This is a genomic window from Lichenibacterium minor (genome assembly GCF_004137685.1).
Classification (GTDB): Bacteria; Pseudomonadota; Alphaproteobacteria; order Rhizobiales; family Beijerinckiaceae; genus Lichenihabitans; species Lichenihabitans minor.
On sequence record NZ_QYBB01000002.1, the window covers coordinates 166,926 to 278,695 of the forward strand.

Sequence of the window (111,770 nt, forward strand, 5' to 3'; positions counted from 1 at the left end):
GCTCGAGCAGCAGATCGGCCTCGTCCATTGCACCGCACGGCGCGCCAAGGGCCGGTCGCGCGCCAGCTTCACCCTGCCCCGCCTGCCGGACGGCTGCGGCGTCCCCCCGTCCGACGCGGCGCTGGCCGCGGCGCTCGGCCTCGACGCGGCCGAGATCGGCTTCGATCGGCACCGCCCCGCCGGCTTCTCGGCCGGCGTGCCCTTCACCCTCGTGCCGCTCCGCTCCCCCGCCGCCGTCGACCGGATCGCGCCCGATGCCGCGCGCTGGCCGCACGACCTCAGGGTCTACGCCTATGCCCGCGACGGGGCCGGATTCCACGCCCGCATGTTCACGGCCCGCTCGGGCATCGTCGAGGACCCCGCGACCGGCTCCGCCGCCGCCGCCTTCGCGGGCGCGCTGATGCGCTTCGACGCGCCGCCGGACGGCGACCACGCCGTGGAGATCCGCCAGGGCGTCGCGATGGGCCGGCCGAGCCTGATCGGGCTTGGGCTCGAGGTCGAGGGCGGCGCGCTGGTGTCCGCCTCGATCGGCGGCGGCGCCGTGATCCTGTGCGACGGGACGATCGACCTGTGACCGTGGGGGCGCCCGCCGGGCCGCAGGAGATCGTGGAGGTCCACGCCGTCGATTGCCTGTTCGAGCCTCGCCCCTGGCCCTTCGCCGAGGAGCGCGCCGGCGACATCGCCGCCCATTGGGCGGACGCGCTGCGCCGCAAGCCGAAGATGTTCGACGGCCGCGTGCTGCTGATGCACCGCGGCGCGGTCGAGACGAGTCCCGACGGGCGGCGGGTGTTCCGGGGCGCCTACCTCGAGACGAGCTTCAGCGCCTTCCTGTTCTGGCGCGACATCGGCCTGCCGCCGGCCGGGGTGCGCAACGGGTTCGGCATGGCCTGCCTGTCCTCGTCGGACGGCGCCTTCGTCCTCGGCGAGATGGGGCAGCACACCGCCAACGCCGGCGCGGTCTACTTCGCGTCCGGCACCCCCGACCCCGGTGACGTGCGGGACGGGTGCGTCGACATCGAGGGCAGCATCGGGCGCGAACTGCGCGAGGAGACCGGGCTCGAAGCCTCGGCCGTCGCCTTCGACCCCGGCATGACGCTGGTGATGGACGCGTGCCGCGTCGGTTTCATGAAGCGCGTGCGCTCGCGCGAAACCGCCGACGCGCTGGTGGCGCGCATCCACGCCTTCCTGGCGCGGGACCCCGAACCGGAGCTGGCGCGGATGCACGCGATCCGGTCGCTCGGGGAGATCGGGCCGGCCGTGCAGGTGACGGCCGCGGCCTATCTCAGGGCGGTGCTGGGGGGCTGAGCCGCCGACGTCGCGGCGGTCGGAGGCCTGGACCGCTGGCGAACGCGCGACGGAGGTGCATCGGCATGCCCCGTCGCCCGGCGTCAGTAGCCGTGGCGCCGCATCGATTGCGCCACGAGCTTGCGGGCCTGCGCGTCCTGCCCGGCCTCGCACAGGTGGGACGCGCGGTCGATCTCGTTCTGGATCTGGTCGTAGACCGCTTGGTCCATGTGGCCGCCGGTGTTTTCCCGTCCCGCCATGCCCTGCCAGCGGGCGATGGTGCCCGCGCAGCCGTTGCCGTCCGGCACGGTCGCGGGCGCCTCGCCGTCCGGCGGTTCCGCGTCCTGGGCCGGGGCCGGCGACACGGCGGCGAGGGTCAGGCCGAGCCCGAGGGTCGTCCGGAGCGCGAAGGTACGGAAGATCGCCATGGTCGAAGGTCCATTCCGGTCGTTCGCCTTTCCATACCGCCTGGACCGTCCGGCCGGAAGCCCGGCTTCCGCTCCGGCATTAGTTGACAAAATCCATAGACGATAAGATGTTCGCTTCACGAAAGGCGAGCCTCATGTCCCTCCCCCAGATCGTCGGCCTGTCCGGCAGCACGTCCCGGCCTTCGCGCACCACGGCCTTGGTCGAAGCCGTCATCGAACACCTGTCCGACCTCGGGCCCTGCCGGCTGATCGAGCTCGCCGACGAGGCACCCCACCTCGCCGCCGCGCTGTCGCCCGCTGCCCTGTCGGGCCGCGTCGCCGCCACGGTGGCGGCTGTCGAGGCGGCCGACCTCCTCGTGGTCGGCACCCCCGTCTATCGGGGATCCTATCCGGGCCTGTTCAAGCACCTGTTCGACCTCGTCGACCACCGCGCGCTGGTGGGCAAGCCCGTGGTGTTGGCCGCGACGGGCGGCTCCGCCCTCCACGCCCTGATGATCGAGCACCAGCTCCGGCCGCTGTTCGGCTTCTTCAACGCGCTCGCGCTGCCGACGGGCATCTACGCCACCGAAGCCGATTTCGACGGCTACGCCCTGACGGGCGAGCGGGTGCGCGAGCGCGCCGCCCGCGCCGCCGCGGAAGCGCGCGCCCAGCTCGGCCTCCGCTTCCCCGTCCGAATCCCTGCCATCGCCTGAGGAGAAGAGCCATGACGGCGCAGACCCCTTCCACCGGCGGCGCTGCCGTGCGGTTCGCCTATTGGGTGCCCAACGTGTCGGGCGGCCTCGTGATCAGCCGCATCGAGCAGCGCACCGGCTGGGACGTCGCCTACAACCAGGAGCTCGCCCGCATCGCCGAGCGGAGCGGCTTCGACTATGCGCTGAGCCAGATCCGCTTCACCGCCGGCTACGGCGCCGACAACCAGCACGAGCCGATGGCCTTCAGCCAGGCGCTGCTCGCCGCCACCAGCCGGCTGAAGGTCATCGCGGCGCTGCTGCCGGGGCCGTGGAACCCCGCCGTGGCGGCGAAGCAGGTCGCCACGATCAGCCACATCGCGGGAGGGCGCATCGCCGTCAACGTGGTCAGCGGCTGGTTCCGCGGCGAGTTCGCCGCCATCGGCGAGCACTGGCTCGACCACGACGAGCGCTACCGCCGCTCGGAGGAGTTCATCCGCGCCTTGCGCGGCATCTGGTCGGAGGACAGCTTCTCCTTCCGGGGCGATTTCTACCGCTTCGCCGACTACACGATGCGGCCGAAGCCGCTGGGCCCCGCGCCCGAGATCTTCCAGGGCGGCTCGTCGCGCGCCGCCCGCGACATGGCGGCCCGCGTGTCCGACTGGTATTTCACCAACGGCAACACGCCGGAAGGCCTCGCCGCGCAGGCCGACGACCTCCGCGCCCGGGCGGCGGAGCAGGGCCGGAGCGTCCGGGTCGGCATCAACGCCTTCGCGGTGGTGCGCGACACCGAGGCCGAGGCCCGCGCCGTCGTGGACGACATCGTGGCCCAGGCCGACGGCGACGCCGTGCGGGCCTTCGGCCACGAGGCGAAGAACGCCGGCCACGCTTCTCCCGAGGGGAAGGGCAACTGGGCGGACTCCACCTTCGCCGACCTCGTGCAATACAACGACGGCTTCCGCTCGAACCTCATCGGCACGCCGCGGCAGGTGGCCGAACGCATCGTCGCCCTGAAGCGCGCCGGTGCAGACCTGATCCTGCTCGGTTTCCTCCACTTTCAGGAGGAGGTGGAGTATTTCGGTCGGCACGTCATCCCGCTGGTGCGGGAGCTCGAAGCCGCGGCGCCGCTCGCCGTGGCGGCGGAGTAGCCCGGGAGGTCCTGCCATGCCCCACGACGCCGCGCCGCGCCTGGCCGTGCTGGGCGGCGGCCTGACCGGCGCCGCCCTGGCGATCCATGCGCTGCGGGCCGCATCCGGGCCGCTCGCGGTCGAGATCGTCGAGCCGGCGGAGGCCCTGGGCCGCGGCGTCGCCTACGGCACGTCGGACCCGGCCCACCGCATCAACGTGCCCAGCCACCGCATGAGCCTGTTCCCGGACGACCCCGGGCACTTCACGCGCTGGCTGTTCGACCGCGCCGTGCTCCCGGACCCCGCCAGCACCGTGGCGGAGGGCGACCATTACGTGCCGCGCGCGGCGTTCGGCGCCTACGCGGCCGACGCGCTGGCCCGGGCCGTGGCCGAGGCCGCCCCGCGCGCGACGCTGCACCACCACCGCGCCCGCGCGTCCGCGGTGACGCCCTGCGGGCCGGGCTGGCGCGTGGCGTTCGAGGGCGGCGGCGGGTTCGAGGCCGACGCCGTGGCGCTGTGCACCGGCCACCCCGCGCCGGTGACCCCCTGCCCCGTGTCCGAGGCCGCGCTGGCCCATCCCGGCCTCGTCGCCGACCCGTGGCGCGCCGAGGCCTTCGCGCGCGTGGCGCCGGACGCCGCCGTGCTGGTCGTCGGCACCGGCCTGACCATGCTCGACGCCATGGCGACGCTCGACCGGCGGGGGCACCGCGGCCCCGTGCTGGCCGTGTCGCGTCGCGGCCTCCTGCCCCGCCCGCAGGGCGGGTTCCGCGACGGTTTCGATCCCTTCGCTGCCGCCCCCCTGCCCCGCACCGCCGTGGAGCTGCTGCGGATCCTGCGCGACGGCCTCGACCGTCCCGCGCCCGAGCCGGATTCGCGGGGGGTGGGCTGGCAGGAGGTGGCGGACGCGTTCCGATCCCGCCTGGCGCCGCTGTGGTCCGCCCTGCCCCCCTCCGAGCAGCGCCGCGTCGCGCGGCGGCTCCTGCCCTTCTGGGAGGTCCACCGCTTCCGTGCCGCGCCGCAGCCTTTCGCCCTCGTCGAGCGGTGGCGGGCGGAGGGACGGCTCGGCATCGAGCGCGCGGCCCTGGCCGGGCTCGATGTCCGGGACGGGCGCCTCGTCGCCGCCCTGCGCGGGCCCGGGCGCGTCCCGGAAGGCCGGGCCTTCGACGCCGCGGTGATCTGCACCGGGCCGGGCAGCGCGCTGGACGCCGACCCGCTGGTGCGCGACCTCGTCGCGCGCGGCCTCGCCCGGCCGGACGGGATCGCGGTCGGGGTCGCGGTCGACCGCGACAGCCGCATGGTCGACCGCGCCGGCACGGTGCGGGACGGATTGCACGCCTTCGGGCCGCTCACGCGCGGCAGCTTCGGCGAGATGACGGGCGAGCCCGACATCGTCCGCCACATCGCCCGGACCGTGCCGGGGCTGCTCGCCACGCTGGAGCGCGCCCGCGTCGCCGCCTAGGCGGACGACCGTGGGCGGGTCCGCTTCTCCTCGGACGAGCCGCGGCCTGGCGGCGTCTGCCTTCCCCCCACCCTGAGCCTGTCGAGGGACGACATGGGTCTCGATAAACCTGCTCAGGATGAGCAAGGGTGAGAACAGGGTGCCGTCGGCCGGCCAGGGAAGACCAAGCGGATGGCCTGGGCCAGTTCGTGCGATCCTGCCCAGGCGCAGCGGTCGGTCGCCCTCGACCTCTTCACCCCGTCCGGGCGGCCCGCCGTCCGTCGATGCTGGCCCGGTTCAGCGCCGCCAGCGCGTCCGGCTCGGCCGCCAGCCTTTCCGCCACCGCCACCGCGGCGGCGAGTTGGGCGTCGCTCATATGCCGCACCGCCGGCGCCCGCACCGTCGCGGTCCAGGGCGCCCCGAGGGCCGCGTCGAGGCAGACGCGCATGAAGCAGTGGTCGAGACGGATGGGCCAGCCCCGCGCCGCCGCCAGGCCGGGCAGCACGGTCCGGGTCAGCTCCAGCCAGCGCGACACGAGTGCGGCGCGGCCGTCCCCCTCCTCCGGGAAGAGGCCGCCCCGTTTCACGTGACACATCCCGTCTCGCTCCGTGGCCGGGCCCGACGCCGAGCACCGGCGCGCTGTGGGTCGACCATCCCGCCGGGAGCGGGTCGACGCGCCCGGCCGCCCTCGATGGCACGGCGGCGCGGCGCCCGGGCCGTGACGGCCATCGGCACTGCGACCAGCTCCGCCCCCGATCTCGCCCCGCCCACCCGCGTCTCCCCGCCCTCGGATGGAGCCGGCATAGCACGGGGTGCGGATTGGAGCTCTGGCCTCGCGGGCCATGAGGGAGGACGCGTCGCCCTCGGCCGCATCCACGACGGCGAACGGCGTCCAAACGTGGTCCGAAGCCTTGTTTAAGCTCGCCTACATAAGGAGCCCGCTTATTAAAGAGGATAGCCTTTCGCTTTAATAAGGGGGCTTATGGGTTGCCACGGCGGATTTTGGAGCCTCCGACATGACCAGAACGGGCCGATTTGTCACCACGGCCGTCGCTGGCGAGATCGCACGCGCCTTCATTCCCCCTTCTCTCCCCCCGACGCCGTCCATCGACGTGATCGGGTTGCTCACGCGTCTGAGCGTGGCCGAACGCGCATTGGGACGGCTCGACGGAATCACGGTGCTGCTGCCCAGCCAGGAACTGTTTCTCTACATGTACGTCCGCAAGGAGGCCGTGCTGTCCTCCCAGATCGAGGGCACGCAGTCCACGCTGTCCGACCTGTTGCGCTACGAGACAGAGGCGCAGGTGGGACAGCCGATCGACGACATCCGCGAGGTTTCCAATTACGTCGATGCAATGATGTTCGGCCTCGAAAGGCTTCGAGGCGACCCGGCTTTCCCCCTGTCCCTGCGGCTGATCCGGGACATGCACGCGCACCTCCTGGAAAGCGGCAGGGGGGAAAGCAAGGCCCCTGGAGAGTTCCGGCGTGTGCAGAACTGGATCGGCGGGACCCGGCCCGGGAACGCCCTCTTCGTTCCGCCGCCGGTGCCCGCCATGATGGAGTGCCTGAACGATCTCGAACTCTTCCTGCACGAGGAAAGCTCCGGGCTGCCGCCGCTCATCAAGGCGGGGCTCATCCACGTCCAGTTCGAGACGATCCATCCCTTCCTCGACGGCAATGGGCGTATCGGTCGTTTGCTGGTCACCCTGTATCTTTGCGACAAGGATGTCATCCGGAAGCCGCTGCTTTATCTCAGCCTTTTTTTGAAGGCGCGTCGATCGGAGTATTATCGCTTGCTGCAGGAGGTGCGGGAACGGGGAGCTTGGGAAGCCTGGCTGGAATTCTTCCTCGACGGCGTCGCCGAGACGGCCAACCAAGCATTCGATGCAGCGGGTCGCATGGTTGCGCTGTTCCGGCACGACCGCGAGACGATCAGCGAAGACAGCGATCGCGCCGGCTCGGCCTTGCGCGTCCATGACTTGCTTCAACAAAACCCTTTCGCGACGGCGGCTTCGCTGGTGAAGCAGACCGGGCTCACGACGCCCACCGTCAACGCGGCCCTGTCCGAGCTGGAACGCCTCGGCATCGTCGAGGAGGTCACGGGTCGGCGGCGCGGCAGGGTCTTCGCCTACCGTAGATATCTGGCGATCCTGAACGAGGGGACGGACCCGATCGCGGCGGACTGAACGCGCTCCGGTCCGTCCCCTCCCCCAGGCGTCAGCCCTGCGGGAAGCCTTCCAGCACCAGCTTGCCCTTGGCGCGGCCGCCCTCGATCAGGGCATGGGCGCGCTTCAGCGTGGCGGCGTCGATCGGGCCCAGCGTGTCGGACAGGGTGCTCCGGATCTCGCCGGCGTCGACGAGCCGCGACACCTCGTCGAGCAGCGCGCCCTGCTGCCCGAGGTCGGCCGTGCCGAACAGCGAGCGCGTGAACATCAACTCCCAGTGGAGCGACAGGCTCTTGAGCTTGAGCGGCATCACGTCGAGCGTGTCGGGGTCGTCGATCACGGCGATGCGGCCCTGGGGGGCGATCAGCGCCACGACCTCCGACAGGTGGTCGGCCGTGTTGGTGGTGACGAAGACGAAGCCCGGGGCGCCGATGCCCAGCGCCTCGACCTCAGCGGCCAGCGGCTTCGCGTGGTCGACCACGTGGTGGGCGCCGAGGTCGCGCGCCCAGGCCTGCGTTTCGGGGCGCGACGCCGTGGCGATCACGGTGAGGTCCGTGAGACGGCGCACGAGCTGGATCGCGATGGACCCCACGCCCCCGGCCCCGCCCACGATCAGGACCGCGGGGGCGGCGCCGGGCACGGGCCGGCGCAGGTCGAGGCGGTCGAACAGCGTTTCCCAGGCCGTGATGGCCGTGAGCGGCAGGGCCGCCGCGGCGGCGAAGCCGAGCGAGGCCGGCTTGCGGCCGACGATGCGCTCGTCGACGAGGTGAAACTCGGCGTTGGTGCCGGGTCGCATGAGGTCGCCGGCGTAATAGACCGCGTCCCCGACCGCGAAGCGGGACGCGGCCGGGCCGGTCTCCACCACGGTGCCGGCCGCGTCCCAGCCGAGCACGCGCTCGCCCTCGATCGGCGCCAGCCCGCGCCGCACCTTCGTGTCGACCGGGTTCACCGACACGGCTTCGACCTTCACCAGGATGTCGTGGCCGGTCGGCACCGGCCGCGGCAGGTCGAGGTCGACCAGGGCCTCGGGATCGGTGATGGGCAGGAACCTGCGAAGGCCGACGGCGCGCATGGGGGACTCCAACGATGGGATGGCTTGTCCCGGCCTAGACTGGTCGCCATGATCCCGGCGCGCAAGAACGCACATTCCCGGCACATACTGCTGAAAAGGATACCATGGCCCGCATCAGGCACCCCCGCCCCGACGGTTCGCCGGGCTGCGCCGTGGAAGCGACGCTCGGCCTCACCGACGGCAAGTGGAAGGGGGTGGTGCTGTTCCACCTGCTGGGCGGCACGCTGCGCTTCAACGAGATCCGCCGCCGGGTGCCCAGCGTCACGCCGCGCATGCTGACGAACCAGCTCCGCGAGATGGAGGCGGACGGGCTCATCGGCCGCCGGGTCTACGCCGAGGTGCCCCCGAAGGTCGAATACAGCCTCACGGATCGGGGCCGCAGCCTCGCCCCGGTGCTGTCCGCCCTCAAGGCCTGGGCCGACGCCAACGTGGCGGGTTTCGGCGGAAGCTCCGCCGCGGCGTGAGCGGCGGCATGCCGCCCGGGCGGCGCCGTTAACCACGACGCGACGATCGTGTTTCACGAAGCGTTAACCCATGCGCAGCTCCGGACCTCATCCCGCTGCCCGGCCCCGCGACGTTTCGGGGCGCGGGCGCCCAGCGAGCGCACGACAGCCTTGGCCCTTCCCGACCCGACCGACGCGGTCGTTTCCATCTCCTGGCAGGAGGTGTCCGGCGGCACGATCACCACCGAGCAGGGCTCGGGCGTGCTGATCGCGCCCGACGAGGTGTTGACCGCCGCCCACCTGGTCTACGACGCCGCCGGCCGCGCCGTGGCGGACGCGGTGGCGACGTCGGACGCCGGGGGACGGCCGCTCCGCGCCGCCGAAGCCTCCGTCCATGCCATGCCGCTCGCGGATTGGACGCGGGTGGCGAGCGCAGCCGGGGATTTCGCGGTGATCCACCTCGCCACCCCCCTCGCCGGCCTGCCCACCATGGCGCTGGGCTCCGGCTTCGCCGGCGGCGCCGTGACGGTGACGGGCTATCCGGCCGCGACCGGGGGCGCGCGGGACAGCCTCGCCGAGGTCCTGGCCCCCGTCGCGGGGTCCTCCGGCATCCTGCAGGGCACGCCGCTGGGCGCGCCGGGCGACCCGCGCGGCGCCAGCGGCGGCCCGGCCTGGCAGGCGGTGGACGGCGTCGCGACCGTCGTGGGCCTGACCTCCTCGGCCAACGGGTCGATGGGCTTCTTCGTCGGCCTCACGGCGGCCGACGTGGCCGAGATCGACGCCTGGACGGCGGCCGACCACGCCGCCGCGGCACCGGTCGTCGTCGTGCCCGCGGCGGCGCCGGTGGCGGCCGAGCCCCAGCCTGCAGGGGCGTCGCCGGCCATCGCCGCCCTGGCGGCGGCGGCGGCCGGCCTCCCCGCCGTCACGTCGCGCCCCGCGCTCGACGCCGCGATGTCGCGCGTCGTGTCGCTGCTCGCCCGCGACGCCGCCGCGCTCGGCGCCGGGGCGGGTTTCGACGACGTGGCCGCCGACGCCCTGTCGGTGCTCGGCGACAACGGCCGCCACCGCAACCTCGCGGCCGCGCTTCTGGAAGGGGTGATGTGGGGCCATGCCGGCGGCGACGTCGCGGGTTCGGTCGGCGCCGTCGCGGCGGTGGATTCCGGCGTGCTGTCCTACGCGGCTTCCGAGCGCGGCGTCCACGCCGGGGCCCGCGCCGGGGCGCTGCTGCTCGCATCCGGTTTCTGAGGCGCACCCTCCACCCCCGACCGCATGCCGCGGCCCGCGCCTTTGCGGTCCGCCTCCCGAGCCGCTATCTCCGACGGTGAAGCCGCGCCGGGCGCGACGCCCCGCCATCCCGTTCGGAGCCCAGAGTGGACGCGCACGTCACCACGCTCGATCGCCCGTCCCACCCCGGCCGGGCCGACCAGGCCGCGGCCCTGCGCGCCGCGCTGCGCCACGAAGGGTTCTCGGGCGACGTCGAGGACGGGATCGGGCCGCGGCTCGTGGCCGCCACCGACAACAGCATCTACCAGGTCATGCCCGTGGCGGTGCTCCACCCCCGCGAGGGCGCCGACGTCGCTGCCGCGGTGCGGGCCGCCCGCGCCGTGCCCGACCTCGCGCTGTCGCCGCGCGGCGGCGGCACTGGCACCAACGGCCAATCGCTGACCCGGGGCGCGATCCTCGACCTGTCGCGCCACATGAACCGCATCCTCGCGCTCGACCTCGACGCCCGCACCGTCACGGTCGAGCCTGGGGTGGTGCTGGACCAGCTCAACGCGGTCCTGCGCCCGCACGGCTTCTTCTTCCCGCCCGCCGTGTCGACCGCGACGCGCGCCACGATCGGCGGCATGATCGCCACCGATGCGTCGGGGAAGGGCTCGCGCCGCTACGGCCGCACCTCGGACCACGTCCTGTCGCTCGACGTCGTCCTGTCGGACGGCTCCGACTTCACGGTCCGCCCGCTGACCCGGCCCGAGCTCGACGCCGCCGTCGCTCGCGGCGGCATCGCCGGCGACGTCCACGCCGAGGTGCTGCGGATCGTCACCGAACATGCCGACCTGATCGCCGACACCTTTCCGGCGATGAACCGGGGCCTGACCGGCTACAACCTCCAGGGCGTGACGCGGCCGGACGGCACCTACGACCTCGTGCGTCTGCTCGCGGGGTCTGAGGGCACGCTGGCCTTCACCCGCGCGGCGACGCTGCGCCTGACGCCGCTGCCGAAGCATCGCATCCTGATGGTGGCGCGCTACGCGTCCTTCGACGCCGCCCTGCGGGACGTGCGGCACCTGCTCGCCGCCGACCCGTTGGCGATCGAGATCCTCGACGACAAGACGCTGGAGCTGGCGAGCCGCGACGTCATCTGGTCCGGCCTCGAATCCGTGCTGGGCGGGCCCGCCGCGGCGGCGGTGCGCGGCCTCAACGTGATCGAATTCGCCGGCGACGACCGCGACGCGCTCGGCCGGGACGCGGAGCGCTGCGCCGACCTGCTCGGCCGTTCCCCCCACCCCGCCATGGACTGGGTGCGGGTCGACGACCCGGCGGCGATCGCGCAGGTGTGGACCCTGCGCGAGAAGGCCGTGGGGCTGATGGGGCGGCTCGGCGAGATGGAGGGCTCGCGCCGCCAGGGCACCGCCTTCGTCGAGGACACGGCCGTGCCGCCCGAGCGGCTCGCCGACTACGTGGCCGAGTTCCGCGCCCTGCTCGACCGCCACGGCCTCGCCTACGGCATGTACGGCCACGCCGACGTCGGCTGCCTCCACGTCCGCCCCTCGCTCGACCTGGCGGACCCGGCCGAGGAAGCGATGATCCGCGCCGTGTCCGACGAGGTCGCCGCGCTGGTGAAGCGCCACGGCGGGCTGATCTGGGGGGAACACGGGCGCGGCTACCGGGGCGAGTTCTCGCCGCTCTTCTTCGGCCCCGTGCTCTACGGCGAGCTGTGCCGCATCAAGCGCGCCTTCGATCCCGAGAACCTGTTCAACCCCGGCAAGCTGGCCTCGCCCGACCTCGGCGGCGCCATCGACCGCATCGACGCCGTGCCGGTGCGCGGCAGCTTCGACCGGCTGATCGACAAGGGCGAGCGCCGCGGGATGGGGCGCGCCGTGAGCTGCAACGGCAACGCCGCGTGCCATTCCTGGGACGACTTCGACGCCATGTGCCCGTCCTACCACGCGACGCGCGACCGCGTGCAGTCGCCGAAGGGCCGGGCCACGCTGCTGCGCGCCTGGATGCGCCTGCGCTCGGAGCAGGCGCGGGGTCTGCCCGTCGCGGCCGAGCTCGCCGCCGTGGAATCCGCCACCAAGGCGTCGATGGACACCTGCCTGTCGTGCAAGAGCTGCGCGAGCCTGTGCCCCGTCAAGGTCGACATCCCGTCGATGCGGGCGCGCTTCCTCGCCACCTACCACACGGCGCACCCGCGCCCGCTCCGCGATCGCCTGCTGCGCCGCCTCGAGGCCGGACTGGCCCTGGTGCGCCGCGCCCCCAGCCTCGCCGGCGCCGTGATGGGCTCGGCGCCGGCCGCGTGGCTGCTGCGGAACCGCTTCGGCCTCGTCGACCTGCCGCATCCTGCCCCGACGCGCTGGAAGCCGCGCGTCGGCGGCGGTGGCCCGCACGTCGTGCTGCTGCGCGACAGTTTCCTGTCCACCTTCGACGGCGCCGTGATCGACGCGGCGGGGCGGCTGCTGGAAAGGCTCGGCTACCGCGTGACGCTGTCCGCCATCCGCCCCAACGGCAAAGCGCTGCAGGTGCTGGGGCTGGAGACGGCTTTTGGGAAGGTGGCGCGCCGCGCCGTCGCCGAGCGGGCGAAGCTCGCCGCGGCCGGCGTACCGCTCGTCAGCCTCGACGCCGCGACCGGTCTGCTGCACGACAACGAATATAAGGAATATGCGGAATATTCCGCGAATCCACCCCTCGCTCCGGTGGTGTCGATCGAGCGTTTCCTCGCCGACGAGGTGGCGGCCGGCCGCATCGCGCCGCGTGGAAGCGGGGCTGGACCGACGCTCGACATCCTGCTCCACTGCACCGAGAAGACCGCGCAGCCCGAAACGGCGGCGCGCTGGGGGCGGGTGATGGCGCATCTCGGGCTCGACGTGCGGTTTCCGAAGGTCGGCTGCTGCGGCATGGCCGGGCTCTTCGGCCATCAAGCCGAGCAGGCGGAGCTGTCCCGCCGGATCTTCGACATCGGCTGGCGGCCGCGCCTGGGCGACGACCCGTCCCGCACGCTCGCGACGGGCTTTTCCTGCCGCTGCCAAACGGAGCGCTTCGCAGGGCACAGGCCGCGCCACCCCGTCGAGGCCGTCCTGGCCCATCTCGAAGCCGCCGGATGAAGGGCGACCCCCGCAGCCACGGGCTGTGGGAACGCTCGGCACCCGCGGGGCCGGCGACGGTGCCGCTCGCCGGCGACGTCGAGGCGGACGTGGCGATCGTGGGCGGGGGCTATACGGGGCTGTCGGCCGCCCTGCATCTGGCGGAAGGCGGCGCCTCGGTGGCGCTGCTCGAAGGCGACGAGATCGGCTTCGGCGGCTCGGGGCGCAACGTCGGCCTCGTCAATGCCGGGCTGTGGATCATGCCCGAGGCGGTGCCGGGCCTGCTGGGCGCACCCCATGGCGAGCGGCTGCTGGCCGAACTCGGCGACGCGCCGGGGCTCGTCTTCGACATCGTCGCGCGCCACGCCATCGCCTGCGAGGCGACCCGCGCCGGCACGCTCCACTGCGCCGTGGGCCCGCGCGGCCTCGGCGAGGTGAGCGAGCGGGCGCGGCAGTGGCGGGCGCGGGGGGCGCCGGTCGAGCTGCTCGACGCTCGCGGGACGGCGAGCGCCGTCGGCACGGCGGCCTATGCGGGCGCGCTGCTCGACCGGCGCGCCGGCACGGTCCAGCCGCTCGCCTACGCGCGCGGCCTGGCCGGCGCGGCCCTGCGGGCGGGGGCCCGCATCTTCACGGGGAGCCCCGTCGGGACGGCCGAGGACGAGGGGGCGGGCTGGCGGCTGCACACGGCCGGCGGCAGCGTGCGGGCACCGAAGGTCATCGTCGCCACCAACGCCTACACGGGCGGGCCGGGCTCGGCCGCGAGCCCCTGGCCCGCCGTGCGGGCCGAGCTGGTCCACCTCCCCTATTTCAACCTCGCCACGCCGCCGCTGTCGGCGAACCTCGCGGGCTCGATCCTGCCCGGACGTCAAGGCGTCTGGGACACGCGGGAGGTGCTGAGCTCCTTCCGCTTCGACGCCGCGGGGCGTCTCGTCTTCGGCAGCGTCGGCGCGCTCCGCGGCACCGGCCGCGCCGTGCACCGCGCCTGGGGGCGACGGGCGCTGGCGAAACTCTTCCCGCAGCTCGCCGGGATCGATTTCGAGCACGAATGGTTCGGCGCCATCGGCATGACGGTCGACGCCGTGCCGCGCTTCCACCGGCTCGGCCGCGGCGTCGTTGGCTTCAGCGGCTACAACGGCCGCGGCATCGCGCCCGGCACCGCCTTCGGGCGCTGCCTCGCCCGGCTCATGCTGGGCGAGATCGGCGAGGCCGACCTGCCCCTGCCGGCGACCGACCCGGCGCCGGTGCGGTTCCGCGCCGCCCGGGAAGCCTGGTACGAGGCCGGCGCGCAGGTCGTGCACGGGGTGGGCGCCCGGACGTGACGCGGTGGTGGAGCGGACAGTTCCCCCCCGCAGCCCTGCCGGACGAGACCGCCCGACCGTGCCGGCGATCGAGCACGGTTTGCCCCGTCATCGTCGGCCCAATGCATTCGTTCGATCGTCTCGGGCGGATATGCTCCCGCCAGTCCTGCCGTTTGCGGCGGGTGAGCCGCTCCATCGCGATGGCAAGTGTGTTGACGGTTCCACGGTCGGTTGGTCATCATGCGTCGCGTCGACCTTTCTCGGGGTGGGCGGCGTGAAGCGGGTCGCGGTTTTGGCAGACGTCCACGGCAACTTGCACGCGCTCGAGGCCGTGCTGGCGGAGCCGGACGTCGCTTCGGCCGATCTGATCGTGTTCAATGGTGACCTCGCCGATGGCCCGTTTCCCCGCGAAACGATGGAACGCATCGAAGCACTCGGCCCGAAGGGCGTTTGGCTGCGCGGCAACGGCGACCGCTGGATCGTCGAAGCGCGCGCCGGCCGCTTCCGCCATCCCGATCCGTCCACCGATGCCCTGATCCATTGGGCGGCCGGCCGTCTCTCGGAAGCTCAGGTCGCTCGTTTGGCCGCTCTCCCGATGAGAACGACCGTCGACATCGAGAACGGTCGGGTTGCGCTCTGCCATGCGACGGCCCGGAGTGACAACGAGATGTTGCTCGTCGACAGCACGATCGGACAGGCCCGTGCGGCTTTCCAGGGTATCGACGCGGGTCTCGTCGTGGTGGGCCACTCCCATATGCCCTTCGACCGCCTGTTTGACCGCAGGCGAGTCGTGAATGCGGGGTCGGTCGGCCTGCCCTACGGCCATTCCGGTGCTTCCTGGGCGCTGCTCGGCCCCGATCCTGTGCTGCGGCGCACCTCATATGACGCGCGGGCCGCCGCCGATGCGATCGTCGCGAGTGGCATGCCCGGCGCCCTCGATTTTGCCGAGACTTGCATCCTGACGGTGGAAAGCGATGCGGCGGCGCTGGACGCGTTTCGAACCACCCTGGAGCGCCAGCAACGAGACGCCGATTTCGGCTGATCCATGCTGCGGCGCGGGGTTTCGGTCCGGATACAGGTCAGTCGGGCCGAGGCGGTGCCGAGGCGCGACAGGACAGATCCACGCTGCGCAGTGCGTCGGTGCCCCCATCCGAGATCCAGTCGGGGTATAGAGGCTGGCGAACTTGACCGGAAAGCCCCGCCATGACCGCCATCGCCGCCGAAGCCCGCCGCATCCTCGCCGACCTCGGCGTGCCCGAAACCCGCTTCGCCGGCGGCACGCTCCCGGTGCGCTCGCCCATCACCGGGGAAGCGATCGGCGCCGTCGCCGAAGCGTCGGCGGACGACGTGCCCGACGCGGTCGGCCGCGCCCAGGCGGCGTTCCTTCGCTGGCGGCTGGTGCCGGCGCCGCGGCGCGGCGAGCTGGTGCGGCTGCTCGGCGAGGAGCTGCGCGCCGCCAAGGGCGCGCTCGGCCGCCTCGTCACGCTGGAGGTCGGCAAGGTGGTGTCGGAGGGCCTGGGCGAGGTCCAGGAGATGATCGACATCTGCGACTTCGCGGTCGGCCTGTCGCGCCAGATCGGCGGCCTCGTGCTGCCGTCCGAGCGGCCCGACCACAGGCTGGCCGAGCAATGGCACCCCGCGGGCGTCGTCGGCATCATCTCCGCCTTCAACTTCCCCGTCGCGGTGTGGTCGTGGAACGCCGCCCTGGCGCTGGTCTGCGGCGACGCGGTCGTGTGGAAGCCGTCCGAGAAGGCGCCCCTCACCGCGCTGGCGGTCGACGCCCTCTACCGGAGGGCCGCCGCGCGCTTCGGGGCCGACGCGCCGGACGGGCTCGCGACGGTGCTGGTCGGCGGTCGCGCGGTCGGCGAAGCGCTGGTCGACGATCCGCGCGTGCCGGTGGTGTCGGCCACGGGCTCGACCCGCATGGGGCGCGCGGTCGGCGAGCGCCTGGCGCGCCGCTTCGGCAAGGCCATCCTGGAACTCGGCGGCAACAACGCGTCGATCGTCACGCCGTCGGCCGACCTCGACCTGACCCTGCGCGCCGTGGCCTTCGCCGCCATGGGCACGGCCGGCCAGCGCTGCACCACCCTGCGTCGCCTCATCGTCCACGCCGACGTCTACGACGCGCTGGTGCCGCGGCTCGCCGGCGTGTACCGCGCCATCACCGTCGGCAGCCCCGTCGCGGGCGACGCGCTGGTGGGCCCCCTGATCGACGGCGACGCCTTCGCCGCCATGGAGGCGGCGCTCGCCGCCGCGCGGGCGGCGGGCGGCACGGTGCACGGCGGCGGGCGCGTGGAGGTGGAGGGCGAGGGCGCGTTCTACGCCCGGCCGGCGCTGGTCGAGATGCCGGGCCAGGTCGGGCCCGTGATGGAGGAAACCTTCGCGCCGATCCTCTACGTGCTGCGCTACCGCGACCTCGACGAGGCCATCGCGCTGCAGAACGGCGTGCCTCAGGGGCTGTCGTCGTCGATCTTCGGCAGCGACCTGCGCGAGGTCGAACGGTACCTGTCCGTCCAGGGCTCGGACTGCGGCATCGCCAACGTCAACATGGGGCCCTCGGGCGCCGAGATCGGCGGCGCCTTCGGGGGCGAGAAGGACACGGGCGGCGGCCGCGAGTCCGGCTCCGACGCCTGGAAGGGCTACATGCGGCGGCAAACCAACGCGATCAACTACGGGCGGTCCCTGCCGCTGGCGCAGGGCGTGCGGTTCGAGGTGTGAAGCCCCCCGGTCGAAGGCTCTGGCCGACGGCCGGCGCCAACGCGGCCCGCCGCCCGTGCGGCGCGTCGCCGCTCAGGCCGCGTCCCCCGAGCGGAACGGCGTGAAGCGGCGCACCCAGCCGCCGAGGCGGCCGCTGTCCCGCTCCACCCGCACCTGCGTGTCGGCGACCGCCTGGGCGATCTCGGCCACCTCGTCCATCACGGCCAGGAGCGCGTGCTCGACCGCGTCGAGGCTCGCGTAGACGTCGCCCGTCACCCTGGCCTCCGCGATGGTTCGGGCGATGTCCTCCAGGCGCCCCCGCACGCGCAGGGCGCTGAACATCTCGCTATCCACCATCCGTGAGCTTCTCCGTCGCCGCGGGCATGGCTTGAAGCCCGCGCATCGCCCCGGTTCCGGGGCGCGCGAGAGTGCTTATCCTAAGACAACGGCGGGGTGACGGCACCATCAGAAATCGGGGCGGCAAATCCGATGCGGGCCGTCGAAGTCCCTCACGGTCCGGCAATGGCGGTGGCGGTGCCGCGGCGGGGGCGGGCCGTCGAAATCCTCGCCGTAGCGGGGTGGCGGACGGTGGCCATAGCCGTAGCCGTCGTCGTAGGGGAGCGGCGGCGGGCGGTGGCCATAGCCGCCGTCGTAGGGCGGTGGCGGCGGGCGATGGCCGTAGCCGTCCTCGTAGGGCGGCGGGGGCGGCGGATAACCATCGCCGTAATAAGGCTGGGCCTGTGCGGCGGCGGACCCGAGCATGAGCAGCGCGCATCCTGCGATGACGGCTCGCATGGGAGTTCTCCTGTGGTGGTACGGGCCCATCCTAGCGCGTGTGAAGATGAACCACGACCGACGCCGGCGTTCCGGTGCCGTTCAGGCCACGCCGGCCGAGACGGGGGCGGTCGCGGGCCCCTACGATGCCGGCCTCCCCGGAGCGTCCTTCCATGATCACCGTCTACCACCTCGCCACCTCCCGCTCGGAGCGCATCGTGTGGCTCCTCGAAGAGCTCGGACTGCCCTACGGGATCGAGCGGTTCGACCGCCGGCCGGATCGCTTCGCCCCCGACGAGCTGAAGGGGGTGTCGCCGACCGGCAAGGCGCCGGCGCTGCGCGACGGCGACGTGGTGCTGGCGGAATCGGGCGCCATCGTGAGCTACGTCCTGGCGCGGCACGGCGGCGGCGGGCTGCTGCCGGCGCCCGCCGACGCCGACTTCCCCGCGTATCAGTTCTGGCTGCACCATGCGGAGGGGTCGCTCGGCGCCCAGCTGATGCGCGAGATGACGATCGACCGCCTGAACCCCGACGCCGACGCCCATCCCGGCATGGCGCGGGTGCGCCGGACGACGCGCGACGCGCTCGCCCTCGTGGAGGACACGCTCGGGCGCACGCCCTACATCGCGGGCGAGCGGTTCACCGGGGCCGACATCATGATGCCCTTCTGGTTCACCACGGCGCTGCGGTTCCGCCCGCTCGATCTCGCGCCCTACCCGGGCATCCGCGCCTATCTCGACCGCATCGCCGACCGCCCGGCCTATCGCCGCGCGATGCAGGTCGCGGGGCCGGACGTCACCGGGTGAGGCGCTTGCTCATTTGGACGACCGTGCGGCCGTCGGGCTTCTGTTCCGTCCGGTCGACGCCGTAGCCCAGCGCCGCGTAGAGGCGGATGTTCGTCCCCATCAGAGCGTTGGTGTAGAGCCTGATCTCGTTCAGGCCCTGCCCCGCCGCCAGCGCTTCGGCGTGGGCCATGAGGCGGCGGCCGAGGCCGCGCCCCTGGAGGTCGGGGTCGACGGCGACGTTCTCGACGAGGAGGTGCCCTTCGGCCGGCACCGTCTGGATCAACCCGGCCCAGACGCCGTCGACCGTCAGCAGGTCGATCCTGTGATGCCGCAGCGCGGCATCGTAGTCGGCCGTCATCGGCTTCGGCTCGCGGCCGAGCACCGGCACCCAGCGCGCGTAGGCGCGCCGGGTGAAGTCGCGGACGGCGGAAGCTTCCGCCGTCGTCGCGCGCCGGAACGCGGTCCCGTCGCTCAGCGCCGGATCTCGACCGGACCCTTCATGCCCGGCCAATCGGAATAGCCGTGGAAATCGCCGCCGTACCAGGTCGCCTTGGGGGCCTCGGCCAGGGGGCCGTCCTCGGTCAGGCGGTACACGAGGTCGGGGTTGGCGATGTAGGGCCGGCCGAAGGAGAAGAGGTCGGCCCGACCCTCCTTCAGTTCCGCCTCGCACAGCTCCAGCGTCAGCTGGTTGTTGGCCATGTAGGCGCCCGAGAAGCGGCGGCGCAGGTCGGCGAAGTCGACCCCCTCCGGCACGTCGCGGGTCTGCTGGGTGACGCCCTCGATCGTGTGGATGTAGAGCAGCCCGAGCTTCGACAGCGCGTCCACGTAGGCGCCGTAGGTGTCGTGGGTCGTCGAGTCGAGCGGCGTGTTGCCCGGCTGGGTCGTGGCGGGCGACAGGCGGATGCCGACGCGGTTCGGCCCGCCCCAGGCGTCGATGGCGGCGCGCACGGCGTCCAGCGGGAAGCGCAGGCGGTTCTCGATCGACCCGCCGTAGCGGTCGGTGCGCTTGTTGGTGGAGTCGCGCACGAACTGTTCGAGCAGGTAGTTGTTGGCCGAATGCACCTCGACCCCGTCGAAGCCGGCGCGCTTGGCGTTGGCGGCGGCGCGGCGGTAGTCCTCGACGATGCCGGGGATCTCGTCCGTTTCCAGCGCGCGGGGCGTGACGTGGTCCTGCATGCCCTTCTCGGTGAAGGCTTGGCCTTCGGGCCGGATCGCCGAAGCCGACACGGGGAGCGCGCCGTTCGGCTGCACGTCCGGGTGGGAGATGCGGCCCGTGTGCCACAGCTGCATGACGATGCGTCCGTCGTTGCGGTGCACCGCTTCGGTGACCTTCGACCAGGCGTCCACCTGGGCGTCGGACCAGATGCCGGGCGTGTAGGCGTAGCCCACGCCCTGGGGCGAGATGTTGGTGGCTTCCGTGACGATGAGGCCCGCGTTGGCGCGCTGGGCGTAATAATCGGCCGCGTAGGCGGGCGGCACGCCCTCGGTCGAGGAGCGGCTGCGGGTGAGCGGCGCCATGACGACGCGGTTCTTCAGCTTCAGGTCGCCGAGGGTGAAGGGCTGCAGGACGGGGCTGGCGGAATGGCTCAAGGGTGCGGTCTCGCGAAGGATGCGGCGCCATGTGCGCCGGGTGTCGCGAAGCAAACGCGGGAGTTCAGTTCCGGTTCGGGGGGGCCGGCCCGGTTCCAAACGGGCGAGCCCCTCGGAAACCGCGTCACCCCAGCCAGTCCGCCACGGCCTTCCGCAGGAAATCCCGCGCCGGGGCGTCGCCGACGGGGTTGCCGGCGCGGTGGCCCCAGATCGACGGGATGGGACGGAGCTCGGCGTGGCGCAGGTGCGCGACCTCGTCGGCGTTGTCGGCCACCGGGAAATACAGGTCCGTGCGCGACGGCAGCAGCAGCACGCGCGCCCGGATGGCGCCGAGCGCCGCCACGAGGTCGCCGCCGTGGGGCGGGCCGGCGGCGATGTCCGAATGGAGCCAGGTCGCCGCCTGGGCGTAGAGGTCCTCGGCCCGCCGCCGCGTGAAGCCCGGCGACCAGTGCCGGTCGAGGAAGTCGTCGAGCGACGCCGCGTCGGTGGACGCGTAGTGGAGGCCCGCCCGGTACCAGTCCTGGCTCATCGCCCAGGCGGCGTAGATCCGCGCGAAGGCGCGCATCGCCCCCGCGGGCTGCGCCGAGAAGCGCCCGCCGCCCGTGTGCTCGGGCGCGGCTTCCAGCGTCGCCATCAGCGACAGGAGGAACACCTTGTTGTGTTCCGCCGTGCGGGCGCTGCCGCAGACCACGATCGCGCGCTCGACCGCTTCGGGGAACAGCGCCGCCCAATGGTAGCTCTGCTGCGCCCCCATGGAGAAGCCGTAGGCGCAGGCGAGCCGGTCGATGCCGAAATGCTCGACTAGGAGGCGCCGCTGCGCCCGGACGTTGTCGGCCGTCGTCACCAGCGCGGGATAGTTCGAGGTGTTCGACGGGCTCGACGAGGAACCGTTGCCGAACATGTCCGGCACCACGACGAACCAGCGGGTGGGGTCGAGGATGCCGTCCGGCGCGATCAGCCAGTCCTGGTCGGACGCCTGGGCCGAGTAGCTCGTGGGGAAAACGACCGCGTTGGAGCGGTCCGGCGCGAGCGTGCCGTAGCTCTTCCAGGTGAGGAAGGCGCCGGCCAGCACGTCGCCGGACTCCAGCGTCACGTCGCCGAGGTCGAACCGCCCCGCGTCACTGTCCCAGGCCATGCCGCCCCCCGTCACTTCATGCTGGAATCGAAGATGGTGCGGCATTTCGGGCTGAGCTGCTCCCGGTGCACCTTCATGCAGGCCTTGATCTTCTCTTCGTCCGGGATGGCGTCGGCGCAAAGGCGGTTCACGTCGTCGTAGCAGGCCTGCTCGGCCTTCTGCCGCACGGTGTCGGTCTTGATCTCGGCCGAAGCCAGGGTGGGAAGCAAGAGGGTGAGGGCCGTCGCGGCCGTCGCCAGGGTGATACGCATCGTGGAGGACCCGCCTGATCGGGCTGCGGGGACGCGTCGGACGCTTCCGCAACCTGCTCTGAGATGAGAAGTGCGGGCAGGGGGAGCGTCGGCCTGCCGATGTTTCCCCTGCCCGGGTTCACGGTTCGCGGACGCATAGACCGGTTTGGCACACCGCGCAAAGGCCGGGCGCTGCGCGTCACGACAAGAGGTAGAACAACCCCGCGGACAGCGCCACCGTGGCGGGCAGGGTCAGGATCCAGGCGACGGCGATCTGCTTCAGCATGCCGGATTCGATCCCCGCGCCGGACGCCACCATGGTGCCGGCGATGCCGCCCGTCACGACGTGCGTCGTCGACACCGGGAAGCCGCCGAAGCCCGCGGCGCCGATCAGCCCGGCCGCCACCACCTCGGCGGCGGCGCCCTGGGCGGGGGCGAGGTGCTGCTTGCCGAGCTTCTCGCCCAGCGTCGTGACGATGCGCTTGTAGCCGATCATCGTCCCGGCCCCGAGGCACAGCGCGCTCAGCACCCGCACCCACCAGGGCACGTATTGCGCCGTGCCCATCAGCGTCTCGTGGACCTCGTGCGCCCGCTTCCTGTCGGCTTCGCCGATGCCGGGCGCTTCGCCGGCGCGCTTCAGCTCGGTGAGCACGAGGTTCATGTCGTTGCGCAGCGCCGGGCGCTCGGCGTCGGGGATGGCGGAGCCCGACGCGGCGTCGCCGAAGCGCCGCCCGATGTCGCGGGCGGCCGCGACGCCGAGCTGCCGGCGGTCGTCGCCGTAGCGGCCGATGAGGTCCGCCGCCGCCCCCATGTCGCCCGCGATGCCGTGCAGCTGCGCGCCCGTCATGTCGGTGTTCAGCGCGTAGCTCATCGGGAACAGGCCGATGACCGTCAGCATGATGAGGCCGATGCTCTTCTGCCCGTCGTTGGTGCCGTGGGCGAAGGACACGGCCGTGCAGGTGAAGACCAGGATGCCGCGCATCCACCACACCGGCGGCTTCCCGCCCTCCGGCGGCGTGTAGAGCGCTTCGTCGTGGACCACCTTCTTCAGCAGCCAGAAGGCCGCCATGGCGAGCCCGAAGCCGAGCACGGGCGAGACCAGCAGCGACAGCAGCACGTCCCACACCTCGTGCCAGTCGACGCCCTGCCCGAGCGCCCGCCCGTGGCGCAGCGAGTCCTCGACCGCGATGCCGACCAGCGCGCCGATCAGCGCGTGCGACGACGAGTTCGGGATGCCGAGCAGCCAGGTGGCGACGTTCCAGCCCAGCGCCGACACGAAGATGGCGGCCAGCATGCCGGCCGCGATGCCGCCGTCCGGCGGGGACAGCGCGTCGGGCGGGATCAGCTCGACGAGGGCGTAGGCCACCGCGATGCCGCCCAGCATCACGCCGAGGAAGTTCATGACGCCCGACCACACCACCGCGACCACGGGCTTCAGCGAATGCGTGTAGATCACCGTCGCCACCGCGTTGGCGGTGTCGTGGAAGCCGTTCGAGAACTCGAAGGCCAGCACCAGCGCGAGGCAGATCGCCAGAAACACGATCGCCGCCGTCGATCCCGGCGCGATCACGGCGAGAATGCCCATCCCGTTCCCCCTGCCCACAGCCGGCGAGCGATAGAGGCAGGGTTGTGTGACGATCGCGCGACGGTCCGGCCGGGCCAGACTGAGGCGGAACAAAGGCGGGCGCCCGGCGCTTGGACCGGCGACGCCCGCGACGGGCGCCGTGGATCGCCCCGGTCGTCGCGGACCATCCGACAGGTGAAGCCCATGCGGAACTACGCGGCCGAATGCATCGGCACGTTCGTGCTCGTCTTCGGGGGGTGCGGCGCGGCCGTGCTGGCCGGGCCCCACATCGGCTTCGCCGGGGTCGCGGCCGCCTTCGGCCTGTCGCTGCTCGTCATGGTCTACGCGGTGGGGCCCATCTCGGGCTGCCACCTCAACCCGGCCGTGACCCTGGGCCTGGTGCTGGCCAACAAGTTCGATCCCCGCCGGGCGCCGGGCTACATGGTCGCCCAGGTGGTGGGCGGCATCGCGGCGGCGGCCGTGCTCTACCTGGTGGCGAGCGGCAAGGCCGGCTTCGACGCCACGGCGTCCGGCTTCGCCACCAACGGCTACGGCGACCGCTCGCCCGACCATTACGGGCTCCTGGCCTGCTTCGTGTCCGAGGCGGTGATGACGGGGCTGCTGATGTTCGTGATCCTCGGCGCGACCGACATCAAGGCGCCGGTGGGCTTCGCCGGCATCGCCATCGGCCTCGCGCTGACCGTCATCCACCTGGTGTCGATCCCCGTCACCAACACGTCGGTCAACCCGGCCCGCTCCATCGGCCCGGCGCTCTTCGCCGGCGGGGGCGCCTTTTTCCAGCTCTGGCTCTTCATCGTCGCGCCCTGCATCGGCTCGGCGATCGCCGCCTTCGTCTACACGACGCTGCGCCCCGTCGACCCCGAAGCGCAGATCACCATGCGGGCCGCCACCCAGGCGCTGCCGACCGAGCAGGAGCAGCGCGTCGACGCCGCGTCGGCCAACCCGCCGGTGCCGCCCAAAGCCCGGAGCTGAAGCCCGGAGCCGGCCGCCGGGGCGTGCGGCGCTTGGCTCCGCGCCTTGCATCGGCCACCGCCCCGCTCTAGCTGCGGACCGATGAGAACCGTCACCTACGCCATCGGCGACATCCACGGCCGCCTCGACCTCCTGGAGCGGCTGCTCGCCGCCGTGGAAGCCGACGCGGCGGAGCGCGGCGCCGCCGCCAAGATCGTCTTTACCGGCGACTACGTCGACCGCGGCCCCGCGTCCCGCGGCGTCATCGAGCGCGTCATGGCCGGCGCCCGCCGCCCGGGCGACCGCTTCGTGCCGCTGCGGGGCAACCACGACGACCTGTTCGTTTCCGCCGTGACGCGCGGCGACGGGGTGCCGGACTGGGCCTGGACGCTCTACGCCCACACGGTGGAAAGCTACGGCCTGACGATCGCGACCCTGCGCGGGCGGGACGCGGAGCTGCGCCGCCACGCCGCCTTCCTGGCGTCGCTGCCGCTGACCCACGACGACGGCGTCCACCTCTTCGTCCATGCCGGCATCCGCCCCGGCGTGCCGCTGGAGCGGCAGGACCCCGAGGACTTGACCTGGATCCGCGAAGAGTTCCTGTCCTTCGAGGGCCCGCTGCCCCGCCGCGTCGTGCACGGCCACACCATCATGGGCGACCGCCCCGTGGTGACGCCGAACCGCATCTCCATCGACACCGGCGCCTTCCGCTCCGGCATCCTCACCGCGGCGGTGCTCGACCCCGAGGCCCCGTCGCGCGAGCCGGCTTTCCTGCAGGCGGTCGGCGAGCCCGACCGCCCCGCGCTGGTGCGGGAAGCCCGGCTGGTCGAGAGCATCGCGGGCCGGCCCGTGTCGCCCGAGCTGCAGGCCGTGTTCGACGACTTCGTGGAAGGGCGCATCGACCTCGTCGAGATGGAGCGGCGCGGGCGGCGGCTGGGGGCAGCAGTGTGAGGGCGCCCGAGGAGGTGCGGGGATCGGACCTGTCGCGGACGGCCTCGCCGTCATCGGCGCGGCGGTTCGATATGGGTGGTCTGTTATGAAAAGTCTGTTTTGGTTAGTGGGGTCATCAGGCTCATAATAGACCGCTGGTGCGGTGCGTTATGGGCATACCTAAAGCGAACCGATCGCTCCGGCGGTTGCCGACCCTGAGCGGACCCGCCATCATCGCCACGACCAGACATGTGTAGCCGCCTCGTCGCGAACGGGACGGAAGCCAAGACGGACGTAGAAGTCGGCTGCTTCCTGTGTGGTCGTCCTCAACCGGACCGACTGGAAGACGCCTTTGGCACGGTCGAGCAACTGCCCCACAAGGGCAGAGCCTACACCGGAACGCCGCGCTGCTCGCTCAACGTAAAGGTGCCGCAAGCGCCCGATCTCCAGTCGATCCGCGTACGGATCACGGTTGAGACCACCGACGGCGACCAGACAAGAAGCTTGGAACGCGCCTAGGAGCACTTCGCCCGGCTCAGCGAACCTGTTCTGACCTGCATCCCATTCCGCCACGAGCTTGCCCATGAAGCGGAAGCCCTCTGCGCTGGCCTCGACCCGTAGCTCGTCGATATCGGGCGGTAGGTCGAGGAGTGGGGCAAGCTGCGGCAGGGTGCTCATGGCCTTTCTATACGCTCCCGTCTCGACCTGCTGAAGCAGCGTCCGCTTCCCACCCCATGGACTATTCGGCTGGTCCGTTTTGGGTACACCCAAATCGAACTAATTCAGCACCTCACTGAATTCCGGCCGCTCTGGGTCCTCTGGAGCGCATCGATCGTAGAAGTCTCATGATCGGGCGTCTTCAAGCTCGTCGACCAACATCGCAGCGACTCGGTTCGCCTTCTTTGGCGAGCCTTTCACAAGACCTTGGTTTCCTTGAATGTCCGCCGTCCATCGCTGCAGGCCATCCGGCGAAGGATCCTCAGCTCTGGCCATCGCATCGGGCATCATCGTGATCCGAAGATACTCGACGTGATCCGCTGCAGCAGGCGCACCCCACAATCGGTCTTGGTACCAGGCGGTCCAGACGCGCCAACTCGTATCCTCATCGTCCAAGGCGGCGCGCATAGCTTCCCACTGCGAGGCGTATGGTTCGGGCACCCCTCCCGCCGATGCGCGATTTGGCCACATCGGCGCATCGAGCAGGACCAGCGGGTCGTCGCTTGTTGCGATCCATGCTCGATCAGCTGCGATCGCATCCCAGGGCGCGCCAGCGGGCGATGTGGCGCTGAACATCGCCGCCATCGCAGCTCGGGATGCCGCGTTGCTCGCGGCATCGGCGGAGGACTCGAGGGGCGAGCCAGAAGGAGCTGACCTGGAAGCCTCACGGACGGCGGCCGTTGCGGAACTCCCGTTCTTGTCAGAAACAGAGTTCAACAGCGTCGCGAACATGTTGAGCGCTAAGTTGCGACGTCTCGCTTGTAGACGTCCGAGTGCGATGTATCGAAATGCGGAAACGATCGTCTGGCCTTCCTTCGGTGAGAACCGACCTTCGGCCGGCTTCTGGACGACGAAAGGCAGGGCTCTAAAACCGACGCGCAGCGCAATGACAGTCGAAACCTCCTGAGATTGCGCCCCGAGCCAAGCCCACAGAGCGTCCCTCTTCACTCTGACATCATGAAGGTGCTCACGTTCCACTTCGGTCAGGGTGCTCATGCTATCGGTCCTTACTCGATTACGGGTATGCCTGGAGAGAACCGCCGGAGCTTGTCTACGAGGGGGTGCCCAGGCAGGTTCGATTTGGGTACACCCCAAGCGAACTGGCACTTTGTGCTGCTGTGGTGTTACTCATGCGGCATGAGGCGCCAATCTCCGGCGAGATCACATTTCGAAAGTATGAAGTGGTCCTTAGTCGAGCCAAAAGTGAACCCGCATCTCTGAACTCTTCCTTCCACACCGCGCGGGCTTGGCCATCCGCTATCAAAGCCGTTTTTACTCGTAAATACTATCTCTTTGCTCGACAGCTTGTAATCATAAGCGTCAGTCTCCAGCACCTCGCCGCTCCCTGCTGAGCTAAGTCCGGAGAAGACATGAGGCAGATATGACAACCCGGCAACCTTGTGGTTTTTTAAGAACTCAAGGCTTAGAATACTGGAGTCCCCTGGCGATATATGTTCTCTCCAAACCCAGGTTCCTTCTAGCGAAGATGCTTCCGCGATCATGGGTGTGAGAACGAGGGTAAGTACGACGAACATGGTTCGCATACCGATTAGCTTAGCCATATTCTGCTCCCGAACCCGCTGTGTTCACCTTGCCCTAGAAAGTGGGGCGACAACAGACCGTCGAGGAGAAGCAAGCTAGTTCACTATGGGTGTACCCGAACCAAACCGGTGCGAACGGTCCCGTCCTGGTCGATTCTTCTGATATTCGCTCAAGGAGACTGCGTGCGAAGCGGGAACCGTTCGACACATCCGACGACCGCCGCCTCGCCCCCGGCCCGCCGCGAAGACCCATATCCGCCCCCCGTCGCCCTCGGTCCGGCGATCACCGGCATGCCGCCTCGCCCCTTCGGCTAGTCAGCCCCGGCTCCACCCGCTATCCTGGCGCGACGGCCCGCCGCATGCGGCGGGCCGCGGCACCGGCGCGGCACGGGGTGCGACGGGCGAGGGGTGGGACGGATAGCGCGGATGCTTCACGCTGTGGACCGGCTCCGGCACGCCCGCATCCTCATGTACAGCCACGACACCTTCGGGCTCGGCCACCTGCGCCGCTGCCGCGCCATCGCGCATGCCCTGGTGGAGCGCTTCAAGGGCCTGCAGGTGCTGATCGTGTCGGGCTCCTCCATCGCGGGCGCCTTCGAATTCCGCACCCGGGTCGACTTCCTCAAGATCCCCAGCGTCATCAAGCTCTACAACGGCGAATACACGCCGCTGGCCGAGCACACAGCGCTCGACGGCACGCTGGCGCTGCGCCGCCAGGTGATCCAGTCGACGGCGGAATCCTTCGAACCCGACATCCTCATCGTCGACAAGGAGCCGCTCGGCCTGCGCGGCGAGCTGGAGCCGACGCTGCGCTGGCTGAAGGCGCGCGGCACCACGCTGGTGCTGGGCCTGCGCGACGTGATGGACTCCCCCGCCCTGCTCGCCGCCGAATGGGGGCGCGCCGGCGTGCTCGCCAAGATGGACGCGCTCTACGACGCCGTGTGGGTCTACGGGCCCCGCGACTTCCATGATCCCCTGCAGGGCCTCGACGCGCCGGCGTCCCTGCGCGGCCGCCTCGACTGGACGGGTTTCCTGCGCCGCGAGGTGCCCTCCGGCCCGACGCCGACGCTGGCCGCCATGCCGGCCGACGCCCTGCTGGTCACGGTCGGCGGGGGCGGCGACGGCGCCGAGCTGATGCACCAGGTGATCGCCGCCCACGACCACGACCCGACGCTCGATTGGCCCGTCGTGATGGTGCTCGGACCCTTCATGAAGGCGGAGGAGCGCGACGACATCCGCCGCCGCGCCGCGTCCCACGGCGCGCTCCACCTCATCGACTTCGACAACCGCCCCGAGATCCTGATGGAGAACGCCGCCGGCGTGGTCGCGATGGGGGGCTACAACACGTTCTGCGAGATCCTGTCGCTCGACAAGCGCGCCCTCATCGTGCCCCGCGTCCGCCCCCGCGAGGAGCAGCTGATCCGCGCCCGCCGCGCCGCCGCGCTCGGCCTCGTCGACTGCATCCTGCCCGGCGATGCGGCCGACCCCGCCCGCCTCGCCGCGGCGCTGCGGGCCCTGCCCCGCCGGGGCGTGCCGTCCCGCGCGCCCTACGGCCTCGACCTCGGCGGCCTCGACCGCGTCGCCGACCTCGTCGGCGCCATGGTGGCGGCGCGGCGCGGGAGGGGATCGTGATGGCGACCCTGGGCAGGCTCTGGCCGCGCGCGCCGGATTCCGGCGGGCGGATGCCGCGTCGGACGGGCGAAGCGCGCGGGCCCGCATCCCCGACGCGGGCCTGCGCGGTCTTCGTGCTGAAGGGCTATCCCCGTCTGTCCGAAACCTTCATCGCCGAGGAGATCCTCGGCCTGGAGCGCCGCGGCTTCGACATCCGCATCGTGGCGCTGCGCCGCCCCACCGACGACCGCACCCATCCGGTGCACGCGGAGGTGCGGGCGCCCGTGGGCTACCTGCCGGAATACCTGCACGACGCGCCGCTCCGCGTGCTCGCCGCGTGGCGGCGGGTGCGCCGCCGCCCCGGCTACCGCGCCGCGCGGGCGCAGCTGCTGCGGGACCTGCCGCGCGACCCGACCCGCAACCGCCTGCGCCGCTTCGGCCAGGCGCTGGTGCTGGCGGACGAGCTGCCGGACGGCGCGTCCCACCTCCACGCCCATTTCATCCACACGCCGGCGAGCGTCGTCCGCTACGCCAGCCTGATGGCGGGCCTGCCCTGGACCTGCTCGGCCCACGCCAAGGACATCTGGACCAGCCCGGACCGGGACCTCGCCGACAAGCTCGCCGCGGCGCTCTGGACCGTGACCTGCACGCGGGCCGGGCGCGACCGGCTCGACGCGCTGGCGCCGCCGGGCCGCCCGGTGCTGCTCAACTACCACGGCCTGTCGCTCGACCGCTTCCGGCCGCTGCCGACGCCCCGCCCGCGCCGCGACGGCGGCGACGTCGGGGATCCGGTCCGCATCCTGTGCGTCGGGCGCGCCGTGCCGAAGAAGGGGCTCGACACCCTTCTCGACGCCTTGGCGCTGCTCCCCCCGGGCCGCCATTGGCGCCTCGCCCACGTCGGCGGCGGGCCGGAGCTGGCGAACCTGAAGGCCCGCGCCGCGGCCCTGGGGATCGCCGCGCGGGTCGACTGGCTCGGGCCCCGCGACCAGGCGGCGGTGCTGGACAGCTATCGCGCGGCCGACCTCTTCGCCCTGCCCTGCCGCGTGGCGGGGGACGGCGACCGCGACGGCCTGCCCAACGTCGTGGTGGAAGCGCAGAGCCAGGGCCTCGCCGTCGTGTCCACGGCGGTGGGCGGCGTGCCCGAACTCGTCGAGGACGGGACCAACGGCCGCCTCGTGCCGCCCGACGACGCGCCCGCGCTGGCGGCGGCGATCGACGAGCTCGTGGCCGACCCCGACCGCCGCCGCGCCCTCGGCCGGGCCGGCCAGGCCCGGGTGGCGCGGCACTTCGACTCCGCCGCCAGCCTCGACGCCCTGGCCCGCCTGTTCCACGGCGTCGGCGTCGGGGCCGCGGCGGCCGACATCGCCGAAGCGGCGGCCGAGTAGCTCATCCATGCAGACCCGGGTCCTCTTCTACGTCCAGCACCTGCTCGGCATCGGCCACCTCGTCCGCGCCGGCCGGGTCGCGGCGGCGCTGTCCGAGCGTTTCGAGGTGCTGCTGGTGGTGGGCGGCGACCTGCCGCCGGGCCTCCTGCCCGACAATGTCAGCCTCTTCGTGCTGCCGCCCGTGAAGGCCGGCCCGGCCGGCTTCTCGGCCCTGGTCCACCCCGACGGGCGCCCCTTCACGGCGGAGGACAAGGCCGCGCGCCGCGACCTGCTGCTCGGCTGCTTCGACGACTTCGTGCCCGAGGTGGTGCTCATCGAGGCCTTCCCGTTCGGGCGCCGGGCCATGCGCTTCGAGCTGGTGCCGCTGCTGGAGCGCGCCGCCGCCGCCGTGCAGCGCCCGCTGGTGGCCTGCTCGGTGCGCGACATCCTGCAGGACGCGCGGCCCGAACGCCGCGCCGAAACCGCCGACGCCATCCGGCGCCATTTCGACCTCGTGCTGGTGCACGGCGACCCGCGCTTCGCGGACCTGTCGGAGTCGTTCCCGGAAGCGCGGGAGTTCGCCGACCTCGTCCGCTACACCGGCATGGTCGGCCCGCGCCACGAGGGCCTGCTGCACGGCGCCGCCCCCGACGAGGACGAGCCCTTCGACGTCGTGGTGTCGGTCGGCGGCGGCGCCGTCGGGGCGCGGCTCGTCGCGGCGGCGCTGGCGGCGCGCCCGCTGAGCCGGCTCGCCGGCGCGCGCTGGCTCGTGCTCACCGGGCCCAACGCGGCCGCCCCACCGGATGCGCCGCCCGACGCCGGCGTGTCGGTGCGGGCCTTCGTGCCCGACCTCGCGGCCCGGCTCGCGCGGGCGCGGGTGTCGGTGTCCCAGGCCGGCTACAACACGGTGGCGGACCTCGTCGCGGCGCGCTGCCGCGCCGTGCTGGTGCCCTACGCCGAGGGCGGCGAAACTCGCCGCGCGCGGCCTGGCCGTGGTGGTCGCCGAAGCCGCGCTCGACCCGGCCGCGCTCGCCGCCGCCATCGACGCCGCGCTGGACCTGCCCCGGCCCGAGGCCGAGCTGTCGCTCGACGGGGCAGACCTGTCGCGGCTCGTCATCGAGCGTCACCTCGGGATGGGCTGACCCCCGCCCGTCCCGTCCCGTCCCGTCCCGGGGTGGGCCCGGCGGGGCATCCGGCCGACGGGCCCCCGGCGCGCCCGGGAACCGGCCCTTGCCCTCATCGCCGGTTGCGCCGATGATGCGCGGTCGGCCGGCCTTCCGGTCCCCACCCTTTCCCGGCCGCGCGCGGCCGGGCCGGAGCGATCCAAGGCTATGGAGTCGAGCCTCTTCCGCTACGTTTGGAACGAGACCCGGCGTGAGCAGATCTGGATCCTGTTCATCATCCTGGCCTCGATGCCGTTCAGCTTCTGGCTGCTCGACCTGCCGAAATACATCGTCAACGGCCCCATCCAGGCCCGCGGCTTCGAGCATCCGGGCGACACCCAGCATTATTTCCAGATCCGCATCCCCGTCCCGGCCGGCGTCAAGCAGGAAGGCTTCGTCGAGCTGCTGCACGGCTTCGACCTCGACAGGGTCTGGTCGCTGGTGATGCTGTCCGCCGCCTTTCTGGCGCTGGTGGTGATCAACGGCCTCTTCAAATACTACATCAACTTCTACAAGGGCCGCCTCGGCGAGCGCATGCTCGGCCAGTTCCGCTACGAGCTGATGGACCGCGTGCTGCGCTTCCCCATGAGCGAGTTCCGCCGGGTGAAGGGCGCCGAGGTCGCCACCATGATCCGCGACGAGGTGGAGCCTCTCGGCGGCTTCATCGGCGACGCCATCGTGCAGCCGGTGTTCCTGCTCGGGCAGATCCTCACCGCCATCGTCTTCATCCTGGTGCAGAACCCGTATCTCGGGATCATCGCCCTCGTGCTGCTCGCCGTGCAGGGCGTGGTGATCCCGCGGCTGCGCCGCCGCCAGCTCGTGCTCGGCCGCCAGCGGCAGCTGGAATCGCGCGCCCTCGCCGGCGCGGTGGGCGAGATCGTCGACGGCGTCGCCTTCATCCACACCAACGACGCGTCCGACTACGCCCGCGCCGACCTGGCGAGCCGGCTCGTCAAGATCTTCGGCATCCGCTTCGAGCTCTACCAGCGCAAGTTCTTCGTCAAGTTCCTGAACAACCTGCTGGCCCAGGTCACGCCTTTCCTGTTCTACATGGTGGGCGGGTTCCTGGCCATCATGGGCACGCTGAACATCGGCCAGCTCGTGGCCGTCATCTCGGCCTACAAGGACCTGCCGTCGCCGGTGAAGGACCTCATCGACTGGGACCAGCAGCGGCTCGACGTCGAGGTCAAGTACGAGCAGATCATCGAGCAGTTCTCCGTCGATCCCGCGGTGGAACTGCTGCCGCCGCCCGACCACGACGGGCCGGTGCCCCACATCGCCGGCGAGCTGGCGCTGTCCAACGTGTCGGTGGTCGACGGCAACGGGTCGCGCCTGCTCGACAACGTGTCGTTCCGCATGGGGGTCGGCGACGCCGTGGCGCTCGAGGGCGGCTCGGCCAGCGGCGCCGAAACCATCGTGGGCGTGCTGGCCCGGCTGGACGTGGCCGACGGCGGCCGCGTCACGCTCGGCGACGCCGACCTGAAGGACCTGCCCCTCGCCGTCACGGGGCGGCGCATCTCCTACGCCGGCATCGACACCTTCTTCCCGCAGGGCACCATCGAGGAAGCGATGCTGTTCGGCATCCGCCACACCAGCCTGCCGCCGGCCGCCCCGGGGCGCTACGACGTGATCAAGTCGCGCGGCAACAACCTCGACGTCCATGCCGCCTGGGTCGACTACGCGGCGGCGGGGGCCACCGGGCCCGACGACCTCGGCGAGCGGATGCACGACGCCATGGTGACGGTCGACCTCGAACACGACATCCTGGCCTTCGGGCTGAACCGCCGCATCCCCGACATGTGGGACGAGGCGGCGGAGCGCTTCGTGGAAGCCCGCACCATCCTGCGCGAGAAGCTCGACGGCGGCGGCATGACGGGGCTCGTCGAGCCCTTCGACCCGGAACACTTCAACTCGCAGTCCACGATCGCCGAGAACCTCATCTTCGGCACGCCGCTCGACGACACGTTCAGCCTGCGCCAACTCGGCTCCAACCCGACCGTGCGCAAGGTGCTGGCCGAGCACCGGCTAGACGCCGCGCTCTTCGCCATGGGCAAGGACATCGCGTCCACCATCCTCGAAGTCTTCGAGGGGCTGGAAGCCGACAGCCCGCTGTTCGAACAGCTGAGCCTGATGTCGCCCGAACAGTTCCCGGACTACCAGGCGGCGCTGAAGCGCGTCGGCTCCCGGTCCTTCGCGGGGGCGGCCTCGGGCGACCAGGCCGTGTTCCTCGACCTCGCCTTCGGCTACATCGAGCCGCGCGACCGCCTGGGCCTGCTGACCGACGACCTCGAGCTCAGCCTGCTCGACGCCCGCCACGCCTTCTACGAGGCCCTGGGCGAGGACCAGGCCAAGATCGCCTTCTACCATCCCGACCTCTACAACGAGGCCGCGAGCGTGAAGGACAACGTGCTGATGGGCCGCGTCGCCTTCGGCATCGCGGAAGCGGAATCGCGCGTGTCGGCGGCGGTGCGCGCCACGATCGACGAGCTCGGGCTGCGCCCCATCGTGTTCCACACCGGCCTCGGCTTCAACATCGGCTCGGGCGGCAAGCGGCTGAGCGGGGCCCAGCGCCAGAAGCTCGCCATGGCGCGCGCGCTTCTGCGCCGGCCGGACCTGCTGCTCGTGCACCGCGGGCTGATGCAGCTCGACCCGGGCAGCCAGGACGCCATCGTGGGCCGCATCGTGGCGGAAAGCCGGGGCGCCGACGGGCGGCCGGGCTTCGGTGTGCTGTGGAACCTCGAAGGCGACGCGCTGGCCCACCATTTCGACCGCGTCGTGCGGATGGAGAACGGCCGCATCGCCGACGACAGCGCGGCGCGGCACGACGACGAGCGGGAGCCGATGCGCGCGTCGGCGTGATCGGGATCCGGGAACCGGGCGGGACAGGGGAAGCGAGCCGTGAGCCTTTTGAAGGAAGACGTCGAGGTGCTGCGGGAGGTGCCGATCTTCGCCTCCGTCGACCCCTCCAAGCTGAAGCTGCTGGCCTTCGCGTCGCAGCGGCTGAAGTTCGACGGCGGCCAGGTGCTCTGCGTCGAGGGCGAGCTCGGCGACCGCGCCTTCGTCATCGTCAAGGGCACGGCCGACGTCTTCGTCCGCGCGGGCGACACGGAGGTGAAGGTCGCGACCGTCGGGCGCAACGACTTCATCGGCGACATGGCGATCCTGTGCGACCGGCCCCGCTCCGCCACCGTCAAGGCCCAGACCTCCTGCGAAACGCTGGTGATCGGCAAGACCCAGCTCATGGGCCTGTTGAAGAGTTTTCCCGACATGGGCATCGCCATGATGCGCGTGCTGGCCTTCCGCCTGGAGCGCACCAACAAGGCGCTGGCCCAGGCCGAGCTCGACAGGTTCCACGCGCATTGAGGGGGATCGCGGGGAGGCTCGTCCCCGCTCCGTGACGGCTCGCGGTACCCGAGGACGGCTGCCGATGCCGCCACTTTGTTCTTCTTATGTTCTTGACTTCGGGCGCCTGATCTGGCCTGAATAGATCGACTGCAGAACTGCCATCCGGCCCGGGGCGCCTCGCCTTCGGGCCTTTTCTTTGACCGCGTGCCCTGACGCGGCCTCCCTTCTCCCGCCTGCGGGAGAAGGTGCCTCGGCATAGCCGAGGCGGATGAGGGGAAGCCCCACGCTCCCCCGTTCCTGAACATCCTCGCGCCGACCGCCCCCCGCCGCTCTCGTGAGCCGCGGGCCGCCGCCGCGCGCCTTCCCCTCCCATCAGCGAGCCGCACCATGCCTTTCTCGTTCGGCGCGGGCGTGCGCGACAGCCTGTCCAACCTCGCGGCCTCGCTGGGGGCGGGCAAGGACAAGGCCGCCCACGACGCCTTCACGGTCTTCGACCTCGGCCGCAGCCAGATCGAGAGCATGTACCGCGGCGATTGGCTGGCCCGGAAGGTCGTCGACATCGTCCCCTACGACTCGGTCAGGGCGTGGCGGAGCTGGTCCGGCCACCGGGCCGACGTCGCGCGCTTCGAGGCCGCCGAGCGGCGCCTCGGGCTTCGCAAGACGGTGCAGCGCGCCATGACGCTCGGCCGCCTCTACGGCGGCGGCGCCATCCTGATCGGCGACGGCGAGGAGAGCCCAGCCGCCCTGGCGCGCCCGCTCGACCCCCGGCTGCCGCGGGGTGGGCTGCGCTTCCTGCACGCCGTGAGCCGCTGGCAGCTCGGCGTGAGCGAACTCGATCTGAACCCGCTGAGCCCGTGGTGTGGCGAGCCGAAGGGCTACACGCTGTCCTCGCCCGGCCTCGCCCCGCTGGAACTGCACCCGTCGCGCGTGGTGCGCTTCCTCGGCAACCCGCTGCCCGACCCGAGCGTGGCGGGCGCGCTGTGGTCCGACTCGGTGCTGCAGGCGCTCTACGACGCCGTCCACGCCGCGGCGCTGTCGCTGGCGGGGGCCACGAGCCTGCTGCACGAGGCGAAGGTCGACATCGTCACGGTGCCGAACCTGTCGGAGCACCTGTCCTCGGCCGAGACCACTGAGCAGCTGTCCGCCCGCTTCGCCTACGCGGCGGCGATGAAGTCGATGAACAACCTGTTGCTGCTCGGCGACGGCGAGAGCTGGTCGCGGCAGAGGATCGACTTCGCGGGCCTGCCCGAGATGGCGCGCACGTTCCTGCAGGTGGCGGCGGGGGCGGTGGACATCCCCGTGACGCGGCTGCTGGGCCAGTCTCCGTCCGGCCTGTCGGCGACGGGCGAGAGCGACGTCCGCAGTTACTGCGACATGATCGCGGCGCGGCAGAAAGGGGCACCCATGCCGGTGCATCGGCATGGGACCCGACCTGGACCTGCGGCCGCAGTTGGAACGCTTGGACCGGCTGATCTGCTGGTCGGAGGGCATCGACGAAGGGGCGCTGTCCTTCGCGTTCCGGCCGCTGTGGCAGCTCGACGAGCCGGCGAAGGCGGCGCTGGCGCTGAGCCGGGCGCAGGCCACGCAGGTCTACGCGGGGCTGAAGCTGTGGCCGGATGCCGTGATGGCGAAGCTCGCCGAGGCGCAACTCGTCGCGGACGGGACGTACCCCAACGCCGCCGCCATGTTCGCGGAGAACGAGACGGCAGCGTCAGCCGGCTCCAGCCCGACGCTCGACTACGATCGCGATGAGCCCCGCGATGTCCGGGGGTGGTGGACGCGAGGTGGTGCAAGTGCGTCCACACCGGCCGGGGCGGCGAAGGCGCCCGCTGCCGTGACGAGGAACGGTGTCGCGCAGCAGCCCTGTGGCCTTGTCGGGCTGCTCAACGCGTTGAACCCGGTCGGGACGGCGCAGGCCGCCGAAGAGCCTCCGGGACGGCTGCTCCGCCGGGAGGGGGAGCCGGCCGAACCGGCCGAGCTTGAACCCGGCGAGGTGATGCGGGTTCAGCGCTTCAACGCCGCGCGCGAGGCGCTTGAAAAGATCAACCCTCGAAGTCGCGCCTTCCAGTTTTTGGAGAAGCCAGGTGCGCTGCCGAGCGAGGCCGAAATCGCGCAGCTCGAAGCCGCCGTCAGGGACGAGTACATCAAGCGTACATGCGACTTCCTGCGGCCCGATGGCAAACCGATCGGTGAGCAGGGGACATCCTCGAAGATACGTGTGCTCCCTGGCGGTCTAATTGCAGCGCAACGGGATTACGATTACCTGAGTTCGGGGGGCGCTTCGATCCCTCTTCGCAACGGATCGATGACTCAGTTGCCGGGCGGTGCTGGCACAATCACATTGAGACCGGTGACCTCGACGCCGGGGTCGCCGGCCATCGATATCAACGTTCCCGGTGTGATTCAGCGCAAGCTGCATTATTTTGGAGATGAGTGATGTGTGAGGAGGTAATTCGCAAAACAGTTGAAGATTTGCGCGCTGAAGCTGATGTCGATTTCATCGATGTGTCATTCATCGCTGAGTCTCTTCGCGAGGATCTCGACCTTAAAAATCAAAGCGATATCCGTCGCCATACGCTAGAGGTCATCGGTCGCCTGATGATGCAAGGCGTGTACCCCGGCGATTATGATTACGCTGCTACCCTGGCGTTCTGGTCCGGCGAGCCGAGCGAGCATTTGAAACGGATTGAGGCTGAATGGATTGCAATGGGTCGAACTCCCACATCCGTCGAGCCGATTTGTTGGCTCGGGCTCAAATCAGCAGTAATATCTCTCAAAAATTCGTAAAATTATCATAAGATTTCTGTTTTCGACAGTAACAAAGAGGTGTCTGCACAAGGCGAAATTTGACGTCGTCACGGTGCCGAACCTCAGCGAGCACCTGTCCTCGGCCGAGACCACGGAACAGCTCTCCGCCCGCTTCGCTTCTGCGGCGGCGATGAAGTCGATGAACAACCTGCTGCTGCTCGGCGACGGCGAGACCTGGTCGCGGCAGACGGTCGACTTCGCGGGCCTGCCCGAGATGGCGCGCACCTTCCTGCAGGTGGCGGCGGGGGCGGCGGACATCCCCGTCACGCGGCTGCTCGGGCAGTCTTCTTCCGGCCTGTCGGCGACGGGCGAAAGCGATGTCCGCAACGACGCCCGACATGATCGCGGCGCAGCAGGAGCTGGACCTGCGGCCGCAGCTGGAGCGTCTCGACCGGCTGATCTGCCGGTCGGAGGGGATTGACCCGGGCGCGCTCACCTTCGCGTTCCGGCCCTTGTGGCAGCTCGACGAGCCGGCGAAGGCCGCACTGGCACTGGCACTGGCACTGGCACTGTCGAAGGCGCAGGCGACGCAGATCTATGCCGGGCTGGGTCTGTGGCCGGCGGAGGTGACGGCCAAGCTCGTCGAGGCGCAGCTGATCGCCGACGGCACCTACCCGAACGCCACGGCCGTGTTCGCGGAGAGCGGGACGTCCGCCCCGGACGGCGTCACGCCGACGCTCGACTTCGATCCTGCCGAGCCTCGCGACCTCAGGAACCGGTGGACTCGGGGAGGCGGCAGGGCGGGCACGGCGGCCTGTGTCGCGAGGGCGCCCGGTCAGGGGCAGGCCGAAGCATCCCATCCGCCCTTGAGCTTGTCTGGGTTGCTCGGGCTGCTCAACCCGATCGGGACGGCGCAGGCCGCGGTATGGGAACACCGTCGTCTATATACAGCGCTACTCAAACGAGCGCTTCGCTCAGTTTATGGAAAAGGTGATGGACCAGATCGCGGGGGAGCCGCAGGGTCCCAAGATGTTCCTCCGCTTTATCAGTCCGGTCAGGATCATAATTCCAGATATCGGCATTTTCTATCCCATTTCCTACGGCGTGGGAGCCGTCCGATGGCGTGACAAGGTTCGGCGCAAGATGGCAGAGGTGGGGGCGCTCACGGGCGAGTTCGAGAACGGGAAGTTCTTTCTTTCGGATGGAGGCATCTTCCCGGTCGCCGCCATGCAGATCGAGAGATCGCGATATTCGGGACCTGGATATGCACCGGACTGGTGATGGATCGCGAGCCGAGACTATGAGCGATGGTGGGACGCCCCCTGCACGCCCCGAGCGTCGCGGGCGCGCTGTGGTCCGGCTCGGTGCTGCAGGCGCTCTATGGCGCTGTGCACACGGGGGCGCGGCCACCTGTCTCGCGGCTGGCGCCGACCGACGGCGGCGCGCGACCGCCCGCCGCCGTCCGTCACGAACGCCTGCCAAAGCGTGATTCGGGTTGCCGTCCTCACAGCGCCCTGAACATCACCAGCGCGTCGACGTCCCCATGCACCGGATGCCGGAACGCCCCCGGCAGCCGGCCGACCTCTTCGAACCCCATCGACAGCCACAGCGCCACCGCGCGCTCGTTGGTCGACACCACGAAGTTGAACTGCATCGCCCGGAAGCCCCGCGCCCGCGCGTGCTCCAACGCATGCGCGCACAGGGCCCGCGCGATCCCCCGGCCGGCCGCCGCGGCGGCCGTCATGAAACCGCAGTTGCACACGTGCCGCCCGCCACCCGCCCCGTTGGCGCGGATGTAACAGGTGCCGAGCACGCGACCGCCCTCCTCCGCCACGAAGGTTTCCTTGTCGGGGCCGAGCCAATAGGCCAGCGCCTCGGCCTGCCCCATGTCGCGGTCGAGCGCATAGGTGTCGCCGGCGCGGATCACCGGTTCCAGGATGGTCCACAGCGCGGGCGCGTCCGCGGGAACGGCGGGACGGATCAGGAGCGCGCTCACCCGAACGGCACCACGCGATTGTCGACGTCGTGGCCGATGTCGGCCCGCCCGAGCCAGGGGATGCCCGAGCGCGCGCACCAGAAGCGCGCCACCGCCTCCTCGTCCAGGCCGAACTCGGGGTCGTTCGGCGGGATCGCGCTGCAGCGGCCGAGCCTGATCCCGGCGACGCGGCGGATGCCCGGATTGCCGGTGACGTGGCAGAAGGCGCGGTCGATCCGGTACATGTGCTCGGACACCTCCTCCAGCATGAGGACGTGTCCGTCGAGGTCGGGCTGCAGCGCCGTGCCGAGCAGCTGGCTCAGGATGGTGAGGTTGAAGGCCGCCGCCTTCACGCCGGGCCCGAGCGACGGCTCCAGCGCGCCCGCGTCGCGCCGCACGAGCCAGCGCAGCGCCCGGGCGGCGGCGCGCTCGCCCCCGTCCCGCATCACGTCCTGGGCCACGGGGCCGTGCGCCGCGTGCGCGCAGCCGGCGCCGTAGAGCCCGGCCAACAGCGTGCCGCAGTCGCTGTAGCCGAGGAAGGGTTTGCCGCGGGCGGCGGGCTCCAGGCCCGCCAGCACCGTTTCCGCGATGCGGCAGGAGCCGTAGCCGCCGCGGCCGAACCACACGGCGTCGACGGCGGGGTCGTTGGCGACCGCGATCACGGCCGCGGCGCGGACCGCGTCGTCGCCGGCGAAATGGCCGTGGCGCAGGAAGCACTGGGGGTGGACGGCGATCTCGGGCGCGTCCCCGCCGAAGACCGAGGCCGCGACGGCGCGGATGCGCTCCGGCACGGCGGGCGACATCGCCGACGCGGGCGCCACCACGGCGATCCTCATGGGCCTGCCTCCCTCGATCCACCCCTCGATCCCGTCTTCTTACGGAGGGACGGGGGGCACCGCAACGCGGCCGGCTTGCCCCGCCCTTGCCGCGTCGCCCGCGCCCGCGTTGCGCTGCGGCAAGGGCGCCTGTAGCCTCCCCGCATGACCAACCCACGACCCTACTTCTTCTGCGGCATCGGCGGCAGCGGCATGAGCCCGCTGGCCGCCATCGTGAAGGCGCGCGGCGCGCGCGTCGCGGGGTCGGACCGCTCGCGCGACCAGGGGCGCACGCCGGACAAGTTCGCCGCTCTGGAAGCGCGCGGCTTCACGCTGTTCCCGCAGGACGGCAGCGGCCTCACCTCCGCGGACCAGATCCTCGTGGTGTCGGCGGCCATCGAGGATTCCGTGCCCGACGTGCAGGCCGCCCGGCGCGCCGGTGCCACGATCGTGACGCGGCCGGAGCTGCTGTCCGAGCTGTTCAACGCCGCCGGCCTCCGGGTGGGCGTGGCGGGCACCAGCGGCAAGTCCACCACCACGGGCATGATCGGCCTGATCCTCGATCGCGCCGGGCTCGACCCCACGGTGATGAACGGCGCCGAGATGAAGGACTTCCGCGGCCCCGACGGCGGCACGCCTTCGGCCGTGGTGGGCGCCGGCGAAGCCTTCGTCAGCGAGGTCGACGAGAGCGACGGCTCGATCCGGCTCTACGCGCCCTCGGTGGCGGTGGTGAACAACATGTCGCTCGACCACAAGCCGCTCGACGAGCTGCGCCCGCTGTTCCGCGGCTTCGTGAGCCGCGCCGAGCGCGCGGTGCTCAACCTCGACAATCCCGAAACGGCGGCGCTGGCCCGCGAAGCGGGCGCCCGCGCCCTCACCTACAGCCTGGGCGACCCCGCGGCGGATCTGCTGGCGGGCGCGCCCCGCTTCCGGCCGGACGGCGTCGACTTCGACGTGAGCCTGAAGGCCGCGGCCGGCCGGCCGGCCGCGGCCGCGGCGGTGTCGCTCGGCGTGCCGGGCCTCCACAACGCGTCGAACGCGCTGGCGGCGCTGGCGGCGGCGCTGGCCTGCGGGGTGCCGCTCGCCGAAGCCGCGGCGGCGCTCCGCGGGTTTTCCGGCATCCGGCGCCGGCTCGACGTGGTGGGCGCGGCGGGCGGCGTCACGGTGATCGACGACTTCGCCCACAACCCCGACAAGATCGCCGCGACGCTCCAAACGCTGCACGGCTTCCCGGGGCGGCTGCTGGTGATGTTCCAGCCGCACGGCTACGGGCCGCTCCGGCTGATGGGCGACGACCTCGCGGCGGGCTTCGCCGCCGAACTCGCCGCCGACGACGTGCTGGTGATGCCCGAGCCGGTGTATTTCGGCGGCACGGTGGACCGCTCGGTCGGCAGCCGCGCCGTGGCGGACCGGGTCGCGGCGGCCGGGCGGCAGGCCGAAGCGCTCCCCGACCGTGCCGCCTGCGGCGAGCGGCTGCTGGCGCTGGCCCGGCCGGGCGACCGCATCGTGGTGATGGGCGCGCGCGACGACACGCTGTCGGCCTTCGCCCGGGGGCTGCTCGACCGGCTCGGCTGACCCATGCCAGCGGTCCAAAGATCGGACCGCTGACCAGCGCGAACGCGCGCCGCCGCTCGTGCGGCGTGACCCGCCGGACATGCGTGAGCCTGTCCGGCGGCTGGTTTCAGCGCCCCGCGGCGGCGTCGCGCAGCTTCGAATGCCGGCGGCCGTAGCCGAAATAAACCGCGAGGCCGATCCCCAGCCACACGATCAGCCGCGCCCAGGTGAGGAGCGGCAGGCCGGCCATCAGGGTGAGGCAGCACAGGATGCCGAGCCCCGGCAGGACGGGCACGGCCGGGCAGCGGAACGGGCGTTCGGCCGCGGGATCGGTGCGGCGCAGCCGCATCACCGCGACGCACACCAGCCCGAAGGCCAGCAGCGTGCCGATCGACACCATCTCGCCCAGCACGGCGATGGGCACCAGCGCCGCCACGGTCGCCACGGCGGCGCCGATGAGGAGCTGGCTCAGCACCGGCGTGCCGAAGCGCGGGTGGAGCCGGCCGAAGGGCGCCGGCAGCAGCCCGTCCTGCGCCATGGTGGTGAAGATGCGGCTCTGCCCGTAGAGCAGCACCAGCATCACGGTGGTGAGCCCCGCCAGGGCGCCGAACTTCACCGGAAGCGACAGCCACAGCCGGCCGATGGCGTCGACGCCCTTCGCGATGGGGTCGGCCACGTCGAGCTGGCCGAAGGGCACGAGGCCGGTCAGCACCGCCGTCACCGCCACGTAGAGCAGCGTGCAGACGAGCAGCGAGCCCAGGATGCCGATCGGCATGTCGCGCTGCGGGCGCGTGGCTTCCCCGGCGGCGGTCGACACGGCGTCGAAGCCGATGAAGGCGAAGAACACCACGGACGCGCCGCGCAGCACCCCGCTCGCGCCGAAATGGCCGAATTCCCCGTCGTTGGGCGGCACGAACGGGTGCCAATGCGCGGGGTCGAGGCTGAAAGCGCCGAAGCCGACGAACAGCGCCACCACGGCGAGCTTCACCGCCACCATGACGTTGTTGAAGCGGGACGATTCCGCCGTGCCGAGCACGAGCAGCGCCGTGATGGCCACCACGATCGCGGCGGCCGGCAGGTTCAGCAGGGCCGTCGCGCGGGAGCCGTCCGGCAGGGCGACGTCGGCGCCGGGGGCCGCGGCGAAGCGCGGCGGCACCGCCAGGCCGGCCTGGCCGAGCAGGCTCACGGCGTAGCCCGACCAGCCCACCGCCACCGTGGCGGCGCCGGCCGCATATTCGAGGATGAGGTCCCAGCCGACGATCCAGGCGAAGATCTCCCCCAGCGTCGCATAGGTGTAGCTGTAGCTCGACCCGCAGACGGGCAGCATGGCGGCCAACTCGGCGTAGCACAGGCCCACGAAGGCGCAGGCGACGCCGCCGAGCACGAAGGACAGCATGATCCCCGGCCCGGCGTAGCGCGCCGCCGCCGTGCCGGTGAGCACGAAGATGCCGGCGCCGATGATGGCGCCGATCCCCATGGCGGTGATGCTCCAGGGCCCGAGCGTCTTCTTCATGGCGTGCCCGTCGCCCTCCGCCATGGCGTCGAGGCTCTTGCGCGCCGTGAAGCCCTGCATCGCCATGGTGGTTCCCCCTCGTTATGGTGGTCCACCCTAAGCGGGCGCGCGTCGGTCCGCCAACGCCGGCCCCGTCGGCGGCCGAGAGTTGGCGGGCCGGACCGCGCCGCCTCGTCGGGCGAAGCGGAAACGGCAGCCCGGCACCTCGTCCGCCGGGGCTGGTCGACAGAAGAGCGAGTGGCACCTCCCATGATCCCGTTCGGCATCCATCGTCGCATCCCGCTCATCCGCAGGCCGTTCCTCCAGCGTGACAGGGCGCTGGCGGAGAACGCCGCGCTCCGGGCTCGCCTCGACGACATGCAGAGCGCCCCGGAGGCCGCCCGAGCCACGGCGAAACCGCACGGCGACCGGACCCGCGACCTGAAGTCGGCCTACACGGCGCAGGTCGAGAGGACCGCGTCCTTCGTTTCGACCAGCGAAGCGATGTCGACGTCCATCGGCGGGGATTTCGACTACATCGGCCGGGTCGAGGTCGCGGTGCTGCTCCGCCATGGTTTGAAGCCCGGCGACCGCGTCGTCGACGTCGGTTGCGGGTCCGGGCGCCTGGCCCTGCCCCTATCGTCGGTCCTGACGGGCCCGTATTCGGGCTTCGACGTCGTGGGCGACCTCGTCGACTACGCCCGGAACCTCGTCCAGCGGCCCGATTGGCGGTTCGAAGCCGTCGACCACATCGGGATCCCCGAGCCCGACGGCTGCGCGGACGTCGTGTGCTTCTTCTCCGTTCTGACGCATCTCCTGCACGAGCAGAGCTACTGGTACCTGGAGGAGGCACGGCGCGTCGTGAAGCCGGGCGGGACGATCGTCGTCTCCTTCCTCGACTTCGAGGACGAGGAACACTGGTCCACCTTCGCCAAGCTCGTCGCGGACGCGAAGCGGCCCGACCATGCCGACCCGCTCAGCGTCTTCATCGGGCGGGGGGCGCTGCGGGTCTGGGCGAGGCACCTCGACCTGGAGGTCGTCGAGATGCAGGGCAGCGATTTCGCGGTGGCCGACGGGCTATACCTCGGTCAAAGCCTCTGCGTCATGCGCCGTCCGCTGTGAACGGCGAGCCCCGCCGGCGCCCTCGTCGAAGCCAAGGCCCCACGACATGGCCGCCATCGTGACACGACACTCCTCGTCGACCCTGAGGACCCTATAAGTCAGACCAGAGCCTGCCGAACCCCGTCTTCCCATCGCAGATCGAGAGACCCTGCCCGCGCTCGGAACCAGGCGCCCGCGGACGAGCCCCCCGGTCGCCGACCGCCCGAGTCCATGACCGCAGCAACCCTGCCGGCGTCCCAGCCGCTGAACTTCCGCTTCGTCGCCCTCATCGTCGCCAGCGCCATGTTCATGGAGCAGCTCGACGCCACCATCCTCGCCACCGCGCTCCCCACCATGGCGCGCGACTTCCACGTGCTCGCCCCCAACATGAGCGTGGCGCTGACCTCCTACCTGCTCAGCCTCGCGATCTTCATCCCGGCCAGCGGCAAGGTGGCCGACAAGTTCGGCGCCCGCACGGTCTTCGCCGCCGCCATCGCGGTGTTCATGCTGGGCTCGATCCTGTGCGCCCAGGCCCCCAACCTGCCGCTCTTCGTGCTGGCCCGCGCCTTCCAGGGCCTCGGCGGCGCCATGATGATGCCCGTCGGCCGGCTCGTCCTGCTGCGCTCGGTCGAGCGCCGCGACCTCGTGTCCGCCATGTCGTGGCTGCTCGTCCCCGCCATGATCGGCCCGATTGTCGGGCCGCCGGTCGGGGGCTTCATCGTCACCTTCCTCGACTGGCGCTGGATCTTCTACATCAACCTGCCCATCGGCCTGCTCGGCCTGGGGCTCGTGCTGCGCTTCATCGACAACACCCACGGCGACGCCGTCGGGCCGTTCGACTGGTCCGGCATGGCGCTGTCGGGCGTGGCGCTCGGATGCCTCTTCTTCGGCTTCGAGCTCGCCAGCCACCCGGACCTGGCGCCCCTGGTGATCGCCCTGCTGGTGGTCGGCGCCGTCTTCGGCCTCCTGTACGTCCGCCACGCCCGCCGCACGGCCGACCCGATCATGGACCTGTCGCTGATGCGGCTGCCCTCCTTCGGCACGTCGGTCATCGCGGGCTCGCTGACGCGCATCACCCAGGGCGCGCAGCCTTTCCTGCTGCCGCTGATGCTGCAGCTCGACTTCGGGCTCACGGCCGCGCAGAGCGGCGGCATCGTGGTGGCGACGGCGCTGGGCTCCATGTCGATGAAGGCCTTCGCGCCCGGCATCCTGCGCCGCGTCGGCTTCCGCACGAGCCTCATCGTCAACGGCGTCATCGCCAGCTGCGGCTACGCCACCTGCGCGTTCTTCCGCCCCGGATGGCCGTTCGCCGCCATCTTCGTCATCCTGATGCTGTGCGGATTCTTCATGTCGTTCCAGTTCACCGCCTACAACACGGTGGCCTACGACGCGGTGCCGAGCGAGCGCATGAGCTCCGCCACGGGCTTCTACACGACGTTCCAGCAGCTCATGCTGTCGGTGGGCATCTGCACGGCGGCGCTGGCGCTGGAAGGCTCCATGGTGCTGCGCGACCACGCCCACCCGCAGCTCGGCGACTTTTCGGCCGCCTTCCTGGTGGTGACGGGCATCTCGCTCTGCGCCACCATCTGGAACCTGCGCTTCGCGCCCGCGGCCGGCGCCGAGATCAGCGGCCACCGCCGCCCGCGGGCGGTGACGGCCGCGGCGCTCGGCGACGGCTACGACCGGACCGAGTCGGCGTGAAGGCGCCCACCCCGGCAAGCGTCCTGCCGCGGTCGGCCCGGTGCCGGGGCACGGAGGCGCGGGCGGGGCGCCGGCCGGAGCGGGTGCCGTGACCCCGGCGGAGCTTCCGCCTTCCCTCCACATCGACGCCGCCCGCGCCCGCGTGCGCCTGTCGCCGGCCGATCCCGCCTTCTTCCAGGACCCCTACCCCGCCTACCGGGCGATCCGCCGATCCTGCCCGCTGTTCCTGTGGGAAGACTACGGCCACCTTTGCGCCGCGGACGCCGCCACCGTCGACGCGCTGTTCCGTGACCGGCGCTTCGGCCGCGAAGCGCCGGGCCGGCCGCCCCCGCCCGAGCGCGTGAAGCCCTTCCACGACCTCGATGCGCTGTCGATGCTGGAGCGCGAGCCCCCGGCCCACACGCGGCTCCGCCGCCTCGTCACGCGGGCCTTCGTGTTCCGCGCCGTGGAGCGCCTGCGCCCGCGCATCGAGCGTGTGGTGGACGCGCTGCTCGACGCCCTGCCGGACCGCGGCACCGTCGACCTCCTGCCGGCCTATGCCGAGCCGATCCCGGTGGTCGTCATCGCCGAGCTCCTCGGCGTGCCGGCGGCGGACGCCCCGCACCTCCTCGACTGGTCCCACCGCATGGTGGCGATGTACCGGCCCGGGCGGACCCGCGCCGACGAGGACGCCGCCGTGGCGGCGACGCTGGCCTTCTCGGCCTATCTGCGGGACCACTTGGCCGAGCGCCGGGCGCGGCCCCGCGAGGACCTCCTCACCCTCCTGGCGACCGCGCCGGAGGGCGAGATCACCCCGGACGAGGCCGTGGCCAACGCGGCGCTGCTGCTCAACGCGGGCCACGAGGCGACCGTGCACGCCATCGGCAACGCGGTCGCGGCCGTGCTCGGCTCCGGGCTCGACCCCGCGGCCCTGTTCGCCACGCCGGCGCTGACCGCCGCCACGGTCGAGGAAGCGCTGCGCTTCGAGCCGCCGCTGCACCTCTTTACCCGCACCTGCCTCGAACCCGCGCGGGTCGCCGGCACGGCGTTCCGGCCGGGCGACCGGGTCGGCCTGCTGATCGGCGCCGCGAACCGCGATCCCGCCCGCTGGGCCGCGCCGGACGGCTTCGACCCGGCCCGCGCGCCGGCGCCGCACCTGGGTTTCGGCGGCGGCATCCACTTCTGCCTCGGCGCGCCCCTGGCCCGGCTGGAGCTGGAGGTGGCGCTGCCGCGGCTGTTCGCGCGGCGGCCCGGCCTGCGGTCCGCGGACGCGCCGCGCTTCGCCGACCGGTACCACTTCCGCGGGCTGGACGCCCTCCGGGTGACGCTGGGCTGATCCCGGCGCGGCGGCGGCGTCCCGGGGCCGTTCGGCCCGGGGTGGCCCCATCGACCGCAAGGTCAAACCGCCCTTCCCCTGCAGATCTGCTCGGGATGACGGCGCTCGCCCCCGCCGATCTGCTCCCGGCATGGGCATATCCTGTCGATGGAATGCCTATCGAAGTGTCTTCGATCGAAACGGAAGGCATATTGCTTCACGATGTGCCACTCTGCACATGAAATAGAACAAGATCACCGCCGACGTTTCATGTTGACAGGAAGAATATGCTGAATGGTATGCAGGTTTTACTGATATCGCCGTTCGATGTCGGGCGTCGCCGATGCGTGATCCCGTCCACGGGTGGCCACCATGGAGGTCGGGGTGATCACGAACGGTACGGGGGCCGCCCCGCAGGCGGCGACGGGCGATGCGGAAGCCCTCTATGTGGGGTCGACGGGGCTCGGGGTCTTCTTCACGCTGATCCTGGCGGTGCCCGTGGCGCTGTTCTTCTGGTTCGCCGCCTACAGCCCGGCCACGCTCGCCGGGCCGGCCGGATCGGGCGGCTCCACCTCGGTGTGGATCGTCCTCGGCGTCGGCCTCATCCTCTACGCCACGCTGCTGAACGCGCTCTACGTGGTGATCACGAACCGCGCCGCGGCGCGGGCCGGCGCCCGCGCGGCCGGCACCCTGGCCCTGCTCGTCCTGGCCGTCCTCGCCTCGTGTTTCGCGGCACAGCCCGCGCGGGCCGCCGAGGCCGGCGGCGGACCGAACGGCATCGCGGTGTCGTTCTTCGTGGTGCTGGTCGCCGCCACGCTCGCCATCACCTACTGGGCGGCCCGGCACACGCGCTCGACCACGGATTTCTACGCCGCCGGCGGCCACCTCACCGCGATGCAGAACGGCCTCGCCATGGCGGGCGACACGATCTCGGCGGGCGCCTTCCTCGGCCTGTCCGGGCTCACCTACGCCAGCGGCTACGACGGGCTGCTCTACGCCACCGGCTATTGCGTTGCGTATCCGGTGATCGGCATCCTGTTCGCCGACCGCATGCGCAACCTCGGACGCTTCACCTTCGCCGACGTCGTGTCCTACCGGTTGCAGCAGGGTCCGGTCCGCATCCTCGCCGCGCTGAGCACGCTCACCATCGCGATCTTCTTCCTCATCTCGCAGATGGTCGGGGCCGGCCAGCTCGTGCAGCTGCTGTTCAACATCGACTACGACGCCGCCGAGGTGATCGTCGGCGTGCTGATGGTCTGCTACGTGCTGTTCGGGGGCATGATGGCCACCACCTGGGTGCAGATCGTCAAGGCCGTGCTGATGCTGGTCACCGGCGCCGCCATCTCGTGCCTGATCCTCAACCGCTTCGGCTGGAGCTACGACGCCCTGCTGGCCAGGGCGACCGAGCTGCATCCCCGGCACCTCGCCATGCTGGCGCCCGCGGGCTTCAGCTCGGCGCCGCTGTCCACCCTGTCGCTCGGCCTCGCCATGTTCGTCGGCAGCGCCGGCCTGCCGCACCTCATCATGCGGGTGTTCACCGTGGCGGACGCCCGCACGGCGCGGTCCTCCATGTTCCTCGGCGTGATCTGCATCTCGTCCTTCTTCGCCCTGATTTCCATCATCGGGCTCGGCGCCGTGGCGCTGGTGGCCGGCAACCCGGATTACGTGCTGCCCGGCGGCGCGCTGCGGGGCGGCGGCAACATGGCGGCCGTGCACCTGTCCCACGCGGTGGGGGGCGACCTGATGCTCGGCTTCGTGGCGGCCGTCGCCTTCGCCACCATCATCGCCGTCGTGGCCGGCCTCACGCTGTCGGGCGCCGCCGCGGTGTCGCACGACATCTACGCCAGCGTGATCCGGCGCGGCCGGGTCGACGAGCGCACGGAGGTCCGCATTTCCCGCGCCGCCACGGTGGTGCTGGGCCTGCTGGCCGTCGGCCTCGGCATCGCCTTCCGCGGGCAGAACATCGCCTACCTGATCGGCCTCGTGGTCGGCATCGCGGCGGCGGCGAACTTCCCGCTCCTGGTGCTGTCGCTCTACTGGCGCGGCCTGACCACCCGCGGCGCGGTGCTGGGCGGCGCCACGGGCCTCGGCCTGTCGGTCGTGCTCACGGTCCTGGGGCCGTCCGTCTGGGTCAAGGTGCTGGGCCATGCCGCCCCGGTCTTCCCGCTCGATCCGCCCACCCTCGTGGCCCTGCCCGCCGCGGTCGTGGTCTGCGTCGCGGTCTCGCTGCTCGACCGCAGCCGCCGCGCCGACATCGACCGCGCCGGCTACGCCGAGCAGAGCCGCCGCATGCACGGCGTCGCCGCCCCCGTCCCCGTCCTCGCCGCGGCGGAATGAGGCGGCCCGCCGCCCGTCCCCGCCGAGGCGAGGGCGGGCCGACCAAGGTGACATCCTCCCGGACCCTGGAACTCCCATGCAGCTCATCAGCGCCACCCCGAGCCCCTACGCCCGCAAGGTCCGCATCACGCTGGCCGAGAAGGGCGTGCCCTTCGAACTCGTGACCGAGGTGCCGTGGAACTCCACCTCGGCGACCCCGAAGTACAACCCGCTGGAGAAGCTGCCCGTGCTGATCCTCGACGACGGGTCCAGCGTCTACGAATCCCGCTTCATCCTGGAATGGATCGAGGCCAAGTACCCCGAACCCCCGATGCTGCCCGGGAACATCGACGGCAAGCTCTTCGCCCGCCAGGTCGAGGTCGTGGTCGACGGCGTCTGCGACGCCTGCGTGTCGCTGTTCTGGGAGCGCCACCGCGATCCCGACAAGCAGAGCGCCGAATGGAAGGCTCGCCAGATGCGCAAGGTGGACGGCGGCCTGAAGGCCCTGGCGGAATGGGTGGGAGATCGCGAGTTCATCGTCGAGGACCGCTTCGGCCTCGCCGACGTCGCCACCGGCACCCTGTGCCGCTACCTCGACGTCCGCTTCCCCGAGCACCCCTGGCGGACCACCCACCCCAACCTCGCCGCCTACAGCGACCGCATCGAGCGCCGCCCGTCCTTCGCCGAAACCGTGCCGGTGCCGCAGGTCATCTCCGACAAGGTGGTGTGACATGCCCGGCCTGTTCAGCGAGCTGAGGCTCAAGGACGTCACCCTGCGCAACCGCATCGCGATCTCGCCGATGACGCAATATTCCTGCGGCACCGACGGCGTGGCGACGGACTGGCACCTCGTCCACCTCGGCGCCCGCGCGGCGGGCGGCGCGGGGCTGGTCGTGATGGAGCAGCTGGCGGTGTCGCCCGAGGGCCGGATGACGCCGGGCTGCGCCGGCATCTGGTCCGACGCGCAGATCCCCATGCTGCGCCGCATCACGGACTTCATCCGCTCCACCGGCGCCGTGCCGGGCGTGCAGCTCGGGCATTCGGGCCGCAAGGGCTCGATCAGCCCGCCCTGGGACGGGTACGCGCAGCTCGACGACGGCCACCCGGACGGCTGGGAGCCGATCGGCCCCACGGCCGAGCCGTTCGGCGGGGAGCGCTTCCGGAAGGGCGCGCGGCACGCCGGCGAGGACGACATCGCCCGCATCGTCGGCGACTTCGCCCGGGGGGCCGAGCGGGCGCTCGAAGCCGGCTTCGACTGGGTCGAGATGCATTACGCCCACGGCTTCCTCGGCGCGTCCTTCTTCTCGCCCCTCGCCAACACGCGCCAGGACCGCTACGGCGGCAGCCTCGAGAACCGGGGGCGCTTCCTCGTCGAAGCCTTCGACGCCGTGCGGGCCGTGTGGCCGGAGCGGCTGCCGCTGACGATGCGGATCGGCGCCGTCGACTACCACCCCGACAGCCACACGCTCGACGACACGATCTGGCTGGTCAGGACGCTGAAGGAGCGCGGGCTCGACCTCGTCGACATCTCGATGGGGATGAACAGCGACGACAGCAAGGCGGTGCCCTGGGCCGACCGCGGCTTCATGGTGCCGGCTGCGACCCGCATCCGGCGGGACGGCGGGCTGCCGGCGGCGGTGAGCTGGAACCTCGCCGACCCCGAATACGCCGACGGGCTGATTCGCTCGGACGCCATGGACCTGCTCATGCTCGGCCGGCCCACCATCGCCAACCCGCACTGGCCGCTCTACGCCGCCATGGTGCTGGGCGAGAACGCGCCCTACGACATGCTGCCGATCCAATACAGCCACGCGCTGAAGCGCACGCGCGACGAGGTGAACTGCGGCGGCTTCGGGCCGATCGCGCGGAAGCGGTGAGCGGGCGGGCGCCCTCGGCCGGCCCTCAGGCCAAGCCCTGCAGCGGCCCGACCCCGAGGAGCAGAGACAGGCCGACGGCCAGCACCAGCAGCGCCGCGGCGAGTTCGAGCCCGCGCCCCACCAGCGCGCCGCGGCCGGCGTCGGAGCCGACGAGGCGCAGCGCCACCCCCTTGGCCAGCACCGCCGTGGCGGCGAGCGCCGCCGTGGTGATGGCCGTGCCGAGCGCCATCACCACCGTGGAAGCGACGCCGGCGAGGAAGACGCCCTGCGCCAGCGCGAAGACCAGCACCAGGATGGCGCCCGAGCAGGGCCGGGCCCCCGCCGCCACCACCGTCGACACCGCGTCGCGCCACGAGAAGCCGTCGCCGAGCGTCGCGGGGTCGGGCGCGTGGACATGGCCGCAGTTCGGGCCGTGCCGGTGGGCCTCGTCGTCGGCCGCCGCCATGCAGCTGAAGGCGCCGCGGCCGACGGGGGCCTCGTGGGCGGCGCAATCCGGCGCGCCCAGGCGGTAGAGCCGCGCGGGCGGGGCCTGGGCGGCGCCCGCGAAGGCCAGCGTTCCGGCGCCGGCGGGAGCCGGCGGGCCGAAGCCCGGCGGTTCGGCGCGGGGGCGCCTGCGCCAGGCGGCCAGGAGCGCCGCGCCCTTGCGCCAGGTCAGCCACAGGCCGAGCGCCGCGACGCCCCCGTAGCTCACCGTCTCGACCAGGGCCGCGCCGTCGCGCATGCCGGTCGCGGTGGCCCGGAACACGATGGACAGGAGGCCCACCAGCGCCACCGCCACGGTGGCCTGGAGCAGCGCCGCCAGGAACGACAGCGCGATGCCGCGGCGCAGCGCCCGCCGGTTCGCCACCATGTATGCGGCCAGCACCGCCTTGCCGTGGCCGGGCCCGGCCGCATGGAGCACGCCGTAGCCGAAGCTCAGCGTCGCGAGCCAGGGCAGCGCCGACGCATCCGTGCGGGTGGCCCGCACGGCGGCCGACAGCGAGCGCTCGAACCAGCCCTGCTGGGCCAGGATCCAGCCCATCGCGCCCGTGGCCGGGCCGCCGCCCTCCGAGATGCCGACGCTGAACGGGTTCCGGGCCTGGGCGAGGGCGGGCTCGGCCGAGGCCAGCGCCGCCAGGGCGAGCGCCGCCGCCGACAGCGCCAGCGCGGGGACCAGGAGCCGCCTCGCCCTCACGGGCAGGCCACCATGACCTTGGAGGCGAGCTTGATGCCGAAGTCCTGCCCTGGCGACATGTTGGCGAAGAAGGCTTCGCTCAGCTTCTGGTTGTCGGAGGCGTCGAGCGGCCGGGGCTTGATGACGCTGGTCGAGCAGCCGGACGGCGCCGCCACCAGCGCCACGGGGTCTCGGTCGGCCATGCGGAAATCCACGAAATAGGTCGGGTCGTAGACGCTGACGTTGAGCGCCGGGGCGGGCTTGGCGGGCGCCTTCAAGGGAAGGGTGAAATGGAGGGTGACGAGCTTGTCGGGGCTTTCGTCGAGCCAGTAGTCGACGGGCGCGCCGAATTCGAGGGCGTGGCCGCTCAGCTTGGCGACGGTGAAGTATCCGAATTCGGCCAGGGACTCGACGTTGGTCTTGGCCAGCGGGGCGAGCTGGTCCCGCGTCAGGAGCTCGCCCGGGGTGCCGAGACCCTGGGTGACGAAGGAGGAGTACATGTCGTCGAAGGTCCAGTCGGCGCGCACGCCCGTGACCCTGCCGTCCGCGTCGAACAGCACCTGCTCCCTGGCGGTGACGAAGACGTGGGGGTGGGCGTCGGCGGCCCCCGCCCAGAGCACCAGGGCCGAGCAGGCCAGGACGGCGCGCCCGGCGCTCCGCCGTCGGTCGGCGCCGGAGCGCCGGCCGGGGGCGGCGCGAAGCCTGCTCGGGGCCGGGCGCCGCGCGCTGCGCGAGGGGGGCGGTCGGCGCATGCGTGTCCTCACGGCTGTTCCGGCGACGGTGCGGGAGCGGGCGCTGAGTGCGGGCACAGTTCGGCGGTTTCGAGGCGCGGCCCGGGGCCTCCGGGCGGCGTAACGCCGGGGCCCGCCGGTGCGAAGGACAGATGTCGGGGCGCGGCGCCCCCCGCGGGGACGGAAGCTTTGACGGCAGTGACCGCGGGACTATACAGGCGCGGGGCCATCGGCGTGCCCGTCCGGATCGGCATGGAACGCGAAAGCCCCGCCCGCAGCACATCGGCGGACACGACCTGGTCGGCGCTGATGGCCGCTGCGCAGAACGGCGACCGCGCCGCCTACGAGCGCCTGCTCGGCGACTGCATCCCCCACGTGAAGCGCGTGGTGCGGCGCACCGGCGTGCGCCCGGAAAGCGTCGACGACGTGGTGCAGGACGTGCTCATCACCGTGCACCGCGCCCGCGCCACCTACGACCCCGCCCGCTCCTTCGCCAACTGGCTCAGCGCCATCGCGCAGCGCCGCGCCATCGACCACCTGCGCCACCGCGGCCGGCAGGACCGCCGCGAAGTGTGGGACGAGCTGTCCTACGAGAGCTACCCGGACGCCCGCGCCACGCCGGACGCGGTGCTCGACGGCGAGGACCGGGGCCGCGACATGCGCGTCGCCGTGGCGGCGCTGTCGCCGGGCCAGCGCGAAGCCATCGAGCTCCTGGCCATCCGGCAGCGCTCGCTCGGCGAAGCCGCGGCCGAGACGGGCAAGACCAAGGGCGCCCTCAAGGTCAACCTGCACCGCGCGCTGAAGACGCTGCGGGCGCGTTTCGACGGGGCGGAGTGACGCGGATGGCCAGGGAACGCACGCTCGATTCCGTGGTGGCGCACCTTTCGGCGGACCTGCGCCCCGTGCGGCGCCTCCCGGCGCCCCCGGTCCGGGCCGCGGCGTGGATCGGCCTCATGGCCGCGATGGCGGCGGCCCTGTCGGTCTTCTGCGACCTGCCCGCCCTGCGCGACCGCCTCGCCGCCGCGCCCGACATGTGGCTGGCCGTGGCGGGCTCCACCGCGACGGCGATGCTGGCGGCCCTGGCGGCCTTCGAGCTCAGCGTGCCGGGGCGCAGCCCGCGTTGGGCCCTGCTGCCCATGCCGACGCTGATCCTGTGGGCCTGGGCCAGCGGCCTCGGCTGCCTGCGCACCTGGGGCGCGCCGAGCCCTTCGGCCCTGGGGCCCGTCGGCGAGGCGGGCCACTGCCTCACCCACATCCTGATGATGTCGGTGCCGCTGATGACGGTCATGATGGTGATGGTGCGCCGGGCCTGCCCGCTCAGGCCCAACATCACCGCGCTGGTGTCCGGGCTCGCCGTCGCGGCGGCCTCCGCCACGCTGCTGAACTTCGACCACCCCTACGACGCGTCGGCGACGGACCTGCTCGCCCATCTCGTGGCGGTGCTGCTGGTGATCATCGCCAACCAGCTCTTCGCCTGGCGCTCGACCGCACCGGTGAGGTGACGCGCCCGCAGATCGACGATGATAGGGGGAAGATGCGCCTGGCCGACGCGGAGGCACGCGGCGCGCGCAGGGTAGCCATGTTGCCGCGCCACAACGAGTGGCCGGAAAGCGCTTGCGCTTTTGTGCGCCGCACCATAGAAAGGCTTTGCAGCGTTCGCGCTGCATGCCCTTCTTGGGCGTTTCCTCCCTAGACTTGGGCCGCCCTTCGGGGTGGCCTTTTTTCTTGGGACCGGTCTAAACCACGGAAGCCGCGCATGCACAAGTGGCATGTGACGAGAATTTGTCGGTGAGTTGACGATTTATTAACCGTCACGCCGATCGGGGGTCCGCTCCGACAGGAAACGGCTCATGCGGGCCAGCGCCCGCTCGATGTTGTCGACCGAGTTGGCGTAGCTCAGGCGGATGTAGCCTTCCCCGTGGACCCCGAAGTCCGGGCCGCCGATGGTGGCGACGCCGGCCTCCTCCAGCAGCGCCGACGCCAGCGGCTTCGCCAGCCAGCCCGTGCCGGCGATGTTGGGAAAGGCGTAGAAGGCGCCCTTGGGCGTCGCGGTCCTGACGCCGGGCAGCGCGTTCAGCCCCGCGACCACGACGGCGCGGCGGCGGTCGAACTCCGCCACCATGGCGTGGACGGCGTCCTGCGGGCCGGCCAGCGCTTCCAGGCCCGCCCATTGCGCCGGGGCGTTGACGCAGGACCAGCAGTTGACGGCGAGCTTGCGGATCTTGTCGACCAGCGCGTCCGGCCACACCGCGTATCCCATGCGCCACCCCGTCATGGCGTAGGTCTTGGACCATCCGTCGAGCATGATCAGCCGGTCGCGGATCGACGGATAGGCGAGCAGGCTCGTGTGGGCGAGGCCGTCGTAGCACATCTGGCCGTAGATCTCGTCGGACAGGACCGCGACGTGGGGGAAGCGTTCCAGCCCCGCCACCAGGGCGTCGATCTCGGCCTTCGGCGTCACGCCGCCCGTCGGGTTGGCGGGCGAGTTGAGGATGACGAGGCGCGTCCGCTCGCCGATCAGCGACAGCGCTTCCGCGGCCGAGAAGGCGAAGCCGTTCTCCTCGCGCACGGGCAGCGGCACCGGCGTGGCGCCGGTGAACTCGATCATCGAGCGGTAGATGGGGAAGCCGGGGTCGGGATACACGATCTCGGCGCCGGGCTCGCCGAACATCAGGATCGCGGCGAACATCGTCACCTTGCCGCCCGGCACCACGACGACGTTGTCCGGCGACACGTCGACGCCGAAGCGGCGGTGGAGGTCGGCCGACAGGCCTTCGCGCAGCGGCAGGATGCCGGTCGCGGGCGTGTAGCCGTGGTGGCCGTCGCGCAGCGCCTTCACGGCGGCCTCGACGACGTTCCCCGGCGTGGCAAAATCGGGCTGGCCGATGCCGAGGTTGATCACGTCGCGCCCCTGGCGGGCGAGTTCGGTGGCGCGGGCCAGGACCGCGAAGGCGTTCTCCTCGCCCATGCGGTCGAAGGCGGCGATGGTTCTGAGCATGGCGTGTTTCCCCCGTGCGGCGGGGCTTACCATAGGTGCCGCGCGTATAGGAGGACGGCGTGGGCGGCGCCGACCTCCTTCGGGGCCCCCTCATGATCCTTCTCTACGCCTTCGCCCTCGTGGCCGGCATCGCCAACGCCTTCCAGGCCGGCACGAACTCGACCTTCGCCAAGACCCTGCATCAGCCCTTCCTGGCGGCCCTGCTGATCGTCGGGGTGAGCGCCCTCGGGCTGGCCGCCGCGGGGCTCGCATCCGGGCGGCTCGCCTGGCCGTCCGCTTCCGCCTTCGGCGCCGTGCCGTGGTGGGGCTGGATCGGCGGCCTTCTGTCGGCGGTGCTGCTGATGAGCCAGCTCTTCGTCGCCGCCTCCATCGGCGCCGGCCCGTTCCTCGGCATCATCGTGGTGACCGGCACCGTCACCTCGCTGCTCATCGACAATTACGGCCTCGTCGGCTTCAAGGTGCATGAGCTGAACGCGTGGCGCATCGCCGGCGGCGCGCTGATGAGCCTCGGCGTCCTGCTGGTGGCGCTGTTCTGACGGAGACACGATCCCATGGCCCCGCTTCCTTCCACCGCGGTCCTGCTCCGCCGCCGCCCCGAGGGCGAGCCGCGCCCCGACGACTTCGAGATCGTCCACCGCCCCTGCCCCGACCCGGAGGACGGCCAGCTCAGGCTCGAAGTGCTGTGGCTGTCGCTCGACCCCTACATGCGCGGCCGGATGAGCGCCGCCCGGTCCTACGTCGAGCCCGTCGGGATCGGCGACGTGATGGCCGGGCAGGCCGTGTGCCGCGTCGAGTCATCGCGGCATCCCGGATTCGCGCCGGGCACGCTGGTGCTGGCGGGATCGGGCTGGTGCACGGCGGCGCTGTCCGACGGCACCGGCCTGATCCGCCTCGACCCGGCGCCGGCGCCCCTCACGGCGGCGCTGGGCGTGCTCGGCATGCCGGGGTTGACCGCCTATGCGGGCCTGGCCGAGATCGGCCGGCCGAAGGCGGGCGAAACCGTGGTGGTGGCGGCCGCCACCGGCCCCGTCGGCTCCGCCGTCGGGCAGATCGCCAGGAAGCGCGGCTGCCGCGCCGTGGGCATCGCGGGCGGGGCCGAGAAGTGCCGGCTGCTCGTCGAGCATTTCGGCTTCGACGCCGCCGTCGACCACCGCGCGCCGGACTTCCCCGCTCGGCTGAAGGCGGCCTGCCCGAACGGGATCGACGTGTATTTCGAGAACGTCGGCGGCGCCGTGTGGGACGCGGTGCTGCCGCTGCTCAACGACTTTTCGCGCGTGCCGGTCTGCGGGCTGGTGTCGCAATACAACGCCACGGCCCTGCCCGCCGGGCCGAACCGCGTGCCGGACGTGATGCGGGCCGTGCTGAGCCGGCGCATCGAGATCCGCGGCTTCATCGTGTGGGACTTCGCCCATCGGGCGGGGGAGTTCCGCCGCGAGGTCGGCACCTGGGTGGCGGACGGCTCGATGCGGACCCTGGAACACCGCGTCGAGGGGATCGAGCGGGCCCCGGCCGCGCTGGTCGACATGCTGGCCGGCCGCAACCTCGGCAAGGTGGTGGTGAAGGTGGCGCCGGGCGCGCCGGACTGAGCGCCGCCTACCCCCGCGCGGCCGCCCCGAGGAGCGCCCGCCCGAGCTCGCCCGACCCTTCCGCGTCGGCGGCGAGCCGTTCGTAGATCCGCGCCGCGCCCTCGAACATCATCGCGGCGGGGTCGTCCGGCCCGAGGAAGGCCGCGACCTCGCGCATCTCCGCCACCCAGCGGTAGGCCTTGGGCAGCATGTCCGGCATGGCCTTGCCGAAGCGGGCGACGAGTTCCGGCTGGCTGCGGTCGAGCTCCGCCCGCAGCGCTTCGCCCGCGCCCCGGCGTTCCGCGCCGAGGAACATGCCCGCCGCCAGCGCGGTGACGCCCTTGGTGCACATGGCGTAGACGAGCTTCAGCCCCGAAGCGGCGCCGAAGGGCGCGTCCATGGGCTTCAGGTCCAGCCCATGGCGGCCGAGCGGCGCCGTCAGGCCCGCGGGGTCGCCGCTGACGTAGACGGCCGGGCTCACCCCTGCGCGCTTCGGCGGCGCCCCGATGATGCAGCCGTCGACGACGGGGCAGCCGGTGCCGTCGAGGGCGGCGCGCACGCGCTCGGCCGTGGCGGGGCTGATGGCGTTGAGGTCGACGAAGGCAGGCTTTCGCGCGCCCGCCCGCAGCGACGGCGCGAGCCGTTCGGCGAGCGCGACCGCGGAGCCCGGCGGCACGATGGACAGGATCATGTCGGCGCCCGCGAGGTCGTCGAGCGGCACGTCCCTCATGCCGGCCTCCGCGGCGCGGGCCCGGCTCCCGGCGCCCCGCCCGTCGAGGTTGGTCAGGACGGTGGCGCCGCCCTCCGCCAGGCGCAGGCCCATGCCGGCCCCCATGGCGCCCGCCGCCAGGATCGCGATCGTGGTCATGCCCTCGTCTCCGTCTCGAACCGCGCCCCCGTCGATCGTTCGGAGGCTTCCCACAGCGCCCGCGCGGTCGCGTCATCCCGCGCCTGGGGCATGACGCGCGACGGCCCGACGGGCCCGGTACGCTCGCCCCGCCCCGTCGGGCCGTAATAGCCGCCCGCCGCGGCGTCGGGCGCCGTCGCGGCGTACAGGATCGGCAGGGCGCCGTCAGCCGCCGATTGCCCGAGCAGGCGGAAGGCGAGGTTCATCAGGGCGGGCTTCACCCCGCCGCGCCCTTCCGCGGGGCCGTTGGTGATGATGTCGGTGACGGCCCAGCCGGGATGCGCCGCGACGGAGCGGATCGGCCAGCCGGCCGCGTCGGCGCGGGCCTGGAGCGCGCGGGCGAAGATCAGCATGGCGAGCTTGCTTTGGCGGTAGGCCGTCCAGGGATCGTAATGCCGCTCCCCCTGCAGGTCGTCGAGGGCGATGCGGCCCTGGACATGGGCGAGGCTGGCGAGGCTCACCACGCGCGCCCCGCGTCCGGCGCGCAGCAGCGCCGGCATGAGACGGGCCGTCAGGGCGAAATGGCCGAGGTAGTTGGTGCCGAACTGCTCTTCATGGCCGTCCCGCGTCGTGCGGCGCGTCGGATAGGCCATGACGCCGGCGTTGTTGACCAGGATGTCGACGGCGGCGCCGTCCGCCACGAGGACTTCGGCGAAGCCCGTCACGGACGACAGGTCGGCGAGGTCGAGGGGGGCGAAGCGCAACTCGGCCTGCGGCACGGCCGCGGCGATGCGGCGGCGGGCCGCCTCGGCCTTGCCGGGGTTGCGGGCCGCCAGGACCACGGCGGCGCCGCGTCGCGCCAAACCCAACGCCGTTTCGAAGCCGAGGCCGCCCGAAGCGCCGGTGACGACCGCGCGCCGCCCGTCGAGCCGCGGCGCGTCGTCGATCGTCCAGCCGCGTCGCGCCATCGTCCATGCCCCCTCGGTCATCGGGGAAGTGGGGCGGAGTGCGGGCTTCTCAAGGCCGAGCGGGCACCCGGCGGGCCGCACGCGCGGCCGGATCGAGGCCTATCGTGTCCGCCCGGGTGCCGCGACGCGGTCACCCGTGGGCGGAACGGCGTCAGCCGTAGACCTGCCTGTGGGCGGCCGCATAGAGGTCGGACTGGAAGGCGCCCATCTCGACGAGGTCGGAGTTCGACAGGGTGTCGATCTCGGCGATGAGCTGGCGGTAACGGCGGTTCTTGTCGAGGCGATCCTGCGCCAGGGCAAAGAGTTTGTTGAACATGGTTCGATTTCCCTCAAACGGGTTGATGGATCAAACCTCCCGGATCGGTCTTGATGCCGATGACGTCGAGATAGCGCTGCCTATGGTGCAGTGCAACACGCCGAAGTGCAGTGCAGCTCGGCGGAACCTGCATGGCGAAATTCAGAGTTTCTTCATCATAAGCCGCATGAGGCATGTCGAGGGCGCATGGCAGGCGTCGACGATGCTCGAAGCGGCATCCTGCCGTTCCGCGAGGCTCGTGGCGGCGCCGGGCGGTTCGCGGGTAGCGCGGAGCGGCCCCGTGCGTCGAAGCATGGCAGTGTTGCATGCATCGCCCCTGCCGCACCGGATGTCGCGGTCGGGCCCGCCCCGGTCAGCCGCGGCCCGCACCGCGGCCACGCCGCCCGGTGGAAATCGTCCGGCGTCGGGCCGTCCATTCCATCTTGGGGCACCGGGCGGGGCGCTCCCCGACGACGTTGGGTTCGCGGGGGCGATCGGCGCCCGTCCGGCCGGATCGGAACCGTTCCAGATTCCCGCTTGACGCGAAGGACGACGCTCCGCATCACACGGGCACTCGTTTGACACGGCAGGCGACCATGTCGCATGGTTGTGACAATGATAATCGTTCTAAACGATATGATCTCACGCGAGCGTGTATGACGCGAAGTCTGAGGAAGGGAGGGCACCTATGAACATGGAGCTCTCACGGCGCCATTTTCTGAAGATGGCCGGCGTGGGTGCGGCGGGGACATCGCTGGGGGCCTTCGGGTTCGCCGGCGTGGAGGCGGCCCAGGCCGCGGCCATCAGGCCCTACAAACTCGCCAACACCACGGAAACCCGCAACACCTGCCCCTACTGCTCGGTGGCCTGCGGCATCATCATGTATTCCAAGGGCGACCTGAAGAAGGGCGAGCGCGCCGACATCACCCACATCGAGGGTGACATCGACCACCCGACGAACCGCGGCACGCTGTGCCCGAAGGGTGCCGCGCTCCACGACTTCGTCACCTCCAAGACCCGCATCACCGTCCCCCGCGTCCGCGAGCCCGGCTCCGACGAATGGACGGAAGTGTCCTGGGACCATGCGCTGGACCGCATCGCGCGCCTGATGAAGGACGACCGCGACGCCAACTTCATCGCGAAGAACAAGGACGGCACGGCCGTCAACCGCTGGACCACGGTGGGGTTCCTGGGCGCCTCGGCGACCACGAACGAGACCGCGTTCCTGACCTACAAGGCTGTCCGCTCCATGGGCATCCTGGGGTTCGACAACCAGGCGCGTGTTTGACACGGCCCGACGGTGTCCAGTTTGGGCCCGACGTTTGGCCGCGGAGCGATGACGCAGCCGTGGACTGATATCAAGAACACCGATCTCGCGATCGTGATGGGCGGCAACGCGGCCGAAGCGCACCCGTGCGGCTTCAAATGGCTGGTCGAGGCCAAGGCCCACCGCGGCGCTAAGCTGATCGTCGTCGACCCGCGCTACACGCGCACGGCCGCCGTTTCGGATTACTATGCCCCGATCCGTCAGGGCACCGACATCGCCTTCCTGCTCGGGGTGATCCGCTACTGCATCGCCAACGACAAGATCCAGTGGGAATACGCCAAGAACTACACTAACATCTCGTACCTCGTGAAGGACGGCTTCTCCTATAAGGACGGCCTGTTCACCGGCTACGACGAGATGAAGCGCGACTACGACCGTTCCTCCTGGGATTACCAGTTGGGCGCGGACGGGTTCGTGCAGTCCGACATGACGTTGCAGCATCCGCGCACGGTGTGGCAGCTCCTGAAGGACCACGTCGAGCAGTACACGCCCGAGCTGGTCGAGCGCATCTGCGGCACGCCGAAGGACAAGTACCTCCACATCTGCGAGATGATCGCGGCCACGTCGGCGCCCGACAAGGCGATGACGTCGATGTACGCCCTCGGCTGGACGCAGCATTCCAAGGGCGCGCAGAACATCCGCACCATGGCGATGCTCCAGCTGCTGCTGGGCAACATCGGCATTGCGGGCGGTGGCATGAACGCCCTGCGCGGCCATTCCAACATCCAGGGCCTGACCGACCTCGGCCTGATGTCCAACCTGATCCCGGGATACCTGTCGATCCCGACCGAGAAGGAGAAGGCCATCGGCGACTACCTGGCGACCCGCCAGTTCAAGCCGCTGCGCGCCGACCAGACCAGCTACTGGCGCAACTACGACAAGTTCTTCGTATCGTTCCAGAAGAGCATGTGGGGCGACCACGCCACGAAGGACAACGACTGGGGCTACGACTACCTGCCCAAGCTCGACGTGCCGGCCTACGACATCCTCCGCATGATGGAGATGATGAACGAGGGCAAGGTCAACGGCTACTTCTGCCAGGGCTTCAACCCGATCCTGTCGATCCCCAACCGGGCGAAGACGACGGCGGCCCTGTCGAAGCTGAAGTACCTCGTGACGATGGACCCGCTCGACACCGAGACGTCCAACTTCTGGCGGAACTTCGGCATCTACAACGATGTGAAGTCCGCCGACATCAAGACCCAAGTGTTCCAACTCCCGACCACCTGCTTCGCCGAGGAGGAAGGCTCGCTCGCCAACTCCGGCCGGTGGCTGCAGTGGCATTGGGCCGGCGGTTCGGCTCCGGGCGATTGCAAGCACGACACCTGGATCATGGCGCAGATCTTCCTGCGCGTGAAGAAGCTCTACCAGGCCGAGGGCGGCGCCTACCCGGACCCGATCGTCAACCTGACCTGGAACTACGCCGACGCCGAGGAGCCCACCCCGGAGGAGCTCGCCAAGGAGGTCAACGGATACGCGCTCGCGGATCAGTTCGACGCCAAGGATCCGACGAAGCTCGTCGCCGGCAAGGGCAAGCTGCTGGTCAACTTCAGCCAGCTGAAGAACGACGGCTCCACCTCCTCGGGCTGCTGGATCTATTCGGGCCAGTGGAACGAGAACGGCAACAACATGGCGCGCCGCGACAACGCGGATCCGGGCAACATGGGGACGTTCCTGAACTGGACGTTCGCGTGGCCGGTGAACCGTCGCGTGCTCTACAACGCGGCTTCCTGCGACATGCAGGGCAAGCCGTGGGATCCCAGCCGCAAGCTGATCGAATGGAACGGGTCGAAGTGGGTCGGCAACGACGTGCCCGACATCGCGCCGGACGCGCAGCCCGGCAAGGTGCAGCCCTTCATCCTCAACCAGGAGGGCACCGCCCGCCTCTTCACCCGCGCCCTGCTCCGTGACGGCCCGTTCCCGGTCCATTACGAGCCCTTCGAGTCGCCGGTGAAGAACGTCATCAACCCGGCGATCCGCGGCAACCCCGTGGCGCGCATCTTCCAGGCGGACGTGGCCTCCTTCGGCGACGCGAGCGAGTTCCCCTACGCGGCGACCTCGTATCGGTTGACGGAGCACTTCCACTACTGGACGAAGCACAACCGGGTGAATTCGGTGCTTCAGCCCGAGTTCTTCGTGGAGATCAGCCACGAGTTGGCGGCCGAGAAGAGCATCCAGAACAACGGCTGGGTGCGGGTCTGGTCGAAGCGCGGCGAGGTGAAGGCCAAGGCCTACGTCACGAAGCGCATCCAGCCGCTGATCTGCGACGGCAAGGCGGTCCACGTGGTCGGCATCCCGCTCCACTGGGGCTTCATGGGTGCCGCCGTGAAGGGATGGGGGCCGAACTCGCTGACCCCCGTCGTGGGAGACGCGAATTCCGACACGCCGGAGTTCAAGGCCTTCCTGGTCAACATCGAGCCCACAACGCCGCCCGCCGTCTCGTAAGGGGAGCTAGACCATGTTCATGCCTAACGTCCCCGTCGGTCAGCCCGTCCCGGGCTTCTCCGAGAAGGACCTCATCAAGAGGTCGGCCTCTTCCGTGCCGGAGCCGGCACGGAGGCTGACCGAGGTCGCCAAGCTGATCGACATCTCGAAATGCATCGGCTGCAAGGCCTGCCAGTCGGCGTGCATCGAGTGGAACGACACCCATCCCGAGATGGAGTCGTTCCAGGGGACCTACATGAACCCCCACGATCTGACGCCCAACATGTTCACTCTGATGCGGTTCAACGAATGGACCAACCCGGAGACGGATAAGCTCGAGTGGCTGATCCGCAAGGACGGCTGCATGCATTGCTCCGACCCGGGCTGCCTCAAGGCCTGCCCGGCCCCCGGCGCCATCGTGCAATACTCGAACGGCATCGTGGACTTCGTCCACGACAACTGCATCGGCTGCGGCTACTGCGTGAAGGGCTGCCCCTTCAACATCCCCCGGATCTCGCAGACGGATCACAAGGCGTACAAGTGCACGCTGTGTTCCGACCGCGTGGCGGTGGGCCAGGGGCCGGCCTGCGCCAAGGCCTGCCCGACGCATGCCATCTCGTTCGGCACCAAGGACGAGATGAAGGCCGAGGCGGCCGACCGCGTGAAGGATCTGAACTCGCGCGGCTACAAGAACGCGGGCCTCTACGACCCGCCGGGGGTGGGCGGCACGCATGTCATGTACGTGCTGCAGCACGCCGACAAACCGCACATCTACAACGACCTTCCGGACGACCCGAAGATTTCCAGCCTGGTCCAGGCCTGGAAGGGCGCCGGCAAGTTCGCCGGTCTGGCGCTGATCGGCTTCGCCGCCGTCGCCAGCGCCGCCCACGCCGTCTTCGCCGGCCAGAACAAGGTCACGAAGCACGACGAGGAAGAGGGTGAAGCGCTGACCGGGAAGGACGCATGAGCGAGGCTCTCCGCGACACGGACCGGCTCGATCCGAACCGGAACATCGAGCACCGCACCATGGTGCAGCCGGGGGATGCCATCACCCCCGGCACCAAGGGCACGCCCGCCACGGTCAAGCGCTACGGCCCGCTGGCGCGCTTGAACCATTGGGTGGTGGCCTTCAGCCTGATCGCGCTCGCGCTGTCGGGCCTGGCCCTCTACAGCCCCTACCTGTACTTCCTGACCGGCATCTTCGGCGGCGGGCAGACCACGCGCTGGCTCCATCCGTGGATCGGCGTCCTGCTGTTCGTGTCCTTCTACGTGTTCTTCGCCCAGCTTTGGCGCGCCAACCTGTTCAACCGGGACGACCTGACCTGGGCCATGCGGTTCAAGGACGTCGTGGCCGGCAACGAGGAGCGGCTGCCCGAGATGGGCAAGTACAATGCCGGCCAGAAGTTCGTGTTCTGGGGCATGTCGGCGCTGATCCTGGCGCTGATCGGCACCGGCGTCCTCATCTGGCAGGAGTATTTCGCGGTCTACACCGCGATCGAGACGCAGCGTTGGGCCGCCCTGCTCCACGCCGCCGCCGCCATCGCGATCATCCTGATCTGGATCACGCATGTCTACGCGTCGATCTGGATCCAGGGCACGATGCGGGCCATGACGCGCGGCAACGTGACGGCCGGCTGGGCCTACCGCCACCATCGCAAGTGGCTGAAGCAGCTCGCCGGCCTGCGCCGCAAGACGGCTCCCCAGGCCAACGCCGTCGAGCACACCAAAGCGGCGAAGCACCTCGGTCTCTGACCGGGGCGCATCTCCGGCCGATCTCGCAGACATGATCGAGGCGCCGTTCGCGGCGCCTTTTTCATGGGTAGGCCGTCGGCGCGACATTGCCTGTCGCCGCCGAAAAGCTACATGTCATCCATGTCCGACCCGAGATCCATCGAAGCCGACCCGACCGCGATCGGCGGCGTCGTCACACCGCCCTTCGCCCGGCTGCCCGATCCGGACGCGCTGTTCGTGAAACGCAGCCTGCGCCTGCGCGCCTATGCGGAGCAGAGCGACCTGAAACCCTTCCTGCTGTTCCTGGCGGGCGTCGCCGACGCGCAGGCCGCCATCCTGCCGCTGCTGCCCCCCGTCGAGCCGCCCGACCCCGAAGCCCTGGCCCGCGCGCGCGACAACGCCATGCCGCCGGTCGACCGCGCCGCCATCGCGCCCGACGCCGCCTTCGACGCCACCTTCGAGGCCCTGTTCGACGCGGCCGCCGCGGTCGACCAGCCCGACGAGGCGCGCGCGGCGCTCGCCCGCATCAAGGGAGACCGGGCGCTCCGCGACACCTGCAGCCGCACCGTCCTGGCCGGCGAGCGGCCGGACACCGGCCTGGCCGAACACGCCTATGCGGCCGCGGCGCTGCAGGTCCACATGGCGCGCCTGGCCGCCACGCTGGACCCGGCGTCGCTGGTCCCGGTCGGCACCGGCGCCTGCCCGTGCTGCGGCGGCCCGCCGGTGTCGTCCACGGTGGTCGGCTGGATGGGGGCGGACGGCGCCCGCTATTGCACCTGCGCGCTGTGCGCCACGATGTGGAACGTCGTGCGGGTCAAATGCACGCTCTGCGACTCGACCAAGGGCATCACCTACATGGGCGTCGACGGCGGCACCGACACCGTGAAGGCCGAAACCTGCGACGAATGCGGGCGCTACGTGAAGATCCTGCAGGGGCAGAAGGACATGCTGGTCGACGCCGTGGCGGACGACGTCGGCAGCCTCGGGCTCGACATGCTGATGCAGGGCACGCGCTACAAGCGCGGCGCCTACGACCCGTTCCTGCTGGGCTATTGACGGGCGTGCCGGCGCCGAACCTCCGCCTGCGCGACCTGCCCGGGGTCGACGACGTGATGCGCCACGCCGACGGTGCCGCCCTGGTGGAGCGCTTCGGGCGCGCCGAGGTGGCCGAAGCGGTCCGCGCCGCGGTGGGCGACCTCCGCACGTCGCTGCGCGCGGGCGCCGAGGCGGACGTTTCGCGCGAAGCCGTGTCGGCCGAGGCCGGCCGCCGGCTCGCCGCGCGGGGGCGCTCGGCGCTGCGCCCGCTGTTCAACCTCACCGGGACGGTGCTGCACACCAACCTCGGCCGGGCCATCCTGCCCGAAGCCGCGATCGGCGCGGCCGTCGACGCCATGGCCAGCCCCGTGGCGCTGGAATACGACCTCGACACCGGCCGGCGCGGCGAGCGCGACGACCACGTCCGCGCGCTGCTGCGCGAGGTGACCGGCGCCGAGGACGGCACGGTGGTGAACAACAACGCCGCCGCGGTGCTGCTGGTCATCAACACCTTCGCCTGCAACCGCGAAGCCGTGGTGTCGCGCGGCGAGCTCGTGGAGATCGGCGGCTCGTTCCGCATCCCCGAGCTGATGACCCAGGCCGGCGCCACCTTACGCGAGGTCGGCACCACCAACCGCACCCACCCGCGCGACTACGTGGACGGGTTCGGCCCGGACACGGGCCTCGTCATGAAGGTCCACACCTCCAACTACCGCATCGAGGGCTACACCGCCGAGGTCGGGGCACCGGAGCTCACCGGCCTCGCCCGCGCGGCGGGCGTCACCTTCTGCAACGACCTCGGCTCCGGCACGCTGGTGGACCTGTCGCGCTGGGGGCTCCGGCACGAGCCCACGGTGCGCGAAGCCGTGGCGGACGGCGCCGACCTCGTCACCTTCTCGGGCGACAAGCTGCTCGGCGGCCCGCAGGTGGGCTTCGTCGTCGGCACCAGCGCGGCGATCGCCCGCGTCAACCGCAACCCGATGAAGCGGGCGCTGCGCGTCGACAAGCTGCGGCTCGCCGCCCTCGAAGCCACGCTGAAGCTTTACCGCGACCCCGACCGCCTCGACGCCACCCTGCCGACGCTGCGCCTGCTGGCCCGCCCCGCGGCCGACATCGCCGCCCTCGCGGAGCGCATGCTCGGCCCCGCCGCCGCGGCGCTGCCCGGCTACGCGGTGTCGGTCGGCGCCTGCCGCTCGCAGATCGGCTCGGGCGCCCTGCCGGTCGACACGATCGCCAGCGCCGGCCTGTTCATCCGCCCCGCCGACCGCGGCGGAGACGACGCGCTCGGCCGCCTCGCCGCCGCGCTGCGCGCCCTGCCCCGCCCCGTCGTCGGCCGCGTCAGCGAGGGCGCGCTCGTGCTCGACCTGCGCTGCCTCGAAGACGAGCCCGGCTTCATCGCCACCCTGCAGGATCTTTCGCGGACCCTCCATGCCGTTCCTTGACCGCCTGCTCGGGCGCAAAGCCGAAGACACCGCCGCCGCGATGGACCGCGCCGGGGCGCTCGCCGCCGCGGGTGACTATGCCGGGGCCCTCGCGGTCTGGGAGCCGCTGGCCCGCAAGGGGCACGCCCGCGCGCGCAACAACATCGGCGCCTGCTTCGCCGAAGGGCTCGGCGTGGAGCGCGACCCCGCGCTGGCCCACCGCTGGATCGGCCTCGCCGCCGAAGCGCGCGACCCGGTGGCCCAGCGCAACCTCGCGTCCCTGTATTTCCGCGGGGAAGGCGTGGAGCAGGACGACGCGGAAGCGGCGTGGCGCTACCGGCTCGGCGCGGAGAACGGCGACGCCCCGTCGCAGGACATGCTGAGCTACATGATGCTGGAAGGCGTGGGGCTCGACCAGGACCTCGTCGGCGCGCGGCAATGGGCGGAGCGGGCCGCCGCCGCCGGCGTCGCGTCCGCCATGACGCGGCTCGGCTGCATCCACAACGACGCCACCGGGACGCCGCGCGACCCCGAGAAGGCGGTGTCCTGGTGGCGCCGCGCGGCCGCGCGCGGGGACGCCGACGCGCAATCCTTCCTCGGCGCGGCGTTGCTGGTCGGCATCGGCGTGCCGCGCGACCCGGTGGACGCGCTGGCCTGGCTCCTCCGCGCGCAGAACGGCGGCAGCCTGAAGGCGCCCGCCTACCTGCCGACCGCCCGGGGGGCCGTCGACGCGGACGGCATGGCGGAAGCCGAGCGCCGTGCCGCCGCGCCCCTGCCCGGGGGCAGGCCGGGAGTGGCGGCTTGATCGTCGGCACGGCCGGCCACGTCGACCACGGCAAGACGGCGCTGGTCCGCGCCCTCACGGGCACCGACACCGACCGGCTGCCGGAGGAGAAGAAGCGCGGCATCACCATCGACCTCGGCTTCGCCTACCTGCCGACCGGCGACGGCGACGCGCTGGGCTTCGTCGACGTGCCGGGCCACGAGCGCTTCGTCGGCACCATGGTGGCGGGCGCGACCGGGATTGACCTCCTCCTGCTGATCGTGGCGGCCGACGACGGCGTGATGCCGCAAACGCGCGAGCACCTCGCCATCGCGGACCTCCTGGGGCTGCGCCGCGCCCTCGTGGTGATGAGCAAGGCCGACCTCGCCGACGCGGAGCGCCGCGCCGCCGTGGAAGCGGAGATCCGCGGCGTTCTCGCCGGCACGGCGCTGGCCGACGCCCCCGTGCTGCCGGTGTCGACCGTCACGGGCGAGAACGTGGAAGCGCTGAAGGCGGCGCTGGACGCCGAACGCGCGGCCCGGGCCGGGCGCGACGGCGCCGGGCGCTTCCGCCTCGCCGTCGACCGCTCCTTCGTGCTCGCGGGCGCCGGCACGGTCGTCACCGGCACGGTGCTGTCGGGGAGCGTCGCGGTCGGCGACCGCGTGACGCTGAGCCCGTCCGGCACCGCCGCCCGCGTGCGCTCCCTCCACGCCCAGAACCACGCCGCCGAGCGCGGCCTCGCGGGCCAGCGCTGTGCCCTGAACCTCGCCGGCGTCGAGCGCGCCGCCGTGCGGCGCGGCGACGTGGCGCTCGACCCCTCGCTGCACGCGCCCACCGACCGCATCGACGTGCGCCTGCGCGTGCTGCCCGGCGAGCCCAAGCCGACCACGACCTGGCTGCCCGTGCGGCTGCACCACGGCGCGTCCGACGTCGCGGCGCGCCTCGTGCCCCTGGCGGCCGACGGCATCGCGCCGGGGGCGGAGGGCTTCGCCCAGCTCGTGCTGGAGCACCCGATCGCGGCGGCGGCCGGCGACCGTTTCGTGCTGCGGGACACGTCGGCGCGGCGCACGCTCGGCGGCGGCACGCTGCTCGACCTCAGGCCCCCCGCCCGCAAGCGCCGCACACCCGAGCGGTTGGCCCAGCTCGACGCCCTGTCCGAGCCCGCGCCGGAGCGCGCCGTCGCGCGGCTGCTCGACCTCGCCCCCTTCACGGTGGACCTCACCGGCTTCTGCCGCGACCGCGCGCTCGCCGCGGACGCCCCCGACGCCCTGGCGCGACACCTCGGCCTCGTGGCCCTGAGGGTCGGCGACGGCGTCACGGCCCTGTCGGCCGCGCGGTGGGACGCCTATGCGGCGGCGCTGGCGGAAGCGCTCGCGGCCTTCCACGCCGAAAATCCTGACCTGCAGGGGCTCGGCTCGGAACGGCTGCGGCTGCAGCTCGAGCCGCGGCTGCCGCGCCCCGTCTACGTGGCGGCGCTGGCGCGGCTGGTCGAGGCCGGGCGCGTCGCCACCGAGGGGTCCTGGGTCCGGCTGCCGGACCATGTGGCGCGCCTCAGCCCCGCCGACGAGGCGCTGTGGGCCCGCATCGCGCCCCTGGTCGCCAAGCACGAGGAGCGGTTCCGCCCGCCGCGGGTGCGCGACGTGGCGGGCCTGCTCGGCGCCGCCGAAACGGAGGTGCGCCGCGTGTGCAAGCTCGTCGGCCGCTCGGGGCGGATCGACCAGGTGGCGCACGACCATTTCTTCACCCGCGCCACCGTGTCCGAGATGGCGGCGATCGTGGCGGACCTGTCCGGTTCTGCCGGAACCGGCGAGTTCACCGCCGCGCAGTTCCGCGACCGGGTGGAGAACGGCCGCAAGGTGGCGATCCAGATCCTGGAATTCTTCGACCGCCACGGCCTCACCATGCGCCGCGGCGACCTCCGCCGCCTGAACCCGCACCGCGCCGACCTGTTCGGCGCGCCCTGACGCCGGAGCCCGGGGACAATTGACCAACACGCAGTTCATCGTCGGCGTCGCCCTCTGCCTCGCGATCGGCGCGCTTTGGGCCTGGTGGCGGCGACCGCCGCGGGCTTGAAAGGGAGCGAGGCACAGGTCCGATACACCCAAGGGCCCTGAGCGCGGCCGGGTCGCGCGACGGGAAACGGTGCCGGTGCGACGGAACTGCGACGGCCCGCCGCGCGTCGGTCCCGGGGGCGCGCCCCGCGCCACCGCCGGATCGGGCGGGGCGGACGGGCCACACGGAGACCGACCATGAGAAGCATCACGCTGGGGCTGGCCTTGGGCCTGCTCGGGGGCGTCGCGATGGCCAGCGCCGCCGGGGCGCAGACGCCGCCCGCCCCGCCCTCACCGCCGCCGGCGCTGAAGCAGCCCGCCGCCGGCCCGGCGCCCGCTCCGGCCGCGCCACAGCCGGGTATGCCCCCGGCGAACGCGCCGACGCCGCCGGCCGCGCCGGGCCAGCAGAGCGCACAGAACGGCCAGCCCGCCGTGCCCGCGCCGAGCGGCCCGCCCGAAGGCATGATCGTGGAAACGCCGAACGGCTTCTACCTCGTGCGCCCCGGCGACCCGAACCCGCAGCACCTCGACTTCGGGCGCGGCGGCCAGGGTCCGATGCGCATGGGCCAGCCGGGCCCGGGCCGACCCATGATGGGCCAGGCCGGCCTGCCGGACGGCGAGGACGCCATGGGCGACATGGCCGAGGACGGCGCGCCGCCCCCGCCGCCGCCCCGCCGCGGTCCCCCGCCCCGTCCGCCGGAAGCCAAGGGCGCGCACCTGCACATCCACACCCCCAACCTCGACGTCAACGTGAAGTGCCCGGACGACGAGCCCATCAAGGGCTGCGTGGACGCCATCTCGCAGCTGATGGACAAGGCCAACACCCAGACCCACTGACCAAGCCCCGCTGACGCCGGCGGTGCAGCCGCGCCGCCGGTGCCGTTCCCGGAGTATGTCCCCATGGCAGATGTCCCCTATGCGTCGGCTCTCGTCATCGGGGCGGGCGGTGGCATCAGCGCTTCCGTGGCGCGCGCCTTCGCGGGCGCGGGGCTGGCGGTGGCTCTGGCCGCCCGCGACCCGGGAAAGCTCGCCGCTCTCGCCGGCGAGGTCGGGGGAGCCGCCTTCGCGGTCGACGCCGCCGATCCGGCGGGAATGGAGCGGCTCTTCGCCGAGGTGGACGGCGCCATCGGGGCTCCCGACGTCGTGGTCTACAATCCGAGCCTGCGGGCACGGGGCTCGATCCTCGACCTCGACCCGGAGGACGTCCGCAGCGCCATCGCGGTGTCGGCCTTCGGCGAGTTCCTCGCCGTGCAGCAGGCGGCGCGGCGCATGGTGCCCAAGGGGCGTGGCGCGGTGCTGTTCACCGGCGCCTCGGCCAGCGTGAAGGGCTACCCGCTGTCGGCGCCATTCGCGATGGGCAAGTTCGCGCTGCGGGGCCTCGCCCAGAGCGCCGCGCGCGAGCTCGGGCCGAAGGGCATCCACGTGGCCCATGTGGTGATCGACGGCGCCGTGAGGAGCGCGTCCCGCCCCGAGCCGGCCGACCGGCCCGATTCGATGCTCGACCCCGACGCGGTCGCGCAGACCTACCTGTCGCTGCTGCGCCAGCCGCGCAGCGCGTGGTCGCTGGAGGTCGAGCTCCGGCCCTGGGTCGAGAGTTTCTAGGCGGACCCCATCGCCCGGGAATCGCGATCGTCCGCCATCTCGGAAGCGGATGGCTCGACCCCACGGGCCGCCGCCGGCGGATCCGGCCGGCCGTTCCATCGCGGCCCCTCATCCCGAACATCACACCTCTGCGTTGGATGTCCGGCCGCCCGCCGTCCATGTTTCGCGCCGCCAATGAGGCGACGCGGGATGGTGGGCGGGTATCCATGGAACAGGCGAGACACGGGGCCGACGGTGCGGCCACGGGGCGGACGGCTTTCGCGATCCTCCCCGTCGTCCTGCGCGGCGCGCTGATCACCCTGCCGCTGATGGCGCTGCGGGCGATGTTCGTTTCGCGCGGACAGCCCCTGTCGGCCCTCAGCGACGACCAGCTCCGCGACATCGGACTCACGCGCGACGACATCGCGCCCCCGCACGAGCGGACGCGCTCCGCCGACCTCGACGCCCACCGGATGCTGCGGGGGTGCGACTGGCGGTGACGCGATGGCGCGATCAGTCCGCTGCCCGTCCGGTTCGCGCCTTTCGCCCCTGCGAGCCCCCGCTGCCCGTTCGACGACAGCGCGGGGATGAGCGTGACGGATTATGTCAACCGGCTGCCCCCGAGCGCCGCCCGAGGCGGGCCGTCGCCCGTCACCGCGCGGGCGTCTGCGGCGGCAGGGGGGCGCCGCTCCGCATCAGCCAGAACATCACCAGAAGCACGATGAGGGCGATGCAGAGCCCCACGATGGCGCGCGAGCTCAACTGGAAATTGGAACGCCCCTGCGCGATGCCGATGCGCGGCGGGGGGGCCTGGGCGACCCGGACGGTTTCGGGGGCGCGCTGCGGCGGCCCCGGGACGGCACCCGGCACGTCCGGGCCGCGGCCGTCGAGCACCGCCTGGGCGAGGTGGCGGTAGGTGGCGAGGCGGCGCGCCGTGCTTTCGCCGAGCAGGTAGGAATGCACCTCGGCGGCCTCGGGCATGCGGCCCTGGAGGCGGCTGTAGGCTTCCAGCCAATCGTATTTGTTCTGCTTGTAGATCGAGTAGGCGACGAGCCCGACGATGTCGCTGTCCCCCGTCACGAGGCTGGTGAAGACGACGTTGTGCTCTGCGGGGTCGACGATGGCGGGGTCGGGGCCGACCGCGGCGTCCCTCAGGGTCGCCGGCATGGGGCGCTCCGTCATCGGGCGCTCGGACACGGGGCGCTCCGCCTCGATCCGCGCTGCAGTCTGGTCCATCGTGCCGGCCCCTTTGTCCATGCTAGTCCAACGATCCGAAGCGCCGCCCGGGTCCCGGCCGACGGCCGAAACGAGGGTGCCACACTGCCGCCGCACGACCAATGGGAGCGCGCGCTGCGCGCCGAAGGTTTCCCCCGCGTCGCCGGGGTCGACGAGGCCGGGCGCGGGCCGCTCGCCGGGCCGGTTTCGGCCGCCGCCGTGATCCTGGATCCCGCCGCGGTGCCGCCCGGCATCGACGATTCCAAGGCCCTGACGGCGGACCGGCGCGAAGCGCTATGCGACGCCATCCTCCGGTCCGCGCTGGCGGTCGGCATCGGGCTCGCGCCGGCGGCCGAGATCGATGCGCTGAACATCCGTCAGGCCACCTTCGCGGCCATGCGCCGGGCCGTGAGGGGCCTGGGACTCGCCCCCGACCACCTGCTGATCGACGGGCGCGACGTGCCGCCGGGCCTCCCCTGCCCGGCCCGCGCCCTGGTGAAGGGCGACGCCCTGTCGCTGTCGATCGCCGCGGCGTCGATCGTCGCCAAGGTGACGCGCGACCGGCTGATGGCGCGGCTCGACCTGGCCCATCCCGCCTATGGGTTCCGGATCCACAAGGGCTACCCCACGGCGGCGCATCGTGCGGCGATCCTGCGGCACGGGCCGTCGCCCTGCCACCGGCTCAGCTTCGGCTCCGTGGCGCGCTCGATCGGCCCCGACCGGAGCGCGACGTGACGGCGGGGCGCAGGCGCGAGCCGCCCGACCGTCTCGGGTGAAACGGGTTTCGCGCCGCCCCGCGCCGGGCGGCGACGCCATCGAGCGCCGGGCCGTCGCGAAAAGGGACGCGTGTCGGGCCGCGTCGGAAACTCCTCCTTAAGGTTAAGCGCAGCAATATCCTGCCTGTGAGTAGCGTTTTCCGGTGTGTGTCACATGTCTCAAGCACAGGCCGGTTCGGCCGCTTCGAAGCTCCAGTCTAAGGTATCGCGTGCTGGAGCTTCGACGGCTCGCCTCAGGGCCGTTTCCCCCGCTCTCACGGACAGGATCATCCTGTCGGACTGCCTCGACGCCCTGGCGTCGCTGCCGGCCGAAAGCGTCGACCTCGTCTTCGCCGATCCGCCCTACAACCTCCAGCTCACGAACCCGCTGACGCGGCCCGACCAGAGCGCCGTCGACGCCGTCGACGACGATTGGGACAAGTTCGCGTCCTTCGCCGACTACGACCGCTTCACGCGGGCTTGGCTGCAGGGCGTGCGCCGGGTGATGAAGCCCAACGCGACGCTGTTCGTGATCGGCTCCTACCACAACATCTTCCGCGTCGGCTCGACGCTGCAGGACCTCGGCTTCTGGATCCTCAACGACGTCGTGTGGCTGAAGGCCAACCCGATGCCGAACTTCCGCGGACGCCGCTTCACCAACGCCCACGAGACGATGATCTGGGCGTCGCGCGACCCCGACGCCAAGGGCTACACCTTCAACTACGAGGCGCTGAAGGGCGCCAACGACGACACCCAGATGCGGTCGGACTGGTACATGCCGATCTGTTCGGGCGGCGAGCGCTTGAAGGACGCCAACGGCGACAAGCTCCACCCGACGCAGAAGCCCGAAGCGCTGCTGACGCGGGTCATCCTCAGCGCGTCCAAGCCCGGCGACGTGGTGCTCGACCCCTTCTTCGGCTCGGGCACCACGGGCGCGGTGGCCCGCCGCTACGGCCGCACCTGCGTCGGCATCGAGCGTGACCCCGGCTACGCCAAGGCGGCGGCGGCCCGCATCGCCGCCGTGGTGCCGGCCGGCGTCGACACGCTCGACGTGCTGGCGACCAAGCGTTCCGAGCCGCGCCTCGCCTTCGCCACCCTGCTCGAATCCGGCGCCGTGGCGCCCGGCCAGGCGCTCTTCGACAGCCGCCGCCGCGTCAAGGCCAGCGTGCGGGCCGACGGGCTGATCCAGGTCAGCAACATCGCGGGCTCGATCCACAAGGTCGGCGCGCTGGTGCAGGGCCTGCCGTCCTGCAACGGCTGGACCTACTGGCACGTCGAGGAAGCCGGCGAGCTGAAGCCCATCGACGTGCTGCGCGAGCGGGCGCGGGCGGGGATGCGCGACGGGGGGTGACGCGCGGCGTCGGAAGCGTGGAAGGCGGTCACCCGGGCGGCAGCCCGCCATGCCCGGCGAGCTCCTCCAGGGCGGCGCGGTATTCGATGAAGGTCTTGGGGCAGGTCGCGAGCGTTCTCTCGAACAGGGGGCGCGCAGCGTCGAACTCGCGGTGCATGATGCGCATCTCGGCCTCGTAGAACTGTGTTTCGCAGACTCGGTGTTGATCCGATGCCAGATCAAGCAACCCGGCCGCAGCTCTGACCCTGTCGATGCTCGCCTTTGTGTCGAAGTATCGGACAAGCTGCCCTGGCCATTTCTGGAGATCGGCTTCCTGCGCCGTCGCGGCGATCGGATCTGCCAATCCCGTGCGTTCAGCCGCGATCGAAAGCCAAAGAATCGCGTAGGCTTCTTTCGGGTCGATCGTCAGCGCTTGCCGGAGATCCGAGACGGCCTCGGCCCCCCGTCCGCGATACAGCTCCGAGATGCCGCGCTGCCGGTAGAGTTCGGCGCGAGGGCGCTCATCCAGCGCGGCGGTGAATTGGGCGATGGCGTCGTCGAGGTCGCCCGCGTCGAAGAAGTTGGCGCCTAGGCCCGCATGCGCGGAGAATCGGAAATCGCCGGCATGCACGGGCGACAGCTTGCGTTGTCCCGTGATGGCCGCGTCCAGATCCGCGGTGGCCTGCGCCGCCAGCCCCGAACCGGCCTCCTGCAGAGCCAGACCGTAGCGCACGCGCGGATCGTCCGGGTAACGCGCGAGCAGTTGCGAGGCTTGGCGCTCCCAGCCGGCGTCATCGGCGGGCGCCTCCCCGGCCGGCACCAGGCGAGCGGATTGTGTCGGCGCCCGGAGGCCGCCCACCAGGACCGTGATGCCGACGAGGCCCGCCAGACCCGCCGCAGCGGCAAGGCCGGCTTTCCTGGACGGGCGAAGCGCCAAGCCGTTCCGCCACGCCAGCCCGACGATGATGCCGAGCAGCAGGCCGCCGACCTCCCCGCCGGCGTGATCGGCGCGATCCACGACGAACAGGCCCGGAAGCGTCACCCCCGGCGTGACCGCCGGGATGCAGACGGTGAGCGCCCAGGCCCAGAGCCAGCGGCGCTGGTTTCCACGCGGCAGCGCCGTGCCGAGCGGAAGGGCGGCGGCGAAGAGCGCCAGGATCGCTCCCGAAGCACCGACCGAGATCATCTCGGGTGGATTGAAGGTGACGGAGGCCAGCGATCCGGCGAGCCCGCCCAGGAGGAACACAGCCCCGAACAGGAGCGGCCCGATCCCCCTCTCGATGAGGAAGCCGGCCACCAGCAAGGCCGCGAGATTGACGACGAGGTGCGCGGCACTGGCATGCAGAAAGATCGCGGCGAGCAGGCGATACGGTTGTCCGAGCAGGATCGCCAGTTCCCGGTCCACGCCGCCCCAGGCCATCAGGGTCTCGACCGAGAGCCCGGCGGGCGTCGCGGGCGCCCAGGGGAACAGGACCTCGCCGGCGAACACGACGATCATCACGCCTGCCAGAGCCAGGGTGACCCAAGGGAGCCGCTGACGGGCGAGCCAGAGAGCATTGGCGAGGTCCAGGAGCGGCCCGGGCCCGGTCGGGGAGGCCGCGTCCGGCGCCATGTCGCGGGCGCGGGCGATCTCCAGCCGCGTCGCCACGACGGTCCCGCAAGGCGCGTCGTAGAACGTATCGGCATGGCGCCAGATGGCCATCGCGGCGGTCAATTGCGCTGCGCCGACGAGCGCGTTCTGCGCCACCCAGGCGAGGGCCGCCAGCGTCGGGGACGCCGTGCCCGATCCCGCTTCGACGACCGCGCCGACGAGCACCACCAGCGCACCGGGGACGTAGATCCAGGCAAACCGGGCATAGCGCCGGGCGAGCAGGCGCGCGAAGGCCATGCCTTCGGCGGTTCCGCCGAGATCCGCGACGGCGATGCGGGCGAGGCGCCGGCCGGGGCTTCCGCCCGCGAACCGATCGGAAGCCCAGCGCAAGAGAACGAAGAGGGGGTAGAAGAGGGCGTCGAGCCCGAGCACGCGCATCGCGGTGCTCCCGTCGGGCGAGGTCGGCGCCGCGAAGGTCGTGGTGGTTGTGACGGCGCCTGCCTTCTCCTCGTGCCAGGCCACGTAGACGGCCCGGGTCGGAGCGAAGAAGCGGGACGTGCACAGGCTCTGGCTCGTGACGGCGAAACCCGAGGGAACCGTCACGCCGGCGGGAGCGGCCTGGGCCGGCCGGCAGGACGAATAGAACGTGATGCCGGTCGTCAGATGGCCGCCGCTCGCGGCGAACAGCAGGGCCACGAGCGCCTGCAGCGCCATCTGAGCCAGGATCAGATCCGTCGCCGCCGCGACGCCGCGGCGCCAGAAGCCCGCCCGTTCGACCATGGGTGCCCCCCGCGGAAAGCGCCCCGCCTCCCCGGTCAGACCCTACAGGCTTGCCGCGCGGGTAGAAACCGCCATCGCGTGTTCTACCGTCCGATGCCGCCGCTCGCTCGCCGGGTGAGACGCGGCCGCCGCCGAGCGTTCCGAGCGCGTCTCACCCGGCGAGCGAGCGGGCGTGCCGCGCGATGCGGCGGCACGCGTCCGCCAGCCGCTCCGCCGGCGCCGCCATCGCCAGGCGCACGAAGCCGGCCGTCGCAGGGCCGAAGGCCGCGGCGTCGACCAGCGAAACGCCCGTGGCGCGGAACAGCCCCCAGGCGAAGTCCGTCGAGCTCATCCCCGTGCCGCGGACGTCGATGAGCGCGAACATGCCCGAGGCCGGGCGCAGCATCGCGATCCCGGGCAGGCCCGCGAGCCCCTCCGCCACGGTGTCGACCCGCGCCCGATAGGCCTCGCGCATCACCTCCGTGGTGGCGTCGTAGTCGGCCAGGGCCACGATCGCGGCCTCCTGGATGAAGCCGGGCTGGCCGTAGAGCATGTTGAGCCCGAGCCGGTCGAGGTGGCCCACCAGATCCTCGGGGCCCACCACCCAGCCGGTGCGCCAGCCCGTCATGGCGTGGGACTTGGACAGGCTGCCGATCGTCGCCGTGCGCTCCGCCATCCCGGGCAGCGCGCGGATGGAGCGGTGGGCGCCTTCGAACACCAGGCTCTCGTAGACCTCGTCGGCCACCACCCACAGGTCGTGCCGGCGCGCCACCGCGGCCACGGCGGCGAGCTCCGCTTCCGTCATCACCACGCCGGTCGGGTTGTTGGGGTTGGCCATCAGGATGGCGCGCGTGCGCGGCGTCACGGCGCCTTCGAGCGCGCCGACGGCCGGGCGGAACCCGTCGTCCGGCGAGGCGGACACGCGGACCACGGTCGCGCCCGCCGCCGCCACGGTGGCCTCGTAGGTGGCGTAGATGGGCTCGATCACCAGCACCTCGTCGCCGGGATCGAGCAGCGACAGCATCACGGCGAAGAGGCCGTTCTGCGCGCCCGACACCGTCATGACGTTCTCGGGGGCCGTCGGGGCGCCGGTGCGGCGCGACTGCACGCCCGCGATGGCGGCGCGCAGCGCCGGGCGGCCGGGGATGTAGGTGTAATGCGTGTCGCCGGCCCTGAGCGCCTCCACGGCGCGCTCGACGATGGGGGCGGGCGTGTCGAAATCGGGGTCGCCGACGCTGAGCAGGATCACGTCCTCGCCCCGCGCCTGGGCCAGCCGGGCCTCGCCGTGGATGTGCCAGGCGGCCCCGCCCGGCGCGTCGAGGCGGTCCACGAGCGAGGAGAAGCGCATCGGCGGAGAACCTTTCGGACGGGACGGGAGCCCGTGTCCTACCGCCCCGCGCCGCGCCGCGCCACCCTCCCGGCGCCCCCTCGTGGCCCGCGCCAGGGCTCAGCGCGACGGGGCGGGCCCGCCCGGCGGGCGGCGGAAGCGCCAACGCCACAGCAGCATGGCCGCCACGGCGAACAGCCCCGCCAGCAGCCCGACCCACACGCCGGGCGCGGCGTAGCGGGGCGCCAGCAGGGCCGCGATCGGGACGCCGAAGCACCAGTAGCCGACCCCCGCGATGACCATCGGGGCGCGCGTGTCCTGGAGCCCGCGCAGCATGCCGGCCAGCACCACCTGGGCGCCGTCCGCGATCTGGAAGGCCCCCGCCAGGGCCAGCAGGGCCGTCGCGGTGCGGGCGACGGCGCCGGCGCCCGGCGTCGCGGGGTCGAGGAACAGGCCGATGATGGGCCCGGGCAGCGCCAGCATGGCCAGCGCCGTGGCCGCCATGGTGCCGAGGCCGAGCGCCAGGCCGGCCCATCCGGCGCGGCCCACCCCGGCGGCGTCGCCGGCGCCCGCCGCCCGGCCGACCCGCACCGAAACCGCCTGGGCGATGCCGAGCGGCACCATGAAGGTGAAGGATGCCACCTGCAGCGCGATGGCGTGGGCCGGCAGCGCCGCCGGGTCGTGGGCGCCGACGAGGCCGGTGGCGGCCGCGAAGGCGCCGGTTTCCAGCATGACGCCGATGCCGATCGGCAGGCCGACGCGCCACAGCGCCGCGCAGGCGGCGACCGGCGGGCGGGCGATGCCGCCGAGGAGGCGCAGGTCGCGCAGCCGCGGGTCCAGCAGCACGGCCCCGGCCAGCACCGCCGCCATGAACAGGTTCGACAGCAGCGTCGCCAGCGCCGAGCCCGCCACGCCCAGCGCCGGCAGGCCGAGGCCGCCGCCGATCAGCGCGGCGTTCAGGCCGGCGTTGACGGCGATGCCGAGGACCCCGGTCATCACCGCCCAGCGCGGGCGCTCCAGCGCGGCCAGCATGGAGCGCAGCACGAGGTACACCAGCACGGGCAGGAGCCCCCACTGCATGACGTGGAGATAGGCGCCCGCGGCGCGGGCCAGCGCGGGCTCCTGGCCGGCGGCGCGCAGGATCGGCTCCGCCCGCCACAGGATCAGCCAGATCGGCCCGACGATCAGCGCGGCGTTCCACAGCCCGCCCTGCACGACGCGCCGCGCCGCCGGCCCGCGCCCGCCGGTGCGGCCGACCTCGGCGGAGATGAGGGGCGACACCGCGGCCGTGAGGCCGATGCCGAAGGTCAGCGCCACGCTGTAGAGCGCCAGCGCCAGCGTCACGGCAGCCAGCGCTTCCGGGGCGATGCGGCCCACGAAAGCGGCGTTGGTGAGGTTCATCGCCATCTCGATGGCGTTGGTGACGACGAGCGGAAGGCTCAGCGCCGCGCAGGCCCGGAGCTCCCGGCGCCAGGGGGCGGTGGGGGCGTGGGGCGGAGGGGACGGGACCATGCCCCCGTCCTACAGGGGCGGGGGGCGGGACGCCACGCCCGGGGCGGCGGGCGGGCGCCCCGGGCCTTCAGCCGTAGATCGACGGCTTGTCGCGCAGGTTCACCTTGGCCCAGGCCGCCGACGCCGCCGCGGCGAGGCCCGCATCCGTCACGACGGTGGCGGCGTAGCCGTCCCAGCTCGACGGGCCCGATGCCGTGCCGGCGAGGCAGCCGTCCACCCAGTCCTGCAGCTCGACGTCGTAGGCGCGGCTGAAGCGCTCGCGCCAGTCCTCGGGGACGCGGGCCGCGACCGTGCCGCCGCGCTTCACCAGCACGGTGGCGGATTCGGCCAAGGCCACGGTGCCGGTTTCGCCCACGATCTCGCCGCGGATGTCGTAGCCGAAGTCGATGTTGACGCTGGTCTCGACGTCGACGATCGCCCCGCCCGCCATGCGGAGCAGGATCAGCAGCGGGTCCTGCAGGAGGCCCCCGCGCGCCGACTTCTTCGGCGTGACGACCATGACCTCCGACACCTCCTCGGCGAACAGCCAGCGCGCCACGTCGATGTCGTGGACCGCCGTGTCGACGATCGCCATGTCGGCCGTGTAGTGCGACGGCACGGACGCGTTGCGGTGGCACGAATGGAACATCAGCGGCGCGCCGATCTCGCCCCCGTCGATCGACGCCTTCATGGCCCGGTAGGCGGGGTCGTACCGGCGCATGAAGCCGACCTGCACGAGGCGCGAACCGTGGGCCACCTCGGCGTCGATGATGGCGAGGCCGTCCCGCTCGGTGGTGGCGAGGGGCTTCTCGCAGAACACGAACTTGCCGGCCCGGATCGCGGCCGTGACGTACTGCCGGTGGCTCGGCCCCCAGGAACACACCAGCACGGCGTCGACGGCGGGGGACGCGATCAGCTCTTCGCCGGTGGCGAAGGCTTCGACGCCGGCGAAGCGCGCCGCCACCTCGCGGGCACGGGCCGCGTCGGTGTCAGACACCGCCGTGACGGTCGAGCCGGCCAGCACGGTGGTCAGCCGGCGGATGTGGTCCTGCCCGATCATGCCCACGCCGATCACGCCGATTCTGAGCGCCATTCCATCCTCCCTCGAACGCGGCACCGGTGCCGCTTTGCGGTGGACGATAGCCGCGCGGGGGCCTGTCCCACAACGCCCGGGGCGCATTCGCCCGGCTCGGGCCGGGCACGGGCCGTGCCGCGACGTCACGCGTCGGGGGGCTCGGCCTCGTCGAACCTGCGGGCGAGACGGTCCATCCGGCGCAGCGCCACGCCGACGAAGATCAGCACGAGGCCGCCCACCAGGCAGGTGATCTCGGTGCCGAACTGAGCGTCCGTTGGGGCGTGGCGCGTGGTGAGGAGGCCGAAGAGCACGATCAGCGCCCCGCAGGCGATGGCGAGCGCCCCCACCGGCGGCGCCTCAGGCCGCCGCCTGGGCGGCGCGGCCGAGCGCGACCTCGCGGGCGCGGTTCAGCCGCGTCATCACCTCGGCGAGGTCGGGCCTGCGGGCGAGGTTGCCGGCGTAGAGCGTCGCCACCGCGGCCGTGAGCCGCCCGCCGCGGCCCAGGATGGCGTCGGCCATCTCGGTCATGCGCAGGTTGGGCCAGGCGATCGGCCGGATGGCCCGCACCCGCGCGACGACGTCCCCCTCGCCCTCCTCGGGATGCGCCTGGGCCAGCAGCATCGTCATGGCGGCGGTGGAGCGCGAGATGCCCATGTGGCAGTGGACCAGCATGTGGCCCGCGCCGGCGCCGTCCGGCCGGGCGAAGGCGTCGCGGCCCCAGCGCAGGATCGCCTCGACGTCGCCCCGCTCCGGCAGGACGACGTTCGGCCCGGGCTCGATCTCGTCGTTGAACCGCAGCGTCAGGCGGGCCGGGTCGCCGTAGCGGGCGAAGGCCGGGTGGTCGTCGCGGCCGGGGTCGACGATCGACAGCACGTGGGTGACGCCGCGGTCGGCGTGGGACTCGAGCTCGTCGAGGCCGCAGACGGTGAGGAGGGAGAAGGCTCGGCTCATGCCGCGATGGCTAGCACGGGACGCGGCCGCCCTCCACGGTTTCCCGCCCCGGCCGCCGCCCAGGCGCTTGCGCAAATCGGCGCGCCGGGCAAAAGTCTCCGCCCTTCACGGTTTTTCGGCGAAGGGTGCGCCATCCGGGTCCCGCCCGTCGCCTCGGGGTCCGGCACGTCTCGTCCAAGCAGGTCCGCGTCGGCAGGCCGACGCTCCGCCCGCTTGGCTTCTTGTCTCAGCGCAGGTCGCTGGAGCGCGCGGGGCGCTCTCCGGCGACCTGCTTAGGATCGGGTCCCGCCATGAAAGTCACCCTCGAACGCGCGGCCCTGCTCAAGGCGCTGGGGCACGTCCAGCGCGTCGTCGAGCGCCGCACCACCATCCCGATCCTGAGCAACGTGCTGGTGCGCGCCGGGGCCGGCACGCTGCGCCTCAAGGCCACCGACCTCGACCTCGAAGTGACGGAAGAGCTGCCCGCCGACGTCGCCCAGGAGGGCGCCACGACGCTGCCGGCCCACACGCTGCACGACATCGTGCGCAAGCTGCCGGACGGCTCGCAGGTGACGCTCGACATGTCGGGCGACACGGGCCAGCTCGTACTGCGCTCCGGCCGGTCCCGCTTCCAGCTCCAGTGCCTCCCCGAAAGCGACTTCCCCGACCTCGCCGCCGGCGAGATGACCCACCGCTTCGCCCTGCCGGCCGGGCAGCTGAAGCACCTCATCGACAAGACCTCCTTCGCCATCTCGACGGAGGAAACGCGCTACTACCTCAACGGCGTGTACCTCCACACGATGGAGCGCGACGGCGAAACGGTGCTGCGCGTCGTGTCGACGGACGGCCACCGCCTCGCCCGGGTCGAGATGGCGGCGCCGCAGGGCTCCGCCGGCATCCCCGGCGTGATCGTGCCGCGCAAGGCCGTGGCGGAGATCCAGAAGCTCATCGAGGACCCGGCGAGCGACGTCGGCATCGAGATGTCGGCCACCAAGATCCGCCTGACGCTGGGCGCGGTGGTGCTGACCACCAAGCTCATCGACGGCACCTTCCCGGACTACGGCCGCGTCATACCGGCCGGCAACGACAAGATGCTGGTGGTGCCGAAGAGCGCCTTCGCGGCCGCGGTCGACCGCGTGTCGACCATCTCGGCCGAGCGCGGCCGGGCCGTGAAGCTGGCGTTGAGCGACGGCAAGCTGATCCTCAGCGTCAACAACCCCGACTCCGGCTCCGCCACGGAGGAGCTCGACGTCGAATACGACGCGAGCCCCTTGGACATCGGCTTCAACGCCCGGTACCTGCTCGACATCACGGCCCAGCTCGACAGCGACACCGCTTTCCTGAAGCTCGCCGATCCCGGCTCGCCGACCCTGGTCCAGGACCGCGAAGGCGCCCCCGCCCTGTACGTGCTGATGCCCATGCGGGTCTGACATCCGGGGTTGAGGGAAGGGCCGATCGCGCGCCGAGATGCGCGCGCGGCGCGGGTCGGCCGTCGGACGAGGTTTATCGTCCATGACGGGTGCCGTGCCGCAGCTTCCCGTGCGATGGGAACGGGGCGCGGTTCCGGAAGGGCCGCCCGGCCCGGCCCTCACGGTTGAAGGACAGTCAGATGGATCGAGGTCGGATCGGGGTCCTCGCTTCGTGCCCGGAGATGGCATGATCGACGTCGAGCAGATCGGCGCTCCGGCCTTCTCGGTCGCGGTGGCGGGCGACGTCTTCACCTACGCGGGCATCAACCGGCGCCTCGCGGACGTGATCGGCGTCGCACCGGCCGATTTCGTCGGCCAGACCCCCCGGAGCCTGCTGTCGCCCGGGTATGCCGAGGAGCTGCTCGGCCATTACCGGCGCTGCGTCGGCGGCCGCGCGTCGGTGGACTTCGAAAGCTTCTATGACGCGCCCGGCGGCGGGCGGTGGTGGCACACCACCGTGTCGCCGGTGTTCGACGCCGAGGACGGGCCCGTCGTGCTGCTGGTGGGGCTCAGCGTCGACATCACGTCGCGCAAGGACATCGAGCGCCGGGCCGGCGAGGTCGACGCCCGCATCGCGCTCGCCATGGACCTGCTGGAAGGGGGGTTCTGGCATTATTCCATCGCGGACCGCCGCTTCGGGATCTCGCCGCAGTTGAGCCGCCTCGTGGCCGGCCCCGACGCGGGCCTGCTGGACGGGCCCGCCTATGCCGGGTTCGTCCTGCCGGAGGACCGGGCCGCGCTCGACATCGGCGCGCTGGTGCAGGGGGACGCGGAAGCGTCGGCGGCCGAATACCGCCTGCGCACGAGCGTCGGCGACCTGCGCTGGATGTCGTGCCGGCGGCGCTTGACGCGCGACGAGGCCGGCCGGCCGGAGAACGTCGTCGGCGTGGTGGTGGACATCACCGACCAGAAGCTGCGCCAGGAGGTCGTGGCGGCCGAGGCCGCCACCGACAGCCTGACGGCGCTCACCAACCGGCGCGGCTTCGATGCCCTGGGCCAGCGCCTCGCCGCCGGGGCGCGGGACGGCGGTGCCTTCGGCCTGCTCCTGATCGACCTCGACCGGTTCAAGCCCGTCAACGACACCCACGGCCATGCCGTGGGGGACGCGGTTCTGCGCGAGGTGGCGGCGCGGCTGCGGCGGCACGTGCGGCCCGGGGACGTGGCGGCCCGGCTCGGCGGCGACGAGTTCGCCGTGCTGGTGCCCGGCGCCACCGAGGACGTCCTGGCCGGGCTGGCGCGCCGCATCGTCGGGGCCGTGGGCCGACCCGTCGCGACCTCCGCGGGGCGGGTCGAGATCGGCGCCAGCGTCGGGGCCGCGCTGTGGCGCGACGCCGACCGCACCCTGGCGGCGCTGGCGGAGCGGGCCGATGCGGCCCTGTTCGCCGTCAAGCGCGACGGGCGCGGAGCCTGGCGCATCTCCGCCTGAAATCCCGTCCCGTCCCGCCCTCGACCCGCGCAGGTGTTCGGGGGCCCTCCCCCCGGCGCCACGGCGCTCCGGGGCCGTTCAGGACGAGAGCGACGCCCGCGGGCGTCGACCGGGCCGGCGGATCAACGCCGGCCGGCGGGCACGAAGCGCAGCGCCGCCGCGAAGGCGCCCTCGACGTCGAGCGCCGTGGTGTCGAGCGCGTGGGCGTCGGGCGCGGCGCGCAGGGGGGCGATGGCGCGGGTGCTGTCGCGCTCGTCGCGGATGCGGATGTCCTCGAGGATGGCGGCGTAGTCGGCGGGCTCGTCGCGGCCGGCGAGTTCGAGCGCGCGGCGCTGCGCCCGCGTCTGCGGGCTCGCCGTGACGAAGATCTTCACGTCCGCCTCGGGGCAGATCACGGTGCCGATGTCGCGCCCGTCGAGGACGGCACCTTCCGGCCGCAGCGCGAAGCCGCGCTGCGCCGCCGCCAGCGTCGCCCGCACGGCGGGGATGGCGGCCACCACCGACGCCGCTTCGCCCATGGCGCGGCCGCGCAGCCGCGCCTCGTCGAACTCCGTCAGCGCCAGGCCCCGTGCGGCCGCCACGGCGGAAGCGGCGTCGTCGAGCCGCTCGCCGGCGTCGATCAGGGCGCGGGCCGTGGCGCGGTACAGCAGGCCGGTGTCGAGGTGGGGCAGGCCGAAATGGTCGGCGAGCTTGCGCGCCAGCGTGCCCTTCCCGGACGCGGCCGGGCCGTCGATGGCGATGATCACGGCGCGCACCCGCAGGCTGCGGCGCGGCCGCGAAGGGCGGAGCGGGCGCCCGGACGGCGCGTCGGCATGGGCAAGAGCGGGCTCCGGGCAGGGGAACGGCAAACGCCGCGCTCGTACCATGCCGGCCGATGGCTGTCATTACGGGGCCGCCGCCCCGGCACTTTCCGATTGACGCCGCCGCCTTGCCCGCCCTAACCCCTTGCTTCCGATCGTTGAAGAAGGGCAGCGGCGCCGCGCGCGCGGTGCCGTGAGGATGGACTGTGGCAAAACCCGAACTTGGCGCGAAGCATCAGTGCCAGAATTGCGCGACGAAATTCTTCGACCTCAATCGCGACCCGATCCTGTGCCCGAAATGCGGCGCCGTGTTCGTGCCTCTGCCGGTCGCCCGTGCCCCGGCCCGCGCGTCCGCGGCCGTGGCGGCGCGCGACGAGGGTGAGGTCGAGCAGGAGACCGCAGGCGTCGAGATCGTGTCGCTCGACGAGGCCGAGGCCGGCGAGAAGCCCGAGCCCGCCACCGACGACGACATCGAGGTCGACGACACGCCCGCGGACGACAACACCTTCCTCGAAGAGGAGGAGGAGGGCGACGACGACGTGGCCGACCTGATCGACGGCGAGATCGAGGACGACGAGGAGGCGTGAGCCTTCTCCCCGCCGGTCGCCTCCGGGGGGCCGGCGGAAAAACCCGGCGCCCCGAGAAAATCGGGCTTGTGCGGCCGGAATGACGAAGTTATAGAACCGACCTCGCCGCCGCTCATCGAGCGGCGCCAGATCAGGTGGCCCCGCTTCGACGCGGTCACAAGATCAGGGTGGAGCCCGACATCAATCGGACTTGCGCGGACTAAAGTGGGGCCATAGCTCAGTTGGTAGAGCGCTTCAATGGCATTGAAGAGGTCGTCGGTTCGATTCCGTCTGGCTCCACCACGACACCGATCCGGCTGAGCCGATCCGGATCACAGGTGACGAACAAGGTTCCCTCCCCGTCTCCAAGCGGTGGTTGTAAAGGATGGGGTCATAGCTCAGTTGGTAGAGCGCTTCAATGGCATTGAAGAGGTCGTCGGTTCGATTCCGTCTGACTCCACCACTCCCCTGACATCATCATCGATCGACCCGACGCGCTGACGGCCCGGGGACGGTCGCCGCCCGACCGTTCCGTCCGACATCACCCGCGCCAGTGCACCAGCCGCCCGGCGATGCCGGGTCCGTCGACCGGCGCCGGCCCACGGCGTCGAAACGTCACCCTGCCAGTGGCGTCCCGGGCGGCTCGGGGCGGCGTGCCGGGACCCGGCCCGGCGATCATGGGTCCGACCCGGGACGGCGCCGTCGCGGGGCGCGAGCGGGGCCGTGCGGCACGGTCCCGGCGCCACCGGCAGGATGGACGTCGGCGGATCACACGTCCGTGACGTCGGCGCTGGGCCGGTCCTCGCCCCGGGCGATCTCGTCGTGCCACTCGCCTTTCGGGTCCTGGTAGGAGATGGCCTCGCTGTCGCCCGGCGTCCCCTGCTCGGCCGCCGCGGCCTCGGCGGCCTTGTGGGCGCCTTCGCGGGTCCGGAACGTTTCCGAATAGGCGCCGTCGAGCCGGTAGGCCCAGCCCCCGTCGTGTTCCACGATCTCGTAATGGATGTCGGCCATCTCGGGGCTCCCTTTTGGCTCGGATATGTCGAAGGCCTTGGCAAACTTGCCACGCCCCGCGAGGTTCCGACGGCCGCACCCTCGCCGCGGTTGCACGTTAACGCCCCGCGATGTTCCGCTTCTTCGAATCCTTCCTGTCGCCGACCGGCGACGCGTCGCGCCCCGATCCGCACCCCGTGCAGCCGCCGGAAGGGCTGGTGCCCTTCTATTGGCACTTCGTGTCCCAGGCGAAGCCGCTGTTCGCCGCGCTGTTCGTGGCCGGCTTCTCCGTGTCGGTGCTCGACGCGTCCGTGCCCTGGTTCATCGGGCGGCTGGTGCGCGCCATCGCGTCCACCCCGCGCGAGCTCTTCTTCGGCGAGAACCACGCACTGCTGCTCGCCATGGTGGCCGTCGTGCTGCTGGTGCGCCCCGCCGCCATCGCGACGCAGAACATGATCTCGCACGTCGCCATCATGGCCAACGTCACCAACATGGTGCGCTGGCAGAGCCACCGGCACGTGGCGCGGCAAAGCTGGCCCTTCTTCCAGAACGACTTCGCCGGCCGCCTCGCGTCCCGCGTGATGGACACCGGACCGGCGATCCGCCAGAGCGCCATCGCGGGCATCACGGCCGTGTGGGGCATCGTGGTCTACGGCGTGACGGCGCTGACGGTGCTGGGCCGGATCGACGCCGTGCTGATGGTCCCCATCGTGGCGTGGTTCTGCGCCTATGCGGTGCTGTTGCGCTTCATCGTGCCCCGCCTGCGCGACCGCTCGAAGCGGACGAGCGAGATGAAGTCCCTCATCGTCGGGCGCGTGGTCGACGGCTACACCAACATCCTCACGGTGAAGCTGTTCGCCCGCCTGGCCCAGGAGGACCGGCACGTGCGCGAAGTGTTCGACCAGCACACGGTCGCCTACCGCAGCCAGATGCGCCTGATGTCCACGCTGTTCATCTCGCTCCAGGCCATGAACGCGCTGATGCTGGTGGGCGAGACCGCGCTGGCCGTCACCGCGTGGCAGGGCGGGCGGGTCGACGTCGGCACCGTCGCGATGGCGATCCCGCTCACCTGGCAGATCGCTTCCGCGGCCGGCTGGGTCGCCGTGCAGGTGACCGACATGTTCGAGAACCTCGGCACCATCCAGGAGGGCATGATGACCATCGCCCGCCCCATCGCCCTGCAGGACCGCGCCGACGCGGGCGAACTCGCCGTGGACCGCGGCGAGATCCGCTTCGACGCCATCCGGTTCGGCTACGGCAAGGAGGCGGGGCTGATCCACGACCTCAGCCTGCGCATCCGCGCGGGCGAGAAGGTGGGGCTCGTCGGCCGCTCCGGCGCGGGCAAGACCACGCTGGTCAACCTGCTGCTGCGCTTCCACGAGCTCGAAGGCGGCCGCATCCTGGTCGACGGGCAGGACGTGGCGGGCGTGACCCAGGAAAGCCTGCGCGGCGCCGTGTCGGTGGTGACGCAGGACACGTCGCTGCTGCACCGCTCCATCCGCGAGAACATCGCCTTCGGCCGGCCGGACGCCGCCGAGGCCGACATCGTGGCCGCTGCCAAGCGCGCCCACGCCCACGAGTTCATCCTGGGCCTGGAGGACTGGCAGGGCCGCCGCGGCTACGACGCCCACGTGGGCGAGCGCGGCGTGAAGCTGTCGGGCGGCCAGCGCCAGCGCGTCGCCATCGCGCGCGTCATCCTGAAGGACGCCCCCATCCTGGTGCTCGACGAGGCCACCAGCGCGCTCGACAGCGAGGTGGAGGCCGCCATCCAGGACAGCCTGACGGCGCTGATGGGCGGCAAGACCGTGATCGCCATCGCGCACCGGCTGTCCACCATCGCCCGCATGGACCGGCTGATCGTGATGGACCACGGCCGCGTGGTGGAAACCGGAACCCACGCCGAGTTGCTCGCCCGCGGCGGCATCTACGCCGACCTGTGGCACCGGCAGTCGGGCGGCTTCATCGACGAGGCGGCGTGAGGATCGGGGTTCGGGCGGGATCGGCCACGGGCGGCGCTCCCTGCCGATCGCTCTCCGCGACGGTGCGATTTGCATGGTTCGTTTTGAAAAATAGATTTGGGTAGGGGGTTTCCAGACCCAAAACGAACCGGTGCTGCGGTTCGCTCGGGGCATACCCAAAACGAACCAAGAAAGCGCACGCTCTAGACTATGTTATGGGTGCCCCTCAGCCAACCGAGCTATCGCATGCCCTACATAATGACCGTCTTAGCGCTCCTACGATCTCTCTCACAAATAGCCGACCATGGCGGACAGGTTCCATTATTGTATATGGATACGAGAAAGATCTATGGTGGATCTATCCGGATGGATGTTCCTAAAGAATTCGTTGCACCAAATTCTTCTCGTTTGGATCCGCATTCTTGTTTGATCGTATGTGTCTGGCCAGGACTAAATTCCACGAGTGAAGTTAGGCTAGGGATCCCTAGCCGATTGATGCACGGCGAGTTCTACATGGACATCTTGATCCGAGAGAAGAACAATATATCAGATCCAGAAAAGCAGTTTGAGAGATACGTCAAATTCAATAAGGAACTGGTGCGATCCGACAGCATGTTTGGATTGGAATACATGAAGTCCTCATCTCCTGTAGTAAGGGACATATTCGTCTCTGAAAACACTAATAATTTCAGCTTTGCTCGTTGTGAAGGAGAGAATACGCTTTCAAATTCAAGTTGTCTTCTTGTTATGTCTCAAGATAGATTCGTAATAGAAATAGGAATGCCCCGTAGTGAGTTGAAGAACTGGAAACAGATAGAATTCAAAGTGGGACGCTTAATAAGAGGTTGGATAAAAGATTGATACTGATTGCCTTTCCGATGATAATCAATAAAATATTAATAGTTATTTGATCTGTAATGTGCATCGAACATCCGAGCGCTGGTTAAAGCCTGCGAGTTCAATGAGGGTGTACCCAAAGCGAACCGGTCCAGGTAGGCCTTCGAAGCCCAGCCGCGTCGGTTCACCTGAGCCATACCCGTATCGAACAAAACCCCTCTGGCTCTGCTCGCCTCGGCCGAGCCTCCTGCGGAAGGGCTAAAATGTTAGATACCGCCTTGGCGTGGCTGAGTTGACGATGTCACAACGTGATGGTCATCGCCGATCGGGCGGGCGGTCAGAGGACAGTCAAGGCATGCAGCACAGTCAGGAGCCAATCCGTACGCCTCGGCTTATTCTGCGCCAGTGGCAACCCTCGGATCTTCCCGTGTACGCGGCCCTTAACGCCGACCCTGAGGTCAGGCGGTTCTGGCCAACCCTACTCACGCGCGCGCAGAGTGACGAACAGGCTGAAGGCTTTCAGCGTCACATAGAGGAGCATGGTTTCGGGTTCTGGGCTCTTGAGGTGCCCGGCGTAGCGCCCTTTGTCGGCTTCACTGGATTGATGCGCGTAGATTCGAGCATGCCATTTGCCCCAGGCGTCGAAATTGGCTGGCGGCTGGCCCGTGAGCATTGGGGCAAGGGCTATGTCACGGAGGCTGCCCGAGCAGCCCTCGCCGACGGCTTCGGACGGCTCGGCCTTTCTGAGATCGTCTCCTACGCTGTAGTAGGGAACGAAGCGTCATTCAGCGTGATGAAGCGGATTGGGATGAATCGGGATCAAGCTGGTGACCTCGATATACCAGGGCGAGAAGCACTTCACCGGCGAGCTGAGCTTTACCGCGTCCATAGAAATCAGGTGAACGCGGCCAACGGCAACAGTCGTTAGATCGTTATGGGTGTGCCCATGCCGGACCGTCCAAGCCGCGCCACCCTGCCGGTTCGCCACGGCCTCTCCGCCGGCCCGTGGCACCGACGACCGGACGGCTCCACAGACGGAAGCCGCGCGAGGCGTTCACCCCTCCGGCGGGATCTCGCGCGGGCGCCGGTCGTCGCCGATCGCCACGAAGGTGAAGGTGGCGCCGGTGACGCGGCCGACCTCGTCGGCGTCGCGCGAGCGGCGCCAGGCCTCGACGCGGATCACCATCGAGGTCCGCCCCACCCGCTCGATGGCGGCGTAGAAGCTCACCTCGTCGCCCACCAGCACGGGCTGGTGAAACGTCATCTTGTCGACCGCCACGGTGGCGCAGCGACCCCGCGCCCGGCGCGCCGCGGCGTTGCCGGCCGCGAGGTCCATCTGCGCCATCAGCCAACCGCCGAAGATGTCGCCCGCCGGGTTGGTGTCGGCCGGCATGGCGATGACGCGGACGTGGGGGGCGGCCTCGGGCAGGCCGGGGATGTCGGAATCTGAGGTCATCGCCGGTGTCCCGTGAGGATCGGATCCCGCGACCTTAGGGCGCCCGGCCGATGGCGTCGATCCAGCCCGGCAGGTCGGCCAGCGCGGCGAGGCGCCGGTAGCGCGGGTGGTCCGGCTCCTCGGCCCGCTCGTGCGACCAGGCGATGCCGTGCGGCACGTGGGCGGCCCAGGCGCCCGCCGCCAGCGCCGGCAGCACGTCCGAGCGCAGCGAGTCGCCCGCCATCGCGGCGCGCTCCGGCGCCGCGCCATGGGCGTGGAAGACCCGGGCATAGGTGGCGGCGGTCTTGTCGGACACGATCTCGACGCCGGCGAAGCGGCCGCCCAGCCCCGAAGCGGCGAGCTTGGTTTCCTGATGGAGCAGGTCGCCCTTGGTGACGAGCACGAGCCGGGCCCGGCCCGACAGGGCGTCGAGCGCCGCGTCCACCCCCGGCAGCAGCTCGACCGGGTGGGCCAGCAGGTCGCGGCCGATGCGCAGGATGCCGCCGACGGTGTCGGCCGTCAGCGCCGGCCCGACGAGCTCCACCGCGGCCTCGATCATCGACAGCGTGAAGCCCTTCGCCCCGTAGCCGTAGAGGCGGAGGTTGCGGCTCTCGGCGGCGTCGAGCGCGGCGCGCGACACGCCGGCCTCGGCGAAGGGGGCGAGCAGGTCGAAGAGGGCGCGCTCGGCCGACTCGAAGTGGCGCATGTTGTGCCACAGCGTGTCGTCGGCATCCAGGCAAACGAGCTCAATCGGCATGGCTGCGGCGCCCCTGCGGCGAAAGAAGGGCCGCCCCGCAGCCTCCCGCGGGGAACGGAACCGCATTTCCGGGATTTGTCCAGTCTTCCGCGGGCGACACCGGCGAGATCCCGTCGACGCCGCGCCGTGCCGTACGGACGGCGTGCCTTCGCCGGGCAGCGGTCGAACGAAGGGGACGACATCATGGCCCGCACGCTTTGGACCGCCGCCCTCGTCCTGGGCTTCGTCCTCGCCATGTCGATGACGCGCCGCCGCCCGCAGTGACGCGCCGCGTCAGGCTTCCGGCACCGTCCACAGCCGCTGCCGCGCCGCGACGCCGCGCAGCGGAAACGTGCCGAGGTCGATCAGCCCGGCCCCGCAGCGGCGGGCGAAACTGTCCGACATGAGGATGTGGCGCCCCGTGGCGTCGCACAGCGTCTCGATCCGGCTCGCCTCGTTGACAGCGCGGCCGATGGCGGTGAAGTCCAGCCGGTTCGCCGTGCCGACGTTGCCGTAGACGACGTCGCCGTAGTGGAGCGCGAGGTCGGCCGCCAGCGCGGGTTCCCCGGCGACGCGGCGGCGCTCCGCCAGCAGGCGGTTGTGGGCGAGGCCGGTCCGGGCCGCTTCCAGCGCCCGCCCGCAGACCCCGCAGGGCAGCGCCGACCCGTCCCGCACGGGGAACACCGCGATGAAGCCGTCGCCGGTGAACTTCAGGATCTCGCCGCCGCAGGGCTCGACGCCGAGCCCCAGGGCGTCGAGGTGCTCGTCGAGCCAGCCGACGAGGCGGTGCGGGTCTTCCCGGTCGGCGGCCGCCGTGAAGCCCTTCAGGTCGACGAGCAGGATCGCGGCCGACATCAGCTCCCCCTGCCCCCGCCGGATCTGCCCCGACATGACGCGCCCGGCCGCGCGGGGCCCGAGGTAGGCGCCGAGCAGGCCGTTCAGCGTCTTGGACAGGCACAGGCGCAGCACCGCCAAGCCGAACGCGGGCAGGTGCCGCTCGATGCGCGCCACGTCGGCCTCGGCGAAGCCGCCCGGGCGATCCGTCACGTGGGACAGGCCGGCCCCCGCGATGGCGAGCCCGGGCGGAAAGCGGATCAGGTGCATGAGGTAGTCGGTGCCGCCTTCCGCCCGCGCCTCGGCCATCGACCGGAAGCGGTTGCAGCCTTCGCCCGCTTCGAGGTTCCAGCGCCCGCGGGCGTGGCCCTCCGCCTTCAGGGCCGCGATGGGGCTGCGGTCGAACTCCGCCTGACCCTCGGGGCCGTGGGCCGTCGCGGTGAGCGCCACGCCGCGCCCGCGGCGCCACACGGCCGTGATGCCGCGATGGGCGGGATCGATCGACGGCGCACCGATGCTGAGCCGCGACACCGGGAGGCCGGCGGCGTTGAGGGCGAGGCCGAGGGCTTCGAGCAGCGCTCCCCCGTCGGCCACCTCCGTGGCGTGGCGCGCGATCCAGCCCGGCAGGTCGTCGAGGTCGGCGGGCGGGGCGAGGGGGGTCGGCATGGGGCGGGGTCCGGTTGCGGCGCGAGGTTACCGCCTCCCGCGCGGAGGTCGCGCGCCTTCGGGACCCGATCGGCGGTTTCGGTCGTTGGCGGTGCTGTGAAGCCACAGCTTGCTTCGGGAGGGACACATGAGCCGCGACACCGCGATCGACAGGATCCGCAACGCCAAGCCGGGCAGCGCCGGCGCCAAGGCCATGGGCAAGCTCGGCCGGGACCTGGGCGGCGCCTACGATCAGGCCGCCGCGGCCGCCGAGCAGGCCTATGCCGAAGCGCAGGACGCCTACCACGACGCGCTCCATGCCGCCGAGCAGGCCTATGCCGACGCCCGCACTGCCGCCGAGGACGCCTACGAGGAGGGCCAGCACAGGGCCGATGCCCTGAAGGAGCAGAGCGTCCGCGTCTACGAGGATGCGGTGAAGCGCGGCCGGGCCTATCGCAACCGCGCGGCGCGCTTCACCGGCGACAACAAGGCCCTGGCGCTGCTGCTCGCCGCGGGCGTCGGCTTCCTGCTCGCCAAGGCCACGCGCCGCTGATCCCGCCCGGGCCGGGGCGCCTCCGCCCCGGCACCCCGGAGGGCGTCGCCTTGCAACCGCCCCCTCGCTGCTATAGGTCCGCCGCAGGCCGCTGACCTCCGGAGACAGTTTTGGCGCAAGCGCGGATCATCAACTGGGGCAACCTCACCACCATCGTGTCGGTGTGCATCCTGGTGGGCACGGAGCTCGTCGGCATGTCCTGGGCGGCCGGCTGGGCGCTCGGCGGCATCTTCGGCCTCGCCCCCACGGTGGCCCGCGGCGTCGAGATCGCCTTCGGCCTGTCCGGCTTCGTCGGCCTCTACTATTTCATGCGCGCCGCCATCAAGGTCGAGCCGCTGAGCCACTGACGGCTCGCCCCCTCTCCCCTGCCCCACAGAGCCCCGCCCATGACCGACTACGACCGCCGCTCGCTGCTGACGGCCATGGCGGCCGCGTCGGCCTTCGGGCTGCTGCCCGCGGCCGTGACGCCGGCCGACGCGCAGGACGCCGCCGGCACCGGCGCGCTGAAGCTCGCGGACCCGAAGCCTTTCTCCTTCGACGCGCTCAAGGCCGAGGCCAAGGCGATGGCGGGCCAGCCCTACAAGCCCCCGATGCTGCCCGCGCACGACATCGTGCAGCAGCTGAACTACGAGCAATGGGGCAGGATCACCTTCAACACCGACGAGGCGCTCTTCGCGGCCGGCCCGGGCGCCTTCCCGGTGACGTTCTTCCACCTCGGCATGTTCTTCGCCAAGTCGGTCGACATGCTGGTGGTGAAGGACGGCCTGTCGCGCGAGATCGTCTACGACCAGGCGATGTTCAACATCCCCGCCGACAGCCCGGCGCGCCAGCTGCCGAAGGGCATCGGCTTCGCGGGGTTCCGCGTGCAGGAGCCGCGCGGGGGCAAGCTCGATTGGCGCCACAACGATTGGGCGGCCTTCCTCGGGGCGTCCTACTTCCGCGCCATCGGCGAGCTCTACCAGTACGGCCAATCGGCCCGCGGCATCGCGATCGACACCGCGGTGGCGGACCGGCCCGAGGAATTCCCGGACTTCACGAAGTTCTACATCGAGACCCCGGCGGGCGACGGCGACACCATCACGGTCTACGCCCTGCTCGACGGGCCTTCCGTGACGGGCGCCTACCGGTTCCTGATGACGCGCGGCAAGGGCGTCACCATCGAGGTCGAGCACACGCTGCACCTGCGCAAGGACGTGGAGCGGCTCGGCATCGCGCCGCTGACCACCATGTACTGGTATTCCGAGACCGCGAAGCCGACCGCGATCGACTGGCGTCCCGAGGTCCACGATTCCGACGGCCTAGCGCTGTGGACCGGCACGGGTGAGCGCCTGTGGCGCGCGCTGAACAACCCGCCCCGCACCACGGCCTCGGCCTTCTCGGACGTGTCGCCGCGGGGCTACGGCACCCTGCAGCGCGACCGCATCTTCGACCACTACGTCGACGGCGTGTACTACGACAAGCGCCCGAGCGTGTGGGTGGAGCCGCTGGCCGACTGGGGCCACGGCGCCGTCCAGCTGATCGAGATCCCCACCGACGACGAGATCCACGACAACATCGTCGCCATGTGGGTGCCGCAGGAGGCCGCCAAGGCCGGAAACGCCTACGCGTTCCACTACAGGCAGCATTGGCTCGCCTACGAGCCCTTCCCGGCGCCGCTCGCCAAGGTGACGGCGACGCGGCTGGGCCGCGGCGGCCAGCCCGGCCTGCCCCGCCCGCAGGGCTCCCGCAAGTTCATGGTCGAGTTCCTCGGCGGCCCGCTCGAAACCCTGCCCTTCGGCACGGTGCCCGAGCACGTCGTGACGGCGTCGCGCGGCACGATCGGCCCCTACCAGATCACCGAAGCCGTGGCCGACGGCGTGCCGGGCCACTGGCTGACCTCCTTCGACCTGACGGTGGACGGCCAGGATCCCGTCGAGCTGCGGATGTACCTGAAGAGCGGCGACAAGACGCTGAGCGAGACCTGGCTGTTCCAGTACCACCCCTTCTGAAGGGCGGTTTCGGGCGCGGGGCCCCGGATCGATGAAGGGGGAGGAGGCTCCCATGCCGGCCTCCACCGTCGATCGAGCCGGGACCCCGGCTGCCCGAGTTGCTCGCGCGGGATAGACGCGGCGACGACGTCGTCATCGTCGACGACGAGGGAGCCGTCGTGCGCCTCGTCGCATGCGGAGCGGTCGGGCCGAGGCGTCCCGGCGCCCCGAAGGGCAGGATCGCGCCCGCACCGGCGTCCCTCGGCCCGCTGCCGGGGGACGAGGTGGAGGCCTGGGGCGGCGAGCGAGGCTCCCCCGACACCCCCTGCGCTGATCTGGTGGCCGACGGACGATCCCGCCCCGCCGCGCGGTGCTGGCCGGCGGATCGCGGATCGGCCAGCCCGCCTGGGCGCCTGAAATTCGACGGCCGCAACAGCCCGCTACCACCATCGGCCCACCGATCCACCCTAGCCTGTGCCCGAGATCGCCGCCCGCCGCTGGCCCTTCGAGGCTTGCTGCGGCGCAGGAGCGGTCCGGCGGGAGGGGACGACGCATGCGGGCGACGATGGGCGCGATCGCGATCGGTTTGATGGCCGCCACGGCCCTGGCGGGCACCGCCTCGGCCCAGATGGCCCTGCCGGAGGCGTCCGCCCCGGACGGCGCCAAGCTGTTCAAGAACCAGTGCGCCACCTGCCACACGATCCACGCCTCCGACCCCAAGCGCCAGGGACCGACGTTGGACGGCGTGTACGGGCGCAAGGCCGGCTCCGTCGCGGATTTCCATTACTCGCCGGGCTTCGCCCAGGCCGATTGGAACTGGGACGAGGCGCATCTCGACCCCTGGCTGGCGAACCCCCAGGCCGTGATCCCCGGCGCCATCATGCCTTACCACCAGGGGAAAGCCGAGGTAAGGACCGCCATCATCGGATACCTGAAGGACCTGCACTGATGGCCAAACCCGTCCATTCCATGATCCGCGTGCGCGACGAGAAGCGCAGCACCGATTATTACGCCCGCGCCTTCGGGCTGGAGCAGGCGGAGAAGTTCGACTTCGACGGCTTCGCGCTGATCTACCTGCGCCACCCCTCGTCGCCCTTCGAGCTGGAGCTGACGGTCAACAAGGACCAGGCGAAGCCCTACGACCTGGGCGACGGCTACGGCCACCTCGCCGTCGTGGTCGACGACGTGGACGCCGAGCACGCCCGCTTCGAGCGCGAGGGCTTCCCCGCCACCGCGCCGAAGGACTTCAAGCACGAGGGCCGGACCCTCGCCCGCTTCTTCTTCGCCACCGACCCCGACGGCTACAAGATCGAGGTCATCCAGAAGGGCGGCCGCTTCGGCTGAAGCCTTCCCGCCGACCCGGAGCGAGGCGGCATCAGACCGCCCCTCCGGCGAAGCCCAGCAACCCGGAGGAACACCCATGAGAGTGATCGACCCGCGCAGCCGGTACAGCCGCCGCACCTTCCTGAAGGGGGCGGCTTCGGCGGCCCCCGCCGCCGCCATCGCGGCCGGCACGGGCCTCAGCATCACGGATGCCTGGGCCGAGGACGGCCAGGCCCTCACCGCGCCGCAGCTCAAGACCCTGGTGAAGATGGCGCGGGACGTGTACCCGCACGACTTCATCGGCGACGTCTATTACATCACCGCCATCAAGCCCTGGGACAAGAAGGCCGCCGGCGACGCCGCCGTGAAGGCCATGCTGGTCGACGGCGTCAAGCGCCTCGACAGCGACGCCCACGACCGCTTCAAGACCACCTACGTGGACGTGCCCTGGGAGGTCGACCGCGTGACTCTGCTCCAGGGCATCGAGCACACCGACTTCTTCGGCAAGATCCGCGCCGACCTCGTCGTCTCGCTGTACAACCAGCACGAGCTCTGGCCCAAGTTCGGCTACGAGGGCTCCTCCGCCGAATACGGCGGCTACATCAACCGCGGCTTCAACGACATCGACTGGCTTCCGAAGGTCTAGGCCGCTCCCCGAACGGGCGGACAACTGCACCACGAAGGCGAAACAGTCGGAGGAAACACTATGGCACAGTTCGATCTCAACGATGACAGCTTGGTCGTCATCGTCGGCTCGGGGGCGGGCGGCGGCACGCTCGGCAACGAGCTCGCCCAGAAGGGCATCAAGACCGTCATCCTGGAAGCCGGCTCGCGCAACGAGACGTCGGACTTCGTCAACGACGAGTGGGAAAGCTTCGCCCAGCTCGCCTGGACCGACATGCGCACCACTTCGGGCTCGTGGCGGGTCGCGCGCGACTTCGCCAACCTGCCGGCGTGGATCGTGAAGTCGGTGGGCGGCTCCACCGTCCACTGGGCCGGCGCTTCCCTGCGCTTCGAGCCGCACGAGTTCCAGATCAAGTCGACCTACGGCGGCCTCGACGGCGCCAACCTGCTCGACTGGCCCATCACCCGCGCCGAACTCGACCCCTGGTACGAGAAGGCCGAGCACAAGATGGGCGTCACCCGGACCAACGGCATCCCCGGGCTGCCCGGCAACAACAACTTCAAGGTGATGGAAGCCGGCGCCCGCAAGCTCGGCTACAAGGAGGTCCACACCGGCCGCATGGCCATCAACTCGCAGCCGCGCGACGGCCGCGGCTCCTGCCAGCAGATCGGCTTCTGCTTCCAGGGCTGCAAGTCCGGCGCCAAATGGTCCACCCTCGTGTCGGAGATCCCCAAGGGCGAGGCCACCGGCAACCTCGAAGTCCGGCCCGATTCCCACGTGCTGAAGATCGAGCACGACCAGACCGGCAAGGTGACGGGCGTGGTCTACGTCGACGGCGAGGGCAAGACGCAGCGCCAGAAGGCCCGCGTCGTCGCCGTGGCGGGCAATTCCATCGAAAGCCCGCGGCTGCTGCTCAACAGCGCCTCCTCCATGTACCCGGACGGGCTCGCCAACTCCTCCGGCCAGGTGGGCCGCAACTACCTCCGCCACATGACGGGCTCGGTCTACGGCATCTTCGAGAAGCCGGTCCACATGTACCGTGGCACCACCATGGCGGGCATCATCCGCGACGAGGCGGTCCACGACCCGAAGCGCGGCTTCATGGGCGGCTACGAGATGGAAACCATCTCGCTCGGCATCCCCTTCATGGCCGCCTTCCTCAATCCCGGCGCCTGGGGCCGCACCTTCACGGCCTCCATGGAGGCCTATCCCCGGATGGCCGGCATGTGGCTCATCGGCGAGGACATGCCGCAGGAAACGAACCGCATCACGCTCGACCCCGTCGCCAAGGACAAGCATGGCATGCCCGTGGCCTCCGTCCACTACGACGACCACCCGAACGACGTGGCGATGCGGGACCACGCCTACCGGCAGGGCGCCGCCATCTACCAGGCGGTCGGCGCCACCGTGACGCTGCCCACCACGCCCTATCCCTCGACCCACAACATGGGCACGAACCGGATGAGCGAGAAGCCGCGCGACGGCGTGCTGAACAAGTTCGGCCAGACGCACGACATCAAGAACCTGTTCGTGTCCGACGGCTCGCAGTTCACCTCCGGCGCGGCCTGCAATCCGACGCTCACCATCGTGTCCCTGGCGATCCGGCAGGCCGACCACATCGCGACCCGCATGCAGAGCCGCGACATCTGAGGGAGACGGACCATGCCGAAGCTCGCCACCCTCGCGGCTCTGCCGCTGATCCTCGCCGGGGCCGCCCTGGCCTGCCCGCTCCACGCCGCGACCCTCCGGGGCCCGGTGGTGATGGCCGACAATGCCGCGACCTCGACGCCGACGCCGCCGGCGGGAGACCCCACCAAGAAGACCGACTCGGTGGCCTTTCCCAACAGCCCCAACGGGTCCCCGGCGGCCTCCGACAAGGGCGCGCCGGTGGTCACCGACCGCGCGGCCTGCACGGGCGGGACCGGGGCCACGGCCACCTGTGCCGACAGCCCCCGGCCGTCGGGCAAAGCCGACACCAGCGACGTCAGGATCGCCACGCCGACGACCGTGGACGGCACCGCGCCGAAGAACTGACGCCGTTCGGCACCGGTGGCTCACCGTCGGTGCCGGGCGGCATGGCACCGGCGGTCGAAGGCCTCGACCGCCGGGGATCGCGGACGCACGCCGCTCCCTCGTGGCGCCACGCGTCCGACGGCGGCCTGGACTGACCCTGTCTCCCCTCCCCTACCCTGGGGGAGGCCTGCCGAGCGGCGTCGTCCTTCGGCAGGCTCAGGGTGCGGGGATGCGGGTGCTCCGACGCAGGGGCGTTTCGCACGGTGCGTCCCTCGACGCGGCCTCGCGGGCCTGCTCGGGATGAGAAACAGCCGGCCCTGGTGTGGGATGCGTCAGCGTGCCCGTAGCACCTCAGGAGCGGCGCCCAGCGCGGGCCCCCCGCGCCGCAGGCGGGGAAGGCGGACCCGCACCGCCGGGAGCGAGGTCACACCCGCGAGACTGCGGCGGTGGGCAGGGTGCGCGCCGGGCGAGCCCTGCGGACCACGTCGGCGAAGCTCGCGCAGGGGGCGCCCGCGAGCCGATCGCGCGGCAGGATGACGCCCGCCACGGGCGCGAGGGCGGGGAACCAGCGCGTCAGCAGGCTCGCGGGCTGCTCGCGCAGCAGCAGCGCGCGCCCGGCTTCCAGCCCGCCCTCGAGCGCGCGGGCAGCCTCCTCGCCGAACAGGCGCGACGGCACGGTGCCGGCCTTGACGACGAAGATCCAAGGCGAGCGGGCGCCCGCGACGCCCCGGGCCAGGGCGGCCGGGAAATCGCGTTCCTCGACGAACTGGCAGCCGGCCTCGTCGGCGATGTCGGCCAGGGACGCGGCCTCGCCCACCTGAAGCAGCGTCACGTCCCGCACCACGCCCTCCACCGTCGCGGGCACGAGGGCCGCCAAGGTCCGCAGGAGGGCGCCCGGCCGGCCGTTCGCATCCGCGGCGGCGGGAAGTGGGACGACGATGGTGGACAACATGGGGGACGATTACCACGGCGGTTTCCGGCCGCAAAAGGCATCGTCGGCCCGGCGCTGCATCAATTATCGGCAACGCTCCGGCCCTGACCGCGCCGACGGGCCGCCATCGCGGCCCCTCGGGACGTCGCCGTCACTCCGGCCGAAGGGCCCTACGCGAAGGCTCGATCAGCGCGTCAACTGCCGGCACAGGCTTTCCAGCTCGTCGTGCGTCTCGTAGCGGATGCGGATCTCGCCCCCGGCCCCGCGGGTGTCGATCTCGACGCCGAGACCGAGCGCCGCCGCGATGCGCTTCGACAGCGCCCTGGTCTCCTCGCCGTGCGGGGCCCTCTTGGGCTTCGCCACGTCGGCGGGAAGCGGTACCGGCCGTTGATGCGCCTGCGCGAGTTTCTCGACTTCCCGCACGTTGAGGCCGCGGGCCACGACCCGCTTCGCCACAGGCTCCGGATCGTCGAACACCAGCAGCGCCCGTGCGTGGCCGGCCGACAGCGACCCGTCGACCACCATGGCTTCGACACTGCCCGGCAGCTTCAACAGCCGGATCATGTTGGCGACGTGGCTGCGGCTCTTGCCGATGATGCGCGCGAGGTCGGTCTGCGAATAGCCGAACTCGCGCGCCAGCCTCTCGTAGCCGCGCGCCTCCTCGATCGGGTTGAGATCGGCGCGCTGGACGTTCTCGATGATGGCGAGCTCGAGGGCGCCCTTGTCGTCGACCTCGACGATGACGACCGGGACCTCGTCGAGCCCCGCGGCGCCCGCGGCGCGCCACCGGCGTTCGCCCGCGATGATCTCGTAGGCACCGGCGCGCCCCGGCGCCGGCCGCACCACGATAGGCTGGATGATGCCCTTCTCGCGGATGGAGTTCGACAGGTCCGTCAGGTCCTCGTCGACAAAGGTGCGGCGCGGGTTGTTGGGGTTGGGGCGGACGTCGGCGTGGCGCACCCGGCGCCGGTCGCGCGCCTCGGGGGCGGGGGACGTCGGCATCTGCGCCGACGAATCCGCGATCAGCGCCGCGAGTCCCCGCCCGAGGCGCGAGCGCCCCCCCTCCTCCGCCATCGAAGCGATTCCCTTCACGCCGCCAGCCTCCGTTCGCGCTGGATGACCTCGGAGGCGAGCCGCAGGTAGGCCTGGGAGCCCGCGCATTTGAGGTCGTAGAGCAGCACCGGCTTGCCGTGCGAGGGCGCCTCCGACACGCGCACGTTGCGCGGGATGACGGTCTCGTAGACCTTGTCGCCCATGATCTCGCGGACGTCCGCCACCACCTGGGTGGCGAGGTTGTTGCGGGGGTCGAACATGGTCAGCAGGATGCCGTGGATCGACAGGCCGGGGTTGAGGTTGGCCCGCACCTGCTCGACCGTGGCGAGGAGCTGGGACAGGCCCTCCAGCGCGAAGAACTCGCATTGCAGCGGCACCAGCACGCTGGACGCCGCCGCCATGGCGTTGATGGTGAGCAGGTTCAGCGACGGCGGGCAGTCCACCAGCACGTAGGTGAAGCGCTGCCCGTCCTCGGTGTCGGCGAGGCGACGCAGGGCGTCGCGCAGCTTGAAGGCGCGGTCCTTGTGGTCGGCGATCTCGAGGTCGAGGCCGAGCAGGTCCATGGTGGAGGGCGCGATCCACAGGTTCGGCACGTTGGTGGCGCGGCAGGCCTCGGCCAGGGAATGGTCTCCCGTCAGCGCGCCGTAGGTCGAGACGGCGCGGTCGCGGCGCTCGACGCCGAGGCCCGTCGAGGCATTGCCCTGCGGGTCGAGGTCGATCAGCAGGACGCGTTCGCCGACGGCCGCCAGCGCGGTGCCGAGGTTGATGGCCGTCGTTGTCTTGCCGACGCCGCCCTTCTGGTTGGCCAGGACCAGGACGCGCGCGGGAAGATCACTCATGGCTCGGGCCTTTCGGGGGGGCGGCGCGCCGCACCACGAGGATGCGGCCGTCGGGCGAGGTGACGCTCGGCAGCAGGCGGGCCTCGTAGCCCGGCGCGAGACCGGGCTCGTCGCCGATCTCGGCCCGGCTCTTGAGGAACACGGCCGTGGTCCCACCGTCGATGAGGACCTTGCCCATTTCGAGCAGGTCGGGCAAGGGCGCCAGCGCCCGCGCGGTGAGGACTTCGACGGATTCCAGCCCCGGCAGCACGTCGGCGATGCGTGCGTTGTGGACCGTGGCGGGCGCGCCACAGGCGCGCGCGACCTCACGCAGGAAGGCGCATTTGCGCGCGTTGGCCTCGACGAGGTCGACGTGGGCTCCCGGCCGGCCGGCCAGCAGGATGGCGACGACGAGGCCCGGGAAGCCCGCGCCCGAGCCGATGTCGGCCCAGCGCAGGGCGTCCGGCATCAGCGGCAGGATCTGCGCCGAGTCGGCGAGGTGGCGGGTCCACACCTCCGGCAGCGTCGTCGGCGACACGAGGTTCTTGATGCGCTGCCACCGCTCGAGGAGCTCGGCGTAGACGGCGAAGCGCTCCTCCGTTTCACGTGGAACGGGGACGAGGGCGAGGGCGCGGCGGCGATCGTCGGTGATGGCGGGCAAGGGGAACCGATGGTGAGCCCTTCTCCCCTCCGGGGAGAAGGTGGCGCTGGGCGCCGGAGGAGGGGCACGGGGCGGCGCCCGTCGAACGTCCCGCCGGCCGGCCCGAAAGGCCGCCTCGTCCGACGGGAGGGTGAAGCGGCGGACGGCGGCGGGCCGGCTGAAGTTACACGGCCGCGCTTGCCGCGGCCTTGCCCGCCGCCCGGGCGGGCCGGGCCCTGCCCTTGGCGATGAGGATCGTCAGCGCCGCCGGCGTCATGCCCTCGATGCGCTGGGCCTGGCCCAACGTTTCGGGCCGCACGGCGTCGAGCTTGTCGGCCAGCTCGTGGGACAGCCCCGGCAGCGCGCGATAGTCGAGGTCGGTCGCGAGCCTCACGCCGTCCTCGTCGCGCGCGCGGGCGATGTCGGCCTCCTGGCGGTCGAGGTAGACGGCGTATTTCGCATCCGCCTCGACCTGCGCCATCACGGACGGCGCGACCTCGCCGAGCTCCGGCCAGATCCCGCGCAGCGCCTCCGCATCGACGTTGGGATGGGACATCAAGGCGAAAGCCGAGCGCCGCACGCCGTCCTGCGCGACCTGGATGCCGCGCAGGGCCAGCTGCTGCGGCGTGGCGGCGAGCCGGTCGGCCAGGGCCCGCGCGGCCTCGAGCTGCGCGAGCCTCGCCGCGAAGGCGGCGGCGCGTTCCGGCCCGACGCAGCCCCAGCCGAGGCCCTGCCGGGTCAGCCGTGAATCGGCGTTGTCCGCCCGCAGCGTCAGCCTGTATTCGGCGCGCGAGGTGAACATGCGGTAGGGCTCGGTGACGCCGCGCGTCACGAGGTCGTCGATCATCACGCCGATGTAGCTGTCGGCGCGCGAGAAGGACGCGGGGTCGCGGCCGCCCGCCCGGCGCGCGGCGTTGAGGCCGGCAACGAGCCCCTGCGCGGCGGCCTCCTCGTAGCCGGTGGTGCCGTTGATCTGCCCGGCGAGGTAGAGGCCGGGCAGGCGCTTGGTTTCCAGCGCCGGCGTCAACTCGCGGGGGTCGACGAAGTCGTATTCGATGGCATAGCCGTGCTGGGAGATGACGGCGGCTTCGCAGCCCGGAATCGAGCGGACCAGCCGCTCCTGCGTGTCGCGCGGCAGCGAGGTCGAGATGCCGTTGGGATAGAAGGTCGGGTCTTCCAGGCCTTCGGGCTCCAGGAAGATCTGGTGGCTGTCGCGGTCGGCGAAGCGCGTGACCTTGTCCTCGATCGACGGGCAATAGCGCGGCCCTCGCCCCGTGATGGCACCCGAGAACAGCGGCGCGCGGTGCAGGTCGGCGCGGATGATCGCGTGGGTCTCGTCCGTCGTGCGGGTGATGAAGCAGGGGACCTGCTCGGTCTCGATCCGCGCCGTGAGGCTGGAGAAGGGCTCGGGCGTGTCGTCGCCGGGCTGGCGTTCCAGCCGGTCGAGGTGGAGCGTGCGGCCGTCGAGCCGCGGCGGCGTGCCGGTCTTCAGCCGACCGAGCGCGAAGCCGCGGGACTCCAGCGCGGCGGACAGGCCGTGGCTCGGCGCTTCGCCGATGCGGCCGGCGGGCATCCGCTCGTCGCCGATGTGGATCAGGCCGCGCAGGAAGGTGCCGGTGGTGAGCACGGCCGCCGCGCAGGCGAGGCGACGCCCGTCCGCCAGGACGACGGCGGCCACGCGGTCGGCTGCGATGTCGAGGCCGAAGGCTTCGGCCTCGACCAGGGTGAGGTTCGGCTGCACCGCGAGGGCGGCCTGCATGGCGGCCCGGTAGAGGCGGCGGTCGGCCTGGGCGCGGGGCCCGCGCACGGCGGGGCCCTTGCGGCGGTTCAACACGCGGAACTGGATGCCGGCCCGGTCGGTCACGCGCCCCATCAGGCCGTCGAGCGCGTCGATCTCGCGGACGAGGTGGCCCTTGCCGAGGCCGCCGATGGCGGGATTGCACGACATCGTGCCGACGGTGGCGACGTTCTGCGTGACCAGGGCGGTGCGGGCGCCCGTGCGGGCGGCGGCGGCGGCGGCCTCGCAGCCGGCGTGGCCGCCGCCGATCACGACGACGTCGAACGAATGGGACATGGGACGGGCCAGGTTGGACGGGAACCCGACCTATAGGCGTGCCGGCGCTCCGGGTCGATGTGTTTCACGTGGAACGGGCCGGCCTCGCGACGGCGTGGCACGTCCGGGTGCGTCGCCTCGGGGGCGCGGCGGGATCCGGCCCGCGACAGGGAGGGCGCGACGTCGGGCGGCTCCCCCAACGGACCGGCCGGATCCCGCACCTCCGCTTCGCCCCGCCCGGCACCACGCCGTCGAGGACGCGGCGCCCTGCCCCGCGCCCGCCGGGCTCCCTGCCGATCCCGAACCCGATCCCGAGCCCGGTCATTTGCCGATGCAGAACCGCGCGAAGATGGCGCCCAGCACGTCCTCGGTGCCGATCTGCCCGACGAGCCCGGCGAGGGCCGCGACGGCGCCGCGAAGGTCCTCCGCCACGAGCTCGAAGTCGCGGGCGCCTCGCTCCGCCCCGATCCGCACGAGGCTGGCCTGTGCGGCATTGAGGGCCGTCCGGTGCCGCAGCCGCGTCACGACGGCGCCTTCCCCGTCGACCAGCGCGTCGGCGGCGAAGCGTTCGAGGGCCGCCACGAGCCCGTCGAGTCCGGAGCCGGTCAGCGCCGAGACGGTGTGGTCGCCACCCTGCCCCGCGCCCAGGTCGGACTTGGTCGCCACGGTCCAGACCGTGCCGGCGGTTGCGACGTCGGGCGCCGCCGGCCGGTCGGCGGGGTGGAGCCAGAGCACGAGGTCCGCCGAGGCCGCGCGCGCCCGGGCCCTCGCGATGCCCTCGCGCTCCACCGCATCGTCGGTGTCGCGCAGCCCGGCCGTGTCGATGAGCTGCACCGGATAGCCGCCGAGTTCGAGATCGACCGTCAGGGGGTCGCGCGTGGTGCCGGCCTGGGCCGACACGATCGCGACCTCCCGGCCGGCGAGCGCGTTGAGCAGCGTCGACTTCCCGGCGTTGGGCGGCCCCGCGATGGCGACCGCAAGGCCGTCGCGCAGCCGCAGGCCCCGGCCCTCGCGGTCGAGCTCGGCCGCGATGCGTCGGGAGACGCCCGCGACCAGCGCCTCCAGCTCGGCCTCGAAGGCGGCCACCAGCGCATCCTCGTCGGCGAAGTCGATGGCGCCTTCGGCCAGGGCCAGGGCGGCAAGCAGGTCCTCGCGCAGGATTTCGACCCAGCGCCCGAGCGCGCCGTCGAGCTGGCGCAGGGCCTGGCGGCGCTGCGCCTCGGTCTGCGCGTCGATGAGGTCGGCCAGGCCCTCGACGGCGCCGAGGTCGAGCTTGCCGTTGAGGAAGGCGCGGCGGGTGAACTCGCCGGGCTCGGCGGGGCGGCAACCGGGGACGGCGGCGAGGGCCCTCAGCACGGCCGCCACCACGGCGCGGCCGCCATGGAGCTGGAACTCGGCCGAGTCCTCTCCGGTGAACGACGCCGGGCCGGGAAACCACAGGACGAGCGCGCGGTCGAGCACGGTGTCGTCGTGGCGCAGCGCGGCCAGGGTGGCCTGGCGCGGCGCGGGGACGCGGCCGGCGATGCGGGCCACGGCGTCGCGGGTCACCGGGCCGGAGATGCGGACCACCGCGACGGCGGAGCGCCCTGCCCCGCTGGCGGGCGCGAAGATGGTGTCGAGCTGCACGTCGCCGGCCTTCTCCCGGCGCGTTCCCGTCCCTCGCCGGGGCGGGAGAAGGCGACCCGATGGCGCCGGGTCGGATGGGGGGACGTCCGAGAGGCGCCGGGATCCCCTCGTCCGCGCGGCCGGTCGCCCTTCCCCGTCGTGGGAAAGGGCGACCGCCCGATCAGGTGTTCATCGAATCGAAGAAGGCCTGGTTGCCCTTCGGCGTTTCGCGCAGCTTGCCCATGAGGAACTCGATGCCGTCGACCGTGCCCATCGGGTTGAGGATGCGGCGCAGCACGTACATCTTCTTGAGCGTGTCGTTCGGGACCAGCAGCTCCTCCTTGCGGGTGCCGGAGCGCGTGATGTCGAGCGCCGGGTAGACCCGCTTGTCGGCGACCTTGCGGTCCAGGATGATCTCGGAATTGCCGGTGCCCTTGAACTCCTCGAAGATCACCTCGTCCATGCGCGAGCCGGTGTCGATCAGCGCCGTGGCGATGATGGTCAGCGAGCCGCCGCCCTCGATGTTGCGGGCCGCGCCGAAGAAGCGCTTCGGGCGCTGCAGCGCATTGGCATCGACGCCGCCCGTCAGCACCTTGCCGGAGGACGGCACGGTGGTGTTGTAGGCGCGGCCGAGGCGGGTGATCGAGTCGAGCAGGATCACCACGTCGCGGCCGTGCTCGACGAGGCGCTTGGCCTTCTCGATGACCATCTCGGCCACCTGCACGTGGCGCGTCGCCGGCTCGTCGAAGGTCGAGGACACGACCTCGCCCTTCACCGAGCGCTTCATGTCGGTGACCTCCTCCGGACGCTCGTCGATGAGCAGCACGATGAGGTAGCATTCCGGGTGGTTGGCGGTGACCGACTGGGCGATGTTCTGCAGCAGCACGGTCTTGCCGGTGCGCGGCGGCGCCACGATGAGGGCGCGCTGGCCCTTGCCGATCGGCGCCACGACGTCGATCACGCGGCTCGACATGTCCTTCCGGGCGCCGTCCTCGATCTCGAGCTTCAAGCGCTCCTCGGGGTAGAGGGGCGTCAGGTTGTCGAAGTTGACCTTGTGGCGCACCTTCTCGGGATCGTCGAAGTTGATCGTCGACACCTTCACGAGGCCAAAGTAGCGCTCGCCGTCCTTGGGCGCGCGGATCTGGCCTTCGACCGTGTCGCCGGTGCGCAGGCCGAAGCGGCGGATCTGCGAGGGCGAGATGTAGATGTCGTCCGGCCCGGCCAGGTAGTTGGCGTCGGGCGAGCGCAGGTAGCCGAAGCCGTCCTGCAGCACCTCCACGACGCCCTGGCCGATGATGTCGATCTCCTTGGCGGCGAGCTCCTTCAAGATGGCGAAGAGGAGCTCCTGCTTGCGCAGCAGCGAAGCGTTCTCGACCTCGTGCTCGTCGGCGAAGGCGAGGAGATCGGGGGGCGATTTGGACTTGAGGTCCTGGAGTTTGATCTCCGGCATGGGGGGAGTGCGTCCTCGGAGGCGTGCCGCGCGGGCGGCCCTGCGGGGCAGCGGTCGCGGTCGGCGGGAATGATGGGGGGAAAGTGCGGGGCGCGAGGCGAGCGCCGGGCCGGCGGGCGGGGTGCCCGGCGGCCCGGTCGATCAGTCGTCGGAAGCGGGCTGGTCGGCCCCGGGGGCGGGCGCCTCGCCGTCGGCCGTCGCCCGGGTGGTGCGGCGGCGGCGGCGGGGGAATTTCGGCGCCCCGTCGGCGTCGTCGCCGGGGAAGGCCGTGGTGGTCGCGAGGCTGGGCTCGGGCGAGGCCGCATCGGCGGCCGGCGCCACCCGGGTCGGCGTGGTGATGAAGGAGGGGAGGCCGGGCGCATCGTCGACGGGTGCCGGGGCGGGCCGCTCGGCTCGCTCGCGGCGGCGCGGCGCCTCGCTGCGCCGGGGTGCCGGTTCCGGCTGGGCGTCGGAGGCGGGCGTCGGGTCGGGCTGGCGGGCTGCCTCCTGCGCCGGCTCCTGCCGGATCTCGGGCTGCCGTTCCGGGGCCGCTTCGGCGCGGGGCTGTTCGCCCGAGGTGCCGCCGTTCGGCTGGTCGTCGGCCTGGCCGTCGCGGAAACGCTCGCCATCCCGGGGCTGCTCGTAACTCCGATCCCCGTAGGATCGCTCCTGGCCGTTCTGCTGCTGGCCGTTCTGGCTTTGGCCGTTGCGGTCCTGCCCCTGACGCTCCTGGCGTTCCTGGGCGAAGCGCTCGCGGCGGCTCTGGCGATCCCCGTAGGGGCGATCCCCGAAGGACCGCTCCTGGTTTTGATTCTGGTTCTGGTTCTGGCGATCCTGCCCCTGCGGGCGGTCGTCGGCGCGGATCTCGCCGCCGTTGTTGTCGCGATAGGGGCGGCGGTTCAGGCCGTTGCGGTCCTGCCTGTCCTGGCGCTGGTAGTTGTTGCGGTCGCCGTACGGGGCGCGCTCGCCGTTCTGCCGGTCGTTGTAGGGCTGGCGCTCGCCGCCCTGCCCCTGGGCGTTCTGGCCTTGGCCGTTCTGCCGATCCGCGTAGGGCTGCCGGTTGTCGCCGTTGTAGGGCTGCCGCTCCGCCCCATAGGGCTGGGCCGCGACGGGCTGCGGCACGAAGGGGGCCGGGGCCTGGGGAGACGCGAAGCGGTCCGGGATGCCGCTGTCGTCCTCGTCCTCGCCTTCCGTGTCGACGGCGTCGGGCTGGCGGGCGTAGCCGGCCTGCGCCGCCTGGGCGCTGGCGATCAGGCGGAAATAGTGCTCCGCATGCTGGAGATAGCTTTCCGCGGCGACGGGGTCGCCGGAGGACTGCGCATCCCGCGCCAGCTGCAGGTATTTCTCGGCGACGTGGTGGGCGTTGCCCCGGATCTTCACGTCGGGGCCGTTCGATTCATAGGAACGGGTGAGAGGATTGGGGCCCTTGCGATTGCCGCCGCCGTTGTTGGTGTTGGGGCGGCCGCGCATGCGCTTGTTCTGACCTGGTCTCATCGATCGTCCTTGGGGTGACATCAGGCCCGTGACCGCGCGCAGGGATGGTTCTGCGGGGCTCTCGCCAGCGGCGCCGTCGTTCTGGTGCTGTGCAGCTCGTTCATTCCGTCTCCGGCTCCGGCCCGGAGCGGGCGGCGAAGGCCGAGGTGGAAAATGCGAGAATCCGTTGCGGGGTCTGCCGAAGGCGACCCGTGCCACCGAGGCCCGAGGGCGTCTGGCCGATCACGAGGGGATCAAAGCCGAAACGCAGGAGGGCGAAAGAGCACGGACAGGTGCTGAGCAGCATCCGCGCGGGGGTCGTGTCCCGATTTCTGGCTGAAACCCTAGAGGATCGCCGGTCCCCCGCCAAGCCCTTTTGTCGCCCCGGAGCGCAGAAAACCGGGCGAAAACCGCATTTTCCCCGCTCCGGCCGCAGTCCTCCCTGTCACGCCCCCGCGGAAACCGCTTCCGGGGCGCCGTCGGGCGCCAGCATCAGACGGGCGCGGGCGCGCAGCTTCTCGGTCTCGCTCTTCAGCTGCCCGCAGGCGGCCAGGATGTCCCGCCCGCGCGGCGTCCGCACCGGGCTGGCATAGCCGGCCTTGAACACGATGTCCGAGAACGTCTCGATCGTCGCCCAGTCCGAACAATCGTAGCGGGTGCCGGGCCAGGGGTTGAAGGGGATCAGGTTGATCTTGGCCGGGATGCCCTTC

General features: G+C 71.7%; 106 protein-coding genes and 2 tRNA genes (2 of these 108 cut by a window edge). 65 read left to right on the forward strand and 43 right to left on the reverse strand.

The features are described 5' to 3' along the window. Together D3273_RS02895 and D3273_RS02900 are read left to right on the forward strand one after the other, a co-directional pair. Positions 1 to 574: the 3' portion of a PhzF family phenazine biosynthesis protein gene (locus D3273_RS02895; RefSeq protein WP_129223333.1), read on the forward strand. 305 nt of this gene lie to the left of the window's left edge; only the last 574 of its 879 coding nucleotides appear in the window; its start codon lies off the left edge, out of view; it ends in the stop codon at positions 572 to 574. Between the two features lie 2 nt (positions 575 to 576). Beyond that, positions 577 to 1,305 carry an NUDIX hydrolase gene (locus D3273_RS02900; protein ID WP_245500953.1) on the forward strand — a complete coding sequence of 243 codons (729 nt, stop codon included), beginning with the start codon at positions 577 to 579 and terminating at the stop codon, positions 1,303 to 1,305. A gap of 83 nt (positions 1,306 to 1,388) precedes the next feature. Here D3273_RS02900 and D3273_RS02905 read toward each other — a convergent pair whose 3' ends face one another. Beyond that, complete coding sequence (locus D3273_RS02905; RefSeq protein WP_129223335.1) at positions 1,389 to 1,712, reverse strand: hypothetical protein; 324 nt, start codon at positions 1,710 to 1,712, stop codon at positions 1,389 to 1,391. Between the two features lie 134 nt (positions 1,713 to 1,846). Here D3273_RS02905 and msuE point away from each other — a divergent pair, with 134 nt between their 5' ends. From msuE to D3273_RS02920, 3 genes are read left to right on the forward strand one after another with little or no spacing between them, the layout of a single operon-like run. Beyond that, complete coding sequence (gene msuE / locus D3273_RS02910; RefSeq protein ID WP_129223337.1) at positions 1,847 to 2,404, forward strand: FMN reductase; 558 nt, start codon at positions 1,847 to 1,849, stop codon at positions 2,402 to 2,404. 11 nt (positions 2,405 to 2,415) lie between these two features. Continuing rightward, positions 2,416 to 3,528, forward strand: coding sequence for a dimethylsulfone monooxygenase SfnG (sfnG, locus tag D3273_RS02915; protein WP_129223338.1), 1,113 nt, complete (start codon positions 2,416 to 2,418; stop codon positions 3,526 to 3,528). 16 nt (positions 3,529 to 3,544) lie between these two features. After that, positions 3,545 to 4,966: an FAD/NAD(P)-binding protein gene (locus tag D3273_RS02920; protein ID WP_129223340.1), complete on the forward strand. Its 1,422-nt coding sequence runs from the start codon at positions 3,545 to 3,547 to the stop codon at positions 4,964 to 4,966. A 232-nt stretch (positions 4,967 to 5,198) separates the two neighbouring features. Here D3273_RS02920 and D3273_RS02925 read toward each other — a convergent pair whose 3' ends face one another. Further along, complete coding sequence (locus D3273_RS02925) at positions 5,199 to 5,540, reverse strand: GCN5-related N-acetyltransferase (RefSeq protein ID WP_129223342.1); 342 nt, start codon at positions 5,538 to 5,540, stop codon at positions 5,199 to 5,201. A 421-nt stretch (positions 5,541 to 5,961) separates the two neighbouring features. Here D3273_RS02925 and D3273_RS02930 point away from each other — a divergent pair, with 421 nt between their 5' ends. Next, positions 5,962 to 7,131, forward strand: a complete 1,170-nt coding sequence (locus D3273_RS02930; protein WP_129223344.1) for a Fic family protein — start codon at positions 5,962 to 5,964, stop codon at positions 7,129 to 7,131. Between the two features lie 31 nt (positions 7,132 to 7,162). Here the strand turns inward: D3273_RS02930 and D3273_RS02935 are convergent, their stop codons facing one another. Then, on the reverse strand, positions 7,163 to 8,182 hold the full coding sequence (locus tag D3273_RS02935; protein WP_129223346.1) for a zinc-binding alcohol dehydrogenase family protein: 1,020 nt from the start codon (positions 8,180 to 8,182) through the stop codon (positions 7,163 to 7,165). Positions 8,183 to 8,286: 104 nt separating this feature from the next. Here D3273_RS02935 and D3273_RS02940 point away from each other — a divergent pair, with 104 nt between their 5' ends. From D3273_RS02940 to amaB, 6 genes are all read left to right on the forward strand, one after another. Then, positions 8,287 to 8,646: a winged helix-turn-helix transcriptional regulator gene (locus tag D3273_RS02940; RefSeq protein WP_129223348.1), complete on the forward strand. Its 360-nt coding sequence runs from the start codon at positions 8,287 to 8,289 to the stop codon at positions 8,644 to 8,646. 150 nt (positions 8,647 to 8,796) lie between these two features. Next, positions 8,797 to 9,870 carry a trypsin-like serine peptidase gene (locus D3273_RS02945; RefSeq protein WP_165359356.1) on the forward strand — a complete coding sequence of 358 codons (1,074 nt, stop codon included), beginning with the start codon at positions 8,797 to 8,799 and terminating at the stop codon, positions 9,868 to 9,870. Positions 9,871 to 9,995: 125 nt separating this feature from the next. Then, positions 9,996 to 12,950 (forward strand): FAD-binding and (Fe-S)-binding domain-containing protein, encoded by a 2,955-nt coding sequence (locus D3273_RS02950; RefSeq protein ID WP_129223352.1) that lies wholly within the window; start codon positions 9,996 to 9,998, stop codon positions 12,948 to 12,950. Further along, positions 12,947 to 14,248: an NAD(P)/FAD-dependent oxidoreductase gene (locus D3273_RS02955; protein ID WP_129223354.1), complete on the forward strand. Its 1,302-nt coding sequence runs from the start codon at positions 12,947 to 12,949 to the stop codon at positions 14,246 to 14,248. The genes D3273_RS02950 and D3273_RS02955 overlap by 4 nt, the downstream gene beginning before the upstream one ends. Before the next feature lie 253 nt (positions 14,249 to 14,501). Further along, a complete protein-coding gene (locus D3273_RS02960; RefSeq protein ID WP_207210650.1) occupies positions 14,502 to 15,269 on the forward strand; it encodes a metallophosphoesterase family protein in 768 nt (255 codons plus the stop codon). Positions 15,270 to 15,430: 161 nt separating this feature from the next. Beyond that, entirely contained in the window at positions 15,431 to 16,945 is a 1,515-nt protein-coding gene (gene amaB / locus D3273_RS02965) for an L-piperidine-6-carboxylate dehydrogenase (protein ID WP_129223356.1), read from the forward strand. 72 nt (positions 16,946 to 17,017) lie between these two features. On the opposite strand, the gene D3273_RS02970 is transcribed toward amaB, so the two are convergent. Then, complete coding sequence (locus tag D3273_RS02970; protein WP_129223358.1) at positions 17,018 to 17,281, reverse strand: hypothetical protein; 264 nt, start codon at positions 17,279 to 17,281, stop codon at positions 17,018 to 17,020. Positions 17,282 to 17,389: 108 nt separating this feature from the next. Further along, positions 17,390 to 17,719 (reverse strand): hypothetical protein, encoded by a 330-nt coding sequence (locus D3273_RS02975; protein WP_129223360.1) that lies wholly within the window; start codon positions 17,717 to 17,719, stop codon positions 17,390 to 17,392. 152 nt (positions 17,720 to 17,871) lie between these two features. Here D3273_RS02975 and D3273_RS02980 point away from each other — a divergent pair, with 152 nt between their 5' ends. Further along, positions 17,872 to 18,504, forward strand: coding sequence for a glutathione S-transferase family protein (locus D3273_RS02980; protein WP_129223362.1), 633 nt, complete (start codon positions 17,872 to 17,874; stop codon positions 18,502 to 18,504). Here D3273_RS02980 and D3273_RS02985 read toward each other — a convergent pair. From D3273_RS02985 to D3273_RS03005, 5 genes are all read right to left on the reverse strand, one after another. After that, on the reverse strand, positions 18,494 to 18,994 hold the full coding sequence (locus tag D3273_RS02985; RefSeq protein WP_245500954.1) for a GNAT family N-acetyltransferase: 501 nt from the start codon (positions 18,992 to 18,994) through the stop codon (positions 18,494 to 18,496). The genes D3273_RS02980 and D3273_RS02985 overlap by 11 nt on opposite strands. Beyond that, positions 18,955 to 20,073 carry an alkene reductase gene (locus tag D3273_RS02990; protein ID WP_207210653.1) on the reverse strand — a complete coding sequence of 373 codons (1,119 nt, stop codon included), beginning with the start codon at positions 20,071 to 20,073 and terminating at the stop codon, positions 18,955 to 18,957. The genes D3273_RS02985 and D3273_RS02990 overlap by 40 nt, the downstream gene beginning before the upstream one ends. A 124-nt stretch (positions 20,074 to 20,197) precedes the next feature. Next, positions 20,198 to 21,208 carry an alpha/beta fold hydrolase gene (locus D3273_RS02995; RefSeq protein WP_129223364.1) on the reverse strand — a complete coding sequence of 337 codons (1,011 nt, stop codon included), beginning with the start codon at positions 21,206 to 21,208 and terminating at the stop codon, positions 20,198 to 20,200. Between the two features lie 11 nt (positions 21,209 to 21,219). Next, positions 21,220 to 21,459: a hypothetical protein gene (locus D3273_RS03000; RefSeq protein WP_245500955.1), complete on the reverse strand. Its 240-nt coding sequence runs from the start codon at positions 21,457 to 21,459 to the stop codon at positions 21,220 to 21,222. A 178-nt stretch (positions 21,460 to 21,637) separates the two neighbouring features. Then, positions 21,638 to 23,023: an inorganic phosphate transporter gene (locus tag D3273_RS03005; protein ID WP_129223366.1), complete on the reverse strand. Its 1,386-nt coding sequence runs from the start codon at positions 23,021 to 23,023 to the stop codon at positions 21,638 to 21,640. Between D3273_RS03005 and aqpZ the strand changes: the two genes are divergently transcribed. Both aqpZ and D3273_RS03015 read left to right on the forward strand, forming a co-directional pair. Beyond that, positions 22,919 to 23,995: an aquaporin Z gene (gene aqpZ, locus D3273_RS03010; protein WP_281011171.1), complete on the forward strand. Its 1,077-nt coding sequence runs from the start codon at positions 22,919 to 22,921 to the stop codon at positions 23,993 to 23,995. The two genes, D3273_RS03005 and aqpZ, sit on opposite strands and share 105 nt — an antisense overlap. An 81-nt stretch (positions 23,996 to 24,076) precedes the next feature. Next, a complete protein-coding gene (locus D3273_RS03015; protein WP_129223370.1) occupies positions 24,077 to 24,925 on the forward strand; it encodes a metallophosphoesterase family protein in 849 nt (282 codons plus the stop codon). Positions 24,926 to 25,135: 210 nt separating this feature from the next. Here the strand turns inward: D3273_RS03015 and D3273_RS03020 are convergent, their stop codons facing one another. Together D3273_RS03020 and D3273_RS03025 are read right to left on the reverse strand one after the other, a co-directional pair. Next, positions 25,136 to 25,582 carry a GNAT family N-acetyltransferase gene (locus D3273_RS03020; protein WP_129223371.1) on the reverse strand — a complete coding sequence of 149 codons (447 nt, stop codon included), beginning with the start codon at positions 25,580 to 25,582 and terminating at the stop codon, positions 25,136 to 25,138. Positions 25,583 to 25,747: 165 nt separating this feature from the next. Continuing rightward, a complete protein-coding gene (locus D3273_RS03025; protein ID WP_129223373.1) occupies positions 25,748 to 26,617 on the reverse strand; it encodes a hypothetical protein in 870 nt (289 codons plus the stop codon). A gap of 971 nt (positions 26,618 to 27,588) precedes the next feature. Here D3273_RS03025 and D3273_RS03030 point away from each other — a divergent pair. The 10 genes from D3273_RS03030 (at position 27,589) to D3273_RS03075 (ending at position 38,520) form a co-directional block, all read left to right on the forward strand. Further along, the gene (locus tag D3273_RS03030) at positions 27,589 to 28,794 is read left to right on the forward strand and encodes a glycosyltransferase family protein (protein WP_129223375.1); all 1,206 of its coding nucleotides are present in this window, start codon (positions 27,589 to 27,591) and stop codon (positions 28,792 to 28,794) included. A gap of 50 nt (positions 28,795 to 28,844) precedes the next feature. Beyond that, the gene (locus tag D3273_RS03035; protein ID WP_129223753.1) at positions 28,845 to 30,158 is read left to right on the forward strand and encodes a glycosyltransferase family 4 protein; all 1,314 of its coding nucleotides are present in this window, start codon (positions 28,845 to 28,847) and stop codon (positions 30,156 to 30,158) included. Between the two features lie 7 nt (positions 30,159 to 30,165). After that, positions 30,166 to 31,395 carry a glycosyltransferase family protein gene (locus D3273_RS03040; RefSeq protein WP_245500956.1) on the forward strand — a complete coding sequence of 410 codons (1,230 nt, stop codon included), beginning with the start codon at positions 30,166 to 30,168 and terminating at the stop codon, positions 31,393 to 31,395. A gap of 73 nt (positions 31,396 to 31,468) precedes the next feature. Beyond that, on the forward strand, positions 31,469 to 34,159 hold the full coding sequence (locus D3273_RS03045) for an ABC transporter ATP-binding protein (RefSeq protein WP_129223377.1): 2,691 nt from the start codon (positions 31,469 to 31,471) through the stop codon (positions 34,157 to 34,159). Positions 34,160 to 34,198: 39 nt separating this feature from the next. After that, a complete protein-coding gene (locus D3273_RS03050; RefSeq protein WP_129223379.1) occupies positions 34,199 to 34,663 on the forward strand; it encodes a cyclic nucleotide-binding domain-containing protein in 465 nt (154 codons plus the stop codon). Positions 34,664 to 35,032: 369 nt separating this feature from the next. Further along, positions 35,033 to 36,397 (forward strand): phage portal protein, encoded by a 1,365-nt coding sequence (locus D3273_RS03055; protein WP_129223381.1) that lies wholly within the window; start codon positions 35,033 to 35,035, stop codon positions 36,395 to 36,397. Positions 36,398 to 36,479: 82 nt separating this feature from the next. Further along, a complete protein-coding gene (locus D3273_RS03060; RefSeq protein WP_129223383.1) occupies positions 36,480 to 37,082 on the forward strand; it encodes a hypothetical protein in 603 nt (200 codons plus the stop codon). Then, the gene (locus D3273_RS03065) at positions 37,082 to 37,432 is read left to right on the forward strand and encodes a hypothetical protein (protein WP_129223385.1); all 351 of its coding nucleotides are present in this window, start codon (positions 37,082 to 37,084) and stop codon (positions 37,430 to 37,432) included. The genes D3273_RS03060 and D3273_RS03065 overlap by 1 nt, the downstream gene beginning before the upstream one ends. 43 nt (positions 37,433 to 37,475) lie before the next feature. Beyond that, complete coding sequence (locus tag D3273_RS29575; protein ID WP_281011188.1) at positions 37,476 to 37,874, forward strand: anti-CBASS protein Acb1 family protein; 399 nt, start codon at positions 37,476 to 37,478, stop codon at positions 37,872 to 37,874. Further along, entirely contained in the window at positions 37,792 to 38,520 is a 729-nt protein-coding gene (locus tag D3273_RS03075) for an anti-CBASS protein Acb1 family protein (protein ID WP_165359358.1), read from the forward strand. Before D3273_RS29575 ends, D3273_RS03075 begins: the two co-directional genes overlap by 83 nt. A 377-nt stretch (positions 38,521 to 38,897) precedes the next feature. Here D3273_RS03075 and D3273_RS03080 read toward each other — a convergent pair whose 3' ends face one another. Together D3273_RS03080 and D3273_RS03085 are read right to left on the reverse strand one after the other, a co-directional pair. Next, positions 38,898 to 39,389: a GNAT family N-acetyltransferase gene (locus D3273_RS03080; RefSeq protein ID WP_129223391.1), complete on the reverse strand. Its 492-nt coding sequence runs from the start codon at positions 39,387 to 39,389 to the stop codon at positions 38,898 to 38,900. Then, complete coding sequence (locus tag D3273_RS03085; RefSeq protein ID WP_129223393.1) at positions 39,386 to 40,204, reverse strand: LD-carboxypeptidase; 819 nt, start codon at positions 40,202 to 40,204, stop codon at positions 39,386 to 39,388. Before D3273_RS03085 ends, D3273_RS03080 begins: the two co-directional genes overlap by 4 nt. 144 nt (positions 40,205 to 40,348) lie before the next feature. On the opposite strand from D3273_RS03085, the gene D3273_RS03090 reads away from it, so the two are divergent. Continuing rightward, positions 40,349 to 41,758: a glutamate ligase domain-containing protein gene (locus D3273_RS03090; RefSeq protein ID WP_129223395.1), complete on the forward strand. Its 1,410-nt coding sequence runs from the start codon at positions 40,349 to 40,351 to the stop codon at positions 41,756 to 41,758. Positions 41,759 to 41,864: 106 nt separating this feature from the next. Here the strand turns inward: D3273_RS03090 and D3273_RS03095 are convergent, their stop codons facing one another. Beyond that, positions 41,865 to 43,316, reverse strand: coding sequence for an amino acid permease (locus D3273_RS03095; RefSeq protein ID WP_129223397.1), 1,452 nt, complete (start codon positions 43,314 to 43,316; stop codon positions 41,865 to 41,867). A gap of 183 nt (positions 43,317 to 43,499) precedes the next feature. On the opposite strand from D3273_RS03095, the gene D3273_RS03100 reads away from it, so the two are divergent. The 6 genes from D3273_RS03100 to D3273_RS03125 all read left to right on the forward strand — a co-directional run bounded on the left by D3273_RS03100 (position 43,500) and on the right by D3273_RS03125 (position 51,518). Then, entirely contained in the window at positions 43,500 to 44,351 is an 852-nt protein-coding gene (locus tag D3273_RS03100) for a class I SAM-dependent methyltransferase (protein ID WP_129223399.1), read from the forward strand. Between the two features lie 210 nt (positions 44,352 to 44,561). Further along, positions 44,562 to 46,031, forward strand: coding sequence for an MFS transporter (locus D3273_RS03105; RefSeq protein WP_129223401.1), 1,470 nt, complete (start codon positions 44,562 to 44,564; stop codon positions 46,029 to 46,031). Between the two features lie 88 nt (positions 46,032 to 46,119). Further along, positions 46,120 to 47,346, forward strand: coding sequence for a cytochrome P450 (locus D3273_RS03110; protein WP_129223403.1), 1,227 nt, complete (start codon positions 46,120 to 46,122; stop codon positions 47,344 to 47,346). 363 nt (positions 47,347 to 47,709) lie between these two features. After that, entirely contained in the window at positions 47,710 to 49,662 is a 1,953-nt protein-coding gene (locus tag D3273_RS03115) for a sodium:solute symporter family transporter (RefSeq protein WP_245500957.1), read from the forward strand. Between the two features lie 76 nt (positions 49,663 to 49,738). Further along, complete coding sequence (locus D3273_RS03120) at positions 49,739 to 50,371, forward strand: glutathione S-transferase N-terminal domain-containing protein (protein ID WP_129223406.1); 633 nt, start codon at positions 49,739 to 49,741, stop codon at positions 50,369 to 50,371. A 1-nt stretch (position 50,372) separates the two neighbouring features. Next, the gene (locus tag D3273_RS03125; RefSeq protein ID WP_129223407.1) at positions 50,373 to 51,518 is read left to right on the forward strand and encodes an NADH:flavin oxidoreductase/NADH oxidase; all 1,146 of its coding nucleotides are present in this window, start codon (positions 50,373 to 50,375) and stop codon (positions 51,516 to 51,518) included. 25 nt (positions 51,519 to 51,543) lie between these two features. Here D3273_RS03125 and D3273_RS03130 read toward each other — a convergent pair whose 3' ends face one another. Both D3273_RS03130 and D3273_RS03135 read right to left on the reverse strand, forming a co-directional pair. Then, the gene (locus D3273_RS03130) at positions 51,544 to 52,692 is read right to left on the reverse strand and encodes a nickel/cobalt transporter (RefSeq protein ID WP_245500958.1); all 1,149 of its coding nucleotides are present in this window, start codon (positions 52,690 to 52,692) and stop codon (positions 51,544 to 51,546) included. Further along, positions 52,689 to 53,423 (reverse strand): DUF1007 family protein, encoded by a 735-nt coding sequence (locus D3273_RS03135; protein WP_129223409.1) that lies wholly within the window; start codon positions 53,421 to 53,423, stop codon positions 52,689 to 52,691. The genes D3273_RS03130 and D3273_RS03135 overlap by 4 nt, the downstream gene beginning before the upstream one ends. Positions 53,424 to 53,654: 231 nt before the next feature. Between D3273_RS03135 and D3273_RS03140 the strand changes: the two genes are divergently transcribed. Together D3273_RS03140 and D3273_RS03145 are read left to right on the forward strand one after the other, a co-directional pair. Continuing rightward, positions 53,655 to 54,239, forward strand: a complete 585-nt coding sequence (locus D3273_RS03140) for an RNA polymerase sigma factor (RefSeq protein WP_129223411.1) — start codon at positions 53,655 to 53,657, stop codon at positions 54,237 to 54,239. 5 nt (positions 54,240 to 54,244) lie between these two features. Next, a complete protein-coding gene (locus tag D3273_RS03145; RefSeq protein ID WP_129223413.1) occupies positions 54,245 to 54,904 on the forward strand; it encodes an NrsF family protein in 660 nt (219 codons plus the stop codon). Positions 54,905 to 55,206: 302 nt separating this feature from the next. Here the strand turns inward: D3273_RS03145 and D3273_RS03150 are convergent, their stop codons facing one another. After that, a complete protein-coding gene (locus D3273_RS03150; RefSeq protein WP_129223415.1) occupies positions 55,207 to 56,400 on the reverse strand; it encodes a pyridoxal phosphate-dependent aminotransferase in 1,194 nt (397 codons plus the stop codon). 92 nt (positions 56,401 to 56,492) lie between these two features. Between D3273_RS03150 and D3273_RS03155 the strand changes: the two genes are divergently transcribed. Next, positions 56,493 to 56,936, forward strand: a complete 444-nt coding sequence (locus D3273_RS03155) for a DMT family transporter (RefSeq protein ID WP_129223417.1) — start codon at positions 56,493 to 56,495, stop codon at positions 56,934 to 56,936. A 15-nt stretch (positions 56,937 to 56,951) separates the two neighbouring features. Beyond that, complete coding sequence (locus D3273_RS03160) at positions 56,952 to 57,986, forward strand: NADP-dependent oxidoreductase (RefSeq protein WP_129223419.1); 1,035 nt, start codon at positions 56,952 to 56,954, stop codon at positions 57,984 to 57,986. Positions 57,987 to 57,993: 7 nt separating this feature from the next. On the opposite strand, the gene D3273_RS03165 is transcribed toward D3273_RS03160, so the two are convergent. The 3 genes from D3273_RS03165 to D3273_RS28075 all read right to left on the reverse strand — a co-directional run bounded on the left by D3273_RS03165 (position 57,994) and on the right by D3273_RS28075 (position 60,096). After that, positions 57,994 to 58,833 carry an NAD(P)-dependent oxidoreductase gene (locus D3273_RS03165; protein ID WP_129223421.1) on the reverse strand — a complete coding sequence of 280 codons (840 nt, stop codon included), beginning with the start codon at positions 58,831 to 58,833 and terminating at the stop codon, positions 57,994 to 57,996. Continuing rightward, a complete protein-coding gene (locus D3273_RS03170; RefSeq protein ID WP_129223423.1) occupies positions 58,830 to 59,780 on the reverse strand; it encodes an SDR family oxidoreductase in 951 nt (316 codons plus the stop codon). The genes D3273_RS03165 and D3273_RS03170 overlap by 4 nt, the downstream gene beginning before the upstream one ends. 151 nt (positions 59,781 to 59,931) lie before the next feature. Further along, positions 59,932 to 60,096, reverse strand: coding sequence for a hypothetical protein (locus tag D3273_RS28075; RefSeq protein ID WP_165359359.1), 165 nt, complete (start codon positions 60,094 to 60,096; stop codon positions 59,932 to 59,934). 667 nt (positions 60,097 to 60,763) lie between these two features. On the opposite strand from D3273_RS28075, the gene fdnG reads away from it, so the two are divergent. From fdnG to D3273_RS03225, 10 genes are all read left to right on the forward strand, one after another. After that, complete coding sequence (gene fdnG, locus D3273_RS03180; RefSeq protein WP_207210655.1) at positions 60,764 to 63,847, forward strand: formate dehydrogenase-N subunit alpha; 3,084 nt, start codon at positions 60,764 to 60,766, stop codon at positions 63,845 to 63,847. Positions 63,848 to 63,860: 13 nt separating this feature from the next. Then, positions 63,861 to 64,793: a formate dehydrogenase subunit beta gene (gene fdxH / locus D3273_RS03185; RefSeq protein WP_129223429.1), complete on the forward strand. Its 933-nt coding sequence runs from the start codon at positions 63,861 to 63,863 to the stop codon at positions 64,791 to 64,793. Positions 64,794 to 64,852: 59 nt separating this feature from the next. Further along, a complete protein-coding gene (locus D3273_RS03190) occupies positions 64,853 to 65,578 on the forward strand; it encodes a formate dehydrogenase subunit gamma (RefSeq protein WP_129223757.1) in 726 nt (241 codons plus the stop codon). A gap of 111 nt (positions 65,579 to 65,689) precedes the next feature. Next, positions 65,690 to 66,613: a formate dehydrogenase accessory protein FdhE gene (fdhE, locus tag D3273_RS03195; protein ID WP_245500960.1), complete on the forward strand. Its 924-nt coding sequence runs from the start codon at positions 65,690 to 65,692 to the stop codon at positions 66,611 to 66,613. 5 nt (positions 66,614 to 66,618) lie between these two features. Beyond that, positions 66,619 to 68,034 carry an L-seryl-tRNA(Sec) selenium transferase gene (gene selA / locus D3273_RS03200; protein ID WP_207210657.1) on the forward strand — a complete coding sequence of 472 codons (1,416 nt, stop codon included), beginning with the start codon at positions 66,619 to 66,621 and terminating at the stop codon, positions 68,032 to 68,034. After that, entirely contained in the window at positions 68,021 to 68,818 is a 798-nt protein-coding gene (locus D3273_RS03205) for a tetratricopeptide repeat protein (RefSeq protein WP_129223431.1), read from the forward strand. Before selA ends, D3273_RS03205 begins: the two co-directional genes overlap by 14 nt. Continuing rightward, positions 68,815 to 70,740, forward strand: a complete 1,926-nt coding sequence (gene selB / locus D3273_RS03210) for a selenocysteine-specific translation elongation factor (RefSeq protein WP_129223432.1) — start codon at positions 68,815 to 68,817, stop codon at positions 70,738 to 70,740. Before D3273_RS03205 ends, selB begins: the two co-directional genes overlap by 4 nt. 285 nt (positions 70,741 to 71,025) lie before the next feature. Then, complete coding sequence (locus D3273_RS03215) at positions 71,026 to 71,664, forward strand: hypothetical protein (RefSeq protein WP_129223434.1); 639 nt, start codon at positions 71,026 to 71,028, stop codon at positions 71,662 to 71,664. 63 nt (positions 71,665 to 71,727) lie between these two features. Continuing rightward, positions 71,728 to 72,429: an SDR family NAD(P)-dependent oxidoreductase gene (locus tag D3273_RS03220; RefSeq protein WP_129223436.1), complete on the forward strand. Its 702-nt coding sequence runs from the start codon at positions 71,728 to 71,730 to the stop codon at positions 72,427 to 72,429. Between the two features lie 206 nt (positions 72,430 to 72,635). Then, positions 72,636 to 72,908: a DUF1127 domain-containing protein gene (locus D3273_RS03225; protein WP_165359360.1), complete on the forward strand. Its 273-nt coding sequence runs from the start codon at positions 72,636 to 72,638 to the stop codon at positions 72,906 to 72,908. A gap of 151 nt (positions 72,909 to 73,059) precedes the next feature. Here the strand turns inward: D3273_RS03225 and D3273_RS29005 are convergent, their stop codons facing one another. Further along, positions 73,060 to 73,665, reverse strand: a complete 606-nt coding sequence (locus tag D3273_RS29005) for a hypothetical protein (RefSeq protein WP_245500979.1) — start codon at positions 73,663 to 73,665, stop codon at positions 73,060 to 73,062. A gap of 63 nt (positions 73,666 to 73,728) precedes the next feature. Between D3273_RS29005 and rnhB the strand changes: the two genes are divergently transcribed. Together rnhB and D3273_RS03240 are read left to right on the forward strand one after the other, a co-directional pair. Then, positions 73,729 to 74,358 (forward strand): ribonuclease HII, encoded by a 630-nt coding sequence (gene rnhB, locus D3273_RS29010; RefSeq protein ID WP_245500974.1) that lies wholly within the window; start codon positions 73,729 to 73,731, stop codon positions 74,356 to 74,358. Positions 74,359 to 74,553: 195 nt separating this feature from the next. Next, entirely contained in the window at positions 74,554 to 75,729 is a 1,176-nt protein-coding gene (locus D3273_RS03240; protein WP_129223443.1) for a site-specific DNA-methyltransferase, read from the forward strand. Between the two features lie 28 nt (positions 75,730 to 75,757). On the opposite strand, the gene D3273_RS03245 is transcribed toward D3273_RS03240, so the two are convergent. From D3273_RS03245 to D3273_RS03270, 6 genes are all read right to left on the reverse strand, one after another. Then, positions 75,758 to 78,079, reverse strand: a complete 2,322-nt coding sequence (locus D3273_RS03245) for a rhomboid family intramembrane serine protease (RefSeq protein WP_129223445.1) — start codon at positions 78,077 to 78,079, stop codon at positions 75,758 to 75,760. A gap of 151 nt (positions 78,080 to 78,230) precedes the next feature. After that, the gene (locus D3273_RS03250; RefSeq protein ID WP_129223447.1) at positions 78,231 to 79,406 is read right to left on the reverse strand and encodes a pyridoxal phosphate-dependent aminotransferase; all 1,176 of its coding nucleotides are present in this window, start codon (positions 79,404 to 79,406) and stop codon (positions 78,231 to 78,233) included. A gap of 99 nt (positions 79,407 to 79,505) precedes the next feature. Continuing rightward, positions 79,506 to 80,897 carry an MATE family efflux transporter gene (locus tag D3273_RS03255; RefSeq protein WP_129223449.1) on the reverse strand — a complete coding sequence of 464 codons (1,392 nt, stop codon included), beginning with the start codon at positions 80,895 to 80,897 and terminating at the stop codon, positions 79,506 to 79,508. A gap of 67 nt (positions 80,898 to 80,964) precedes the next feature. Continuing rightward, positions 80,965 to 81,969 carry a Gfo/Idh/MocA family oxidoreductase gene (locus D3273_RS03260; RefSeq protein WP_129223451.1) on the reverse strand — a complete coding sequence of 335 codons (1,005 nt, stop codon included), beginning with the start codon at positions 81,967 to 81,969 and terminating at the stop codon, positions 80,965 to 80,967. A gap of 125 nt (positions 81,970 to 82,094) precedes the next feature. Continuing rightward, complete coding sequence (locus D3273_RS03265) at positions 82,095 to 82,298, reverse strand: hypothetical protein (RefSeq protein WP_129223453.1); 204 nt, start codon at positions 82,296 to 82,298, stop codon at positions 82,095 to 82,097. A gap of 10 nt (positions 82,299 to 82,308) precedes the next feature. Further along, positions 82,309 to 82,902: a tyrosine phosphatase family protein gene (locus D3273_RS03270; RefSeq protein WP_129223455.1), complete on the reverse strand. Its 594-nt coding sequence runs from the start codon at positions 82,900 to 82,902 to the stop codon at positions 82,309 to 82,311. Positions 82,903 to 83,192: 290 nt separating this feature from the next. On the opposite strand from D3273_RS03270, the gene dnaN reads away from it, so the two are divergent. Together dnaN and D3273_RS03280 are read left to right on the forward strand one after the other, a co-directional pair. Beyond that, entirely contained in the window at positions 83,193 to 84,311 is a 1,119-nt protein-coding gene (dnaN, locus tag D3273_RS03275) for a DNA polymerase III subunit beta (protein WP_129223457.1), read from the forward strand. 226 nt (positions 84,312 to 84,537) lie between these two features. Continuing rightward, positions 84,538 to 85,776: a diguanylate cyclase domain-containing protein gene (locus D3273_RS03280; RefSeq protein WP_165359361.1), complete on the forward strand. Its 1,239-nt coding sequence runs from the start codon at positions 84,538 to 84,540 to the stop codon at positions 85,774 to 85,776. Positions 85,777 to 85,898: 122 nt separating this feature from the next. Here D3273_RS03280 and cmk read toward each other — a convergent pair whose 3' ends face one another. Beyond that, on the reverse strand, positions 85,899 to 86,522 hold the full coding sequence (gene cmk / locus D3273_RS03285) for a (d)CMP kinase (RefSeq protein ID WP_245500961.1): 624 nt from the start codon (positions 86,520 to 86,522) through the stop codon (positions 85,899 to 85,901). Between the two features lie 260 nt (positions 86,523 to 86,782). Between cmk and D3273_RS03290 the strand changes: the two genes are divergently transcribed. The 3 genes from D3273_RS03290 (at position 86,783) to D3273_RS03300 (ending at position 87,605) form a co-directional block, all read left to right on the forward strand. Continuing rightward, positions 86,783 to 87,163 carry a TIGR02300 family protein gene (locus D3273_RS03290; RefSeq protein ID WP_129223463.1) on the forward strand — a complete coding sequence of 127 codons (381 nt, stop codon included), beginning with the start codon at positions 86,783 to 86,785 and terminating at the stop codon, positions 87,161 to 87,163. Between the two features lie 206 nt (positions 87,164 to 87,369). After that, a tRNA-Ala gene (locus tag D3273_RS03295) sits at positions 87,370 to 87,445 on the forward strand. Between the two features lie 84 nt (positions 87,446 to 87,529). After that, a tRNA-Ala gene (locus D3273_RS03300) sits at positions 87,530 to 87,605 on the forward strand. Between the two features lie 305 nt (positions 87,606 to 87,910). On the opposite strand, the gene D3273_RS03305 is transcribed toward D3273_RS03300, so the two are convergent. After that, positions 87,911 to 88,153, reverse strand: a complete 243-nt coding sequence (locus D3273_RS03305) for a DUF2188 domain-containing protein (protein WP_129223465.1) — start codon at positions 88,151 to 88,153, stop codon at positions 87,911 to 87,913. Between the two features lie 110 nt (positions 88,154 to 88,263). Between D3273_RS03305 and D3273_RS03310 the strand changes: the two genes are divergently transcribed. The 3 genes from D3273_RS03310 (at position 88,264) to D3273_RS03320 (ending at position 91,855) form a co-directional block, all read left to right on the forward strand. Next, positions 88,264 to 90,111 carry an ABC transporter ATP-binding protein gene (locus tag D3273_RS03310; protein WP_129223467.1) on the forward strand — a complete coding sequence of 616 codons (1,848 nt, stop codon included), beginning with the start codon at positions 88,264 to 88,266 and terminating at the stop codon, positions 90,109 to 90,111. 492 nt (positions 90,112 to 90,603) lie between these two features. Next, on the forward strand, positions 90,604 to 90,951 hold the full coding sequence (locus tag D3273_RS03315; RefSeq protein WP_129223469.1) for a hypothetical protein: 348 nt from the start codon (positions 90,604 to 90,606) through the stop codon (positions 90,949 to 90,951). A 331-nt stretch (positions 90,952 to 91,282) separates the two neighbouring features. Then, on the forward strand, positions 91,283 to 91,855 hold the full coding sequence (locus D3273_RS03320; protein WP_129223471.1) for a GNAT family N-acetyltransferase: 573 nt from the start codon (positions 91,283 to 91,285) through the stop codon (positions 91,853 to 91,855). 126 nt (positions 91,856 to 91,981) lie between these two features. On the opposite strand, the gene D3273_RS03325 is transcribed toward D3273_RS03320, so the two are convergent. Then, positions 91,982 to 92,383 (reverse strand): acyl-CoA thioesterase, encoded by a 402-nt coding sequence (locus D3273_RS03325; protein ID WP_129223473.1) that lies wholly within the window; start codon positions 92,381 to 92,383, stop codon positions 91,982 to 91,984. Between the two features lie 34 nt (positions 92,384 to 92,417). After that, positions 92,418 to 93,119: an HAD family hydrolase gene (locus tag D3273_RS03330; RefSeq protein ID WP_129223475.1), complete on the reverse strand. Its 702-nt coding sequence runs from the start codon at positions 93,117 to 93,119 to the stop codon at positions 92,418 to 92,420. A 126-nt stretch (positions 93,120 to 93,245) separates the two neighbouring features. Between D3273_RS03330 and D3273_RS28080 the strand changes: the two genes are divergently transcribed. Continuing rightward, positions 93,246 to 93,383: a hypothetical protein gene (locus tag D3273_RS28080; protein WP_165359362.1), complete on the forward strand. Its 138-nt coding sequence runs from the start codon at positions 93,246 to 93,248 to the stop codon at positions 93,381 to 93,383. Positions 93,384 to 93,392: 9 nt separating this feature from the next. Here D3273_RS28080 and D3273_RS03335 read toward each other — a convergent pair whose 3' ends face one another. Next, positions 93,393 to 94,598 carry an adenylate/guanylate cyclase domain-containing protein gene (locus D3273_RS03335; protein WP_129223477.1) on the reverse strand — a complete coding sequence of 402 codons (1,206 nt, stop codon included), beginning with the start codon at positions 94,596 to 94,598 and terminating at the stop codon, positions 93,393 to 93,395. A gap of 127 nt (positions 94,599 to 94,725) precedes the next feature. Here D3273_RS03335 and D3273_RS03340 point away from each other — a divergent pair, with 127 nt between their 5' ends. The 8 genes from D3273_RS03340 to D3273_RS03375 all read left to right on the forward strand — a co-directional run bounded on the left by D3273_RS03340 (position 94,726) and on the right by D3273_RS03375 (position 101,079). Then, entirely contained in the window at positions 94,726 to 95,130 is a 405-nt protein-coding gene (locus tag D3273_RS03340) for a hypothetical protein (RefSeq protein ID WP_129223479.1), read from the forward strand. Positions 95,131 to 95,240: 110 nt separating this feature from the next. Beyond that, positions 95,241 to 95,477, forward strand: a complete 237-nt coding sequence (locus D3273_RS03345; RefSeq protein WP_129223481.1) for a hypothetical protein — start codon at positions 95,241 to 95,243, stop codon at positions 95,475 to 95,477. Between the two features lie 39 nt (positions 95,478 to 95,516). After that, on the forward strand, positions 95,517 to 97,118 hold the full coding sequence (locus tag D3273_RS03350; protein WP_207210659.1) for an OpgD/OpgG family glucan biosynthesis protein: 1,602 nt from the start codon (positions 95,517 to 95,519) through the stop codon (positions 97,116 to 97,118). A gap of 532 nt (positions 97,119 to 97,650) precedes the next feature. Continuing rightward, positions 97,651 to 98,046 carry a c-type cytochrome gene (locus D3273_RS03355; protein ID WP_428977751.1) on the forward strand — a complete coding sequence of 132 codons (396 nt, stop codon included), beginning with the start codon at positions 97,651 to 97,653 and terminating at the stop codon, positions 98,044 to 98,046. Then, complete coding sequence (locus D3273_RS03360; RefSeq protein WP_129223483.1) at positions 98,046 to 98,441, forward strand: VOC family protein; 396 nt, start codon at positions 98,046 to 98,048, stop codon at positions 98,439 to 98,441. Before D3273_RS03355 ends, D3273_RS03360 begins: the two co-directional genes overlap by 1 nt. A 76-nt stretch (positions 98,442 to 98,517) precedes the next feature. Beyond that, positions 98,518 to 99,066 carry a gluconate 2-dehydrogenase subunit 3 family protein gene (locus D3273_RS03365; RefSeq protein ID WP_129223485.1) on the forward strand — a complete coding sequence of 183 codons (549 nt, stop codon included), beginning with the start codon at positions 98,518 to 98,520 and terminating at the stop codon, positions 99,064 to 99,066. 60 nt (positions 99,067 to 99,126) lie between these two features. Beyond that, positions 99,127 to 100,695, forward strand: coding sequence for a GMC family oxidoreductase (locus D3273_RS03370; RefSeq protein WP_129223487.1), 1,569 nt, complete (start codon positions 99,127 to 99,129; stop codon positions 100,693 to 100,695). Positions 100,696 to 100,707: 12 nt separating this feature from the next. Continuing rightward, complete coding sequence (locus D3273_RS03375) at positions 100,708 to 101,079, forward strand: hypothetical protein (protein WP_129223489.1); 372 nt, start codon at positions 100,708 to 100,710, stop codon at positions 101,077 to 101,079. 403 nt (positions 101,080 to 101,482) lie between these two features. Here D3273_RS03375 and D3273_RS03380 read toward each other — a convergent pair whose 3' ends face one another. The 10 genes from D3273_RS03380 to rlmN all read right to left on the reverse strand — a co-directional run. Further along, a complete protein-coding gene (locus D3273_RS03380; RefSeq protein WP_129223491.1) occupies positions 101,483 to 102,010 on the reverse strand; it encodes a hypothetical protein in 528 nt (175 codons plus the stop codon). A 165-nt stretch (positions 102,011 to 102,175) separates the two neighbouring features. Beyond that, positions 102,176 to 103,063 carry a ParB/RepB/Spo0J family partition protein gene (locus tag D3273_RS03385; RefSeq protein WP_129223767.1) on the reverse strand — a complete coding sequence of 296 codons (888 nt, stop codon included), beginning with the start codon at positions 103,061 to 103,063 and terminating at the stop codon, positions 102,176 to 102,178. A gap of 14 nt (positions 103,064 to 103,077) precedes the next feature. Then, complete coding sequence (locus D3273_RS03390) at positions 103,078 to 103,881, reverse strand: ParA family protein (protein WP_129223493.1); 804 nt, start codon at positions 103,879 to 103,881, stop codon at positions 103,078 to 103,080. Beyond that, on the reverse strand, positions 103,874 to 104,521 hold the full coding sequence (rsmG, locus tag D3273_RS03395) for a 16S rRNA (guanine(527)-N(7))-methyltransferase RsmG (protein ID WP_245500962.1): 648 nt from the start codon (positions 104,519 to 104,521) through the stop codon (positions 103,874 to 103,876). The genes D3273_RS03390 and rsmG overlap by 8 nt, the downstream gene beginning before the upstream one ends. Before the next feature lie 163 nt (positions 104,522 to 104,684). Further along, the gene (gene mnmG, locus D3273_RS03400) at positions 104,685 to 106,574 is read right to left on the reverse strand and encodes a tRNA uridine-5-carboxymethylaminomethyl(34) synthesis enzyme MnmG (protein WP_129223494.1); all 1,890 of its coding nucleotides are present in this window, start codon (positions 106,572 to 106,574) and stop codon (positions 104,685 to 104,687) included. Positions 106,575 to 106,874: 300 nt separating this feature from the next. Next, positions 106,875 to 108,179, reverse strand: coding sequence for a tRNA uridine-5-carboxymethylaminomethyl(34) synthesis GTPase MnmE (mnmE, locus tag D3273_RS03405; RefSeq protein ID WP_129223496.1), 1,305 nt, complete (start codon positions 108,177 to 108,179; stop codon positions 106,875 to 106,877). A gap of 160 nt (positions 108,180 to 108,339) precedes the next feature. Next, on the reverse strand, positions 108,340 to 109,608 hold the full coding sequence (gene rho / locus D3273_RS03410; protein WP_129223498.1) for a transcription termination factor Rho: 1,269 nt from the start codon (positions 109,606 to 109,608) through the stop codon (positions 108,340 to 108,342). Between the two features lie 141 nt (positions 109,609 to 109,749). After that, positions 109,750 to 111,081, reverse strand: a complete 1,332-nt coding sequence (locus tag D3273_RS03415; RefSeq protein WP_165359363.1) for a DUF4167 domain-containing protein — start codon at positions 111,079 to 111,081, stop codon at positions 109,750 to 109,752. A 100-nt stretch (positions 111,082 to 111,181) separates the two neighbouring features. Beyond that, entirely contained in the window at positions 111,182 to 111,367 is a 186-nt protein-coding gene (locus D3273_RS03420) for a hypothetical protein (protein ID WP_129223502.1), read from the reverse strand. Positions 111,368 to 111,505: 138 nt separating this feature from the next. Further along, positions 111,506 to 111,770: the final stretch of a dual-specificity RNA methyltransferase RlmN gene (gene rlmN, locus D3273_RS03425; RefSeq protein WP_428977753.1), read on the reverse strand. It continues 1,046 nt past the right edge of the window; 265 of the gene's 1,311 nt are visible here — the last part of the coding sequence; the start codon falls outside the window, past its right edge — the gene reads right to left on this strand; it ends in the stop codon at positions 111,506 to 111,508.

What these genes read in the sequence shown, in the direction of transcription:
- D3273_RS02905 (WP_129223335.1), bottom strand. Translation starts at nt 1,712, where the DNA reads ATGGCGATCTTCCGTACCTTCGCGCTCCGGACGACCCTCGGGCTCGGC.
- msuE (WP_129223337.1), top strand. Translation starts at nt 1,847, where the DNA reads ATGTCCCTCCCCCAGATCGTCGGCCTGTCCGGCAGCACGTCCCGGCCT.
- sfnG (WP_129223338.1), top strand. Translation starts at nt 2,416, where the DNA reads ATGACGGCGCAGACCCCTTCCACCGGCGGCGCTGCCGTGCGGTTCGCC.
- D3273_RS02920 (WP_129223340.1), top strand. Translation starts at nt 3,545, where the DNA reads ATGCCCCACGACGCCGCGCCGCGCCTGGCCGTGCTGGGCGGCGGCCTG.
- D3273_RS02925 (WP_129223342.1), bottom strand. Translation starts at nt 5,540, where the DNA reads ATGTGTCACGTGAAACGGGGCGGCCTCTTCCCGGAGGAGGGGGACGGC.
- D3273_RS02930 (WP_129223344.1), top strand. Translation starts at nt 5,962, where the DNA reads ATGACCAGAACGGGCCGATTTGTCACCACGGCCGTCGCTGGCGAGATC.
- D3273_RS02935 (WP_129223346.1), bottom strand. Translation starts at nt 8,182, where the DNA reads ATGCGCGCCGTCGGCCTTCGCAGGTTCCTGCCCATCACCGATCCCGAG.
- D3273_RS02940 (WP_129223348.1), top strand. Translation starts at nt 8,287, where the DNA reads ATGGCCCGCATCAGGCACCCCCGCCCCGACGGTTCGCCGGGCTGCGCC.
- D3273_RS02955 (WP_129223354.1), top strand. Translation starts at nt 12,947, where the DNA reads ATGAAGGGCGACCCCCGCAGCCACGGGCTGTGGGAACGCTCGGCACCC.
- amaB (WP_129223356.1), top strand. Translation starts at nt 15,431, where the DNA reads ATGACCGCCATCGCCGCCGAAGCCCGCCGCATCCTCGCCGACCTCGGC.
- D3273_RS02970 (WP_129223358.1), bottom strand. Translation starts at nt 17,281, where the DNA reads ATGGTGGATAGCGAGATGTTCAGCGCCCTGCGCGTGCGGGGGCGCCTG.
- D3273_RS02975 (WP_129223360.1), bottom strand. Translation starts at nt 17,719, where the DNA reads ATGCGAGCCGTCATCGCAGGATGCGCGCTGCTCATGCTCGGGTCCGCC.
- D3273_RS02980 (WP_129223362.1), top strand. Translation starts at nt 17,872, where the DNA reads ATGATCACCGTCTACCACCTCGCCACCTCCCGCTCGGAGCGCATCGTG.
- D3273_RS02995 (WP_129223364.1), bottom strand. Translation starts at nt 21,208, where the DNA reads ATGGCCTGGGACAGTGACGCGGGGCGGTTCGACCTCGGCGACGTGACG.
- D3273_RS03000 (WP_245500955.1), bottom strand. Translation starts at nt 21,459, where the DNA reads ATGCGTATCACCCTGGCGACGGCCGCGACGGCCCTCACCCTCTTGCTT.
- D3273_RS03005 (WP_129223366.1), bottom strand. Translation starts at nt 23,023, where the DNA reads ATGGGCATTCTCGCCGTGATCGCGCCGGGATCGACGGCGGCGATCGTG.
- D3273_RS03015 (WP_129223370.1), top strand. Translation starts at nt 24,077, where the DNA reads ATGAGAACCGTCACCTACGCCATCGGCGACATCCACGGCCGCCTCGAC.
- D3273_RS03020 (WP_129223371.1), bottom strand. Translation starts at nt 25,582, where the DNA reads ATGAGCACCCTGCCGCAGCTTGCCCCACTCCTCGACCTACCGCCCGAT.
- D3273_RS03025 (WP_129223373.1), bottom strand. Translation starts at nt 26,617, where the DNA reads ATGAGCACCCTGACCGAAGTGGAACGTGAGCACCTTCATGATGTCAGA.
- D3273_RS03030 (WP_129223375.1), top strand. Translation starts at nt 27,589, where the DNA reads ATGCTTCACGCTGTGGACCGGCTCCGGCACGCCCGCATCCTCATGTAC.
- D3273_RS03035 (WP_129223753.1), top strand. Translation starts at nt 28,845, where the DNA reads ATGCCGCGTCGGACGGGCGAAGCGCGCGGGCCCGCATCCCCGACGCGG.
- D3273_RS03040 (WP_245500956.1), top strand. Translation starts at nt 30,166, where the DNA reads ATGCAGACCCGGGTCCTCTTCTACGTCCAGCACCTGCTCGGCATCGGC.
- D3273_RS03045 (WP_129223377.1), top strand. Translation starts at nt 31,469, where the DNA reads ATGGAGTCGAGCCTCTTCCGCTACGTTTGGAACGAGACCCGGCGTGAG.
- D3273_RS03055 (WP_129223381.1), top strand. Translation starts at nt 35,033, where the DNA reads ATGCCTTTCTCGTTCGGCGCGGGCGTGCGCGACAGCCTGTCCAACCTC.
- D3273_RS03065 (WP_129223385.1), top strand. Translation starts at nt 37,082, where the DNA reads ATGTGTGAGGAGGTAATTCGCAAAACAGTTGAAGATTTGCGCGCTGAA.
- D3273_RS03075 (WP_165359358.1), top strand. Translation starts at nt 37,792, where the DNA reads ATGATCGCGGCGCAGCAGGAGCTGGACCTGCGGCCGCAGCTGGAGCGT.
- D3273_RS03085 (WP_129223393.1), bottom strand. Translation starts at nt 40,204, where the DNA reads ATGAGGATCGCCGTGGTGGCGCCCGCGTCGGCGATGTCGCCCGCCGTG.
- D3273_RS03090 (WP_129223395.1), top strand. Translation starts at nt 40,349, where the DNA reads ATGACCAACCCACGACCCTACTTCTTCTGCGGCATCGGCGGCAGCGGC.
- D3273_RS03095 (WP_129223397.1), bottom strand. Translation starts at nt 43,316, where the DNA reads ATGGCGATGCAGGGCTTCACGGCGCGCAAGAGCCTCGACGCCATGGCG.
- D3273_RS03100 (WP_129223399.1), top strand. Translation starts at nt 43,500, where the DNA reads ATGATCCCGTTCGGCATCCATCGTCGCATCCCGCTCATCCGCAGGCCG.
- D3273_RS03105 (WP_129223401.1), top strand. Translation starts at nt 44,562, where the DNA reads ATGACCGCAGCAACCCTGCCGGCGTCCCAGCCGCTGAACTTCCGCTTC.
- D3273_RS03120 (WP_129223406.1), top strand. Translation starts at nt 49,739, where the DNA reads ATGCAGCTCATCAGCGCCACCCCGAGCCCCTACGCCCGCAAGGTCCGC.
- D3273_RS03125 (WP_129223407.1), top strand. Translation starts at nt 50,373, where the DNA reads ATGCCCGGCCTGTTCAGCGAGCTGAGGCTCAAGGACGTCACCCTGCGC.
- D3273_RS03135 (WP_129223409.1), bottom strand. Translation starts at nt 53,423, where the DNA reads ATGCGCCGACCGCCCCCCTCGCGCAGCGCGCGGCGCCCGGCCCCGAGC.
- D3273_RS03140 (WP_129223411.1), top strand. Translation starts at nt 53,655, where the DNA reads ATGGAACGCGAAAGCCCCGCCCGCAGCACATCGGCGGACACGACCTGG.
- D3273_RS03145 (WP_129223413.1), top strand. Translation starts at nt 54,245, where the DNA reads ATGGCCAGGGAACGCACGCTCGATTCCGTGGTGGCGCACCTTTCGGCG.
- D3273_RS03150 (WP_129223415.1), bottom strand. Translation starts at nt 56,400, where the DNA reads ATGCTCAGAACCATCGCCGCCTTCGACCGCATGGGCGAGGAGAACGCC.
- D3273_RS03155 (WP_129223417.1), top strand. Translation starts at nt 56,493, where the DNA reads ATGATCCTTCTCTACGCCTTCGCCCTCGTGGCCGGCATCGCCAACGCC.
- D3273_RS03160 (WP_129223419.1), top strand. Translation starts at nt 56,952, where the DNA reads ATGGCCCCGCTTCCTTCCACCGCGGTCCTGCTCCGCCGCCGCCCCGAG.
- D3273_RS03165 (WP_129223421.1), bottom strand. Translation starts at nt 58,833, where the DNA reads ATGACCACGATCGCGATCCTGGCGGCGGGCGCCATGGGGGCCGGCATG.
- D3273_RS03170 (WP_129223423.1), bottom strand. Translation starts at nt 59,780, where the DNA reads ATGGCGCGACGCGGCTGGACGATCGACGACGCGCCGCGGCTCGACGGG.
- D3273_RS28075 (WP_165359359.1), bottom strand. Translation starts at nt 60,096, where the DNA reads ATGTTCAACAAACTCTTTGCCCTGGCGCAGGATCGCCTCGACAAGAAC.
- fdxH (WP_129223429.1), top strand. Translation starts at nt 63,861, where the DNA reads ATGTTCATGCCTAACGTCCCCGTCGGTCAGCCCGTCCCGGGCTTCTCC.
- D3273_RS03190 (WP_129223757.1), top strand. Translation starts at nt 64,853, where the DNA reads ATGGTGCAGCCGGGGGATGCCATCACCCCCGGCACCAAGGGCACGCCC.
- fdhE (WP_245500960.1), top strand. Translation starts at nt 65,690, where the DNA reads ATGTCATCCATGTCCGACCCGAGATCCATCGAAGCCGACCCGACCGCG.
- D3273_RS03205 (WP_129223431.1), top strand. Translation starts at nt 68,021, where the DNA reads ATGCCGTTCCTTGACCGCCTGCTCGGGCGCAAAGCCGAAGACACCGCC.
- D3273_RS03215 (WP_129223434.1), top strand. Translation starts at nt 71,026, where the DNA reads ATGAGAAGCATCACGCTGGGGCTGGCCTTGGGCCTGCTCGGGGGCGTC.
- D3273_RS03220 (WP_129223436.1), top strand. Translation starts at nt 71,728, where the DNA reads ATGGCAGATGTCCCCTATGCGTCGGCTCTCGTCATCGGGGCGGGCGGT.
- D3273_RS03225 (WP_165359360.1), top strand. Translation starts at nt 72,636, where the DNA reads ATGGAACAGGCGAGACACGGGGCCGACGGTGCGGCCACGGGGCGGACG.
- D3273_RS29005 (WP_245500979.1), bottom strand. Translation starts at nt 73,665, where the DNA reads ATGGACAAAGGGGCCGGCACGATGGACCAGACTGCAGCGCGGATCGAG.
- D3273_RS03240 (WP_129223443.1), top strand. Translation starts at nt 74,554, where the DNA reads ATGTCTCAAGCACAGGCCGGTTCGGCCGCTTCGAAGCTCCAGTCTAAG.
- D3273_RS03245 (WP_129223445.1), bottom strand. Translation starts at nt 78,079, where the DNA reads ATGGTCGAACGGGCGGGCTTCTGGCGCCGCGGCGTCGCGGCGGCGACG.
- D3273_RS03250 (WP_129223447.1), bottom strand. Translation starts at nt 79,406, where the DNA reads ATGCGCTTCTCCTCGCTCGTGGACCGCCTCGACGCGCCGGGCGGGGCC.
- D3273_RS03255 (WP_129223449.1), bottom strand. Translation starts at nt 80,897, where the DNA reads ATGGTCCCGTCCCCTCCGCCCCACGCCCCCACCGCCCCCTGGCGCCGG.
- D3273_RS03260 (WP_129223451.1), bottom strand. Translation starts at nt 81,969, where the DNA reads ATGGCGCTCAGAATCGGCGTGATCGGCGTGGGCATGATCGGGCAGGAC.
- D3273_RS03270 (WP_129223455.1), bottom strand. Translation starts at nt 82,902, where the DNA reads ATGAGCCGAGCCTTCTCCCTCCTCACCGTCTGCGGCCTCGACGAGCTC.
- dnaN (WP_129223457.1), top strand. Translation starts at nt 83,193, where the DNA reads ATGAAAGTCACCCTCGAACGCGCGGCCCTGCTCAAGGCGCTGGGGCAC.
- D3273_RS03280 (WP_165359361.1), top strand. Translation starts at nt 84,538, where the DNA reads ATGATCGACGTCGAGCAGATCGGCGCTCCGGCCTTCTCGGTCGCGGTG.
- D3273_RS03305 (WP_129223465.1), bottom strand. Translation starts at nt 88,153, where the DNA reads ATGGCCGACATCCATTACGAGATCGTGGAACACGACGGGGGCTGGGCC.
- D3273_RS03310 (WP_129223467.1), top strand. Translation starts at nt 88,264, where the DNA reads ATGTTCCGCTTCTTCGAATCCTTCCTGTCGCCGACCGGCGACGCGTCG.
- D3273_RS03315 (WP_129223469.1), top strand. Translation starts at nt 90,604, where the DNA reads ATGGACATCTTGATCCGAGAGAAGAACAATATATCAGATCCAGAAAAG.
- D3273_RS03320 (WP_129223471.1), top strand. Translation starts at nt 91,283, where the DNA reads ATGCAGCACAGTCAGGAGCCAATCCGTACGCCTCGGCTTATTCTGCGC.
- D3273_RS03325 (WP_129223473.1), bottom strand. Translation starts at nt 92,383, where the DNA reads ATGACCTCAGATTCCGACATCCCCGGCCTGCCCGAGGCCGCCCCCCAC.
- D3273_RS03330 (WP_129223475.1), bottom strand. Translation starts at nt 93,119, where the DNA reads ATGCCGATTGAGCTCGTTTGCCTGGATGCCGACGACACGCTGTGGCAC.
- D3273_RS03335 (WP_129223477.1), bottom strand. Translation starts at nt 94,598, where the DNA reads ATGCCGACCCCCCTCGCCCCGCCCGCCGACCTCGACGACCTGCCGGGC.
- D3273_RS03340 (WP_129223479.1), top strand. Translation starts at nt 94,726, where the DNA reads ATGAGCCGCGACACCGCGATCGACAGGATCCGCAACGCCAAGCCGGGC.
- D3273_RS03350 (WP_207210659.1), top strand. Translation starts at nt 95,517, where the DNA reads ATGACCGACTACGACCGCCGCTCGCTGCTGACGGCCATGGCGGCCGCG.
- D3273_RS03355 (WP_428977751.1), top strand. Translation starts at nt 97,651, where the DNA reads ATGCGGGCGACGATGGGCGCGATCGCGATCGGTTTGATGGCCGCCACG.
- D3273_RS03360 (WP_129223483.1), top strand. Translation starts at nt 98,046, where the DNA reads ATGGCCAAACCCGTCCATTCCATGATCCGCGTGCGCGACGAGAAGCGC.
- D3273_RS03365 (WP_129223485.1), top strand. Translation starts at nt 98,518, where the DNA reads ATGAGAGTGATCGACCCGCGCAGCCGGTACAGCCGCCGCACCTTCCTG.
- D3273_RS03370 (WP_129223487.1), top strand. Translation starts at nt 99,127, where the DNA reads ATGGCACAGTTCGATCTCAACGATGACAGCTTGGTCGTCATCGTCGGC.
- D3273_RS03375 (WP_129223489.1), top strand. Translation starts at nt 100,708, where the DNA reads ATGCCGAAGCTCGCCACCCTCGCGGCTCTGCCGCTGATCCTCGCCGGG.
- D3273_RS03380 (WP_129223491.1), bottom strand. Translation starts at nt 102,010, where the DNA reads ATGTTGTCCACCATCGTCGTCCCACTTCCCGCCGCCGCGGATGCGAAC.
- D3273_RS03385 (WP_129223767.1), bottom strand. Translation starts at nt 103,063, where the DNA reads ATGGCGGAGGAGGGGGGGCGCTCGCGCCTCGGGCGGGGACTCGCGGCG.
- D3273_RS03390 (WP_129223493.1), bottom strand. Translation starts at nt 103,881, where the DNA reads ATGAGTGATCTTCCCGCGCGCGTCCTGGTCCTGGCCAACCAGAAGGGC.
- mnmG (WP_129223494.1), bottom strand. Translation starts at nt 106,574, where the DNA reads ATGTCCCATTCGTTCGACGTCGTCGTGATCGGCGGCGGCCACGCCGGC.
- rho (WP_129223498.1), bottom strand. Translation starts at nt 109,608, where the DNA reads ATGCCGGAGATCAAACTCCAGGACCTCAAGTCCAAATCGCCCCCCGAT.
- D3273_RS03415 (WP_165359363.1), bottom strand. Translation starts at nt 111,081, where the DNA reads ATGAGACCAGGTCAGAACAAGCGCATGCGCGGCCGCCCCAACACCAAC.
- D3273_RS03420 (WP_129223502.1), bottom strand. Translation starts at nt 111,367, where the DNA reads ATGCTGCTCAGCACCTGTCCGTGCTCTTTCGCCCTCCTGCGTTTCGGC.